General features: G+C 66.9%; 109 protein-coding genes, 2 tRNA genes and 1 riboswitch (1 of these 112 cut by a window edge). Of the genes, 53 read left to right on the top strand and 58 right to left on the bottom strand.

Annotation, left to right across the window (positions count from 1 at the left end):
* The 5 genes in view from BP68_RS00555 to BP68_RS00535 are tightly spaced (at most 22 nt apart) and all read right to left on the bottom strand, a layout consistent with a single transcriptional unit that may run on beyond the window.
* On the bottom strand, nt 1–135 hold the beginning of the coding sequence (locus BP68_RS00555) for a FecCD family ABC transporter permease (protein ID WP_496368005.1). The gene continues 924 nt to the left of window position 1, outside the view; 135 of the gene's 1,059 nt are visible here — the first part of the coding sequence; its start codon is at nt 133–135; the stop codon falls past the left edge of the window.
* Nucleotides 132–1,010 (bottom strand): ABC transporter substrate-binding protein, encoded by an 879-nt coding sequence (locus BP68_RS00550; RefSeq protein WP_496368003.1) that lies wholly within the window; start codon nt 1,008–1,010, stop codon nt 132–134. Before BP68_RS00550 ends, BP68_RS00555 begins: the two co-directional genes overlap by 4 nt.
* Nucleotides 1,007–1,606, bottom strand: a complete 600-nt coding sequence (locus BP68_RS00545) for a bifunctional adenosylcobinamide kinase/adenosylcobinamide-phosphate guanylyltransferase (protein WP_496368001.1) — start codon at nt 1,604–1,606, stop codon at nt 1,007–1,009. The genes BP68_RS00550 and BP68_RS00545 overlap by 4 nt, the downstream gene beginning before the upstream one ends.
* Nucleotides 1,603–2,961, bottom strand: a complete 1,359-nt coding sequence (locus BP68_RS00540; RefSeq protein ID WP_496367999.1) for a cobyrinic acid a,c-diamide synthase CobB — start codon at nt 2,959–2,961, stop codon at nt 1,603–1,605. Before BP68_RS00540 ends, BP68_RS00545 begins: the two co-directional genes overlap by 4 nt.
* A 22-nt stretch (nt 2,962–2,983) precedes the next feature.
* Complete coding sequence (locus tag BP68_RS00535) at nt 2,984–4,864, bottom strand: TonB-dependent receptor domain-containing protein (protein ID WP_496367997.1); 1,881 nt, start codon at nt 4,862–4,864, stop codon at nt 2,984–2,986.
* An 83-nt stretch (nt 4,865–4,947) separates the two neighbouring features.
* A riboswitch (cobalamin riboswitch) is annotated at nt 4,948–5,191 on the bottom strand.
* 34 nt (nt 5,192–5,225) lie between these two features.
* Here BP68_RS00535 and BP68_RS00530 point away from each other — a divergent pair.
* Nucleotides 5,226–5,465, top strand: coding sequence for a DUF904 domain-containing protein (locus BP68_RS00530; protein WP_496367995.1), 240 nt, complete (start codon nt 5,226–5,228; stop codon nt 5,463–5,465).
* Nucleotides 5,462–5,821: a cell division protein ZapA gene (locus BP68_RS00525; RefSeq protein ID WP_496367993.1), complete on the top strand. Its 360-nt coding sequence runs from the start codon at nt 5,462–5,464 to the stop codon at nt 5,819–5,821. The genes BP68_RS00530 and BP68_RS00525 overlap by 4 nt, the downstream gene beginning before the upstream one ends.
* Nucleotides 5,822–6,111: 290 nt before the next feature.
* Here BP68_RS00525 and BP68_RS00520 read toward each other — a convergent pair whose 3' ends face one another.
* The 4 genes from BP68_RS00520 to hemN all read right to left on the bottom strand — a co-directional run bounded on the left by BP68_RS00520 (nt 6,112) and on the right by hemN (nt 12,100).
* A complete protein-coding gene (locus BP68_RS00520) occupies nt 6,112–8,559 on the bottom strand; it encodes a sensor domain-containing protein (protein WP_496369040.1) in 2,448 nt (815 codons plus the stop codon).
* Nucleotides 8,559–9,815 carry a cyclic di-GMP phosphodiesterase gene (locus BP68_RS00515; RefSeq protein ID WP_496369038.1) on the bottom strand — a complete coding sequence of 419 codons (1,257 nt, stop codon included), beginning with the start codon at nt 9,813–9,815 and terminating at the stop codon, nt 8,559–8,561. The genes BP68_RS00520 and BP68_RS00515 overlap by 1 nt, the downstream gene beginning before the upstream one ends.
* 176 nt (nt 9,816–9,991) lie before the next feature.
* On the bottom strand, nt 9,992–10,714 hold the full coding sequence (locus BP68_RS00510) for a sulfite exporter TauE/SafE family protein (protein WP_496367991.1): 723 nt from the start codon (nt 10,712–10,714) through the stop codon (nt 9,992–9,994).
* A 3-nt stretch (nt 10,715–10,717) separates the two neighbouring features.
* Entirely contained in the window at nt 10,718–12,100 is a 1,383-nt protein-coding gene (gene hemN / locus BP68_RS00505; protein ID WP_496367989.1) for an oxygen-independent coproporphyrinogen III oxidase, read from the bottom strand.
* Nucleotides 12,101–12,271: 171 nt separating this feature from the next.
* On the opposite strand from hemN, the gene fnr reads away from it, so the two are divergent.
* Nucleotides 12,272–13,015, top strand: a complete 744-nt coding sequence (fnr, locus tag BP68_RS00500; protein ID WP_496367987.1) for a fumarate/nitrate reduction transcriptional regulator Fnr — start codon at nt 12,272–12,274, stop codon at nt 13,013–13,015.
* A 129-nt stretch (nt 13,016–13,144) separates the two neighbouring features.
* Complete coding sequence (locus BP68_RS00495) at nt 13,145–13,480, top strand: hypothetical protein (RefSeq protein ID WP_496367985.1); 336 nt, start codon at nt 13,145–13,147, stop codon at nt 13,478–13,480.
* 207 nt (nt 13,481–13,687) lie between these two features.
* Here BP68_RS00495 and BP68_RS00490 read toward each other — a convergent pair whose 3' ends face one another.
* The 3 genes from BP68_RS00490 to BP68_RS00480 all read right to left on the bottom strand — a co-directional run bounded on the left by BP68_RS00490 (nt 13,688) and on the right by BP68_RS00480 (nt 15,636).
* On the bottom strand, nt 13,688–14,173 hold the full coding sequence (locus BP68_RS00490; RefSeq protein WP_496367983.1) for a hypothetical protein: 486 nt from the start codon (nt 14,171–14,173) through the stop codon (nt 13,688–13,690).
* Between the two features lie 119 nt (nt 14,174–14,292).
* Nucleotides 14,293–15,093 carry an RT0821/Lpp0805 family surface protein gene (locus tag BP68_RS00485; protein WP_496367981.1) on the bottom strand — a complete coding sequence of 267 codons (801 nt, stop codon included), beginning with the start codon at nt 15,091–15,093 and terminating at the stop codon, nt 14,293–14,295.
* Nucleotides 15,094–15,117: 24 nt separating this feature from the next.
* Entirely contained in the window at nt 15,118–15,636 is a 519-nt protein-coding gene (locus BP68_RS00480) for an RNA polymerase sigma factor (RefSeq protein ID WP_496367979.1), read from the bottom strand.
* A 215-nt stretch (nt 15,637–15,851) separates the two neighbouring features.
* Between BP68_RS00480 and BP68_RS00475 the strand changes: the two genes are divergently transcribed.
* The 7 genes from BP68_RS00475 (at nt 15,852) to BP68_RS00445 (ending at nt 24,997) form a co-directional block, all read left to right on the top strand.
* A complete protein-coding gene (locus BP68_RS00475; RefSeq protein ID WP_496367977.1) occupies nt 15,852–17,060 on the top strand; it encodes a S8 family serine peptidase in 1,209 nt (402 codons plus the stop codon).
* A 126-nt stretch (nt 17,061–17,186) separates the two neighbouring features.
* Nucleotides 17,187–18,566: an SLC13 family permease gene (locus tag BP68_RS00470; RefSeq protein ID WP_496367975.1), complete on the top strand. Its 1,380-nt coding sequence runs from the start codon at nt 17,187–17,189 to the stop codon at nt 18,564–18,566.
* Between the two features lie 104 nt (nt 18,567–18,670).
* Nucleotides 18,671–19,888 (top strand): glycerate kinase family protein, encoded by a 1,218-nt coding sequence (locus BP68_RS00465; RefSeq protein WP_496367973.1) that lies wholly within the window; start codon nt 18,671–18,673, stop codon nt 19,886–19,888.
* Nucleotides 19,889–20,020: 132 nt separating this feature from the next.
* Nucleotides 20,021–21,541 carry a 3-hydroxyacyl-CoA dehydrogenase gene (locus tag BP68_RS00460; protein ID WP_496367971.1) on the top strand — a complete coding sequence of 507 codons (1,521 nt, stop codon included), beginning with the start codon at nt 20,021–20,023 and terminating at the stop codon, nt 21,539–21,541.
* Nucleotides 21,542–21,840: 299 nt separating this feature from the next.
* The gene (locus tag BP68_RS00455; protein ID WP_496367969.1) at nt 21,841–22,560 is read left to right on the top strand and encodes a Crp/Fnr family transcriptional regulator; all 720 of its coding nucleotides are present in this window, start codon (nt 21,841–21,843) and stop codon (nt 22,558–22,560) included.
* A 49-nt stretch (nt 22,561–22,609) separates the two neighbouring features.
* A complete protein-coding gene (locus BP68_RS00450) occupies nt 22,610–23,692 on the top strand; it encodes a phosphotransferase family protein (RefSeq protein ID WP_496367967.1) in 1,083 nt (360 codons plus the stop codon).
* A gap of 30 nt (nt 23,693–23,722) precedes the next feature.
* Nucleotides 23,723–24,997, top strand: a complete 1,275-nt coding sequence (locus BP68_RS00445) for an acyl-CoA dehydrogenase family protein (RefSeq protein WP_496367965.1) — start codon at nt 23,723–23,725, stop codon at nt 24,995–24,997.
* A 144-nt stretch (nt 24,998–25,141) separates the two neighbouring features.
* Here BP68_RS00445 and BP68_RS00440 read toward each other — a convergent pair whose 3' ends face one another.
* Nucleotides 25,142–25,549: a GlcG/HbpS family heme-binding protein gene (locus BP68_RS00440; RefSeq protein WP_496367963.1), complete on the bottom strand. Its 408-nt coding sequence runs from the start codon at nt 25,547–25,549 to the stop codon at nt 25,142–25,144.
* A 230-nt stretch (nt 25,550–25,779) separates the two neighbouring features.
* Between BP68_RS00440 and BP68_RS00435 the strand changes: the two genes are divergently transcribed.
* Both BP68_RS00435 and BP68_RS00430 read left to right on the top strand, forming a co-directional pair.
* Nucleotides 25,780–26,472, top strand: coding sequence for a Bax inhibitor-1/YccA family protein (locus BP68_RS00435; protein WP_496367961.1), 693 nt, complete (start codon nt 25,780–25,782; stop codon nt 26,470–26,472).
* A 113-nt stretch (nt 26,473–26,585) separates the two neighbouring features.
* Complete coding sequence (locus tag BP68_RS00430; RefSeq protein WP_496367959.1) at nt 26,586–26,987, top strand: hypothetical protein; 402 nt, start codon at nt 26,586–26,588, stop codon at nt 26,985–26,987.
* Nucleotides 26,988–27,080: 93 nt separating this feature from the next.
* Here BP68_RS00430 and rlmD read toward each other — a convergent pair whose 3' ends face one another.
* The 3 genes from rlmD to BP68_RS00415 form a co-directional block, all read right to left on the bottom strand.
* A complete protein-coding gene (gene rlmD / locus BP68_RS00425) occupies nt 27,081–28,535 on the bottom strand; it encodes a 23S rRNA (uracil(1939)-C(5))-methyltransferase RlmD (protein ID WP_496367958.1) in 1,455 nt (484 codons plus the stop codon).
* Nucleotides 28,536–28,587: 52 nt separating this feature from the next.
* Entirely contained in the window at nt 28,588–28,923 is a 336-nt protein-coding gene (locus tag BP68_RS00420; protein ID WP_496367956.1) for a hypothetical protein, read from the bottom strand.
* Nucleotides 28,924–29,000: 77 nt separating this feature from the next.
* Nucleotides 29,001–29,480 (bottom strand): Lrp/AsnC ligand binding domain-containing protein, encoded by a 480-nt coding sequence (locus BP68_RS00415; RefSeq protein WP_496367954.1) that lies wholly within the window; start codon nt 29,478–29,480, stop codon nt 29,001–29,003.
* A 71-nt stretch (nt 29,481–29,551) separates the two neighbouring features.
* Here BP68_RS00415 and putA point away from each other — a divergent pair, with 71 nt between their 5' ends.
* Entirely contained in the window at nt 29,552–33,274 is a 3,723-nt protein-coding gene (gene putA, locus BP68_RS00410) for a trifunctional transcriptional regulator/proline dehydrogenase/L-glutamate gamma-semialdehyde dehydrogenase (RefSeq protein ID WP_496367952.1), read from the top strand.
* A gap of 54 nt (nt 33,275–33,328) precedes the next feature.
* Here putA and BP68_RS00405 read toward each other — a convergent pair whose 3' ends face one another.
* On the bottom strand, nt 33,329–33,946 hold the full coding sequence (locus tag BP68_RS00405) for a 2'-5' RNA ligase family protein (RefSeq protein WP_496367950.1): 618 nt from the start codon (nt 33,944–33,946) through the stop codon (nt 33,329–33,331).
* A 451-nt stretch (nt 33,947–34,397) separates the two neighbouring features.
* On the opposite strand from BP68_RS00405, the gene dsrO reads away from it, so the two are divergent.
* From dsrO to BP68_RS00390, 3 genes are all read left to right on the top strand, one after another.
* Nucleotides 34,398–35,186 (top strand): sulfate reduction electron transfer complex DsrMKJOP subunit DsrO, encoded by a 789-nt coding sequence (gene dsrO, locus BP68_RS00400; RefSeq protein ID WP_496367948.1) that lies wholly within the window; start codon nt 34,398–34,400, stop codon nt 35,184–35,186.
* Nucleotides 35,187–35,200: 14 nt separating this feature from the next.
* A complete protein-coding gene (nrfD, locus tag BP68_RS00395) occupies nt 35,201–36,247 on the top strand; it encodes an NrfD/PsrC family molybdoenzyme membrane anchor subunit (protein ID WP_496367946.1) in 1,047 nt (348 codons plus the stop codon).
* 111 nt (nt 36,248–36,358) lie between these two features.
* A complete protein-coding gene (locus BP68_RS00390; protein WP_496367944.1) occupies nt 36,359–39,562 on the top strand; it encodes a tetrathionate reductase subunit A in 3,204 nt (1,067 codons plus the stop codon).
* 169 nt (nt 39,563–39,731) lie between these two features.
* Here the strand turns inward: BP68_RS00390 and BP68_RS00385 are convergent, their stop codons facing one another.
* Nucleotides 39,732–40,778, bottom strand: a complete 1,047-nt coding sequence (locus BP68_RS00385; RefSeq protein ID WP_496367942.1) for a toll/interleukin-1 receptor domain-containing protein — start codon at nt 40,776–40,778, stop codon at nt 39,732–39,734.
* Between BP68_RS00385 and BP68_RS00380 the strand changes: the two genes are divergently transcribed.
* From BP68_RS00380 to BP68_RS00350, 7 genes are all read left to right on the top strand, one after another.
* On the top strand, nt 40,693–41,715 hold the full coding sequence (locus BP68_RS00380) for an IS30 family transposase (protein WP_496367940.1): 1,023 nt from the start codon (nt 40,693–40,695) through the stop codon (nt 41,713–41,715). The genes BP68_RS00385 and BP68_RS00380 overlap by 86 nt on opposite strands.
* 551 nt (nt 41,716–42,266) lie before the next feature.
* On the top strand, nt 42,267–42,761 hold the full coding sequence (locus BP68_RS00375) for a hypothetical protein (RefSeq protein WP_496367938.1): 495 nt from the start codon (nt 42,267–42,269) through the stop codon (nt 42,759–42,761).
* A gap of 242 nt (nt 42,762–43,003) precedes the next feature.
* On the top strand, nt 43,004–43,891 hold the full coding sequence (locus BP68_RS00370) for a LysR family transcriptional regulator (protein ID WP_496367936.1): 888 nt from the start codon (nt 43,004–43,006) through the stop codon (nt 43,889–43,891).
* A 71-nt stretch (nt 43,892–43,962) separates the two neighbouring features.
* Nucleotides 43,963–44,481 carry a DUF4184 family protein gene (locus BP68_RS00365; protein ID WP_496367934.1) on the top strand — a complete coding sequence of 173 codons (519 nt, stop codon included), beginning with the start codon at nt 43,963–43,965 and terminating at the stop codon, nt 44,479–44,481.
* Nucleotides 44,482–44,672: 191 nt separating this feature from the next.
* A complete protein-coding gene (locus tag BP68_RS00360) occupies nt 44,673–45,350 on the top strand; it encodes a response regulator (RefSeq protein ID WP_496367932.1) in 678 nt (225 codons plus the stop codon).
* Entirely contained in the window at nt 45,347–46,816 is a 1,470-nt protein-coding gene (locus BP68_RS00355) for an ATP-binding protein (protein ID WP_496367930.1), read from the top strand. The genes BP68_RS00360 and BP68_RS00355 overlap by 4 nt, the downstream gene beginning before the upstream one ends.
* A 4-nt stretch (nt 46,817–46,820) precedes the next feature.
* Nucleotides 46,821–47,645, top strand: coding sequence for a TlpA family protein disulfide reductase (locus tag BP68_RS00350; RefSeq protein WP_496367928.1), 825 nt, complete (start codon nt 46,821–46,823; stop codon nt 47,643–47,645).
* Nucleotides 47,646–47,685: 40 nt separating this feature from the next.
* Here the strand turns inward: BP68_RS00350 and BP68_RS00345 are convergent, their stop codons facing one another.
* Nucleotides 47,686–48,588 (bottom strand): MBL fold metallo-hydrolase, encoded by a 903-nt coding sequence (locus tag BP68_RS00345; RefSeq protein ID WP_496367926.1) that lies wholly within the window; start codon nt 48,586–48,588, stop codon nt 47,686–47,688.
* Between the two features lie 118 nt (nt 48,589–48,706).
* On the opposite strand from BP68_RS00345, the gene BP68_RS00340 reads away from it, so the two are divergent.
* The 4 genes from BP68_RS00340 (at nt 48,707) to BP68_RS00325 (ending at nt 50,661) form a co-directional block, all read left to right on the top strand.
* Nucleotides 48,707–49,036 (top strand): ArsR/SmtB family transcription factor, encoded by a 330-nt coding sequence (locus BP68_RS00340; RefSeq protein ID WP_496367924.1) that lies wholly within the window; start codon nt 48,707–48,709, stop codon nt 49,034–49,036.
* A 4-nt stretch (nt 49,037–49,040) separates the two neighbouring features.
* A complete protein-coding gene (locus BP68_RS00335) occupies nt 49,041–49,484 on the top strand; it encodes a YeeE/YedE family protein (protein WP_496367922.1) in 444 nt (147 codons plus the stop codon).
* A 29-nt stretch (nt 49,485–49,513) separates the two neighbouring features.
* Entirely contained in the window at nt 49,514–49,936 is a 423-nt protein-coding gene (locus BP68_RS00330) for a DUF6691 family protein (RefSeq protein WP_496367920.1), read from the top strand.
* 107 nt (nt 49,937–50,043) lie between these two features.
* Nucleotides 50,044–50,661 carry a DUF599 family protein gene (locus tag BP68_RS00325; protein WP_496367918.1) on the top strand — a complete coding sequence of 206 codons (618 nt, stop codon included), beginning with the start codon at nt 50,044–50,046 and terminating at the stop codon, nt 50,659–50,661.
* Nucleotides 50,662–50,665: 4 nt separating this feature from the next.
* Here BP68_RS00325 and BP68_RS00320 read toward each other — a convergent pair whose 3' ends face one another.
* From BP68_RS00320 to metC, 5 genes are all read right to left on the bottom strand, one after another.
* Entirely contained in the window at nt 50,666–51,238 is a 573-nt protein-coding gene (locus BP68_RS00320) for a hypothetical protein (protein ID WP_496367916.1), read from the bottom strand.
* A gap of 65 nt (nt 51,239–51,303) precedes the next feature.
* Complete coding sequence (locus BP68_RS00315) at nt 51,304–52,821, bottom strand: NAD-dependent succinate-semialdehyde dehydrogenase (RefSeq protein ID WP_496367914.1); 1,518 nt, start codon at nt 52,819–52,821, stop codon at nt 51,304–51,306.
* A gap of 89 nt (nt 52,822–52,910) precedes the next feature.
* The gene (locus tag BP68_RS00310) at nt 52,911–53,843 is read right to left on the bottom strand and encodes a uroporphyrinogen decarboxylase family protein (RefSeq protein WP_496367912.1); all 933 of its coding nucleotides are present in this window, start codon (nt 53,841–53,843) and stop codon (nt 52,911–52,913) included.
* A gap of 48 nt (nt 53,844–53,891) precedes the next feature.
* Nucleotides 53,892–54,881 carry a Bug family tripartite tricarboxylate transporter substrate binding protein gene (locus BP68_RS00305; protein ID WP_496367910.1) on the bottom strand — a complete coding sequence of 330 codons (990 nt, stop codon included), beginning with the start codon at nt 54,879–54,881 and terminating at the stop codon, nt 53,892–53,894.
* Between the two features lie 58 nt (nt 54,882–54,939).
* Nucleotides 54,940–56,148: a cystathionine beta-lyase gene (gene metC / locus BP68_RS00300; RefSeq protein ID WP_496367908.1), complete on the bottom strand. Its 1,209-nt coding sequence runs from the start codon at nt 56,146–56,148 to the stop codon at nt 54,940–54,942.
* A 137-nt stretch (nt 56,149–56,285) separates the two neighbouring features.
* Between metC and BP68_RS00295 the strand changes: the two genes are divergently transcribed.
* Nucleotides 56,286–56,753: an Lrp/AsnC family transcriptional regulator gene (locus tag BP68_RS00295; protein ID WP_496367906.1), complete on the top strand. Its 468-nt coding sequence runs from the start codon at nt 56,286–56,288 to the stop codon at nt 56,751–56,753.
* Here BP68_RS00295 and glyA read toward each other — a convergent pair.
* The 6 genes from glyA to BP68_RS00265 are packed head-to-tail and all read right to left on the bottom strand — an operon-like array spanning nt 56,735 to nt 62,887.
* Entirely contained in the window at nt 56,735–58,018 is a 1,284-nt protein-coding gene (gene glyA, locus BP68_RS00290; RefSeq protein ID WP_496367904.1) for a serine hydroxymethyltransferase, read from the bottom strand. The two genes, BP68_RS00295 and glyA, sit on opposite strands and share 19 nt — an antisense overlap.
* Before the next feature lie 10 nt (nt 58,019–58,028).
* The gene (locus BP68_RS00285; protein ID WP_496367902.1) at nt 58,029–58,649 is read right to left on the bottom strand and encodes a tryptophan synthase subunit alpha; all 621 of its coding nucleotides are present in this window, start codon (nt 58,647–58,649) and stop codon (nt 58,029–58,031) included.
* Nucleotides 58,650–58,677: 28 nt separating this feature from the next.
* Nucleotides 58,678–59,913, bottom strand: coding sequence for an aspartate aminotransferase family protein (locus tag BP68_RS00280; protein ID WP_496367900.1), 1,236 nt, complete (start codon nt 59,911–59,913; stop codon nt 58,678–58,680).
* Nucleotides 59,910–60,842, bottom strand: coding sequence for a pyridoxine/pyridoxal/pyridoxamine kinase (gene pdxK / locus BP68_RS00275; RefSeq protein WP_496367898.1), 933 nt, complete (start codon nt 60,840–60,842; stop codon nt 59,910–59,912). Before pdxK ends, BP68_RS00280 begins: the two co-directional genes overlap by 4 nt.
* A complete protein-coding gene (locus BP68_RS00270; protein WP_496367896.1) occupies nt 60,839–61,642 on the bottom strand; it encodes a YggS family pyridoxal phosphate-dependent enzyme in 804 nt (267 codons plus the stop codon). The genes pdxK and BP68_RS00270 overlap by 4 nt, the downstream gene beginning before the upstream one ends.
* A gap of 3 nt (nt 61,643–61,645) precedes the next feature.
* Nucleotides 61,646–62,887, bottom strand: coding sequence for a benzoate/H(+) symporter BenE family transporter (locus BP68_RS00265; RefSeq protein ID WP_496367894.1), 1,242 nt, complete (start codon nt 62,885–62,887; stop codon nt 61,646–61,648).
* Between the two features lie 107 nt (nt 62,888–62,994).
* Here BP68_RS00265 and pdxR point away from each other — a divergent pair, with 107 nt between their 5' ends.
* Nucleotides 62,995–64,476 carry a MocR-like pyridoxine biosynthesis transcription factor PdxR gene (gene pdxR / locus BP68_RS00260; protein WP_496367892.1) on the top strand — a complete coding sequence of 494 codons (1,482 nt, stop codon included), beginning with the start codon at nt 62,995–62,997 and terminating at the stop codon, nt 64,474–64,476.
* An 88-nt stretch (nt 64,477–64,564) separates the two neighbouring features.
* Here the strand turns inward: pdxR and BP68_RS00255 are convergent.
* The 11 genes from BP68_RS00255 to BP68_RS00205 all read right to left on the bottom strand — a co-directional run bounded on the left by BP68_RS00255 (nt 64,565) and on the right by BP68_RS00205 (nt 74,942).
* Nucleotides 64,565–64,641 (bottom strand) — tRNA-Pro (locus BP68_RS00255).
* Between the two features lie 27 nt (nt 64,642–64,668).
* Nucleotides 64,669–65,103: a MerR family transcriptional regulator gene (locus tag BP68_RS00250; RefSeq protein ID WP_496367890.1), complete on the bottom strand. Its 435-nt coding sequence runs from the start codon at nt 65,101–65,103 to the stop codon at nt 64,669–64,671.
* An 84-nt stretch (nt 65,104–65,187) separates the two neighbouring features.
* The gene (locus BP68_RS00245; RefSeq protein WP_496367888.1) at nt 65,188–65,538 is read right to left on the bottom strand and encodes an integration host factor subunit alpha; all 351 of its coding nucleotides are present in this window, start codon (nt 65,536–65,538) and stop codon (nt 65,188–65,190) included.
* Nucleotides 65,535–67,982, bottom strand: coding sequence for a phenylalanine--tRNA ligase subunit beta (gene pheT, locus BP68_RS00240; protein WP_496367886.1), 2,448 nt, complete (start codon nt 67,980–67,982; stop codon nt 65,535–65,537). Before pheT ends, BP68_RS00245 begins: the two co-directional genes overlap by 4 nt.
* A gap of 121 nt (nt 67,983–68,103) precedes the next feature.
* Nucleotides 68,104–69,156, bottom strand: a complete 1,053-nt coding sequence (gene pheS / locus BP68_RS00235) for a phenylalanine--tRNA ligase subunit alpha (protein ID WP_496367884.1) — start codon at nt 69,154–69,156, stop codon at nt 68,104–68,106.
* Nucleotides 69,157–69,258: 102 nt separating this feature from the next.
* Nucleotides 69,259–69,618 carry a 50S ribosomal protein L20 gene (gene rplT / locus BP68_RS00230; protein ID WP_187736815.1) on the bottom strand — a complete coding sequence of 120 codons (360 nt, stop codon included), beginning with the start codon at nt 69,616–69,618 and terminating at the stop codon, nt 69,259–69,261.
* A 26-nt stretch (nt 69,619–69,644) separates the two neighbouring features.
* A complete protein-coding gene (rpmI, locus tag BP68_RS00225; RefSeq protein WP_011805603.1) occupies nt 69,645–69,848 on the bottom strand; it encodes a 50S ribosomal protein L35 in 204 nt (67 codons plus the stop codon).
* Between the two features lie 168 nt (nt 69,849–70,016).
* Nucleotides 70,017–70,631: a translation initiation factor IF-3 gene (gene infC / locus BP68_RS00220; protein WP_496367880.1), complete on the bottom strand. Its 615-nt coding sequence runs from the start codon at nt 70,629–70,631 to the stop codon at nt 70,017–70,019.
* Between the two features lie 79 nt (nt 70,632–70,710).
* Nucleotides 70,711–72,630, bottom strand: a complete 1,920-nt coding sequence (gene thrS, locus BP68_RS00215; RefSeq protein WP_496367878.1) for a threonine--tRNA ligase — start codon at nt 72,628–72,630, stop codon at nt 70,711–70,713.
* A gap of 284 nt (nt 72,631–72,914) precedes the next feature.
* Entirely contained in the window at nt 72,915–74,246 is a 1,332-nt protein-coding gene (gene aceA / locus BP68_RS00210; RefSeq protein WP_496367876.1) for an isocitrate lyase, read from the bottom strand.
* A gap of 261 nt (nt 74,247–74,507) precedes the next feature.
* On the bottom strand, nt 74,508–74,942 hold the full coding sequence (locus BP68_RS00205) for a gamma-glutamylcyclotransferase family protein (protein ID WP_496367874.1): 435 nt from the start codon (nt 74,940–74,942) through the stop codon (nt 74,508–74,510).
* 86 nt (nt 74,943–75,028) lie between these two features.
* Between BP68_RS00205 and BP68_RS00200 the strand changes: the two genes are divergently transcribed.
* Nucleotides 75,029–75,940 carry a DMT family transporter gene (locus BP68_RS00200; RefSeq protein ID WP_496369036.1) on the top strand — a complete coding sequence of 304 codons (912 nt, stop codon included), beginning with the start codon at nt 75,029–75,031 and terminating at the stop codon, nt 75,938–75,940.
* Here the strand turns inward: BP68_RS00200 and rraA are convergent, their stop codons facing one another.
* Complete coding sequence (gene rraA / locus BP68_RS00195) at nt 75,941–76,441, bottom strand: ribonuclease E activity regulator RraA (protein ID WP_496367872.1); 501 nt, start codon at nt 76,439–76,441, stop codon at nt 75,941–75,943.
* A 265-nt stretch (nt 76,442–76,706) separates the two neighbouring features.
* Here rraA and BP68_RS00190 point away from each other — a divergent pair, with 265 nt between their 5' ends.
* The 6 genes from BP68_RS00190 to hemP all read left to right on the top strand — a co-directional run bounded on the left by BP68_RS00190 (nt 76,707) and on the right by hemP (nt 79,766).
* Nucleotides 76,707–76,997 (top strand): SWIB/MDM2 domain-containing protein, encoded by a 291-nt coding sequence (locus BP68_RS00190; RefSeq protein WP_496367870.1) that lies wholly within the window; start codon nt 76,707–76,709, stop codon nt 76,995–76,997.
* A 199-nt stretch (nt 76,998–77,196) separates the two neighbouring features.
* Nucleotides 77,197–77,469, top strand: coding sequence for a (2Fe-2S)-binding protein (locus tag BP68_RS00185; RefSeq protein ID WP_496367868.1), 273 nt, complete (start codon nt 77,197–77,199; stop codon nt 77,467–77,469).
* 105 nt (nt 77,470–77,574) lie between these two features.
* The gene (locus BP68_RS00180) at nt 77,575–78,282 is read left to right on the top strand and encodes an energy transducer TonB (RefSeq protein ID WP_496367866.1); all 708 of its coding nucleotides are present in this window, start codon (nt 77,575–77,577) and stop codon (nt 78,280–78,282) included.
* 15 nt (nt 78,283–78,297) lie between these two features.
* Complete coding sequence (locus BP68_RS00175; RefSeq protein ID WP_496367864.1) at nt 78,298–79,017, top strand: MotA/TolQ/ExbB proton channel family protein; 720 nt, start codon at nt 78,298–78,300, stop codon at nt 79,015–79,017.
* 6 nt (nt 79,018–79,023) lie between these two features.
* Nucleotides 79,024–79,434 carry an ExbD/TolR family protein gene (locus BP68_RS00170; protein ID WP_496367862.1) on the top strand — a complete coding sequence of 137 codons (411 nt, stop codon included), beginning with the start codon at nt 79,024–79,026 and terminating at the stop codon, nt 79,432–79,434.
* A 128-nt stretch (nt 79,435–79,562) separates the two neighbouring features.
* On the top strand, nt 79,563–79,766 hold the full coding sequence (gene hemP, locus BP68_RS00165) for a hemin uptake protein HemP (RefSeq protein ID WP_496367860.1): 204 nt from the start codon (nt 79,563–79,565) through the stop codon (nt 79,764–79,766).
* 261 nt (nt 79,767–80,027) lie between these two features.
* On the opposite strand, the gene BP68_RS00160 is transcribed toward hemP, so the two are convergent.
* From BP68_RS00160 to mltG, 6 genes are all read right to left on the bottom strand, one after another.
* Nucleotides 80,028–80,705 carry an ankyrin repeat domain-containing protein gene (locus tag BP68_RS00160; protein ID WP_496367858.1) on the bottom strand — a complete coding sequence of 226 codons (678 nt, stop codon included), beginning with the start codon at nt 80,703–80,705 and terminating at the stop codon, nt 80,028–80,030.
* Entirely contained in the window at nt 80,702–81,511 is an 810-nt protein-coding gene (locus tag BP68_RS00155; protein ID WP_496367856.1) for a TatD family hydrolase, read from the bottom strand. Before BP68_RS00155 ends, BP68_RS00160 begins: the two co-directional genes overlap by 4 nt.
* 79 nt (nt 81,512–81,590) lie before the next feature.
* Nucleotides 81,591–81,950, bottom strand: coding sequence for a PilZ domain-containing protein (locus BP68_RS00150; protein WP_496367854.1), 360 nt, complete (start codon nt 81,948–81,950; stop codon nt 81,591–81,593).
* 16 nt (nt 81,951–81,966) lie between these two features.
* On the bottom strand, nt 81,967–82,974 hold the full coding sequence (locus BP68_RS00145; protein ID WP_496367852.1) for a DNA polymerase III delta subunit-related protein: 1,008 nt from the start codon (nt 82,972–82,974) through the stop codon (nt 81,967–81,969).
* Entirely contained in the window at nt 82,971–83,627 is a 657-nt protein-coding gene (gene tmk / locus BP68_RS00140) for a dTMP kinase (protein WP_496367850.1), read from the bottom strand. Before tmk ends, BP68_RS00145 begins: the two co-directional genes overlap by 4 nt.
* On the bottom strand, nt 83,628–84,665 hold the full coding sequence (gene mltG / locus BP68_RS00135) for an endolytic transglycosylase MltG (RefSeq protein ID WP_496367848.1): 1,038 nt from the start codon (nt 84,663–84,665) through the stop codon (nt 83,628–83,630). It lies immediately after the preceding gene.
* A 9-nt stretch (nt 84,666–84,674) separates the two neighbouring features.
* Here mltG and ygfZ point away from each other — a divergent pair, with 9 nt between their 5' ends.
* On the top strand, nt 84,675–85,613 hold the full coding sequence (ygfZ, locus tag BP68_RS00130) for a CAF17-like 4Fe-4S cluster assembly/insertion protein YgfZ (RefSeq protein WP_496367846.1): 939 nt from the start codon (nt 84,675–84,677) through the stop codon (nt 85,611–85,613).
* Nucleotides 85,614–85,650: 37 nt separating this feature from the next.
* Here ygfZ and ahpF read toward each other — a convergent pair whose 3' ends face one another.
* Nucleotides 85,651–87,219: an alkyl hydroperoxide reductase subunit F gene (ahpF, locus tag BP68_RS00125; protein WP_496367844.1), complete on the bottom strand. Its 1,569-nt coding sequence runs from the start codon at nt 87,217–87,219 to the stop codon at nt 85,651–85,653.
* Between the two features lie 92 nt (nt 87,220–87,311).
* Complete coding sequence (gene ahpC, locus BP68_RS00120; protein WP_020230359.1) at nt 87,312–87,887, bottom strand: alkyl hydroperoxide reductase subunit C; 576 nt, start codon at nt 87,885–87,887, stop codon at nt 87,312–87,314.
* A 258-nt stretch (nt 87,888–88,145) separates the two neighbouring features.
* On the opposite strand from ahpC, the gene bfr reads away from it, so the two are divergent.
* From bfr to flhC, 3 genes are all read left to right on the top strand, one after another.
* On the top strand, nt 88,146–88,622 hold the full coding sequence (gene bfr / locus BP68_RS00115; RefSeq protein ID WP_496367841.1) for a bacterioferritin: 477 nt from the start codon (nt 88,146–88,148) through the stop codon (nt 88,620–88,622).
* A gap of 263 nt (nt 88,623–88,885) precedes the next feature.
* Entirely contained in the window at nt 88,886–89,215 is a 330-nt protein-coding gene (gene flhD, locus BP68_RS00110; RefSeq protein ID WP_496367839.1) for a flagellar transcriptional regulator FlhD, read from the top strand.
* A 55-nt stretch (nt 89,216–89,270) separates the two neighbouring features.
* Nucleotides 89,271–89,810 carry a flagellar transcriptional regulator FlhC gene (flhC, locus tag BP68_RS00105; RefSeq protein WP_496367837.1) on the top strand — a complete coding sequence of 180 codons (540 nt, stop codon included), beginning with the start codon at nt 89,271–89,273 and terminating at the stop codon, nt 89,808–89,810.
* A 107-nt stretch (nt 89,811–89,917) separates the two neighbouring features.
* Here the strand turns inward: flhC and BP68_RS00100 are convergent, their stop codons facing one another.
* The 3 genes from BP68_RS00100 to BP68_RS00090 all read right to left on the bottom strand — a co-directional run bounded on the left by BP68_RS00100 (nt 89,918) and on the right by BP68_RS00090 (nt 91,679).
* The gene (locus BP68_RS00100; RefSeq protein ID WP_496367835.1) at nt 89,918–90,475 is read right to left on the bottom strand and encodes a FlgO family outer membrane protein; all 558 of its coding nucleotides are present in this window, start codon (nt 90,473–90,475) and stop codon (nt 89,918–89,920) included.
* On the bottom strand, nt 90,472–91,104 hold the full coding sequence (locus BP68_RS00095) for a hypothetical protein (RefSeq protein WP_496367833.1): 633 nt from the start codon (nt 91,102–91,104) through the stop codon (nt 90,472–90,474). Before BP68_RS00095 ends, BP68_RS00100 begins: the two co-directional genes overlap by 4 nt.
* Nucleotides 91,105–91,316: 212 nt before the next feature.
* Nucleotides 91,317–91,679 carry a MerR family transcriptional regulator gene (locus tag BP68_RS00090; protein ID WP_496367831.1) on the bottom strand — a complete coding sequence of 121 codons (363 nt, stop codon included), beginning with the start codon at nt 91,677–91,679 and terminating at the stop codon, nt 91,317–91,319.
* Nucleotides 91,680–91,796: 117 nt separating this feature from the next.
* Between BP68_RS00090 and BP68_RS00085 the strand changes: the two genes are divergently transcribed.
* Nucleotides 91,797–92,594, top strand: a complete 798-nt coding sequence (locus tag BP68_RS00085; RefSeq protein ID WP_496367829.1) for an aminotransferase class IV family protein — start codon at nt 91,797–91,799, stop codon at nt 92,592–92,594.
* A gap of 71 nt (nt 92,595–92,665) precedes the next feature.
* Here BP68_RS00085 and yccS read toward each other — a convergent pair whose 3' ends face one another.
* Together yccS and ppc are read right to left on the bottom strand one after the other, a co-directional pair.
* Nucleotides 92,666–94,888, bottom strand: coding sequence for a YccS family putative transporter (gene yccS, locus BP68_RS00080; RefSeq protein WP_496367827.1), 2,223 nt, complete (start codon nt 94,886–94,888; stop codon nt 92,666–92,668).
* A 52-nt stretch (nt 94,889–94,940) separates the two neighbouring features.
* Entirely contained in the window at nt 94,941–97,790 is a 2,850-nt protein-coding gene (gene ppc, locus BP68_RS00075; RefSeq protein WP_496367825.1) for a phosphoenolpyruvate carboxylase, read from the bottom strand.
* 125 nt (nt 97,791–97,915) lie between these two features.
* Between ppc and hemC the strand changes: the two genes are divergently transcribed.
* The 7 genes from hemC (at nt 97,916) to galU (ending at nt 106,828) form a co-directional block, all read left to right on the top strand.
* Nucleotides 97,916–98,848, top strand: a complete 933-nt coding sequence (gene hemC / locus BP68_RS00070) for a hydroxymethylbilane synthase (protein ID WP_496367823.1) — start codon at nt 97,916–97,918, stop codon at nt 98,846–98,848.
* Nucleotides 98,849–98,850: 2 nt separating this feature from the next.
* A complete protein-coding gene (locus tag BP68_RS00065; RefSeq protein ID WP_496367821.1) occupies nt 98,851–99,672 on the top strand; it encodes a uroporphyrinogen-III synthase in 822 nt (273 codons plus the stop codon).
* The gene (locus BP68_RS00060; RefSeq protein WP_496367819.1) at nt 99,662–100,744 is read left to right on the top strand and encodes a uroporphyrinogen-III C-methyltransferase; all 1,083 of its coding nucleotides are present in this window, start codon (nt 99,662–99,664) and stop codon (nt 100,742–100,744) included. The genes BP68_RS00065 and BP68_RS00060 overlap by 11 nt, the downstream gene beginning before the upstream one ends.
* A 21-nt stretch (nt 100,745–100,765) precedes the next feature.
* Entirely contained in the window at nt 100,766–102,034 is a 1,269-nt protein-coding gene (locus BP68_RS00055; RefSeq protein WP_496367817.1) for a heme biosynthesis protein HemY, read from the top strand.
* A 163-nt stretch (nt 102,035–102,197) separates the two neighbouring features.
* A complete protein-coding gene (locus BP68_RS00050; protein ID WP_496367816.1) occupies nt 102,198–102,839 on the top strand; it encodes a VOC family protein in 642 nt (213 codons plus the stop codon).
* A 151-nt stretch (nt 102,840–102,990) separates the two neighbouring features.
* Nucleotides 102,991–105,852 carry a valine--tRNA ligase gene (locus tag BP68_RS00045; RefSeq protein WP_496367814.1) on the top strand — a complete coding sequence of 954 codons (2,862 nt, stop codon included), beginning with the start codon at nt 102,991–102,993 and terminating at the stop codon, nt 105,850–105,852.
* Between the two features lie 88 nt (nt 105,853–105,940).
* Nucleotides 105,941–106,828, top strand: coding sequence for a UTP--glucose-1-phosphate uridylyltransferase GalU (gene galU, locus BP68_RS00040; protein ID WP_496367812.1), 888 nt, complete (start codon nt 105,941–105,943; stop codon nt 106,826–106,828).
* 88 nt (nt 106,829–106,916) lie between these two features.
* Here galU and BP68_RS00035 read toward each other — a convergent pair whose 3' ends face one another.
* The 3 genes from BP68_RS00035 to cysM all read right to left on the bottom strand — a co-directional run bounded on the left by BP68_RS00035 (nt 106,917) and on the right by cysM (nt 108,741).
* Nucleotides 106,917–107,144, bottom strand: a complete 228-nt coding sequence (locus BP68_RS00035) for a sulfurtransferase TusA family protein (RefSeq protein ID WP_496367810.1) — start codon at nt 107,142–107,144, stop codon at nt 106,917–106,919.
* Nucleotides 107,145–107,149: 5 nt separating this feature from the next.
* Nucleotides 107,150–107,713, bottom strand: coding sequence for an NUDIX domain-containing protein (locus BP68_RS00030; RefSeq protein WP_496367808.1), 564 nt, complete (start codon nt 107,711–107,713; stop codon nt 107,150–107,152).
* 122 nt (nt 107,714–107,835) lie between these two features.
* Nucleotides 107,836–108,741 (bottom strand): cysteine synthase CysM, encoded by a 906-nt coding sequence (cysM, locus tag BP68_RS00025; RefSeq protein WP_496367806.1) that lies wholly within the window; start codon nt 108,739–108,741, stop codon nt 107,836–107,838.
* A gap of 41 nt (nt 108,742–108,782) precedes the next feature.
* Here cysM and BP68_RS00020 point away from each other — a divergent pair.
* The 4 genes from BP68_RS00020 to BP68_RS00005 all read left to right on the top strand — a co-directional run.
* Nucleotides 108,783–108,867, top strand: a tRNA-Leu gene (locus tag BP68_RS00020).
* 151 nt (nt 108,868–109,018) lie between these two features.
* On the top strand, nt 109,019–109,420 hold the full coding sequence (locus tag BP68_RS00015) for an Arm DNA-binding domain-containing protein (protein ID WP_496367804.1): 402 nt from the start codon (nt 109,019–109,021) through the stop codon (nt 109,418–109,420).
* A 479-nt stretch (nt 109,421–109,899) separates the two neighbouring features.
* Nucleotides 109,900–111,132 (top strand): hypothetical protein, encoded by a 1,233-nt coding sequence (locus tag BP68_RS00010; protein WP_496367802.1) that lies wholly within the window; start codon nt 109,900–109,902, stop codon nt 111,130–111,132.
* A gap of 27 nt (nt 111,133–111,159) precedes the next feature.
* Nucleotides 111,160–111,457 (top strand): transposase (locus BP68_RS00005; protein WP_496367800.1); only part of this gene is annotated, 298 nt, incomplete at its 3' end.

Here is a 111,457-nt window from a genome sequence, read left to right as displayed (position 1 = left end):
GGCCCCCATGAGCAGCAGCACGGCGCTGGCCAGCAGCAGCGACACGCCAAGCCAGCGCGCGCGGCGCCCGCCCGCGTCGTGGTGCAGGGGCGCGGCCACGGCCGCAGTGGCGGCGGGCGGTGCGTGCGCGCTCATGGAAATTTCTCCGTCAGGCAGCCGGCCATGATGCGCGCGGCCTCGGCCATGCGGGGGCCGGGGCGCACCACCACGTCCGACTGGTCGGGGCCGAAGTCGCACATGCGCCCCTCCTTCACGGCCGCCATGTTCTGCCAGCCAGGGTACAGCACCATGGGCTGCATGCTGCGGTTGGCCACCATGATGACGTCGGGCTGCGCGCGCATCACGAACTCGGGGTTCAGGCGCGGAAACGGGCCCAGCTGTGCCGGCACCACGTTGCGCACGCCCAGGCGGGCCAGGGTCTCGCCGATGAACGAGGTCGCGCCCGCCGCATAGGGGCCGCGGCTGACCTCGAAGTACACGCGCACGCCGCGCGCCCGGGGCGGCAGCGACTGCGCGGCGGCCTGCACGGCCGCGTCGATCACACGCCACACGCGCTCCGCGCCCTGGTCGGCGGGCACGGCGAACAGCACGCCCAGCACGCCCAGCACGCGGCGCACATCCGCATGGGTCTTGGGCTCCAGCGCCACGACCTTCACGCCCAGGGCCTCCAGCCGGTCGCTCACGCGGCTGCTGACGGACAGCAGCACCACGTCGGGCCGCAGGGCGACGACGGCCTCGATGTTCGGGTCCAGCCCGCCGCCCACCTGCGGCAGGCGGCGCACGGATGCGGGCCAGTTGGAATAGCGGTCCACACCCACCAGGCGCTCGCAGCGCTGCAGCTCGCACACGCTTTCGGTGAGCGAGGGCAGCAGGCTCACCACGCGCTGCGGCGGCTGGCCGAACTGCAGCACTCGGCCGCGGTCGTCGGTGATGGTGATGGCCTGGGCCGCGTGGATGCCCGCCAGCAGGCAGATGGCCAGCAGCAGGCGGACATGGCGCGGCAGTGTCATGGCGCGTCCTTCAGGGTGAGCGGCAGGCCCGCCGCCATCAGCGTGACGCGCCGGCAGGCGGCCGCCGCGCGCTGGTTGAGCCCGCCTAGCGCGTCCACGAAGGCGCGCACCTCGCGCCCCAGGGGAATCACGCCCAGGCCGATCTCGTTGCCCACCAGCACCACGGGGCCGGGGGCGTGGGCGATCGCTTCAAAAAAGTGAGCTGCCTGCGCTTGCCACATGAGCGCTTGAGGCATATTTGACTCAAAACCCGGTGGCGTGGCGGGCATCAGCCAGTTGGTCAGCCACAGCGTGAGGCAGTCCACCACGATGAGGGTGTGCGGTGCGCCGTGGCGCACCAGCGCGGCTGCCAGGTCGCGCGGCTCTTCGACGGTCTGCAGGCCGGGCACGCGCTCGGCCCGCTCGCGCTGGTGGCGGGCGATGCGCACGCGCATCTCGTCGTCCCAGGGCTCGCCCGTGGCCACGAGCAGCGCGCGGTGCCCGGGCGATGCCGCCAGCCACTGGCGCGCCAGCAGCTCGGCGCGGCGCGACTTGCCGCTCTTTTGCCCGCCCAGGATGAGTTCGCTGCGGGCGATGGTTGCCTCGGCCCCGCTCATGCCGCCGCCTCCCCGCCCAGCAGCCGCGCCACCGCCCGCGGGCTGGAGGCGAACCAGGCGTGGAAATAGCTGGCGTGGATGCTGCCGTGGCGGTACACGGCCTCGCCCTCGTCCGGCGCACCGGCGTGCGCGGGGCGCAGTGCCCGCGCGCAGATGGCGGCCGGGCTGGCGGTGGTGGAATAGTGAAAAGTGTGGCCGCGCAGCTCGTCCGGGCCCAGGCGCAGCGCGCGCGGCCCCAGCGCGGCCAGCCGCCGCTGCATGGTGGCCCGCCCGGGCAGCAGGCCCCACAGGGGCACGGTGCGGCCGTCGGCCAGGGTGATGGCCTCCAGCAGCGCCATCATGCCGCCGCATTCCGCCCACACGGGCCGGCCCGCGGCCACATGGGTCTGCAGGCAGGCGCGCAGGGCGGTGTTGGCGGCCAGCGCGTCGGCGTGCAGCTCGGGATAGCCGCCGGGCAGCCACAGCGCGTCGCACTCGGGCAGCGCATCCCCGCGCAGCGGCGAAAAGCGCACCACGCGCGCGCCCATGGCGCGCAGGGTGTCGAGGTTGGCCTCGTAGATGAAGCAGAAGGCCGCGTCCGCCGCCACGGCTACCGTGCGGCCGGCCAGCAGCGGCGCGGGCGCGCCATCCGCCGCGCCGGCCGGACCGAAGTCCACCCCCCAGCGCTGCAGGTCGTCGGGCGCCATGCGGCCCAGGGGCGTGTCGGCCAGCGCGTCGGCCACGGCGTCCAGGCGCTGCAGGGCGTCGGGCAGCTCGTGCGCCGCCACCAGTCCCAGGTGGCGCTCGGGCAGGAGGCCACCAGGCTCCCCCTTGCCCGCAGCGCCGCCCGTGACCCGCGGCAGCGCGCCCAGCCAGTCGGCCGGGTCGGCCAGGCCGTCGCGCAGCATCTGCGCATGGCGCTCGCCCGCCACGCGGTTGGCCAGCACGCCGGCCCATGGCAGGCCGGCGCGGTAGTGGCGCAGCCCATGGGCGATGGCGCCCAGCGTGCCACCCATGGCCGAGGCATCGACCACCGCGAGCACCGGTATGCCGAAGCGCTGCGCCAGGTCGCCCACGCTGTGCTCGCCGTCGAACAGGCCCATCACGCCCTCGATGAGCAGCAGGTCCGACTCGGCCGCGGCGGCCTGCAGGCGCCGCGTGCAGTCGGCCTCGCCCGTCATCCACAGGTCGAGCTGGTGCACGGGCGCGCCGCTGGCCAGCTGGTGCCAATGCGGGTCGAGGAAGTCGGGCCCGCACTTGAACACCCGCACGCGCCGCCCCTGGCGTGCATGCAGGCGCGCCAGCGCGGCGGTGACGGTGGTCTTGCCCTGCCCGGAGGCAGGCGCGGCGATGACCAGGGCGGGACAGCGGTTCATGGCACGTTTCCGGACGGCAGCGTTATTGCGGCGCCCACTTCAGGCCCACGTAGAACGTGCGGCCACCCGTGGCGTAGGTGCGTGCGGTCTGGTAGTCCTTGTCGGCCAGGTTGTCCACGCGGGCCAGCAGCGTCATGTCGCGGCCCAGGCGCTTGCTGGCGTAGAGGTTGAGCGTTGTGTAGCCGCCCAGCACGTTGGTGTTGGCGGCGTTGTCGTAGCGGCGGGCGGAGGCGTAGAGCTCGGCCCCCATGGTCCAGCCGGCAAGCATGGTGTCGGCGCCCAGCGTGGCGTAGCGCTTGGCGCGGCGCGCCAGCTGCTTGCCGCTGCCCAGGTCGCGCGGGTTCTGCCAGTCGATGGAGCCGCGCAGCGACACGCCGGCGATGCTATGCGCGGCCGACAGCGTCACGCCCTTGTATTCGGCGCGGCCCACGTTCTCGTAGCAGCCAAAGGTGGATTGGCACGCGCCTGCCGCACCGAAGTTGATGAGGTTTTCCACGCGGTTGCGGTAGGCCACCAGGCCGACGCTACTGGAGCCTGCGGTCCAGCGGGCGCCCAGTTCCACGTTGCGTCCCTTTTCGGGCTGGAGATCGGGCGAGCCGTACTCGCTGAAGCGGTGGTACAGCGTGGGCGCACGGAACGAGGTGCCGCCCGCTGCGGTAATGCGCCACTGCGGCGTGATGGCGTAGCCGTAGGACAGACTGCCCGTGCTCTTGCCGCCGAACTCGCTATCGTCGTCATAGCGCAGATTGGCCTGCAGCGCGTGCGGCCCGTGGTTCAGGCCATAGCCCAGGGCCAGGGCGTCTTGCGAGCGGTCGCGCTTGAGATCGGGAACGAAGGGCGTGGCGGGGTTGTGCAGTTCGTCCTCGCGGCGCTCCAGCGCGGCGGTGAACAAGTGCCCGCCCAGGCGCCATTCGTTTTGCAGCAGGTAGTTGCGCAGCGTGGTCTCGGTCATGTAGAAGTTCGGACGGGTGCTGTACTTGCTGTCCGACTGCGTGACCTGCAGGCGCGTGCTGTACACGTCGCTCCATTGAGCCAGCCACGCCAGGGCGCCGGTGCGCAGCTGGTGGCGGTTGCGGTCATCCGCATTCTTGCTGCCGTCATACTGCGAATGCAGGTTGCTGGCCAGCAGCGTGCCTTCGAGGCGCTGTTTCTGGTTGATTTGCAGGCCCAGCTTGGCATTGGCCGAGGTGCGGCGGTAGCCGTCGTCGTCGGGATTGGCCGTGGGGATGGGCCGGGCATTGAAGCCATCGGCACGCTCGTGCGACATACCCAGCGAGTAATCCACCAGGCCAGCCCCCCCGCTCACGCCCGCCTGCACGGTGCGCGTGCCCTGGTTGCCCAGGCCCACGCCCACATAGGGAGCCGGTGCGCCCTCGCCCTTCTTGGTGAAGAGCTGGATCACGCCCCCCATGGCGTCCGAGCCATACACGGCGGCGGCCGGGCCGCGCACGACCTCGATGCGGTCGATCTGCGACAGCGGGATCTGCTCCCAGACCACACCGCCCGTGGACTGCGAATCCAGGCGCACGCCGTCCAGGTACACGGCGGTGAAGCGCGATTCGGCACCGCGCAGGTACACGCTGCCGCTGCTGCCCTGGCCCCCGTTGCGCGAGATCTGCACGCCGGGCAGTCGGGAGAGCACATCGATCACCCCGGTAGCGCCGCTGGCCTCGATGGTGTCGCGGTCGATGATGGACACGTCGGACACCAGGTCGGCCAGCGGACGCGCCACACGCGTGGCGGTGACGACGGTTTCGCGCAGCTGGGGCTCGGTCGCGGCCTGCGCAAGCAAGGTCTGCGCCATGACGGGAAAGGCGGCGCCAAGCGCCAGGGGCAGCGCGGCCACGCGCACATACAAGGGAAGTGCGGCGGTGCGCACGTGGGTCGGACGGATCGTTGTCATTGTTGGACACGCAGGAGATATCGCCTCGGCCGACCTCCCCGTCGGCACATGGGCATCACTGCCCCGTGCGTTTCGATGAAACGCGCGGAGCCACCTCGTTGGCCGGTATCCGGGCTGGCGGAGCACCCTCCATAGCCTTCCCAAACGCTTGTTCAAGGCGCTCAGTGGCTCGTGAATGGAGAGGGAATCGACACGCGACTCATCCGCTGACCGTTGCGGGGGCAGCGCAGGCACAGGGCATGCTCCATGGCGGAGGGCCCCTCCCTGCTTCCCGTTGAACTGCGGCATGTGAACCACGCCGCGAGCACCAACCACGCAATTTTACGACTGTTCACACGCCGATCCCTACAATCGGCAGCGTATGGCCCACCCCTCCTCCCTCGACCAGATCGCCGAACGCGTCGAACGTCTGCTGCTGCGCCACGCAGAGCTGCAGCGAACCAACACCCTTCTTGCACAACAGGTCATGACGCTCACCCAGGAGCGCGACTCTCTCAAATCCCGCCTGCAGGCCGCCCGCGTGCGCATGGACGCGCTGCTGGATCGCCTGCCCGCCACGGCCGAGCCCACAGATCCACCCGAGACGAAAGACGCGCCATGAAGCAGATCGAGGTTCAGATCCTCCAGCAGAGCTATCTGCTGGCCTGCCCCGAGGGGCATGAGTCCCGTCTGCTCGAAGCCGTGGAACGCGTGGACACGGCCATGACGCGCATCCGCGATGCCGGCAAAGTGCGCGCCCGCGAGCGCATCGCGGTGCTGGCGGCACTCAACCTGGCTTTCGAGATCGCCGACCGCGACCGCGAAGCCGCAGAACTGGCCGCTGCGGCCCCGCAACGCAACGCCCCTGCGCCATCATCGGTCTCGTCCGCCGTAGATGGCACCGAAGACGGCGAGCGCATTCAGCAGCTGATGCTGCGCCTGGATGAAGCACTGGGTGACGACGGGCGACTGTTGTAAGCAACAGGGCCCGCAGGCCACGGCCGCAGTGCATCGGCCATTACAATGGAGCCGTCTGCGGAGCTGCCGGGCTTTATATTTCCTTGAACCAATGCTCATTGAGCACGGGCTTGGTACATCGCCCGGTGAGCGTGATCATCTCGCGTCAGATGAACCCAACGCCTGGCTGCCCTCGCCCACCTGAACCCCCGGTTCAGGATGCCGGTCCGGTGGCATCCGCAGACACCTATTCCCCTCCGCTTGCCACCGCCTGAAACGCAGCCGGGCGCCTGGCTACAGCCGCGCCCTGGCTATACGCTGTACGCCAGCGCCTGGCGCAACACCAAGGCGCGAAACTCCGCGACCGGCATGGCCGGCGCGCACAAGAACCCCTGGTAGCAGTCGCAGCCCATCTCTTGCAGCGCCAAGCGCTGCTCCTGCGTTTCCACGCCTTCAGCCACCACGCCAATGCGCAGCGCCTGCCCCATGCTGGTGATGGCCCGGACGATGGCACGATCACCCTCGTCCCCCGGCAGTCCGCTCACGAATGACTTGTCGATCTTGAGCCTGTGGATCGCCAGCTTCTTCAAGTAGGCTAGGCTGGAGTATCCCGTTCCGAAATCGTCGATGGACAGCCCCACGCCCAGGCTAGCCAGGGCGGCGAGCAACTGCTCCATTTCCTGTGCATCCTGCAGCAGCACGGTTTCCGTCAGCTCCAGCTCCAGCAGGCGCGCCGGCAGGCCATGCGCGGCCAGCAATGCGGTGATGCGATCCACGAAGCCGGCCTGGCGAAACTCCAGCGCCGACACGTTGACCGATACCACCAAGGGCATGCCGCTGCGCATCCAGTGCGCCGCCTCTTTGACGGCCTGCTCCATCACCCATGCTCCCAGGGTGACGATGTAGCCCGACTCTTCGGCCAAGGGAACAAACAGGCCCGGCGACACCACGCCGAATTCCGGATCCGTCCAACGCACCAGCGCCTCGGCGCCTGCTATGCGCCCCGTCGCCATGTCCACCTGGGGCTGGTAGTGCACGGCCATGCGCCCCAGGCCAAGCGCCTGGCGCATGGCATGCTCCATCTTCATGCGCGACAGGAGATTGGCACTCATCTGCGGCTGGTAGAAGCCGTAGCTGCCGCGGCCGCGCTCCTTGACCCGGTACATGGCCGTGTCGGCCTGCTTGATGAGGTCGTCCAGCAAATCCCCGTCCTGCGGATAGAGGGACATTCCGATGCTGCACTGGATGGAAAAACCCAGTTCATCCAGCATGAAGGGACGCAGCATCTCGTCCAGGACCCGGCGTGCAACGGCCTCGGCAACTGCCGCATCGGCACCATGCAAATAGATGACGAACTCGTCCCCACCCAGGCGGCACAGCATGTCGGACTGGCGCAGGCAGCCCTGCAGTCGCTGCGCCACGAGTTTCAGCACCCGGTCGCCAAAAGGATGGCCCAGCGAGTCATTGACGATCTTGAAGCGATCAAGGTCCAGGAACAGGATGGCGAATCCGTCGCCCTGGCCTCGCGCCGCCTCGATGGCCGCAGTCACCCGCTTGTTCAGCAACACCCTGTTGGGCAGTCCGGTCAGGGCATCGCTGTATGCCAGCTCTTCGATTCGCTTCTGCGCGGCATGCTGCGACGTCAGATCGCGCATGAACCCAATGCTCTGCACGATGGCTCCGCCATCGTCCCTGAGCGCCACCCATGAAAGCTGAACGGAACAATGGCCCCCGTCGTTTCGGCGCAGCGACAGCTCACCTTCCCAGAAGCCCTCTTGCACCCAACCTTGCCGCACCTGTGCCAGGAATGCATCGTCGCCACGCCCAGAGTCAAACAGCGTCGTCGCCGGCCTGCCCACCACGGCGGCCGCAGATGCCCCTAAAAGCTGCTCGCACCCTGGATTGATGCGCACCACGGCATGGTGCTCGTCGGCGATGAAGATGGCGTCCAGGCTGGACTCGAATACCCGCGCCGCAAGGCGCAAACCCGCTTGCACCTCCGCCTGCCGGGAGATGTCACGAAACGAATACACACGCCCAGCAGGACGCCCCTGAATGAGCTGAGGCACGGATCTCTGCTCCACCGTGGCACCGCTACGCAGGCGCAGGATGTCGGTAGTCTCCAGCATGGGCTCCTGCGCAATAGAGGCCAGGCGCGCACGATAGGCCTCGCCATCCAGCACCTGGGCCTCCATGTGGGACCTGATCGCAGCATCGTCGCGTCGCAGCAGCAACTCGCGCGGCAGTTGCCATATCTGGGCCAGGCGCTGGTTGAAAGCGCGGACCTCCCCATGCAGATTGCAGGTCAGTACGCCATCAGCGGCGGAATCAAGCGTTGCACGCAGTTCCGACAGCAAGGCCTCCAGCTCGCGCCGGGATGCCTCATGCTCGGAACGGTCCAGCATCGTCAGCAACAGCCAGCCTTGGTTTTCGGAAGCACTCTCGGGCACATTGACAGAGATTACACGCCGGTCCACCGGCACCAGCGCGCCGCTCCCCCTATGCCGCACATGGGTATGCGAATGGATGCCCGCGGCTACCTCCGCCGCGGATTGGCTCCAGAAAATCTGGTCTTCGGGCGCCGATGCGAGATCCTGCACCGGCAAGCCCTCCATGTCCGCCACGTACCGCCCCACCAGCCGCGCCGCCGCCGCATTGGCGTGGACTATCCGCAGCGTCTGTGCATCCACCAACCAAACCGCCAAGTCCAAACCATTGCATATGGCATGCCATGCCTCCTCGGGCAGCTTGCCGAGCATCATGGGCGGTCCTCGCAATGCCGCGGGCTCACGGCTCGCTCGAAGAAATAGCAGATACGTGGCTGCGGCAGCAGATAGTCCAGGGCATCGCGGGGCAACTGCGCCGGCTTGAGACTGCGAAGGATGCCCAGCTCGGCACGTTGTGCCAAGTCGAGCAATAGTGCATCGCTGCGCGGCACGCTTGGCTCATACGGCAAGACACTGGGGCGCAGCGGATGCAAAGCGTCCACCAGCATCACCAAGGCGAAACGCCCATCCACAAGTTGCACTATCGAGCCCGGTGGGTACACGCCCATCATGCGGACGAAGGCCCCGAGCACCGTTGCGTCAAAACACTCGCGCTGCAATGCAAAAATCTGCGACAACGCCTCGTGGGGCGTCAGTGCCTGAGCACCGTGCAGCGGGTTGCACAGCCGGTCATAGCGGTTGGCGAGCGCCAGGATCTGACCGCTTCGGCTCAAATCCTCGGCCACGAGGCGCAGTGGAAACCCACTACCGTCGGCCATCTCGTGATGCTGCGCAATCGCAATAAGCACATCGCTTGCCAAGCCCATGCGCTGCCCGAACTCCACCGACAGCCCGACGTGGTCTTCATAGCGCTGCCGGTCCGAAGCCGTGAGCATGGCCCCAGGCTCTCCGATATGCGCCGGCAGGGCTGCCTTGCCCACATCATGAAGCAGCGCCGCCAAGCCGAGACCGTGCAAACCCTCCGCACTCATGCCCAGCGAGCGCCCGAGTAGCAGAGCCAACACCATCACATTCACCGCATGGGCCGCCGACCGCTGGCCTAAACTGTCTGCCAGCAACCGCACCGCACACTGCCCTTGCGCCAGCAACTCCGCAACACATGCCTGAACCAAGGCGTCCGCCTGTTCGCGTGCCTGCTGCGGCGCAGTCTGCGCCCTGGCAGAAACTGCCGCGTAGACGGTAGTGGCCTCTTGGTAGCGCTGGCTGCAGCTCTGTGGCGAGGCGCTCTGCTGCCTCAAATGTTCGGCTCCGGCCCTGTGCTCCCGGCTCACCGCATCCACTTTGTGCTCTGGAGATGAGCCCCCCAGTCCATTGTCCGGCTGGGCATCCCCATTTCGCCGGTCGACACTCGGCTCTGGCTCGGAAGGGAAGGTGCTTTTGGCGGGGACATAGCGCACGGACTTGACCCCAAGATCACGCAAGGTGCGGATCTGCTCGTGCGATGACACCCGAAAGCTACTCATCGGAAAGGGATGGTTGATCCAACTTACATCCAGTTGGATGAACATGCCCACACGGAGCGCATCGATATCGAGCAAGACGGATTGGTTCACTTCAGCTGGTTTGGGCTAAGCGGGCTCCACCCCAAAGTCATACCATTTTGAACCATTATCACCAGTTACTGGCGTTGCCTGAAAGTTACAGATTCAACAAATGCGCACGCCTCACGTCACCAGGGTGCACGTCATGGCAGACACCATGGGGCGGGTTGTCCATGTACCACATCCATCCACAAGGCCCAGCCCCCCATCAAGAAGAGCACCAACCCGGCCAGCCTCGGGCCCCATGCCCCCCCCACCGATCCCACCCGGGCCCGAAACTGCCCCCACATCCAGGGCCCGGCCACCAACCAGATCCCGCTGCCAATGCCGAAAAGCACCATGCATAGCGCCCCACGCAGCACACTGCCGCTCAAGGCAGCCGTGAGCAACGCGGTATAGAGCAAGCCACAAGGCAGCAAAGCCCAGGCGAACCCCGTCATAAACAGTCCGCCGGGCTGCGACACCAGCGACCTCACCTTGCCCCAAACAGCCCGTCCGGCGTTCTCTATCCACGCAGGCTGCCGCGCCTGCAACATCATCAACAGCCCCCACGCCAGCACCAGCACATGCAGCATGCTCCACGCCGGGCGCAAGGCAGAACTGTTCTGGCTCAGCCACGCCAGCCGTTCCATGGCAAAAGCAGCCAATGCGCCCGCAGCGCCATATCCCGCCAAGCGCCCCAGATGGAAGCCCAGGTTGCGCCGCAGAACCGAGCCGCGCGGCATCCATTGCACGACTCTCTCGCTGCTGGCCGGTGCCGCTCCCAGTCCCGTCAACGCACCACAGGGGGCAGCACACATGGCAAGGCAGTGCCCACCCCCCATCAAACCCATGAGGAAAGCCGTCGAAACCAGAGCCAGGAACATGCGTCAGATGATGCGCGAGAAACGCGCTCGATTGCGGTCGGCCTGCAAATACTTGTCGAACACCATCGCCACGCCACGCACGAAATACCACCCCATGGGCGTCACCTCTATGCCCTCGGGGTTGATTTTCACAAGCCCCTGCCCTGCCATCTCCTCGAGTTGCTGCAGCTCCGTCTCGAAATAGCGGCGAAAATCAATCAGCCAGGATTGCTCCAAGGGCTCGAACAACACCTCCCCCTGGCACATCAAGGCCATGATGACCGCGCGGCGCACCAGGTCGTCCCGCGTCAACGCCAGCCCCCGCGCCACCGGCAGATGCCCGTGGTTGATGGCATCGTAGTATTCGTCGAGCGTCTTGACGTTTTGGCTGTATGTGGCGCCCACACGACCAATGGCCGAGACGCCCAACCCGATCAAATCGCAATCGGGCTGGGTGCTGTACCCCTGGAAATTGCGGTGCAGCCGGCCCTGGCGCTTGGCCACGGCCAGTGCATCCTCCGGCAGCGCGAAGTGGTCCATGCCCACGTACACGTACCCGGCCTTCATGAACACATCGATGGAGCGCGCCAGCATCGACACCTTGGCCGATGCCATGGGCAACTCTGCCGATACGATGCGCCGCTGCGACTTGAAGCGCTCCGGCAGATGCGCATAGGCATAGAGTGCAATACGGTCCGGCCGCAGTTGGGTCACCTGCTCCAGCGTACGGTCAAAAGACTCCGGCGTCTGGCGCGGCAATCCGTAGATCAGGTCCACATTCACCGACTCAAAACCCAGCTTGCGCGCACTCTCCACGAGGGCGAAAACCTGCTCCGCAGGCTGCACGCGGTGGACCGCCTTCTGCACCTCGGGATCGAAATCCTGCACACCAAAGCTCAATCGGTTGAAGCCCAGTTCAGCCAGCAAGGCCAACCGCTGTTCATCCACGGTCCGAGGATCCACCTCGATCGAATACTCTCCTCCCGGAACCAGCACGAAACTGCGCTTTAGCATGCCCATCAGCTCACGCAGGCCATCGTCCGACAGGAAGGTGGGCGTCCCCCCGCCAAAGTGCAGCTGGCTGACATGCTGTCCCACGCCGCAATGGGCTGTGTGCAGATCAATCTCGCGGCTCAGATAGCGCAGATAGGCCTCAGCCCTCTCCGGGTGCTTGGTGATGATCTTGTTGCAGGCACAGTAGTAACATAGGGATTCGCAAAACGGGATGTGAACATACAGCGAAAGCGGCATCGCCTTCGCCACCGAGCCCACACGGCGTTGTTGAAGCGCCAGGATGTACTCCCTCTCGCCAAACGCCTCCACGAAACGGTCTGCCGTCGGGTAGGAGGTGTAGCGTGGCCCAGAGACGTCAAAGCGCCGCAAAAGCTCAGTTGTAATGACTGTCATGGCGGGGGTTCCTTGCATTTGCCATGCACTGTGCCGTAGAGTCACTCCAGCGTCCTTGACATTGATCAAGCGCTCACAAGGTCCGCATAGCGACAATTTGACCTTGGCTCAAAGTCTTTCAACGGCCTGCGATATTCCTGCCTCAATGGCTTTCAGAGGTAAGCTCGCGACATGAACAGGGTCCCCATGCACACCAACCTGCAATCCATCAAAGTTGCTTGCTCCAACTGCAATCTGCGCGAACTGTGCATGCCCTTGGGATTGGATGACCAGCAATTGAAACGCATCGATGAGATCGTGGCCGTGCGCCGCAAGGTCAAACGGGGCGGCACGTTGTTTCGCAACGGCGAGCCCTTTGCCTCCCTGTTTGCGATCCGCACCGGTTTTTTCAAGACCTGTGTTGCAACAGAAGACGGCCGCGATCAGGTCACCGGTTTCCAAATGGCCGGCGAGATCATCGGCCTCGACGGCATCGTGAGCGACCGGCATACCTGCGATGCCGTGGCGCTGGAGGATGCCGAGGTCTGCGTCATGCCGTTCGACCGTATCGAAGAACTATCGCGTGAGGTCACGGCACTGCAGCACCATGTCCACAAGATCATGAGCCGCGAAATCGTCCGCGAGCATGGCGTCATGCTTTTGCTGGGCAGCATGCGTGCCGAAGAGCGCCTGGCCGCCTTCCTGCTGAATCTGGTGCAGCGACTGCATGCTCGTGGATTTTCTCAGTCCGAACTGGTGCTGCGCATGACACGCGAGGAAATCGGCAGCTACCTGGGTCTCAAGCTCGAGACCGTGAGCCGCACCTTCTCCAAGTTCGTGGAGGAAGGAATCGTCGAGGTCAAACAGCGCCATGTGCGCATCGTGGACACCGACGCCCTCAAGCGCATCGTGAACAGCCAGCAGGCCTGCCACTAGACTGCGCCAGAGAATCCTCACAGTCCGCGTTGCAACTTGTTGCACGCTGCGACAAGTACACGCGCTTACCATCCTCTTGTGCCCGCTCGCCGTTAAAGCGGGTCAACAAGAGGGAAAGGACTGAGAGGAATGAAGACAGCTCTGGCTGTAGCCCTGGCATTGACGGCCGGGATGGCCTACGCAAATGACGAAGATAACCCCGACAAAGCGCTGCTGGCGGGGGTGGTGCGGCTCGCGGCCAGCATGAACGGACTGGCCCAGTCTTGCGGTCACATGAGTGCAAAGGACGTGGAGACCGCGCGGGCGAACCAACGTGCCGCCGCCATCAAGGATATGCAGGCCTCCCCCGCGGAATACGACCGCAGCTACGCCCAATTTTCCGGTGAATTTAAGACACGCTGGGCCAGCATGAGCAAGCCACAGCAAAAGCAGGCTTGCGACCAGATGAAGGCACAGGGACGCTGAGGCCATTTTCCAGCCTGCCAAGCCCACCGCCGGTGGGCTTTTTTAAGGCCTCAAGCCGTCCACTTCTGCCCCCATGAGCCTGATGCCACGCACCAAAGTCCTACGGCATCTTGCCGGAGATTCACAAAAGCACCGGGACAAAGGCGACTCAGACCGGCGGTAGCAAGTGCAGAAACCGATGGGGCATGCATCTAGCGAGGAAAAACCTCAGCGCCACCCCAGCACAATGTGCCCCCGGTCTTTCATGCATTGTTCAACATAGCGCTCGTACACGCGATCGGCTTTGTTCCAGCCGGCGCCCACTTTGACTGCTGCGCCGACCAAACCTCCGACGCCGCCGGCAAGCGTTCCTCGCAACAGGTCGCCAGAGTTCTTGATCAAGCCGGAAGTGGCGGCCTCGGCCGCTTCTGCAGCGCCTTCCGTCAGGATGGCTTTACCCGTTCGGCCAGTCTTGCCTTGGGCGAGATTGCGGTCATTGCGACCCACGTCGTTTTGAGCTCGGCGTTCACACGCCTGCAGCGCATGGTTGGCGCGTTCCTGGGCTGCCTGGCTACGGCCTTGTGGATATAGAACCGCTTTTTGAGGAGCGCTCGCACAGCCGGTCATTGCCAGGATGGCAACGATCGCGACGGCGATGTTCGCGGTACGGCGTTTAGGACAAATGAGGCTGGATGGTGAGGATCGATGGGGCATGGAGCGGTCATCACTGGCGACAGATTGCAGGCCCGGCTCGCGGTGGCGAGTGCCGGGTCTGTGTCGTTGACGCGCGACTTCATGATTTATTCCATCCAGCCTGGATGCAGATCTCTTTTCTAGGGAACGCGTTGGCTGGCTGATGCCAAGGCCTCCCGCTCCCGGGCCGGATCCAGGGGCTCCTCCGCACCGATGCTTTTCAGGTAGCTCTCGACGGCGGAGTCTGTCGAGGCCGGCGTGAACCCATTGGCGCCATCATCGGCCAAGGCGGCAAAGCGCAAACGCCATTGACCATCGCCCATGAGGCAGGCCACAGCCTCCACCCGATCCTTGTCATCGGGCCTCACTGAAAAGTCCCGGCACAAAGTGCCCGCAGCATCGCGATAGCTGCCCACCACAGTCACGGCAGGGGACTGAGGCGATGACTGCCCTGCAGGCAATGTTCCCAGCAGCGCTGCCAGTGAGGGCGGCACCGTGGCCCCGACAGCCGCAAGCGTGCCGACCGGGGCTTGGCTACCCGTTCCCAACATGAAGCCGAGTACGCCTGCAGCGACCGACGCAAATGCTCCGGCAGGCAACGCATAGTCCGACAGCCGCTGTGCCAGTTGACGCCACCAGGGCGTGCGTTGCGGTGCACGGCGTGCGCTGCTGGCAGCGGGCGTGTCACGCTCTTTTTGTGCGCGATCTTGCTCAACCATGGCTTGGACGGAGGCCAGAAGGGCCGCCGGCACGGGCGTGTCCTTGAGCTGGGCGTCAAAGACCTCTCGGCTCAACTCGCGGGTCTCGAACATCAATGCCACGCGCTCGGCCAACGCCATGTCGCGCTCCATTGCCGCTTCCAAGGCTGCTTGTTCGGCAGCTGGCAGTTCGCCGTCGGCATAGGCAACGAGCTGCTCGTCACTCCAATGTATTTCAGTCATAAGCTGTGTGACCTCTCACGATGTCTAGATGGCATCTGCCGTTGTCTGCGCCAATCCCGCCAGTTCCGCGAGCTTGATCCGTGCGCGCGCAAGACGACTCATCACGGTGCCCATGGGTATACCGGTGACGGTCGCTGCCTCTTTGTAGGAAAGCTCTTCCACGCAAACGAGCAGGATGAGTTCGCGCTGCTCGCTGGACAGTCGGTCCAGCGCGTGCTGCACTCGCTCGAGCCGGCGTCGCGCATCCACGCGCTGATCCTCGCCGCCTGTACCCGCCAAAGACTCGGCATGCTCGTCGATATCGGCCTGCACTCCCTCCGTCTGCTTCCGACGCAGGCGGTCGAGCCACAGGTTGCGGATGATGGTGAATAGCCAGGCAAGCAGCGGTGTGTCCACGTCACCAGGTCCACCCGCCCCCAGTGCGCGCTCACAGGCGCTCTGCACCAAATCGTCGGCCATGTCGCCATTGCGTGTTAAAGCGAGTGCATATCGCCTTAGTCGGGGCAAGGCATCCACCAATGCCGCCCCCAGGTTGTGTTGCATGATTGCGGCCCTTTTTTCCTGTTCTTGTTGCCAGATCCTTGCGGCATGGCGCTGCCAGATGGATGTGTAGACGCGCGCGCTGGCAATTTATTCCGTGGGAATAAACGGGCTCGTCCAACGTTGGTGGCGGAGTCTATCTGCCCCCCTGAAAATCCTGCTGCCACACCATGCTTTTTGCACGCTTCGCTTGTCGCACTTGTCTATGCCTGGGACTGATGCTGGCGCCCTTGCTGTCCTGGATGCCCGGTGGTTTCTCGCAGGGCGTTGCAGTGCTTGCCGACGACGGTGATGGCGGCGACGGCGGCGGTGCCACCGGTGGTACAGACGGCGGTGGGGGAGATGCCCTGGCGCCGCATCAGATGGACCAGGCATTTCGTGAAATCGTGGTGGCCGGCCTGACTTCGCCTCAACTCGCGGCGCTACAGCAGCGCGGCTATGTGTTGCTCGGTCAACGTCACAATGCCCTGCTGGGGCGCTCAGTCACGCTCCTTCGCGTGCCCCTGCATGCCCTGATGGGCGATGCGACATCCGAGGTCAGGGCGCTAGACAGCAAGCTGCTTGTCGACCACAACCATTACTACCGCAGCAGCACGGATGCGTCAGGACCCGTGGCCCATCAACTGGTGCGTTGGCCCCAACGCATGGGGCGGTGCGCTCAGGCGCCGGCGATTGGTCTGATTGATACACGTGTCGATCCAGCTCACGCCTCACTTCGCGGTGCAAGCATCGAGCTTCTTGGTCTACCAGGGCGGGATGACGCTCAGCGCGCCTCCAGTCCGGAGCACGGAACCGCCGTCGCCAGCTTGCTGGTGGGGCAAACGCGGGAGCTGCAAGGACTGCTGCCGCGCGCGCGACTGCTGGCGGTGGACGCGTTCCATCGCGGCAAGCTGGGGGATGAACGCATGGATGCCTGGGATCTTGTGGCGGCGCTGGATGCGCTGGCTGCCCGGCGAGTCAAGGTGATCAACATGAGCTTTGCCGGCGCTGCCAACCAGTTGCTGGAGAACGCCTTGGATCGCGTACATGGACGCCAGATCATGACCGTCGCGGCCGTGGGCAACCGGGGGCCGCAGGCAGCGCCGCAGTATCCATCCGCGTACAAGGGCGTGATCGCGGTGACTGCGGTGAACAGCGAACGCCATGTCTATCACCGTGCAGGGCGGGGAGCGCATGTCGACCTGGCCGCCCCAGGAGTGGGACTGGCCACCGCCGATGCAGACGGCACCAGCGAAGTCCGCAGTGGTACATCGTTTGCGGCACCGCATGTGAGCGCAGCCATTGCCAGCCTGTTGACCCGGAAGGGGCAAACGCCCGCGAGCGTGCGGCGCATGGTGCTGGGGCAGGCGGCTGACCTCGGAGAGCCGGGGCACGACTCCGTATACGGCCATGGACTGCTCCAGATGCAGCGCCTGTGTGGCGCTTGAGTCGGCGGCGCTTGAGTTGGGTACGCGGATGGAATAAACCGTGACGTAGTGCGTATTCGGGGCATGACTCATTGCTCCACACACCCCACGCTGTCCACACGCACCTCCGTCGCCAAGGCGGGCGTCGTGGCTCGTTTTCTGCTCGTCGCATTGCTGATGCTGAGCGCATTCCTCAGGCTGCAATGGGGGATGCCAGACATCTCCGCAGAGGCCCGAGCCGCCCTGCTGGTCTTCGCATTCGCGCTGTTGGCATGGAGCGTTCTGCGCTGGGATGAGACCCCCGTCGCCATACTCTGCTGCCTCGCCCTGGTTGGCGCTTCCATCGTGCCGGCGGATACCCTGTACGAGAGTCTGGGCAACGAGCTCATCTGGCTGTTGCTGGGGGCCTTTGTCCTGTCCGCCGTGCTCCAAGGAAGCGGTTTGGCGCAGCGGGGCGCGCTGCGGTTGGTTGCCGGTGCAGCAACGGCCTCGGGGCTGTGCAGGCGGCTGTGCTGGGTGATCATGGCGACGGCCTTCGTCATCCCCTCCACCTCGGCCCGGGCCGCCTTGCTGCTTCCGGTGTTCTTGGCTCTTTCGCAGTCTATCGCCCAGCCACGCGTCACGCGGGCACTGGCATTGTTGTTTCCTACGATGATCCTGCTGTCGGCTGGAGCCTCCCTGCTCGGCGCTGGAGCGCATCTGGTGGCCGTCGATTTCATCGAGCGGAGCGGGGGCGAACGCATCGACTTTTTGCGCTGGGCCTGGTGGGGACTGCCTTTTTCCATGGCCACCTGCGCCATCGCCACGGAACTCATCCTGTGCCTGTTCCTGACCCGGTCTGAACGCAGGGAAGGGTTGCATTTGCCGAGCCAGGAACGCGAGCCACTCAGCGCAGAGCAACGCAATATCCTCGCCATTTGCGCGCTCAGCATTGCGGCCTGGATGGGGGGCTCCTGGCTGGGCCTCGATGCCGCGTTTGTCGCGCTGTGCGCAGCGCTGGCCGCCACGTGCCGGCCGCTCACCGGCATGGGTTTTGCACAGACCCTGAAGAAGCTGGAATGGAATCTCCTGCTGTTCCTGGCGGCCACCACCATGATGGGACAGGCGCTGCTCGACACAGGGGCCGCGCAGGCGATCGCCCAGTCGGCACTGCAAGCCCTGCCGCTGGCCGAAGCCTCAAGCATATGGATAGTGGGAGCTGCGGCCACGCTGTCCGTGCTGTCGCATCTGGTGATCACCTCGCGTACGGCCCGGGCTGTGGTGGTCATCCCGGTGATCGCGCTCCCGCTGGCTGCTGCCGGCAATGCAGATGCCGCGTTGCTCATCTTCGTATGCGTGCAAGGCAGCGGTTTTTGCCAAACCCTGGTTGTGAGTGCCAAACCCGTCGCCCTGTTCGCCAAGACGGACGGGATGGGTTGCGCGCCATCGGACCTGCTCAAGCTCGCTGCCGTGCTGGCGCCTTGCATGATTGCGCTGCTGATGCTGTTTGCGGTCGTCGTCTGGCCTGCCCAGGGGCTGGGGCTTTGATGGGCATATGTATGGATGTGTATCGGGCGGGAATAAAGCATGGCGCCCACCGTTTTCCTTGCATGCACCGGCGATTGCCGGACCTGAAATCAAGGAGTCCACACATGCGCAAGAAGATCACCCAGAGCCTGTTCCATTCGCCCGCTCGCCCGCAGCACAAGACGCCCCTGACGGTACTGGTTGCCCCCTCGGGGTTCAAGGAAAGTCTCAGCGCGCGCGATGTCGCAGAGCACATCACCGCCGGCGTTCACCGCGTCATGCCGGATGCCATCGTGCTTCAGGCACCCATGGCCGATGGTGGCGAAGGCTTCACCGAAGCACTCGTCGGCGCGACCCATGGCCAGTTGCAGTCACTTGCCGTGACGGGCCCGGTCGGCGAGACGATGCAGGCCTTCTTTGGTTTTCTGGGGGGCGCTGCACGCCGGACCGCCGTGATTGAAATGGCTGCGGCCGCAGGCCTGCGGCTGGTGCCCCGTGATCGCCGCAATCCAATGCTGACCACCAGCTTTGGGGTAGGCGAGCTGATCCGCGCAGCGCTCGACGCAGGGGCTGAACGCATTCTTCTGGGCTGTGGCGACTCAGGCATCAACGACGGTGGTGCCGGCATGGCCCAGGCCCTGGGCGCGCGCCTGCTCGATGCGAGCGGCAGCGAGATTGGCCAGGGTGGCGCTGAACTGGCACGGCTCGCTCGCATTGATCTCACGCATCTCGACCCGCGCCTGGCCCATGTGCAGCTGGACGCGGCCGTCAACTGGCACAACGTGCTGCTGGGTGCGCGCGGTGTGGCACGGGTGTTCGGCCCCCAGAAAGGGGCGACGCCAGAGCAGGTTCTGCTGCTGGATGCGGCGCTGGAAAACTATGCCGCCTGCATCCAGCGCTGCACCGGCATCGACGTTGGTTCTGCACCGGGCTCCGGTGCCTCAGGAGGGCTGGGCGCGGCCTTTGCCGCGTTGCTGGGAGGCACGTTGCACCCGCGCTTTGACATCGTCATGCGCTACCTGGATATCGATGCCTTGATGAAGAAGGCAGACCTGGTCATCACGGCGGAAGGCAGCCTGGATGAGCAAACACCCTTCGGCAAGGTACCCACCGAAGTGGCCCGGCGCGCGAAGCTGCTGGGATTGCCGGTCGTGGCGTTGGCGGGCACCCTGGGCCAGGGTGCCACGGCCAACCTCGAACATGGCATTGACGCCTTCGCGAGCATCGTGCATGGCCCCTGCACCCTGGAGGAATCCATGGCGCGTTCCCGCCCCTGGCTCGCCCGGGCCGCTGAAGATGTGATGCGGTTGATGTGCGTCGGCTCGCGTCTGAGGCTTCAGTGATAGCCTGAGAAGCCCGGCGAGTCCACCCGGCCGCACGGCTTTCACCGGTCATGGGCCGGCGTGCCGTCGCCATCGAACCCGTGCGCGCCCAGGCGCGTACGGGAGCCGTTGGAGCCATTGGATAATCGCGCCATGAACACGGTTTTCACTTCAATCGGCGTCGTCGGCACGGGCGCCATGGGCCGCGGCATCGCGCAGATCGCGGCCCAGGCCGGCAGCACGGTGTACCTCTTCGACGCCCACGCCGGCGCAGCCGACGCGGCGCGCACCCATATCCATCAACAGTGGCAGCGCCTGGCGGACAAGGGACGCGTCGAGGCGGCCCAGGTTCCCGCATGGCTGGACAGGCTCGTGCCCGTCACCTCGCTGCACGACTTCGCGCCATGCCAGCTGGTGGTGGAGGCCATCGTCGAGCGGCTCGACGCCAAGCAGGAACTGCTGCGCGCGCTCGAGGCCATCGTCTCGCCCGAGGCCGTGCTGGCCAGCAACACCTCGTCGCTGTCGATCACGGCCGTGGCGGCGGCGCTGCAGCACCCGCAGCGCGTCGCGGGCTTCCATTTCTTCAACCCCGTCCCGCTGATGAAGGTGGTGGAGGTCGTGGCCGGCCTGCGCACCGATGCCGGCGTCTGCGCCCGCCTGGCCGACTATGCGCGCGCCATGGGGCACACGCCCGTGCTGGCGCAGGACACGCCGGGCTTCATCGTCAACCACGCGGGCCGCGGCTACGGCACGGAGGCCCTGCGCATCGTGAGCGAGGGCGTGGCGGACTTCGCCACCGTGGACCGCATCCTGCGCGACCAGGTGGGCTTCAAGCTCGGACCATTCGAGCTGCTGGACCTGACGGGGCTGGATGTATCGCACCCGGTGATGGAGTCCATCTACCGCCAGCACTACGACGAGCCGCGCTTTCGCCCCAGCGTCATCACGGCGCAGCGGCTGGCCGGCGGCCTGCTGGGACGCAAGTCGGGCGAAGGCTTTTACCGCTACGTGGACGGCGTGGCCCAGGTGGCGGCCGAGCCCGCCGTGCCCGAAGTCTCGTCCATTCCCCCGGTCTGGGTCTCCACGCGCGCGGCGCGCCGCGCCGAGCTGTACCAGCTGCTCAAGAACCTGGGCGCGACCATCGAGACCGGCACATCGCCCTCGGCCAACGCGCTCACGCTGGTCGCCCCCCTGGGCTTCGACGTGACCACGGTGGCGGTGGTGGAGCGGCTCGACCCCGCGCGCACCATCGGCATCGACATGCTGATCGACGACGCCAGCACCCGCCGCCGCGTGCTGGCCACCAACCCCGCCACGCGCGATGACATGCGCAACGCGGCGCACGCCCTGTTCGCGCGCGACGGCAAGGCCGTGAGCGTGATCCGCGACAGCGGCGGCTTCGTCACGCAGCGCGTGGTGGCCACCATCGTCAACATCGCGGCCGACATCTGCCAGCAGCGCATCTGCACGCCCAAGGACCTGGAGACCGCCGTCACCCTGGGCCTGGGCTACCCCCTCGGCCCGCTGGCCATGGGCGACCGCTGGGGGCCGACCAACATCCTCGAGGTGCTGTTCAACATGCAGACCGTGTACGGCGACACGCGCTACCGCCCCAGCCCCTGGCTGCGCCGGCGCGGCGCCATCGGCCTGAGCCTGACGCACGCCGAAGCCTGACCACTGCCCCGCGACGGGCGCAGGCGCGCACAGCCGCCAGCCCGCCACGCGCCCATGCCGCCCAAGGCCTGCAGCCTTTGGCCGGCGCACCTCAAACGCTATAAATACTATAGCTACTAGCGCTTATCAGGCAAGCGCAAAACCCTCTTTTCATGCCAAACAGACGCCCGCCATCCGGCGGCGCGTCTGCGCATGGCCGCGGCCGCTCGCCCACGCGACGCACAAGTGACAGCCCCAGGCGGCAGCGCCGGTCCCCCACGCGACAATGGACCGCAACCCAGTCACGCAAACGACAGACCATGGACGAGCCGATTCTTACCATCGACGAACGCGAGGCGATCAATTCCGGTCGCTGGTTCTCTTCACTCTCTCCCTCACTGCGCCACGACATACTGCGATGCTCCTACGTCAAACGCTTCAAGGACGGTGCACTCATCACCGCGCGCGGCGACCCGCCCGAGGAGTGGATTGCCTGCGCCCGCGGCGCCGTGCGCGTGAGCTCCACCTCCCTTTCCGGCAAGCAGATCACGCTGACCTATGTGGAGCCGGGCATCTGGTTCGGCGACGTGGCGATCTTCGACGGAGACCGCCGCACGCACGACGCCTATGCGCATGGCGACACCACCATCCTGTGCGTGGCGCGGGCCGACTTCCACAAGATCCTCGCCCAGCACGCCGAGCTCTACGAGGCCATGCTGCGCCTGCATGCGCGGCGCATCCGCCAGCTGTTCGGCCTGGTGGAAGACCTCAACACCCTGCCCCTGCGCTCGCGGCTGGCCAAGCAGCTGCTGCACCTGGTGCGCAGCTATGGTGTGCCCAGCCTGTCCGACGGCAACGAGATCCGCATCGGCCTGCAGCTGGCCCAGGAGGAACTGGCACAGCTGCTGGGTGCGTCGCGCCAGCGCGTGAACCAGGAACTCAAGGCCATGGAGCGCGAGAACGCCATCCGCATCGAACCCGGGGGCCTGGTCGTGCGCGACCGCGAGGCGCTGCTGCGCATCGCGGAAGCCAGCCACTGAGCCCGCCGCCCACCACCCCTGCCCCGGGCCTGCCGGCCCATCCCGCCCCATGAACAACTTCGACCACTTCATCGGCACCCGCCCCGCCACCGGGCGGCACGCCTTCGATGCCGGTGCGCTGAGCGCCTGGCTGTCGCAGCATGTCGAGGGCTTTGCCGGGCCGCTCACGGTGGAGATGTTCAAGGGCGGCCAGTCCAACCCCACCTACCAGCTCGTCACGCCCACGCGCAGCTATGTCATGCGCACCAAGCCCGGGCCGGTCGCCAAGCTGCTGCCCTCGGCCCACGCCATCGAGCGCGAATACGCCGTCATGCGCGGCCTGGCGGGCACCGACGTGCCCGTGCCGCGCATGATCGCGCTGTGCGAGGACGAGTCCGTGATCGGCCGCGCCTTCTACCTCATGGAGTTCATGCAGGGCCGCGTGCTGTGGGACCAGTCCCTGCCCGGCATGCAGCCCCATGAGCGCGCGGCCGTCTACGACGAGATGAACCGCGTGATCGCCGCGCTGCACCGCGTGCGCTACGCCGAACGCGGCCTGGCCGACTACGGCAAGAGCGGCAATTACTTCGAGCGCCAGATCTCGCGCTGGAGCAAGCAGTACCAGGCCTCGGTCACCCAGCCCATCGCCGAGATGGACCGGCTCATGGAATGGCTGCCCGCCCACATGCCCGCGAGCGCGCGCGACGAAAGCCGCGTGTCCATCGTGCATGGCGACTACCGGCTCGACAACCTCATGTTCCACCCCACCGAGCCGCGCGTGATCGCCGTGCTGGACTGGGAGCTGTCCACCCTGGGCCATCCGCTGGCCGACTTCAGCTACCACTGCATGAGCTGGCACATCCCCGCAGCGCTCGGCCGCGGCATTGGCGGGCTGGACCTGGCGGCTCTGGGCATACCGGACGAGAAGGCCTACATCCGGCGCTACTGCGAGCGCACCGGCATCGCCGACGTCGATGCCCTGCACGCCGACTGGAGCTTCTACCTGGCCTACAACATGTTCCGCGTCGCCGCCATCCTGCAAGGCATCGCCAAACGCGTGGAGGCCGGCACCGCCGCCAGCGCCGAGGCCCAGGCCGCTGGCGCCACGGCGCGGCCCCTGGCGGAGCTGGCCTGGTCCTTCGCGCAACGCTGAGCCTCTGTACTGACCTCTGAAGGGAATCCCATGGACTTCGACTATTCGCCCACAACCAAGGAACTGCAGGCCCGGCTGACGCAGTTCATGGACGAGCACATCTACCCCGCCGAAAAGGCCTATGCCGAGGAAATGGCCGCCAACACCGCCGCCGGCAAACGCTGGACGCCGCTGACAACCATCGAGAACCTCAAGCCCAAGGCCCAGGCCGCCGGCCTGTGGAACCTGTTCCTGCCCGTGGACACGGCCGCCGCCTCGGGCTACCACGGCGCGGGCCTGACCAACCAGGAATACGCCCCGCTGGCCGAGATCATGGGCCGCGTGCTGTGGGCCAGCGAGGTGTTCAACTGCTCGGCGCCCGACACGGGCAACATGGAAACGATTGCCCGCTACGGCTCCGAGCCCATCAAGGCCGCGTGGCTCAAGCCCCTGCTGGAGGGCAGGATCCGCTCGGCCTTCGCCATGACCGAGCCGGAGGTCGCCTCCAGCGACGCCACCAACATCTGCACGCGCATCGAGCGCCAGGGCGATCACTACGTCATCAACGGCCGCAAGTGGTGGACCAGCGGCGCCAACGACCCGCGCTGCCAGGTCTTCATCACCATGGGCAAGACCGACCCCGATGCGCCCAAGCATGCGCAGCAAAGCATGGTCGTCGTGCCCGCCGACACCCCCGGCATCACGGTGGTGCGCGCGCTCAACGTGTTCGGCTACGACGACGCGCCCCACGGCCACGCCGAGGTGGTCTTCGACAACGTCAAGGTGCCGGTGGACCACATCCTGCTGGGCGAGGGCCGCGGCTTCGAGATCGCCCAGGGCCGCCTGGGCCCCGGCCGCATCCACCACTGCATGCGCCTGATCGGCCAGGCCGAGCGCGCGCTGGAGCTGATGTGCCGCCGCGCCAGTAGCCGCGTGGCCTTCGGCAAGCCCATCGCCGCCCAGACCGTGACGCAGGAACGCATCGCCGAGGCGCGCTGCAAGATCGACATGGCGCGCCTGCTCACGCTCAAGGCCGCCTGGATGATGGACACCGTGGGCAACAAGGTGGCCAAGACCGAGATCGCCATGATCAAGGTCGTCGCCCCCAGCATGGCCTGCCAGGTGATCGACTGGGCCATGCAGGCGCACGGCGGCGGTGGCGTGAGCGACGACTTCCCCCTGGCCTACGCCTACGCCAACGCCCGCACGCTGCGCTTTGCCGACGGCCCCGACGAGGTGCACCGCAACGCCATCGCCAAATGGGAACTGGGCAAATACGGCACCTACGGCCGCGACGCCCACGCCCCCGTCACGCGGGGCGCCTGAGCCGCGGCGCGCGGACGCGCTCCTTCACCCCAAAACCGGCGCAGCGCCGGCTTTTGGGTGATTTTCAGAGCCTTTTAGCGCCCCAGCGCTCGCCAACAAAGCGCAAACAGCTATTAAAACAATAGCAAATCTACCCCCATGGGCTCACAGGCCGATGGCGGCAATGCCGGCGCGGGCGATCTGCGCGTCCTCATGGGACTTCACACCGCTCACGCCCACGGCGCCCAGGCACTGGCCGTCCTTGAGGATGGCCACGCCGCCTTCCAGCAGAGCGTCCAGGGCGGGAGCCGACAGGAAGGAAGTGCGGCCGCCGTTGACCATGTCCTCATAGACCTTGCTATCGCGCCGGCCCAGCGCGGCCGTGTGGGCCTTGGCCGGTGCGATGTGCGCGGACACGGCGGCGGCCCCATCCAGGCGCTGCAGCCACAGCAGGTGGCCGCCGTCGTCCACGATGGCGATGGTCACGGCCCACTGGTTCTTCAGCGCCTCGGCCTCGGCGGCGGCGGCGATTTGCTTGACGTCGGAGAGTTCGAGCTCGGGTTTGGTCTTCATGGCGGCAAGTCCTTCAAGGAATGGGGATGAACGGGAAAAAGCGCGTTGCCCGGCAAGCGCATCAAGGCAAAAAGCATAGCGCCGCAGCGGCGCGGCAATGGGCCGGCGCAGGGCAAAAGAATGCAACCCATAAAGTACGGGATGGTGCGCGGGTATTGCATTTGGCGCCAAAAGCCTCCACCTAGAATCCATCGGCCTGCGTCGTGCAGGCCAATCAGGAGAGAAACCAGATGAATCCAGAAATCACCAGTGTCGGCTCTGCGGGCTATGCCATCTCGCAGGAGCAGCGCCACCGGGTGCTGCGCAACACCTACTGGCTGCTGGCGCTGAGCCTGGTGCCCACGGTGCTGGGCGCGTGGATCGGCGTGGCCACGGGCATCACGCAAGCGCTGCGCGGCGGCCTGGGGCTGATCGTGTTCCTGGGCGGCGCCTTCGGCTTCATGTTCGCCATCGAGAAAACCAAGCGCTCGGCCGCCGGCGTGCCCGTGCTGCTGGCCTTCACCTTCTTCATGGGCCTGATGCTCTCGCGCCTGATCGGCATGGTGCTGGGCTTCAAGAACGGCTCCGACCTCATCATGACCGCCTTCGCGGGCACGGCCGGCGTGTTCTTCGTCATGGCCAGCCTGGCCAGCGTGATCAAGCGCGACCTGTCGGGCATGGGCAAGTGGCTGTTCGTGGGCGCCCTGGTGCTCATGGTCGGCGGCATCATCAACGTCTTCGTGGGCTCCTCGGCTGGCATGATGGCCATCTCGGTGGCCGCCATCGGCATCTTCAGCGCCTACATGCTGTACGACCTGAAGCAGATCCTGGACGGCGGCGAGACCAACTACATCAGCGCCACGCTGGCCCTGTACCTGGACATCTTCAACGTGTTCCAGAGCCTGCTGGCCCTGCTGGGCATCATGGGCGGCGAGCGCGAGTGACGCGCGCCAGCCACCGCCCCCTCACCAAGCCCCGGTCCCCCGGGGCTTTTTTCTTGCGCGATGTGCCGCCGGCCGCCTCAACTTGCCGGCGCACCTGCCGATAAAGCATGCACATGCTGCCGCCACGCACCCTCCCCCTGCCCCGCACCGCCGCCGCCGGCCTGCGCGCCGTGCTCATCGCCGCCGCCGTGCTGCCGCTGGCCGGCTGCGAGATTCCCGGCCTCGGCCCGGACCCGCGCGCCGTGCAGCGCGAGGCCGAGGCCAAGGCCATCGGCGGCGCGTGCCGCCACGCGCTGCGCGGGCTGGAGGACTGCTTCACCCTCAACCCCAAGGCGCCCAAGGCCATGGTGTTCGCGGGCTGGAAGGAGATGGACCTGTACATGCGCGAGAACAAGATCGAGGGCACGCCCTCGGTGCTCACGCAAATGGAGAAGAAGCCCGCCACCACGCGCCGCGCGCGCGATGAGCAGGACGGCGAGGCCGATCCCCGCGACGACGGCCGCAACCGCAGCTGACAGGCCGCCCGGTCGCTATCAAATTAATAGCTTCCAGCACCCTATCCACGGGCGCCAACAGCCAAAAACCTCGTCAACCAGGCGCCGGGCCGTTCAATCCGCCCGCTCGAACACCGCCATGCTCTCCACATGGGCCGTGTGCGGGAACATGTTGACCACGCCCGCCGCCACGCAGCGGTAGCCCGCCTGGTGCACCAGCAGGCCCGCGTCGCGCGCCAGCGTGGCCGGGTTGCAGCTCACGTAGACGATGCGCCGGGGCGGCTGCCAGCCCTCATGCCCCGCGGGCAGCGGCGCCGCATCCTCGGCGCCGATGCGCGCCTGGTGGATGTCGGCCAGCGCCTTGGACAGGGCAAAGGCCCCCTCGCGCGGCGGGTCCACCAACCATTTGTCGGCCACGCCGTCGGCGATCAGCATCTCGGGCGTCATCTCGAACAGGTTGCGCGCTACGAAACTGGTAGCTGCCAGCGCTTGCCCCTTCTGCTCCTGGGCCTTGTTTTCCTTGTAATTCTCGCGCGAACGGGCGACCAGCGCCTCGCTGCCCTCGATGCCCAGCACCTCGCGCGCCTGGGTGGCCAGGGGCAGCGTGAAGTTGCCCAGGCCGCAGAACCAGTCGATCACGCGCTCATCGCGGCGCGCATCCAGCAGGCGCAGCGCGCGCGTGACCAGCACGCGGTTGATGTGCGGGTTGACCTGGGTGAAGTCGGTGGGCTTGAACGGCATGGTGATGCCGAAGTCGGGCAGGCCGTAGGCCAGTTGCTCGCCGCCCTCGTCCAGCAGGTGCACGGTGTCCGGCCCCTTGGGCTGCAGCCACCATTGCACGCCGTGCTCGGCTGCGAAGGCGCGCAGCCTGTCCTTGTCGGCGTCGGCCAGCGGCTCCAGGTGGCGCAGCACCAGGGCCGTCACCGTGTCGCCACAGGCCAGCTCGATCTGCGGGCAGGTGTCGCGTGCGGCCAGGCTACCGATCAGGGCGCGCAGCGGCATCAGCATGGCGTCCACATGCGGCGGCAGGACCTTGCAGGTCTCCATGTCGGCGATGTAGCGGCTTTTGCGCTCGTGGAAGCCCACCAGCACCTTGTCCTTCTTGGGCACATAGCGCACCGACAGGCGCGCGCGGTAGCGATAGCCCCAGGCCGGGCCCTCGATGGGGCGCAGAACGGTCTCGGCCTTGACCTTGGCCAGGTGCCAGAGGTTGTCCTCCAGCACGCGCTGCTTCACGGCCACCTGGGCCGCCACATGCAGGTGCTGCATCTTGCAGCCGCCGCAGGCGCCCGCGTGCAGGCCGAAATGGGGGCAGCCGGGCCTCACGCGCTGGCTGGACTCGCGGTGGATCTCGGTGAGGCTGGCCTGCTCCCAGTTGTTCTTCTTGCGGTGGGTGTTGGCCGTGACCAGCTCCGTGGGCAGCGCGCCGTCGATGAAGACAACCTTGCCATCGGGCTTGCGCGCCACGCCCTGGGCGTCCATGTCCATGGACATGACTTCCAGCCAGCCGGGCGGGAGTTCGTGGGTGGGCAGCGGGGGGATCAAAGAGGATTCTGTGGGGTCGCTCATGCCCCCGATTGTCTCAGGCCCGCCGTTCTCCCTACGGGCCCACAGACAGTTTTCAGCCGCGGTCGGCGCGCGGCGGCTGCGCGGCGGCGGCTGCGCCCTTGTCGGCTGTGCCCTTGCCGGCGGCGCGCGCATTGCCCGCCGCAGGCAGGCGGTTGACCTCGTGCTCACAGCCATGGTTGTCGAGCGAGAACACCAGCGTGCCGCCCGGCGCGACCTGGGGCAAGGTTTCGTGCAGGTTGCGCGACAGATCCACCGGCGGGGTCTGCGAGCGGTAGATGATCTGCTTGTCGGCCCCGTAGACCACGTAGCACGCAGCCCAGGCCCCCTGCGCGAACAGGCCGGCGATCAGTGCGGCCGCGGTGGCCGAGGCAAGTCGAATGGCTTGCATGGTGAATCCCTTCCGTCTCGTGATGTGAATGCGGGCCATTATTGCGGAGTTTGGCCTGCGCGCCGGCGCGCCCGGCCTCAGCCCAGGTGCAGGTGGTTGGAGTGCTTGACCTCCTCCATTACCGCGTAGGTGCGCGTCTCGCGCACGCCGGGCAACTGCCACAGCACGTCGCCGGCGAACTGGCGGTAGGCGTTCATGTCGGCGCAGCGCGTCTTGAGCAGATAGTCGAAGCCGCCGGCCACCATGTGGCATTCCATGACCTCGGGGTGCACCTGCACCGCCGCCTTGAACTGGTCGAACACATTGGGCGTGGTGCGGTCCAGCAGCACCTCCACGAACACCAGCATGCCCGCGCCCAGTTTGAGCGGGTTGAGCCGCGCCTCGTAGCCCAGGATGTAGCCCTCGCGCGTGAGCCGCTGCACGCGCGCAAGCACCGCCGTGGGCGACAGCGCCACGCTGTCGGCCAACTTGAGGTTGGAGATGCGCCCGTCTTCCTGCAGGATGCTCAATATTCGCCGGTCGATGCGATCCAAACCATCTTCTTCATGGGATTTCATTGGTGAATTATTCACCATGAAATGCATTTTTTGGTGATTCATTCGCCATCCAAGTGCGGATGATCGCCCCCATGACACATCCCCTCCCCTTCGCCCCCCGCCCCGCCGACACCCACCCGCTGCGCCAGGCCATCACCGCCGCCTGCCGCCGCCCCGAGCCTGAGGCCCTGGCGCCGCTGCTGGAGCAGGCGCGGCTGCCCGCTGCCCTGGCCGATGCCGTACAGGCGCGGGCGCTGCGCCTGGCCGAGGGCCTGCGCCAGCGCAAGAGCGCGGGCGGGCGCGCCGGCATCGTGCAGGGGCTGCTGCAGCAGTTCGCGCTGTCGTCGCAGGAGGGCGTGGCGCTGATGTGCCTGGCCGAGGCGCTGCTGCGCATTCCCGACGCCGCCACGCGCGACGCCCTGATCCGCGACAAGATCGGCACCGGCGACTGGGCGCCGCACCTGGGCAAGAGCCCCTCGCTGTTCGTGAACGCGGCCACCTGGGGCCTGCTGATCACCGGGCGGCTGGTGGCCACGCACAGCGAGAGCGGCCTCAAGGACGCGCTGCGCCGCATCACCGCGCGCGGCGGCGAGCCGCTGATCCGCAAGGGCGTGGATGCGGCCATGCGCATGATGGGCGAACAGTTCGTCACCGGCGAAACCATTGCCCAGGCGCTGACCAACGCGCGCACGCTGGAGGCCCAGGGCTTTCGCTATTCCTACGACATGCTGGGCGAGGCCGCCCTCACACACGAGGACGCCGAGCGCTACATGCGCGCCTACGTGGACGCCGTGCACGCCATCGGCCAGGCCAGCGCCGGCCGGGGCGTGTACGAGGGGCCGGGCATCTCCATCAAGCTCAGCGCCCTGCACCCGCGCTACCAGCGGGCCCAGTGGCAGCGCGTGATGGATGAGCTGTACCCGCGCGTGCTGCAGCTGGCCGAGCTGGCGCGGCGCTACGACATCGGCCTGAACATCGACGCCGAAGAGGCCGACCGGCTGGAGCTGTCGCTGGACCTGCTGGAGCGCCTGTGCCACGCGCCCTCGCTCGCGGGCTGGAACGGCATCGGCTTCGTGATCCAGGCCTACCAGAAGCGCTGCCCCTTCGTGATCGACTTCTGCGTGGACCTGGCCCGCCGCAGCGGCCACCGGCTGATGATCCGCCTGGTCAAGGGCGCCTACTGGGACAGCGAGATCAAGCGCGCCCAGGTGGACGGCCTGCAGGACTACCCCGTCTACACGCGCAAGGCGCACACCGACGTGTCCTACATCGCCTGCGCACGCAAGCTGCTGGCCGCGCCCGATGCGGTCTACCCCCAGTTCGCCACGCACAACGCGCAGACGCTGGCCACCCTTTACGAACTGGCGGGGCCGGACAGCTACCACCCCGGCCAGTACGAATTCCAATGCCTGCACGGCATGGGCGAGCCCCTGTATGAGCAGGTGGTGGGCAACGCGGCGGCGGGCAAGCTGGGCCGGCCCTGCCGCATCTACGCCCCCGTGGGCACGCACGAAACGCTGCTGGCCTACCTGGTGCGCCGCCTGCTGGAAAACGGCGCCAACACCTCGTTCGTGAACCGCGTGGCCGACGCCACGCTGCCGCTGGCATCGCTCATCGCCGATCCGGTGGCCACGGTGGATGCCGACGCCGCCGATGCCCCAGGCGCGGGCCAGCCCCACCCGCGCATTCCCCTGCCGGCCCGGCTCTACGGCGCCGGGCGCGCCAACTCGCAGGGGCTGGACCTGGCGGCCGAGCCCGTGCTGGCCCGCGTCGACCAGGCCCTGGCCGCCCACCTTTCCGTCGACGCCACCCCGCTGATCGCCGCGCCTGTGCAGCCCGGCCCGCGCACGCCGGTGCGCAACCCGGCCGACCATGGCGACACCGTGGGCCAGGTGCAGGAAGCCTGCGAGGCCGACGTGGACGCCGCCCTGCGCGCGGCCGAGGCCGCCCTGCCCGCCTGGGCCGCCACGCCGCCGGCCGAGCGCGCCCGCCTGCTGCTCAACGCCGCCGACCTGCTCGAGCAGCGCATGCCGCAGCTGCTGGCCCTGTTGATGCGCGAGGCCGGCAAGACCTGCGCCAACGCCGTGGCCGAGGTGCGCGAGGCCGTGGACTTCCTGCGCTACTACGCCGCGCAGGTGCAGTCCTTCGACCCCGCCAGCCACCCGCCCCTGGGTCTGGTGGCCTGCATCAGCCCGTGGAACTTCCCGCTGGCCATCTTCATGGGCCAGGTCGCGGCCGCGCTGGCCGCGGGCAACGTGGCACTGGCCAAGCCCGCCGAGCAGACGCCCCTGATAGCCCATGAGGCCGTGCGCCTGCTGCACCAGGCCGGCGTGCCCGCCGGCGCCGTGCAGCTGCTGCCCGGCCGCGGCGAAACCGTGGGCGCGCGCCTGGTGAACGATGGGCGCGTGATGGGTGTGATGTTCACCGGCTCGACCGAGGTGGCGCGCATCCTGCAGCGCAGCCTGGCGGACCGGCTCGGGCCCGCCGGCCAGCCCATACCGCTGATTGCCGAGACGGGGGGGCAGAACGCGATGATCGTGGACTCCTCGGCCCTGCTCGAACAGGTGGTGGCCGACGTGGTCACCTCGGCCTTCGACAGCGCGGGCCAGCGCTGCTCGGCCCTGCGCGTGCTGTGCGTGCAGCGCGACTGCGCCGACCGCCTGCTTGCCATGCTGCGCGGCGCCATGCAGGAGCTGCACCTGGGCAACCCCGCCGAGCTGGCGGTGGACGTGGGCCCGGTGATCGACGCCGAGGCCCAGGCCGGCATCACCCAGCACATCGAGCGCCTGCGCGCCCAGGGCCGGCGCGTGTTCCAGCCCGCGGGCAGCGACGCCCCGCGCGCGCAGGGCACCTTCGTGCCGCCCACGCTGATCGAGCTGGACAGCCTGGCCGAGCTGGGCCGCGAGGTCTTCGGCCCCGTGCTGCATGTGGTGCGCTATGAACGCGAGCGGCTGGACGGGCTGCTCGCGCAGATCACCGCCACCGGCTACGGGCTCACGCAGGGCCTGCACACGCGCATCGACGAAACCGTGGACCAGGTGCTGCGGCACACCACGGCGGGCAACGTTTACGTGAACCGCAACATGGTGGGCGCCGTGGTCGGCGTGCAGCCCTTCGGCGGCGAAGGCCTGTCGGGCACGGGCCCCAAGGCCGGCGGGCCGCTGTACCTGCTGCGGCTGCTGGCGCGCCACCCGGCCGCCGCCGCGCAGGCCGCCATGGCCGACACGGCCGCCCAGCCCCCCCGGGCCGATGCCCAGGCGGCGCTGCTGGCACCGCTGCAGGCGCTGGCCGCCTGGGCCCAGGCCCAGGGCCGCCACGGCCTGGCACAGGCCTGCGCCGCCCACGCGCAGGCGGCCTGCGCCGGGCTGGCATGCACCTTGCCCGGCCCCACGGGCGAGCGCAACGAATACCGCGTGCTGCCGCGCGAAGGCGTGCTGTGCCTGGCCGATGACGACGGCGCGCGGCTGGCGCAGCTGGCCGCCGTGCTGGCCGCCGGCGCGCGGGCCCTGTGGCCGCAGGACGCGCGACCCCTGCACGCCACGCTGCCGCCGGCGGTGCAGGCGCGCGTGGCCCTGGTTCCCGACTGGCGGGACGCCGCGGTGGACTATGGCGCCGTGCTGCACAGCGGCAGCGCCGAGGCACTGCGCGCGCTGTGCCGGCATGTGGCGCAGCGCCCCGGCCCCATCGTGGGCGTGACGGCCCTGGCCGATGCGGCGGATGCCGCCATGGCGCCGCTGCGCCTGGTGCACGAACGCGCGGTGAGCATCAACACCACGGCCGCCGGCGGCAACGCCAGCCTGATGACCATGGCGTGATTTCAAGATAAATCCGACCCTGGCGCCCTTGCATCAAGCGCCGATAGCTATCATTTAAATAGCAATCGTACTGGGCAAGGACCATTCGCCCAGCACCTCGTAGGGTCCGGACGCGCCACGCACGTTGTGCAGCAGCGCAAAGCGCCGCACCGTCCATTCCAGCGGCGGCACGGCCTGCTCGGGCACGGCGTGGTTGCTGTAGCACAGCGTCATGTGCGGCGTGATGCGCGGCGCCTGCGGCACGCCCTCCAGCCCCGGCACCCGGGACCACAGGGCGGCATGCAGCGCCTCGTACAGCGCGATAAAGCCGCGCTGCGCCTCGCCGGGCCCGCACAGCACGCAGGGGCGCTTGGCGTGCGGCGCGCGGGGAAAGCTCATCACGCGGTCGAAGCGCAGGTCGAACGCCGGCACATGCACGCCATGCGCCGCGTCGCGCGCCCATTGCAGGTGCCGCTCGGACAGGGTGGGCTCCCAGCCCAGCGACAGCAGCGTGGCATGCAGGCGCTGCGGGCGCACCTGGGCGTGCAGGTCGTGCCGCGCGATGAGCGACTGCGCCAAGTCCGTCGCCGCCTGCGCCGCCCGGGGCTCGGGCTGCACGGCGAAGAACAGGTGGTGGTGGGGGTGTGGCGCCGCGGGCTCCACGTCTGCAAGCGGCAGTTGGTGAGCGTCCATCGCCCCACTGTAGCGCCGGGTGTGCGCCCTGTCGGTAACAAGTTTTAACGCACGCCGTATCGATATACGGCCATTATCCGCCACCCGCCAAAATTGGCGACTGCAATATGACGGCCGTGTGTCCACAGCAGAAAGACACGCTGCCCGGCGGTGAATCGTGGAACGCCCGCCGCCTTGAATCAACGTCTTTTCCACCGATTAACTCCCCATTGATCGCCGCAAGCCAACCGCCTTGCAGGCCGCACACAGCAAGGCGCATGGCGCACAACGCATTTCGCAGCGGCGCACTCGGGATTTTTTAATACTTCATTAATATTCGGCAAATAAAATAATAAGGTTTACCCAAGTAAATCAAAAAGAATATCCACCCCATCATTTGATTGAAGTCAAATGCCGAATATGTCCGCGTGGGAAATAATGTCCGCCACGCAGTCGATATTCAAGGATATTCATGCCCAAGAACACGCCCACACCGCCCTCAGGGACGTTTGCCGCTGCGCAGCCTGGCAAGCGCACCTTCCTGCAGGAACTCATCGGCCTGGCCACGGCCTTTGGCCTGGCGGGCGCCGGCCATGCCGCCGGCCCCTCCGCCACCACCCAGCCGCCCCGCCGCCCCGGCATGGAGGGCAAGCGCTTCGGCATGCTGGTGGACATGCGCAAGTGCATCGGCTGCCAGGCCTGCACGGTGAGCTGTTCGGTGGAAAACCAGCCGCCCATCGGCCAGTTCCGCACCACGGTGCTGCAGTACGAGATCGACCGGCCCGATGGCAGCGCCCCCGCCATGGTCAGCCTGCCGCGCCTGTGCAACCACTGCGACGAGCCGCCCTGCGTGCCCGTGTGCCCGGTGCAGGCCACATTCCAGCGCACCGACGGCATCGTGCTGGTGGACAACGAGCGCTGCGTGGGCTGCGGCTACTGCGTGCAGGCCTGCCCGTACGACGCGCGCTTCATCAACCACGAGACACAGACCGCCGACAAGTGCACCTTCTGCGAGCACCGCCTGGAGGTGGGCCTGCTGCCCGCCTGCGTGGAAAGCTGCGTGGGCGGCGCCCGCGTGATCGGCGACCTGAATGACCAGGGCAGCGAGATCAACCGCCGCATCGCCGAGCACAAGGAAGAGATCAAGGTCCTGAAGCCCGGCATGAACACCGCGCCGCGCGTGTACTACATCGGCCTGCCCGATGAATTCGTCAACGGCGTGGACGGCCAGGCCAGCGTGCGCCTGGTGGCCGAGCACTGAGCAAGGAGCCCGTCATGCAAATCATCGAACTCCTCACCCCCCACTACGAGGCGGCCTGGCTGCCCTGGGCCGTGCAGTACTTCTTCCTGGCCGGCGTGGCCACGGGTGCCGCGCTGCTGTCCGCACTGTGCGTCTGGGGCTCCACAGGCAGCCTGATGCGCCGCCTGCTGCCCGCGGCGGTGCTGACGCTGGCCGTCAGCGTGATTGCCGCGCCCGTGTCGCTGCTGGCCGACCTGCACCAGCCCGCGCGCTTCTGGCATTTCTACGCGCACTTCACGCCCTGGTCGTGGATGTCGGTGGGCGCGCTGCTGCTGCCGGTGTTCGTCACGCTCAGCGTGGCGTTCATCGCCAGCTGGTGGCTGGGCCGCGTGGGCTGGATGCGCGCCCTGGCGCCGCTGCTGGTGCTGTCGGCCCTGACCATCACCGTCTACACCGGCGCCGAGATGATGGTCATCCGCTCGCGCCCGCTGTGGAACACGCTGTGGGTGCCGGTGAACCTGGCGCTCACCGGCTGGCTGGCCACCGTGGGCGCGGCCTTCGTGCTGGAGCGCTTCCTGCCCGCCACGCTGCGCCCGGGCGCCGCCGCCCTGCAGCTGCTGCGCGGCATCGGCCTGGGCATGGCCGCACTGCTGGTGCTGGTGGCGCTGGCCTGGGCCGGCACCGGTCTGGCAGGGCTTAACCGCTCGTTCGACGAGGCCCTGCGCCTGTTCCGCGACTTCCCCGTGTGGCGCCTGGCCATGCTCGGCTCGGCCCTGTTCGGCGCCGCCGTGGTGGGCGCGCTGCTGCGCGGCCGCCACCGCCTGGGCGCCACCGGCTACACGCTGGTGCTGGGCCTGGGCCTGGCGGCCAGCGCCTGGGCCTTCCGCTGGGCGCTGTTCATGGGCGTGCAAGGGGTGCCGAAGTTCGGCGCGGGCCTGTACCTGTACCACATGCCGCTGGGCGGCGACGGCCTGCTGGGCATGCTGGGCGTGGCCGGGCTGTGTGTGGCGCTGGTGGCGCTGGCGAGCTGGGCGCTGGAGCTGTTCCCCGCGCGCCAGGACGGCGGCGCGGCGCATGCCTGAAGCCCTCTTTATTTAAGTAAAAACCGCATCCAACGCAATACCGGCAAGCGCAAGCAGTTATAAAAATAGAAGCATAAGACGCTGCTGCGCTGGCCCCAGAAAGGTTGTCCCATGACCGACAAGAACCACAAACCCGCTCCCGAACACGCCGGCCCCGACGCCAGCCCCGAGATGAACCGCCGCCGCATGCTGCTGCGCGGCGGCGCCGTGGCCGGTGGCCTGGCGGCCTTTGCCGCCGGCTACGGCGAGACCGTGGCCAAGGGCGCCAAGGGCCTGGTGACCGGCACCTCCGGCACCGCCACGAAGAGCGCCACGCGCGGCAACTCGCTGACGCCCGAGTTCCGCATCGACCCCGTCACCGGCCAGCTCACCACCCAGCCCGGCCAGGTGGTCAGCCCCAGCAGCTGCCTGGGCTGCTGGACGCAGTGCGGCATCCGCGTGCGCGTGGACACCGAGAGCAACAAGATCCTGCGCGTGGCCGGCAACCCCTACCACCCGCTGGCCACCACGCAGCACGCGCCCATGGAAACGCCGGTGCGCGAGGTCTACGCCATGCTGGGCGGCGACAACGGCTTGGAAGGCCGCGCCACCAGCTGCGCGCGCGGCTCGGCCATGTTCGAGCACCAGAGCGCCGCGCACCGCGTGCTGGCGCCGCTCAAGCGCGTGGGCCCGCGCGGCTCGGGCCAGTGGAAGGCCATCTCCTTCGAGCAACTGGTCAAGGAAATCTGCGAGGGCGGCGACCTGTTCGGCGAGGGCCATGTGGACGGCCTGGCCACCATCCGCGACGTGCAGACGCTGATCGACGCCGACAACCCCGAGTACGGCCCCAAGTCCAACCAGCTGCTGGTGACCGACGCCTCCAACGAGGGCCGCACGCCGCTCATCAACCGCTTTGCGCGCCAGTCCTTCGGCACGGTGAACGTATCCAACCACGGCGCCTACTGCGGCCAGACCTACCGCGTGGGCACGGCCGCCGCCCTGGGCAACATTCCGGGCATGCCGCACGGCAAGCCGGACTGGAAGAACTCGCGCTTCGGCCTGTTCCTGGGCACCGCGCCGGCGCAGGCGGGCAACCCCTTCCAGCGCATGGGCCGCGAGCTGTCCGAGGCGCGCTCGCGCGCCGAGAACACCTACCAGTACGTGGTGGTGTCGCCCGTGCTGCCCATGTCGTCCAGCCACGCGGCGGGCGACAACAACCGCTGGATGCCCATCAAGCCCGCCACCGACCTGGCGCTGGCCATGGCGCTGATCCGCTGGATCATCGACAACGAGCGCTATGACGCGCAGTTCCTCACCCAGCCCGGCCCGGCCGCCATGGCCGCCGCGGGCGAGGCTGCGTGGAGCAACGCCACCCACCTGCTGGTGAGCGACCCAAAGCACCCGCGCTACGGCCAGTTCCTGCGCGGCGCCGACCTGGGCCTACCCATGCCCGAGCCGGTGGACGAGAAGACCCCGGCCGAAGACGTGTACGTGGTGCAGGTGGCCGACGGCAAGGGCGGCTTCAAGCTGGTGCCCCACACCGTGGCCCAGGCGGCCGAGCTGGTGGTGGAGCGCGAGTTCACCCCGCTCAAGGCCGCGGGCGCCACCGAGGAACCCACGCCCATCGCCGTGTGTACCTCGTTCGTCAAGCTGCGCGAGGAAGCGCGCCGCAAGACGCTGCAGGAATATTCCGACCTGTGCGGCGTGCCGGTGAAGGACATCGAAGACCTGGCGCGCGAGTTCACCAGCCACGGCAAGCAGGCCGTGGCCAACTCGCACGGCGGCACCATGAGCGGCGCGGGCTTTTACACCGCCTACGCCATCGCCATGCTCAACAACCTGATCGGCAACCTGAACGTCAAGGGCGGCTGGGTGCTGGACGCCGGCCCGTTCGGCCCCTTCGGCCCCGGCCCGCGCTACAACTTCGCGCAGTTTGACGGCGCGGTGAAGCCCAGCGGCGTGGCCCTGTCGCGCACGCGCTTCCCGTACGAGAAGACCAGCGAATTCAAGCGCAAGAAGGAAGCGGGCCAGAACCCCTACCCCGCCAAGGCGCCCTGGTACCCCGCGCCCGGCGGCATGAGCAGCGAGATGCTGGCCGCCGGCCTGCTGGGCTATCCCTACCCGGTGAAGGCGTGGATCAACCACATGAGCAACCCGGTGTACGCCATCTGCGGCTTCGAGAACACGCTGGTGGACGCCATCAAGGACCCGAAGAAGCTGCCGCTGTTCGTGTCGGTGGACCCGTTCATCAACGAGACCTCGGCCCTGGCCGACTACATCGTGCCCGACACCGTCACGTACGAGAGCTGGGGCATCGGCGCGCCCTGGGCCGACGTGGTCGCCAAGAGCAGCACCGTGCGCTGGCCCGTGGTGGAGGCCGCCACCGCCAAGACGGCGGACGGCAAGCCCGTGAGCTTTGAAAGCTTCGTCTTCGCCGTGGCCAAGCAGTTGCAGCTGCCCGGCTTTGGCAAGGGCGCCATGTCCACCAAGGACGGCGAGCCGCTGGACCTGGAATCGTCCGAAGACTTCTACCTGCGCGGCATGTGCAACATTGCCTACCAGGCCGGCAAGCCCGTGCCCGAGGCATCGGACGACGACATCGAGATCACGGGCCTGAAGCGCTGGATGCCCGACCTGGACCAGCGCCTGAAGCCCGAGGAAGTGCGCCGCGTGGCCATGGTGATGAGCCGGGGCGGCCGTTTCGACAAGATCGAAGACGCCTGGAAGGGCGAGCACATCAAGGCCGCGCACAAGTTCCCCGTGCAACTGTGGCACGAAGGCCTGGCCAAGATGCGCCACTCCATGACCGGCGAACGCTACGCGGGCTGCCCCACCTGGTTCCCCACCCGCTTCGCGGACGGCAGCAGCATGCGCACGCATTTCCCCGAGCAGGACTGGCCGCTGACCATGAGCAGTTACAAGTCCAACCTGATGAGCAGCATGTCGATTGCCGCCAGCCGCCTGCGCCAGGTGCACCCGCACAACCCCATCAGCCTGAACAAGGACGACGCGGCCAAGCTGGGCATTGCCAACGGCGACCACATCGAGGTCAGCACCCCCGGCGCCAAGCTGCAGGGCGTGGCCCTGGTGCGCGGCGGCATCGCCCAGGGCGCCATCGCCATCGAATACGGCTACGGCCACACCCAACTGGGCGCCGCGGCCCACACCGTGGACGGCCAGCCCATGGCCCACAACCCGCAGCACGGCAACGGCGTGAACCTGAACCGCCTGGGCTTTGCCGACCCCACCCGGCCGGCCAAGGACAACGTGTGGATCGACTGGGTCTCCGGTGCCGTCGTGCGGCAGGGACTGCCGGTGCGGGTGAAGAAGGTGTGATGCCCGTCAGGGCCTGAGCCCCGTGCGCTTGCGCAGGTACGCTGAATAGAAAAAGCCCATTGCAGTTGCGATGGGCTTTTTCATTCTTATCGGCGGTTTCGACCCTGAGCAGCCATTGGTTCTCCCGAAAATCTATCGTTCAGCGTGGAGTCAACATGATACTTTTCCATTACATGCCATAGTATTTTGAACTGAAGGAAACTGTGACCGGGCCACCATCATACGTGCACATAACATTTACTTTTAACTTCTTCTTGTGGTCATAGTATGTGTGGCAATGAGTCTGAGACCGGACCAGATCCAGTTCGCTTGGATTGATACTTAGTGCACCTAGCATTGGCTCAGGATCAAACTTCTGTTTCTGGTTGAACGGCATTGCGCGCTTCAGCTCGACGTCGATGTAGCTGACAAAGTTGCCCTCTCGCTCTAAGAACATTCTACATTCGTCGTCTTCTACGATGATATTGCCTGCTTCATTAAGCTCACCGCCAACGATTTCGAGAGCTTCTTTGACAGGCATCCCCATGTACTGAAACGGTCTATGGAAAGGCTTAGTCACCATAGGTAGATTGAGGACGGAAGCACGGTTTAGTGCCTGAACTAATGTGACTCCTGTGCGACTTGTATCAAGAACAGATTTATTGAAGACAACCCCAATACTTTCCACCAATCGCTTTAGCGCCGAAGGATAGTTCAAGTCATCTGTGAAATCTGCATAAAACTTTCCAAATAGAAAACCAGGAAGCTCACACTGCCGATACAGCAGGGGAAGCACCTTAACTTGTCGGCCTATAATTTCTTGATTCATCGCAACATCCAATTCGAGCTGAACCCACGGAGAAGCGACTGAATTGGGAGACAGAACTGCGACGACAAAATCTACGCTATCCAAACCTTGGCGGATTTTCTCAATAAGAGACTCTCCCACCTTGATTTCGGCCTCATCCAGCCAATACCTAACACCGTGGGCCTCAAGATCCACTGCCAACTTACGAACGAACGCCTTGTCAGCATGAGTGTGGCTTAGGAATATGCTCCTGCTCAACGAATTCTCCTTATTACCCGCCTGTGAAAACCTTGGCGGTCTCAACTCTGAAGTGCAACACCTGAACCCCAGGTGATTTGCACAAATGACTTCACGATACACGCACTTGCAGCCAGAAGATCGGCTGACGATGGCTTCTCTTTTGCAACAGGGCTGGAGCCAGCGTTCCATTGCCCGTCTCCTTGGCTGCAGCCCCAGCACCATTTGCCGCGAGCTTTGTCGCAATGGGTCTGCATCCGATGGCTATGCTTTCAAGCCTGCCCAGGCGGCCTGTGAGGCCCGTCGTGTTGCGAGCCGGCCCTTGCCCAAGCTGCACCCGCAAGGCGCTCTGTGGCGCGTGGTCTGTGATCTTTTGCTGTGGCGTTGGTCTCCCCAGCAGATTGCCCGCACACTGCGAGGCATGCACCCCGAGGATTCCAGCCAGCATGTGTCTCACGAGACGATCTACAACGCCATCTATGCCTACCCGCGCGGGGAGCTCAAGAAGCAACTGATCGCGCTGCTGCGTCAGGGACGCGGTGGCCGCAGGCCTCGTTCTGCGGGTCAGGATCGGCGAGGCCAGATTCCTGAGATGGTCAGCATCCACGTACGTCCTCCCGAGGTCAATGACCGGCTGATGCCCGGGCACTGGGAGGGGGACTTGATCAAGGGGGCCAACAACCAGTCTGCGGTCGGTGTGCTGGTCGAGCGCAGCACGCGCCTGGTGCTGCTGTGCAAGATGCCTGATGCAACCGCCCAGAGCGCCCTGGCGGCCTTCACGGCCAAGCTCAACCAAGTGATTGAGCCCATGCGCCAGACGCTCACCTACGACCAGGGCAAGGAGATGGCGCGCCATCGGGAGTTGGCCAAGGCCACGGGAGTGCGGGTCTACTTCTGTGATCCGCACAGTCTCTGGCAGCGGGGCAGCTGCGAGAACACCAATGGCTTGCTGCGCCAGTTCCTGCCCAAGGGGACGGACCTGGGCGTGCACGATCAGGATGCGCTGGACTCCATTGCGGACATGATGAACAACCGGCCGCGCCAGACGCTGGGATGGAAGTCACCGTACCAGGCGTTCCAGCAGTTCATGCAGGCCATCGCGCAGCGCCAGGACGCTACCATTCACTGAATCTCAATCGAACCGTTTCAACAACTGGTGTTGCGCTTCGGATTTGAGATCGCCCTTCCCTCCGCTTCGCTCCGACTGTTTCTCACTTCTACGTCATGCCGCACTCTGACATCGATCCGGATACTCTACGCCAAACTGTGCTTGAGGATATGGAGCGCTATTTGGCTCATTACACGCTGCCACTGCCTGGCACAACCTATGGAACGCCATGGTCGAAAGATCGAGTTGCGGCGGAGTTGGAAACGATGCGAACTTTATTAGTTGACCCCTACCCGTCCGAGTACTTTATCGAGGACAGAATACTGCCTGATGCCGAATGCACGCTCCCTGCCGTGCGTTCAGCTTGGGTAGTAGCTGAAGATGGTAGTTACCGACTACTGTTCGATCCTGCGGTTAGAGAGTATGTGCTTGTGAGTGGCACCCCAGAGAACGGCTGGGGCTCTTTTGGAATACGTGGCGATGCTCCAAGCACATTTCTCTCTCGCTAACGTACTGCATTATTGGTCACTCCAGCGGACGGCTTCGCCGCCCGATGAGCTTCGTTAGGCAACATGAAACTCTCTCCGAACCAAATCGATACGCAGTCGCTAACCCAATTTGGAAAGGAGGCGCTTGCTTTGCTGGAGGAAAGAAACTTCACGGCCTTGGTGAACAAATTTGGATATGCGCTTGCCTATGGCCGCAACTTGGCAGAGGCAATCGAGAACGATTTCGTTCAATGTATTGCTGAGGTCGAAGAAATCTCTAGTAACGTTACGCAATCAATCCAAGTTAAATACTTCAATCCAAACGAGATTTCACTGTATGCACTGGTGGAATGCGTTATTTCATTTGGCCAAAAAGAGGCCGTATTGGTTGAGCTCATTGTTACCGGCAAGGAGCAAAAGCACATCACCTTGGAGCAAATAAGCTATGCCACCTTTGGGCTTTGCCGACCCCACCCGTCCGGCCAAGGACAACGCGTGGATCGACTGGATGTCGGGGGCAGTAGTGCTGTAGGGGTTGCCGATGGGGGGGCGCAAGGTGTGAATGGAAACCGCCCCTAACCCCCATGGGGCGGAACCCTGAAGTTCTCGGTGATGTGCCGCTCGGCGCGCGCCAGAGCCGCCTGCAGACTTACGAGCCAAATGCGCAGGCGGCTGCGCCGGGGGCCTTCCTGCCCCTGTTGCGGCAAGGGCTGGGCATGCGTGGGGCTGTGGGTATCGTCGTGAACCATGGGCTGCGAATGTCGCGGCGCGGGTAGCATCTGTAAAGTTGAATTCAATGAAGATTCAATTCAGAAATACTGATGCGCAACCTCAATCTCGACCAACTACAGACGCTGATCGCCATCGCCGACCTGGGCACCTTCGCCGCCGCTGCGCAGGCCCTGCACCTGGCACCGCCCACGGTGAGCCTGCACATCAAGGAACTGGAGTCCCGTATGCAGGCGGCGCTGCTTGTGCGCGGGCGTCGGCAGGCCGAACTGACCGCCGCCGGCCAGGTGCTGGTAGAGGAAGGGCGCAAGCTGCTCGCAGCCAGCGATGATCTCATCGACCTGGTGCAGCGCCGCGCATCGGGCCGCACGGGCTTGGTCAAGGTGGGCGTTTCTGCGGGGGTGAGCACGCGGCTGCTGCCCCTGATGCTGGAGGCGCTGGGCCAGCGAAGCCCGGACGTGGAGGTCAAGCTGGAGGCCGTGGGCTCGGCCGACGCAATGCAGCGCCTGAAGGCAGGCACGCTGGACGTCGCCGTCGTCGCCAGTCCCCAACTCCCAAGCGCGGAGGTGCTGATCACGCCGTGGCGCAACGACACCATGGTGGCGGTAGTGCCCAGCGCCTGGAACCCGCCCGCGCGGGTCACTCCGGCCTGGCTGGCCAGCCGCCGCTGGGCCTCCTTCGCGCCGGCAACGCAGATGCATGGGCTGATCGCGGCCTGGTTTGGTCAAGCAGGCTTTCACCCCCGCCCCTTCCTCACACTGAGCTACCCCGGCGCCCTGAAAAGCCTGGCCGCTGCCAGCCAAAGTGCGGCCCTGCTTCCGCTGGAAGAGGTGCAGGACCAGACGGATACACCCGGCGTTCAAGTGCGCCCGCTGTCTCCTGCTCTCATGCGGCCCATGGCGGTGGCACACCGGGCAACGCCCGCGCTGAACCCAGCCGTTGCCAGCGTGCTCGCGGTGCTGGCCGATTTTGCGAACTAGCGTTTGCAGCCCGCAGGCCTGCATAGACTCTCCACGCCATCCCCTCATTTACTTCCATTGCGTGTTTCTGCATGCCCTTCACGCCTTTTCACATGGGTGCCGCGCTGGCGTTGAAGTCAGCCGCCCAGCAGCGCTTCAGTCTCATTGCGTTTGGCCTGGCGCAGATTGCGATGGATATGGAGCCATTGATCGGCATGCTTCGCGGGGCTGCGGTCCTCCATGGGCCCACACACACGTTTCTGGGTGCCTTGGTCATCGGGCTGTTGGTGGCGTGGGTTTCTCCGTGGGTGTGTGGTTTTTTGCTTCGCAGATACAACCTGGCGGTTCGTTGTCTCCACCTTCCCTGGCTGGCCGAAATGGCCGCTCCGCCTCCAGCCGCCGTGCTGTCGGGCGCGTTGGCGGGCACGTTGAGCCATGTGGTTCTGGATGCCTTGATGCACCGCGACATGCACCCGCTGCGCCCTTTCTCCGATGCGAATCCCTTGCTGGGTCTGATTTCGCATGACGGGGTGTACGAGCTGTGCGTTGTGCTGGGCGTGGCAGGCCTGGCCGGGTGGCTGATGGTCAAGTGGTTGCGGCGGAAGGCGTAACAGGTGGAGCGCGCCACGGTGCGATGCCCTGTTGCGGGGAGTCTGTCAGATACAGGACTTCTGCGAAGGCAAGGCCCGGTACGGCCAGGCCCGCACCAGGGCCGCATTCGGTACAGCGGGCCCAGCAACGCGCCGTAATGCGGGGATAACGTGCCATTCCTAGAATGCGGGCTTTTGCCCAACGAGCCTGCATGCACATCCTGATCGTCGAAGACAACGCCCTGGTGGCCAGCGGCATCCGGACCGGGCTGGAGCTGCATGGCTTCACCAGCGACACGGCGGCCAGCGTGGCCCAGGCCGAGGCCCGCATGGCCAGCCGCGACTTCGATGCCTGCGTGCTCGACCTGGGGCTGCCCGATGGCGATGGCATCAACCTGCTGCGCCGCTGGCGTGCCAGGGGGCATGACCTGCCCGTGCTCATCCTCACCGCGCGCGGCACCATCGAGGACAAGGTGGCCGGCTTCCAGACCGGAACCGACGACTACCTGACCAAGCCCTTCGACCTGCAGGAGCTGGTGCTGCGCCTGCAGGCCCTGCTGCGCCGCGCGGGCGGGCGGGCCAGCGATCTGCTGGCGCTGGGCGACTGCCTGGTGAACATGACCACGGGCGAGGTTGTGCGCGACGGCGCTCCGGTGGACATTTCGCGCCGCGAGTGGATGCTGCTGCAGGCGCTGCTGCAGGCGCGGGGCCGGGTGCTGAGCCCGGCGCAGCTGCACGACAGCCTGTATGGCCTGGACCTGGACGTGGGCAGCAACACGGTCAACGTGCATGTGCACCACCTGCGCCGCAAGCTGGGGGCCGACATCATCGACACGGTGCGCGGCCTGGGCTTTCGCCTGGGCACGCGCTACTGCGGCGGTGCGGCATGACGGCGGCGCCGCGCAAGAGCCTGCGCCTGCGGCTGATGCTGGGCCTGAGCCTGACCATCTGCCTGATCTGGGGCGGCGTGGCGGCCTGGCAGTTCACCAACATGCAGCGCGAGCTGCGCACCATGCTGGACGAGCGGCTGATCGCATCGGCCAAGATGGTGGTGGGCATCGTGCAGCAGTTCCAGCACGCCGAGCTGGCCGCCGCGCCGGGCGCGCACAACGACGCGCTGCTGTCGGTGATTGCGCGCGACGGCGTGGCCTGCGAGGTGAGCCTGGTGCGCAGCGAGGTGGACATACTGCCCATCGCCCGCACCAGCAACATTCCGGACCTGGCGTCGGCCGGCAGCGCGGGCTTTGGCCAGATCACCAAGGGCGGCAAGCAGTGGCGCACCTATGTGCAGGAGGAAAACGGCGTGCGCGTGGCCACCGCCGACCGGCTGGACGTGCGCGATCATCTGGTGGAGACCTTCGTGCGCACGCTGGTGCTGCCCTTTGCCCTGGCGCTGGGCGGCATCCTGCTGCTCACCTGGTGGATTTGCTCGCACAGCCTGCAGCCCCTGGAGCAGCTGCGCGAGGAACTGGGCCGACGCCCGCCGCAAGACCCCACGCCCGTGCAGTCGGGCCATGACACCCAGGAGCTAGCCCCGCTGGTGGACAGCCTGAACCAGCTGCTGGCGCGCATGGATGCCAGCATCGAGCATGAGCGCCGCTGGACCGCCGACGCCGCGCACGAGCTGCGCACCCCGCTCACGGCCATCAAGACCCATGTGCAGGTGGCGCAGCTGGCGCTGGCCGCCAAGCGGCCGGACGCCTCGCCCGAGATCGCCGCCAATGCCCTGCGCCAGGCGGGCGAAGGCATTGACCACATGCACGCCACGCTGGAGCAGCTGCTGCAGCTGGCCCGGGTGGAAAGCGCCAGCGCCGGCGAGGCACGCAGCACCACGGGCGCGGGCATTGCCCAGGCCTTCCAGCTGGCGTGCCGCCAGTCGCAGCAGCGCGCTAGCGGCGAGGGCGGGCCCCTGCCCGCCCGGCCGCTGGACATGCGCCAGTTACCGGCCGACCCGCAGGCCTGGGAAGCCATCCAGCTGCCGCTGGCGCCGGCGCTGCTGACCTGCGCCATCACCAACCTGATCGACAACGCGCTGCGCCACCACCGCGGTGCGGAGCCGGTGAACGTCACGCTGCAGTGGCACGCCGACGCCGCCCAACCCGGCGACTTGGGGCGGGTGGAAATGTGCGTGCACGACCAGGGGCCGGGCCTCACGGCCCAGGAGTGCGAGCAGGCCATGCAGCGCTTTTGGCGCAAGTCCGGCAGCGGCCCGGGCAGCGGGCTGGGCCTGACCATCGTGCGGCGCATTGCCGAAAGCGTGGGCGGCACGCTGGTGCTGGAGCCAGGCGCGCCGGGGCTGCTGGCACGCCTGAGCCTGCCCGCGCAGGCGGCCATGCCCAGCGTGGCCGGGGGTTGAGACGATGGAACGCGTGCTGCAACTCGGCCCCCTGGTGCTGCCCTGGGCCATGCTGATCCTGCTGGCCGGCTGGCAGCTGGGCAGCCTGGTGTACGAACGCCTGTCGGCGCGCCAGGGCCTGGCGCACGGCCCGCATGGCTGGCGGCTGGCCCTGCTGGCGCTGCTGGCGGCGCGCCTGGCCTTTGTGCTGCGCTACGCGGGCGAATATGCCGCCGCCCCCTGGTCGGTGATCGACATCCGCGACGGGGGCTGGGAGCCCTGGGCCGGCCTGGGCGCCGCCCTGCTCTATGTGGCCGTGCTGTGGCTGCGGCGCAGCCCCTGGCGCCGGCCCGCCGCCCTGGGGCTGGCCACATTCGCCGCCGTCTGGCTGTCGGGCCTGGCGCTGCTGCAGGCCACGGCGCCAAAGGACCAGGATGGCCTGCCGCCTTGGCGCGGCGTGGCCCTGGATGCGCGCACCGTCGCCATGCCCGAGCTGCGCGGCCAGCCGGTGGTGGTGAACCTGTGGGCCAGCTGGTGCCCGCCCTGCCGGCGCGAGATGCCGGTGCTGCTGCAGGCGCGCAACGCGCAGCCGCAGGTGCGGTTTCTGTGGATCAACCAGGGCGAGGACCCGGCCGTCGTCGCCCGCTTCGCCGCCGGGCATGGCCTGCCGCCGGCCGACGTGGTGCTGGATCAGTCCTCGCAGCTGGGCCGCGAGCTGGGCCACCGGGCCCTGCCCACCACGCTGTTCTATGACGGCCGGGGCCGCCTGACCGCCGTGCGCGCGGGCGAGCTGTCCGCGGCCACGCTGGCGCACCACCTGGCGCGCATCACCGGCCCCACGGCCGATTGATGGCCGATTAACAGCGATTGACGGCCGCGCCCGGCCCGGGTCACCACACGCCCTGCGGCGCGCCCTCGCCCTTCAGAAAGGCGTTCACCGGCAGCTGGATGTAGGTGCGCCCGTCGTCCTGCGCGGGCGGCAGCTTGCCCGCGCGCAGGTTGACCTGCACGGACGGCAGGATCAGCGTGGGCATGGCCAGCGTCGCGTCGCGCGCGGTGCGCATCTGCACGAAGGCGGCCTCGTCCACGCCGTCGTGCACATGGATGTTGGCGCGCCGCTGCTCGGCCACGGTGCTGACCCAGGCGGGCGCGCGGCCGGCGGGCGGGTAGTCGTGGCACACATGGATGCGCGTGTCCTGCGGCAGCGCCAGGATGCGGCGGATGGAGCGGTACAGCGTGGCCGCGTCGCCGCCGGGAAAGTCGGCGCGCGCCGTGCCCACGTCGGGCATGAACAGCGTGTCGCCCACGAAGACGTCGCCACCCACGCGGTAGGCCATGTCGGCCGGGGTGTGGCCGGGCACCAGCAGGGCGGTCACCTCCAGCCCGCCCACGCGGAAGGTCTCGCCGTCCTCGAACAGGTGGTCGAACTGGCTGCCGTCGGGCAGGAAGGCATGCTCGAAATGGAACACGCGGCGAAACAGCTGCTGCACCTGGCGGATATGCGCGCCGATGGCCACCTTGCCCCCCAGGTGGTGGCGAATGTGCTGCGCGCCCGAGAGGTGGTCCGCATGGGCGTGCGTCTCCAGGATCCACTGCACCTGCCAGCCCTGGGCGCGCACGTAGTCAATGATGCGGTCGGACGAGGCGCTGGTCAGCGTGCCGGACTTGGGATCGAAGTCCAGCACCGGGTCGATCACCGCCGCCTGCCCCGCCCGGGTGTCGGCCAGCACATGGCTCACGGTGCCGGTCACGGCGTCAAAGAAGGCCTCGATATGCATGAAGTCCTGGGACATGGGGTCATCCTTTCCGGTTATGGGGCTTGCACGGCCGCAGGGGATGGCGGCGCGGCAACAATCTATTTTTCGATATATTATATAAAAACATATTGTATTGCACCGCACCCCTTCCACCATGCCTGAAGACACACCAACGACGGAACTGGACCTGGCCGCCATGCGCTCCCACGCGGGCGAGGCGGTGGCCATGCTAAAGCTGCTGGGCAACGAGGACCGGCTGCTGCTGCTGTGCCAGCTGGCCGAGCGCGAGCGCACCGTGGGCGAGCTGGAACAGCTCACCGGCGTGGCCCAGCCCACGCTGTCGCAGCAGCTGGGCGTTCTGCGCCGCGACGGCCTGGTGGGCACGCGGCGCGAGGGCAAGTTCATCTGGTACCACCTGGCCGACGACCGGGCGCTGCAGCTCATGCAGTCCCTGCACCGGCTGTTTTGCACACAAGGAGCCTGACACCATGACCATTCTCTGGAATTCCTTCACGCCCTGGGCCTCGCTGGCGGGCGGCCTGCTGATCGGGCTGGCCGCCGCGCTGCTGATCGTGCTGCTGGGCCGCATCGCGGGCATCAGCGGCATCGTGGGCGCGCTGCTGCAGCGCGGCACCTGGGCCGGCTTTGGCGGCTGGGGCTGGCGCGCGGCCTTCGTGCTCGGCCTGGTGACCGCGCCGCTGGTGTGGCAGCTGTTCGCGCCGCTGCCGCCCATGGAGATACCCAGCGACCCGCTGACCCTCATCGCGGCCGGGCTGCTGGTGGGCTTTGGCACGCGGCTGGGCTCGGGCTGCACCAGCGGGCATGGCGTGTGCGGGCTCTCGCGCCTGTCGCTGCGCTCGCTGGCGGCCACCCTCACCTTCATAGCCACGGGCGTCGCCACCGTCTTCGTGGTGCGCCACGTACTGGCCTGAACCGCACCCACACACAAGGAGATCCACACATGACCGCCGCCATCGCTTCGCTTGCCGCAGGCCTGATCTTCGGGCTGGGGCTGATTCTTTCCGGCATGGGCAACCCGGCCAAGGTGCAGAACTTTCTGGACCTCTTCGGGGGCTGGGACCCGTCGCTCGCCTTCGTCATGGGCGGCGCCATCGCCGTGGGCCTGCTGGCCTTCGCCTGGGCCCGCCGGCGCAAGACCGCCCTGCTGGGCGGGCCCATGCAACTGCCCACGGCCACGGCCGTGGACGGCCGCCTGCTCACGGGCGCCGCGCTGTTCGGCGCCGGCTGGGGCCTGGCGGGCTTTTGCCCCGGCCCGGCGGTGATGAACCTGGCCACGCTGCACGGCGAGGTCTGGCTCTTCGTGGCCGCCATGCTGGTGGGCATGCTGGCGCAGCACGCCTGGGACTGGCGCACGCGCTCCTGAAACGATAGCTGGTAGCGCTTGACCTTCGGGCGATTCAGATGCATTCGATGCCAAGACGCCCGAATGGCAAGCGCGACAAGCTCCTTATTTCATAGCACATTAACACCATGGATTCCCTGCTGTTCCTCGTCGCCGCCGCGCTGCCCATGCTGTATCTGGCCCGGCACTGGCTCATGACGCCGCCGGCCACCCGCGCCAACACCCGCCTACGCCAGGAATGGTTTGCCGCCGTCGCCGAGCACAAGGGCTCCGAGGTGCTGGGCGTGCAGACGCTGCGCAACTCCCTCATGTCCTGCACCATGACGGCCACCACGGCCACGCTGGCCTTCATGGGCGGGCTCACGCTCACGCAGGGCCACTGGCCATCGCAGTGGTGGCACCACGGCTTTCCGGGCCTGGGCAGCGCGCAGGGCCTGGCGTTCTGGAATGCGTTTGCGGTGCTGGTGCTGCTGGCGCTGGCCTTCCTCACGTCCATGCTGGCCGCGCGCAACTACCACCATGCGGGCTTCGTGGCGGGCATGCCGGTGGAGTCGGCCGCGCGCCGCACCTGGCAGGCCCATGGCGAGCGCAGCCTGGCGCGCGCCGGCCTGTATTACAGCCAGTCGCTGCGGATGATGATCTGGGCCGTGCCGCTGGCGCTGTTCCACGTCCACAGCATGCTGGGCACGGCCAGCGCCGTGGCGCTGTTCGCCGTGATGTGGTGGCGGCTGGACGTGGACCGCTGAGCTGCTACTTGCCGCCCAGGCGGTCCAGCAGGCCGCCGCGGTTGCTGTCAGGGCTGACCGGCTTGCCGCTGGCGCCCTCCACGGCCGTCAGGAAGTAGCTCATCGACTCCACCGCCTTGCCGCGCTGCTCGCCGCTGTTGATGGTCTCGTCCAGGCTGCGCCCGTCCGCCGTGTACACCCGCACCCAGCTGCGCGGGGTGTAGGCGATCTGGTCCACCAGGCGCAGGGGCACGTCGAAGGACGTGGCGGGATAGCCCAGGGCCGGCGCCTCGGCGCGCGAGCGCGAGCGCACCCGGATCGCTTGGCTGGCGCCCAGGTGGAAGTCCGCCCCCGTCACCTCGGCCGTCTGGTGGGGCAGGCCCACCGTGAGCACCGCCTGGCCGGGCTTGGCGCTGGTCCACGCCGCCGCCAGCGTGGGGCAGCGCGGCTGCGAGCACACCACGCTCTCGGGCGCCACGGTCACCGTCTTGGCGCCGCCTTCGGCCACGCCCTGCTGGATCTGGGGAACCAGGGTCTGCCTGTTTGCGCAGCCCGCCAAAATCATGGCGCCCGCGACGCCAGCCAGCCACAACTTCATGGCTTCACTCCTGTGTGCAAAAGCGGCATGGTGCCACGGTTGCCGGGCCCCGCGCGCCACCCGCCCTATGGGGCCGCTTCCGCGGGCGACTGCAGGATGTCGCCAACGCACAGGTACTTGATCTCCACGTAGTCGTCCATGCCGTGGCGCGAGCCCTCGCGGCCCAGGCCGGATTGCTTGACGCCGCCGAAGGGCACATGCTCGGTGGCCAAAATGCCCACGTTCACGCCCACCATGCCGTATTCCAGCGCCTCGCCCACGCGGAAGATGCGCCCCACGTCGCGCGTGTACACGTAGCTGGCCAGGCCGGACTCGGTGGCGTTGGCGGCGGCAATGACCTCGTCCTCGGTGTGAAAACGCAGCACGGGCGCCAGCGGGCCGAAGGTTTCCTCGCGCGTGCAGGCCATGGCCGGCGTCACGTCGGCCAGGACGGTGGGCTCGAAGAACTGGCCGCTGCCCAGCGCGCGCAGGCGCTGGCCGCCCGCCGCCACGCGGGCGCCACCGGCGAGCGCGTCGTCGATATGGCGCTGCACCTTGTCCAGGGCGGCCTCTTCGATGAGCGGGCCCTGCACCACGCCGTCCTCGAAGCCATTGCCCACCTTGGCCTGGCGCACGCGCCGGGCGAACTTCTCGACGAAGGCGTCGTACACGCCGTCCTGCACATAGAAGCGGTTGGTGCACACGCAGGTCTGGCCCGAGTTGCGGAACTTGCTGGCGAAGGCGCCTTCCACGGCCGAGTCCAGGTCGGCATCGTTGAACACGATGAAGGGGGCGTTGCCGCCCAGCTCCAGGCTCAGCTTCTTCACCGTGGGCGCGCACTGCGCCATGAGGATGCGGCCGACCTCGGTGGAGCCCGTGAAGCTGAGGTGGCGCACCACGTCGCTCTCGCACAGCAGCCGGCCAATGGCCACGGAGTTGGCGCCATCGGCGCTGAGCACGTTCAGCACGCCGGCCGGGATGCCCGCGCGCTGGGCCAGCTCGGCCGCGGCCAGCGCCGTCAGCGGCGTGAGTTCGGCCGGCTTGACGACCACCGTGCAGCCCGCGGCCAGCGCCGGCGCCACCTTGCGCGTGATCATGGCCAGCGGGAAGTTCCAGGGCGTGATGGCCGCGCACACGCCGATGGGCTGGCGCAGCACCAGCAGGCGGCGGTTGTTGTCGAAGGTGGGCAGGGTCTCGCCGTTCACGCGCTTGGCCTCTTCGGCAAACCACTCGACGAAGCTGGCCGCGTAGGCCACCTCGCCGCGCGCCTCGGCCAGGGGCTTGCCCTGCTCCGCCGTCATGATGCGCGCCAGGTCGTCCGCATGCGCCAGCAGCAGATCGAACCAGCGGCGCAGCAGCTGGCTGCGCTCCTTGGCGGTCTTGCGCCGCCATTCCACCCCCGCGGCCTCGGCCGCCTGGATGGCCTGCCGGGCATGCTCCGGCCCCAGGTTGGCCACGTCGGCCAGGTGCGCGCCCGTGGCCGGGTCCTGCACGGCAAAGCGCTGCTCGCCCGCGACCCAGCGGCCGCCGATCAGGGCATGGGTTGTCAAGAGCTGCGGGTCGTTCAGGGCCTGCAGCGGGCTGGCGTCGGTCAAGGAATGCATGGCGGAAAAATGGCTGAGCAAGCCCCTGCCGCTCCAGGGCAGGAGCCGGCATGGGCCGCGGGGAACGGGGGCGGGGGCGGTGCTGCGCCTTACAGGCCCAGCGTGTACTCGCGCAGATAGCGCAGATTGCGCTGCGAGGTGAACGAGGGAATGGTGCAGCCGGGCGCGATGATGAAGTTGTCGCGGCCCACCTGCTGCAGACTGTCGTCCACCTCGGCGGCGATCTCGGGCAGAGCACGCTCCTGGATGCGCGTCTCGTCGATGCCGCCCATCAGGCACTTGTCGGTCATGGCGCGCAGCTGGGCCAGGCTGGGGTTGGTGGGCAGGCGGTCGGAGACGCTGAGCACCTCGAACGGATAGCCTTGCACCCGGTCCATTTCCAGCGAGCTGCCGTGCACGTGCAGCACGCGCGCCATGCCTTCGGCGGCCTGGAGCACGGCCACGGTGAAGGGCTTCTGGAACGTCTCGTGCTGCTCCTCGGTGGCGCCGCGCGCTACATGGGACGGAATGGCGCCGTTGATGGACAGGAACATGCCCTCGATGCCCAGGGCCTTCACCGCGGCGATGTAGTCGCACATGACTTCGGTCACCACCTCCAGCGCGGCCAGTGCCTCGCCGCGGTGGCGGTACAGGTTCTGGGCCTGCGTGAAGCCGATGTTGCGCACGATTTGCTGGTAGGGCTCGAAGCCCGTTTCCAGCAGGGGCGTGTCAGGACAGGCTTCCTGGATGCGCTGCAGGCATTCGAGCTGGGCCACGAAGCAGGGATCCTTGAGCGAGATCCGCGTGTAGGCGCGCAGGCTGGCCGGGTCTTCCAGCGTTTGCACGCCGGCAGGCACCGGGTAGCGGTAGTCGTTCATGACCTTGAGCACGTCCCATTGGTATTCGCGCAGGAACTCGATGTGCAGGTCGGCCGTCTGGCGGCCCTTCAAATGGTCGGACAGAAAGTGCACCCAGGCCGTGACGGGAGGACGGTCGACGGGCTGGCCCTTGACGGCGGCGAGAAAGCGTTGGCGTTGGTTCATGTTCTTCATGGCAAGGCAAAAAACGATAGGACAGGCGGCGCGCGGCGCTCAGCGGGGCTGCACGTTGGCGCCGCGCAGCAGCTCACCCACGGTGACCATGCTGTCTTGCAGGCGCTTGGAGTAGTCCGCGGGCGAGGTGCTGGGCGCGGGGAACATGGCCTGACCTTCCACGGCAGCGCGGAACTCGGGGTCGTTCACGGCCTTGGTGACCTCGGCGTAGAGCTTGTCCAGGATGGGCTTGGGCGTACCGCCCGGAGCCGCCACGCCGATGCGCGTCGCGAAGCGGTAGTTGGGAAAGCCGGCCTCGGTGGTCGTGGGGACATCGGGCAGCATGGGCAGGCGCTTGGCCGAGGTCACGGCCAGGGCCTTGAGCTTGCCGCTCTGGATATGCGGCAGCGGCGTCTGGGGCAGGTCGAACATGACCTGGATGCGGCCGGCCAGCAGGTCCAGGATGGCCTGCGACGCGCCCTTGTACTGCACATGGCTCATCTGCACGCCCGTCTGGCGCGAGAAGTTCTCGCCGGCCAGGTGCAGGGTGTTGCCCAGCCCGGCGGAGCCGAAGTTGACCTCGCCCGGATGGACCTTGGCGTAGTCCACGAACTCCTTGAGGTTGGAGGCCGGGAACTGCGGCGGCACGGAAACCACCAGAGGCGATTCCACGAGGTTGGAGATGCCGGCAAAGTCCTTGACCGGGTCGAACGGCAGCTTGGCGTTGAGCGCGCTCAGCGAGGCATGGGTCAGCTCGCCGATGAGGTAGATGGTGTAGCCGTCAGGCTTGGACTTGGCAATGTGCTCGGCCGCGATGATGGTGTTGCCGCCCGGGCGGTTGTCCACGATGAAGGGGTGCTTCATGTTGTCGCCCATCTTGCGCACCAGCAGCCGCGCCAGGAAGTCCGAGGAACCGCCAGCCGCGTACGGCACGACCAGGCGGATGGGCGTGCTGCCCGAGGGATAGGCCTGCGCCTGGGCCAGGGCCGGTGCTGCGGCCAGCAGCGCGCAAGCGCCCCATGCGAAGCTGCGACGGGAAATGGCGAACATGTTTGTCTCCTTGTTGGCAGTCAAAAAAAAGGTGCGAGGGTAATCAAATCAGAAAAACCTAGTGGGCCTGCAGCAGAGCGCTGCCGCTGCGCTCCATGCACTGCTCTACCGCCTCCAGCGCCTGCAGCAGGTCGGCCGCCAGGTCCTGGGCATCCTCCAGGCCCGCGTGTATGCGCACCAGGGGGCCCTCCAGATCCCAGGCCCGGGTATTGCGCCTGGGCCGGTCCATGGGCAGGACCAGGCTTTCGTAGCCGCCCCAGGACAGCCCGATGCCGAACAGCTTCAAGCCGTCGAAGAACGCGGCCAGGGCCTCCCGGCCCATGGGGCGCAGTGCGATCGAGAACAGGCCGCTCGCCCCCAGGAAGTCGCGCTTCCACAGCGCATGACCCGGGTCGCCGGGCAGCGCCGGATGCATGACGCGCTCGACCAGCGGGTGGCTCGACAGCATCTGCGCCAGGTGCAGGCCCGTGGCCCAATGCTGCTGCATGCGCAAGGCCAGGGTGCGCACGCCGCGCAGCGCCAGAAACACGTCGTCAGGGCCCACGGTCTGGCCGAAATCCTGCACGCCCTTGCGCAGCAGCGGCCAGGCGCGTTCGTTGGCGGTGGCAACGCCCAGAATGGCGTCCGAGTGGCCCACCAAGTACTTGGTTCCGGCCTGCACCGACACGTCCACGCCATGCTCGAAGGGCTTGAAGAACAGCGGCGTGGCCCAGGTGTTGTCCATGACCACGTAGGCGCCCACGGCATGGGCCTGGGCGGCGATGGCGGGAATGTCCTGCATCTCGAAGGTGCCCGAGCCCGGCGCCTCGACGAACACCACGCGGGTGCGGGGACGCAGTTGCCCGGCAATACCGGCGCCCACACGCGAGTCGTAGAACTCGGCCTCTATGCCGAAGCGCGCCAGCACCTGCTCGGCAAAGGCCCGGGTGGGGCCGTAGACGCTGTCGGGCAGCAGCACATGGTCGCCGGCGCTGACCAGGGCCAGGATGGCATGGGTGCAGGCCGCCAGGCCCGAAGGCAGGACCAGGGAACGGTAGCCGCCCTCGGCCTCGGCCATGATTTCCTCCAGGGCGCCCGTGGTGGGTGTGCCGAACCGGCCGTAGGAGGCGTAGGGGTTGTCGGGCTGCTTGCGGCTTTCCCATTCCGCCAGGGTGGAGGACAGGATCGTGGAGCCCCGGTAGATCGGCGTGTTGACCATGCCGTGGTGCAGCTCGGGGCGGCGTGCGGCATGGGCGAGGAATGTGGAGGCTTTCGCGGTTGCGGGCATGGAGGCAATCAAGGGGTCTTGGAATGTGCTCCAGTCTAGAAATTCCCTGTTGGAAAAGGGATTCAAATTTCAGGCACTCCAGCCCAATTGACGCAAAATAATTCCACTCAAATTTTTATTTGTGGAAATTAATTCCCATGGATCGGATAGACATACAAATTTTGTCCCTACTGCAAGAGGACGCCACTCTTTCGCTGCAGCAGCTCAGCGAGGCCGTGCACCTGTCTGCCACGCCGTGCTGGCGCAGGCTGCAACGATTGGAACAGGAGGGCTACATCCAACGCCGCGTGGCCCTGCTATCGCCGCAAAAGCTGAACGTGGGCGTGACGGTCTTCGTGTCCATACGCACCACCCAGCACAACGACCAGTGGATGCGCAAGCTCACGCGCGTGGTGGCAGACATCCCCGAGATCGTGGAGTTCTACCGCATGAGTGGAGACATTGATTACCTGCTGCGCGTGGTGGTCCCCGATGTCAGCAGCTATGACGCCGTCTACAAGCGCCTGGTCAAGGGCATAGAACTGTCGGGCGTGTCGTCCAGCTTCGCCATGGAGCAAATCAAATGGACGACCGCCCTGCCCCTGGATTACATCCCGTCGGCGTAGGAACGGTACACGGGGTGCTGTCGGCACAGCGCCCTCACCTGCTCGCGCACCCGAGCGGATACGGCTTCGAGCTGTCCTGCTTCAAGAGCGTCCAGCACGTCGCACAGCCAGCCGGCAAGCCGTTCGCACTCGGCCACGCCAAAGCCGCGCGTGGTGACGGCCGGTGTGCCGATGCGCACCCCCGAGGTGACGAATGGCGAGCGCGGGTCGTTGGGCACGGAGTTCTTGTTGGTGGTGATCCAGGCACCGGCAAGCGCGGCATCGGCGTCCTTGCCCGTGTAGGGCTTGCTGGACAGGTCGATGAGCATCAGGTGGTTGTCGGTACCGCCCGAGACGATGCGATAGCCGCGCTGCTGCAGCACGGCCGCCATGGCGCGAGCGTTGGCGATGACCTGGCGCTGGTAGGTCTTGAAGCCGGGTTGCAGCGCCTCCTTGAAGGCAATGGCCTTGGCCGCGATGCTGTGCATCAGCGGACCGCCCTGGATGCCGGGGAAAACGCCTGAATCGAGTTTCTTGCAGAAATCCTCGCCCTGCCCCTGGGCCAGGATGATGCCGCCGCGCGGGCCGCGCAGGGTCTTGTGCGTGGTGCTGGTGACCACGTGGGCGTGGGGCAGCGGGTTGGGGTACTCGCCGGCCGCGACCAGCCCCGCCACATGGGCCATGTCCACCCAGAAGATGGCGCCCACCTTGTCGGCGATGGCGCGCATGCGTGCCCAGTCCTTGTGGCGCGAGTAGGCCGAGAAGCCGCCGATGAGCATCTTGGGCCGGGTTGCCAGCGCAATGCGCTCCATCTCGTCGTAGTCGATCAGCCCCGTCTCGGGGTCAAGGCCATAGGGCACGATCTTGTAATGCCGGCCGGAGAAGTTGGAGGGATTGCCGTGGGTCAGGTGGCCGCCCTGGGCCAGGTTCATGCCCATGACGGTGTCGCCGGGCTGGGCCAGGGCCAGAAAGACCGCCGCATTGGCCTGCGCACCAGCGTGCGGCTGCACGTTGGCGTAGTCGCATTCGAACAATGCCTTGACACGCTCGATGGCCAGGCGCTCGGCCACGTCCACGTTGTCGCAACCGCTGTAATAGCGGCGGCCGGGGTAGCCTTCGGCGTACTTGTTGGTGAAAACCGAGTTCTGCACGGCCATGACCAGCGGGCTGGCGTAGTTTTCGGAGGCGATCAGTTCGACATGGTCTTCCTGGCGGCGCTCTTCGCTGCGAATGGCTGCGGCCAGCTCCGGGTCGAAGTCCGCGAGGGTCAGGGATGGGTCGTACATGGTGGGTGTCCTATCGACGGGTGCGTTGAGGTTTGGAAATTCGGGGGGATTCGGCGGCATTCAGGTCCAGTTGCCGGCGGGTGGCGCGGATGAGGTCGCTGGCTGCGGCCAGCGCCTCGGCTGCGGGTTTGCCGGCCAGGCTGTCGATGAGCCGTGCGCCAATCGCCTGGGCGTCGGCCAGGCTGGCGCCGCCCAGCCCGGCCAGGGACCCGGACAACTCCTGCGGACCATCGGCCACCAGTAAGCCATCCACGCCGGCGCGGGCGGCGTCCTCGGCAAGGGCGCCCGGCTGGCGCAACGGGTCGTGGCGTTCAATGAGGTGGGCATGGCCCAGCAGCACCACAGGCGTGTCGCTGTCCGATTGGCGGAACTGCCGCACATGGTCCAGCACCTGCGGCAGCCCGGTGCCCAGCCGCAAGGCATGTTGACGGGCCGCCTGGATGAGCGGTTCGTCGCCAGATGGGCCGGAGAACGGTACGCACAGCGCAATGGCGTCGGCACCGGCCTCGACCAGTACGTGCATCAGGGCGGGCGTGATGTCGGCATAGGGGTAGCCGCCCACCACGTAGGGGACGAGCGCCCTACGTCCTTGCGCGGCCAGGTGCGCGGCTTTGGCGGCAAGCCGGTTCATGGCAGGCCCACCTGCCAGCAAGCCGCATTCATGGCGCCAGCGCCATCGGTGCCGCCGCGCCCTGCTCCGCCGCCACGGCACCACCCCCGCTGGGCGCCAGCAGACGAGCCACTCGTGCCACGATGTCGTCGATCTGCGCCTCGCTGCACACCAGCGGCGGTAGCAGGCGGATGGTGCGCTCGCGGGTCACGGTGATCAGCAGGTACTGCTCCGCCAGTGCGCGGCCAACCAGCTCCTGGCAGTTACCGCCCAGCTCGATGCCCGCCATCAGCCCCAGCCCCCGGATGGACTGCACGTCCGGATGGCGGCCCAAGGCCTGCCGCAGCCCGGCCAGCAGGCGCTCGCCCAGCAAGGCGGCCCGCAGCGGCAAGCGGTCGCGCTCCATGATGTCGAGCACGGTGCAGGCCACGCGGCAGGCCAGCGGGTTGCCACCGAAGGTGGAGCCATGCTGCCCGGGCGAGAACAGGTCGGCCGCGGCGCCACGCGCCAGGCAGGCGCCGATGGGCAAGCCGTTGCCCAGCGCCTTCGCCAGGGTCATCACGTCGGGGGCAACACCGGCATGCTGGTGCGCAAACCAGGCGCCCGTACGGCCCAGACCAGTCTGGATCTCGTCGAGCATCAGCAGCCAGCCGTGGCGGTCGCACAGGGCACGCAGCGCCCGCAGGTAGTCGGGGCTGGCGACGCGGATGCCGCCTTCACCTTGTACGGGCTCCACCAGCACGGCGACGATGCCGGGGCAGTCTTGCGCCGCACTGCGCACGGCGTCGATGTCGTCATAGGGCACGCGCACGAAGCCGGGCAGCAGCGGCTCGAAGCCGCTTTGCGCGGCGGGGTTGCCCGTGGCAGAGAGCGTGGCCAGCGTGCGGCCGTGAAAGGCGTTCTCCATCACCAGGATTTGCGGCTGCTCCACCTGCTTGCGATGGCCGTGCAGCCGGGCGAGCTTGATGGCGGTCTCGTTGGCCTCGGCACCGGAGTTGCAGAAAAAGACCTTCCCCATGCCGGACAGCGCGCACAAGCGCTCGCCCAGCCGCTCTTGCCATTCGATGCGGAACACGTTGGAGGTATGTAGCAGCATGCCCGCCTGCTCCGCGACGACTGCAGCGATTTCGGGGTGGGCATGGCCCAGGCTGGTGACGGCCACGCCGGCGATGGCGTCCAGATACTGCGCGCCCTGCTCGTCCCACAGGAAGGCGCCGCTGCCGCACACGAAAGAGACAGGTTGGCGGGAGTAAGCCCGCATCAGGTGGGTAGGGGTTGACGTCATGAAGGAATGCTCCGGTGGCAGGCGAATGAAAATTGGCGGGCCCGAATCAGTTCAGGCGGATGCCCTGGGCGATGGGCCTGGCCTCTCGCCTGCGCGGGCAGCAAGAGTTCGGCGCATTGCGCCTGTTCGGTGTGACGCAGAACCTGCACGACTTGCTGGCAGGCCCTGGCCGCGGCCTCTGGCAGGGGCACTCCGCCCAGCCAGTGCCCCGTCAGTGCCGCGCAGAACAAGTCGCCGGTTCCCTTGGGAACGATGCCGACGCACGGGTGGGTGAGGACATGGACATGCGCACGGGTTACGAGGACGACCTGCATCTCGCCCGGCGCCCATGTCTGCGGCGCGGCACTGGTCACGGCCACCCATTCGGTGCGACCGACCAGCAAGGTGCGCGCGGCGGCCGCGACGCTGGCGACATCGTTCACCGGCAGTCCGGTGAGCCGCGCCAGCTCGAAGCCGTTGGGCGTCAGTCCGTGTGCCAGCGGCAGCAGATGCTCCCGATAGGCGGATGCCATGCCCGCGTCAACATAGATGCCGTGGTCGTGGTCACCCATCACGGGGTCGATGACGATGCGCACCTCCGCGCGCTCGGCCAGCAGCGCGCGCGCCCAACGGGCCAGCGCCACGGCCTGGGCAGGGCTGCCCAGATAGCCGGCCAGCACGGCCTTGAGCGACCGCAGGGCGCCGCGCGCGGACAGGTCCTGCAAGTAGCCCTCGAACCATTCGATGGGCAAGGCGCCGCCGTGCACCGTCGGGTAATGCGGGGTGTTGCTGAGCACCACGGTCGGCACGGCCGCCACCGACAGGCCCAGCGCCTCGAGGGCGGGCACGGCGGCGTTGTTGCCCACGCGGCCATAGACCACCTTCGATTGCACCGACACCACGTCGAGCCGCAAAGGCTGCTCGCCCGGCAAACCATCCAGGTCCATCATGGAGCTCCCTCCGCCATGCTGGTGGGCCAGTAGTAACTATCCGGCCGATCTCTCGCGCCAAAGATGGCCTGACCCACACGTACCACGGTGGCGCCCTCTTCTATGGCGATCTCGAAATCGCCCGACATGCCCATGGACAACTCCGGCAGCTCGATGCCCGCAGGCGCGCTTTGCCGCAGTTGCTCGCGCAGGCCGCGCAGCAGGACAAAGCAGCGGCGCACGCGTTCGGCCTCGGCGGAGAACAGGGCCAGCGTCATCAGCCCGCGCACGCGCAACGCGGAGAACGCGGGCAGTTGCTGGATGAAGTCCGCCGCGTCCTCGGGCACCAGGCCGTATTTGCTGGCCTCACCCGAGGTGTTGATCTGCACGAACACGTCCAGCGACCGCCCCTCGGCCTGCAAGCGCCTGTCCAGCGCCTCGGCCACGCGCAGGCTGTCCAGCGCCTGGAACTCGCTGGCAAAGCGTGCCACCAGCTTGGCCTTGTTGGTCTGCAGGTGGCCGATGACCGACCAGTGCAGATCGGCCAGGTCCTGCATGGCCTCCCATTTGCCAGAAGCCTCCTGCACCTTGTTCTCGCCAAGCATGCGGCAGCCCGCCGCATAGGCCAGGCGCAGGCTGGCTTCGGGCTTGGTCTTGCTCACCGGCAGCAGCCGCACGCTGGCCGGATCGCGGCCGACGCGCTGACAGGCGGCGGCGATGCGCGCCCGTACGGCGGCGAGGTTGCACTGGAAATCCTCGACCGTGGCGGCCTGGGGATACAGGCCGTGCTGGTCGTGGCGGGTCTGTGTGGATGCAGGCATGGCTTATCCCTTCCTGATGGCGGACTGGACGATGGCAGCGCTGGCAGACGGTCTCCGCCAAGGCATCTGGCCGTTGAGAACGGCATAGGAGAGCAAACCGATCAGCAGCCCCCAGAACGCACCACCGATGCCGAACAGGGTGATGTTGGCGGCAGCGGCCAGAAAGGTGATCAGCGCGGCCTCGCGCGTCTTGGCGTCGGCCAGGGCGTTCGCGAGGCTGCCGCCGATCGTGCCGAGCAGCGCCAGGCCCGCCAGCGTGGTGATGAAGGTCGCGGGGAAGGCCATGAACACGGCGGCCAGCGTCACCCCGAACACGCCGACGAGGATGTAGCACACGCCCGCGGCAATACCGGCGATCCAGCGCTTGGACGGGTCCTCGTGCGCCTCCCGGCCTGTGGCGATGGCTGCCGTGATGGCCGCGATGTTGAAGGCATGCGAGCCGAACGGCGCCATCAGCAGCGAGCCCAGGCCCGTGACGGTCACGATGGGGTTGGCGCTGGTCTTGAAGCCGTCGTTGCGCAGCACCAGCATGCCGGGCATGTACTGGCCCGTCAGCGTGATCAGAAACAGCGGCAAGGCGACGCTGAGCAAGGCATTGAGCGAGAACTCTGGCCGGGTGAACACGGGTGCGGCAAAGCGCAGCTCCAGCCCCGACAGATCGACCCGGTGCTGTAGCAGCAGGAACGCCAGCCCCAGCACCAGGATGCCGACAACGGCGTAGCGTGCCGTGGCGCGCTTGAGCACCACATAAGACACGATCAGCAGACCGGCCAACGTCGGGTCGACACTCATGCCGCCAAAGGCCTGGATGCCGAACTGCAGCAGGATGCCCGCGAGCAGGCCGGCGGCCACGCCGGAAGGAATCAGCCGGATGACCTTCTCGAAATAGCCCGACAGCCCCAGCACTACGAAGGCCGCGGCCGATATCAGATAAGCCCCCACGGCCTCGGCGTAGGGTGTGGTTGCCAATGCCGTGACAAGGAACGCGGCCGCCGGCGTGGACCAGGCCGTGATGATCGGCTCGCGCGTCATCCAGCTCAGAAACAATCCCGTCACGCCCACGCCAATCGAAATCGACCACACCCACGACGCCGTCAGCTCGGGGCTGAGGCCCGCCACCTTGGCCGCCTGGAACACCAGGATGAAAGTGCCGCCGTAGTTGACGATGACCGAGATCAGGCCGGCCACGATGGGATGGGTGAGATCGCTCCAGCGAAGAGACGAAGGCGAATTGGCGGATGACATGGTCTTGATACGACTCCCAAAAAATTGGACTGTCTCGTGGGGACTTGATTTATAGGTGTGTAATGGCTTGGTAAAACCATCCACTTTCAACAAGGCATACAGACCAATTGTTCAAACACGCCCAACTTGAATCCGTCAAGGCCTGGATGGGAGACCCCGCGCATGGCGCCTTGCCGCGGCATGTGCGCATCCAGCGAGCCATGCGGCAACTGATCCTTGACGGCGCGCTGGAGGTGGGCCGCCCGTTGCCCGCTTCGCGCGCGCTGGCCCAATCGCTGGGCGTCTCGCGCGATACGGTGGAGGCGGCCTACGGCCAGTTGCACGCCGAAGGCTTCATCGAGCGGCGCGTGGGCAGCGGCAGCTTTGTGTCGGAGCAGGTGCAACGCCTGCCGGGGCACGGCCTGCAGCGGCGCTCGGCTAGGCTCCAGCCCGCGTTGCGGCTGAGCCAGCGCGGTCAGGCCATGTTTGCGGGAGGCGGTGTGCGCGACTTTCTGGCACCGCGCGCCTTTGCGCCTGGCGTGCCGGAAACGCGCAATTTCCCACTGCATACCTGGGAGCGCTTGCAACGGCAGGTGCTCAAGGAATACGGCACTCAGGCGCTGCTGCACAGCCCGCCCCAGGGCATGGAGCCGCTGCGCCGGGCCATTGCCGACTATGTGAATCTGGAGCGCGGCGCACGCGCCACGCCCGAGCGCGTGCTGGTGCTGACCAGTTCACAGCAGGCTCTGACCTTGTGCGCCAGCGTGCTGCTTGATGCCGGCGAACGCATCTTCATCGAAGACCCCGTCTATCACGGCGCGCGCAAGGCCTTCGATGCGGCAGGGCTGGAATGCGTGCCCGTACCGCTGGATGCCGATGGCATGCAGGTGGACCTTCTGCAGACGGCGCAGCCTGCAAAGGCCGTGTTCCTGACACCCTCCCACCAGTTCCCCACCGGCACGACGCTGGCGCTGGATCGGCGGCTGGCCGCCATCGAATGGGCGCAGCGGGAGCAGGCCTGGATCATCGAGGACGACTACGACAGCGAATTCCATTACGCGGGCAAGCCCACGGCCTGCGTGCAGGGCCTTGATCCGCATGAACGCACGATCTACATCGGCACCTTCACCAAATCGCTGTTCCCCGGCCTGCGCATCGGCTACATGGTCTTGCCGCCCCAGTTGGTGGCACCCATGACGGTGGCGCGCACCTTGCTGGACGGGCACAGTGCGCCCATCCCGCAACTGACGCTGGCGCGGTTCATCGAGGGCGGGCACCTGGGCGCGCATGTGCGCACCATGCGCGCCGTCTATGCCCAGCGGCGGGACGTTCTGGCACGGTTGGTGCGCGAGCATCTGAGCGATTTCCTGGAGCCGCGGGTACCGGCGGGCGGCATGCAGATGCCCTGCGTCTTCACACGCGACATTCCCGAGCATGAGGCCGTGGATATTGCGCGCCGAGCCGGCATCGACCTGCTGGGGCTGACGGCACTGCACGCATCGTCCAGACACAAGGCCGGGTTTCTGATGGGGTTCGCCGCCCACACGCCGAACGAGCTGGAAGTCGCCGTGAAGAAGTTGGCGAATGTGCTGCGCGCGCTGAGCCATTGAGGCATGGCAACGTGAACCGCAGAAAGGGGTAGTGAGCCGAAAATGAAAAAAGGCTCCTAGCTGGATAGCTAGGAGCCTTTATCAATAATGGTCGGCGTGGCGGGATTCGAACTCGCGACCCCTTGCACCCCATGCAAGTGCGCTACCAGGCTGCGCTACACGCCGACAAGACTTGAATTCTATACTGAAAAATCAGTCGCAAAAGAGAAGTGCGCGAATTTCTTCCAATTCTTTTCTCAGCTGGTGCGAATTCAGCGGCGCAGCCATCGGCACCGCTGCATCCGATGGGTCACCGCCGTTCGGAGCCGCCGCACACGCAGCCTCCTCGCCCAGGCCTTCCGGCACGGCTTCGCGCGCACCTCGGTCCGCATGGGCCAGTTCCTGCAAACGGTTGCGTGCACCGCTGATGGTGAAGCCCTGGTCGTACAGCAGATCGCGGATGCGCCGGATCATCAGCACCTCGTGGTGCTGGTAGTAGCGGCGATTGCCACGCCGCTTCATGGGACGCAGCTGCGTGAACTCCTGCTCCCAGTAGCGCAAGACATGCGGCTTGACGCCGCAAAGCTCCGCCACTTCACCAATCGTGAAGTAGCGCTTGGCCGGGATGGAGGGCAGCAAGGTGCTCATGAAACTCGCATGGAAGAGGCAGAACCGTTAAGGGTACTGCAAGCGCCCTTGGGCCACCAGGGACCCCAGGCCTGCGCGCCGGATTCACGCCTTGGACGGCCCCTGGATCTGCTCCTTGAGCTTGCTGCTGGCATGGAAGGTCACCACGCGCCGCGCCTCGATGGGAATGGCCTCGCCCGTGCGCGGATTGCGCCCGGGCCGGGGGGCCTTGGTGCGGATCTGGAAGTTGCCGAAACCCGACAGTTTGACGTCCTGACCATCGACCAGACTCTGCACGATCAGGTCGAAGAACGCATCCACCATGTCCTTGGATTCGCGCTTGTTCAAGCCGATGTGCTCGAACAACAGGTCTGCCAGCTGCGCCTTGGTCAGCGCAGGGGACTCCAGGCTTTCCACCGCGAGTTCCATCGTTCCAGGCTCCGCTCCCAAAGTCATCGCAACCTCGCTCCGGTCTGGTGGGTCAGGGCCTGCAGCACTGCCTGCACGGCCGCGTCGATCTCCGCATCCGTCAGCGCGGCAGTATCGCTGCCCAGCGTCAGACGAATGGCCAGGCTCTTTTCGCCCTGCGCCAAACCGCCGCCCGCCGGCGCCGTCTCCCCCGCACGCTGCGGCTGGGGCCGGAAGACGTCGAACAGCACCGCCGAGCGCAGCAGGTCACCCGGCAGCGCTGCACCGACGGCCTGCATCACCTCGCTATGGGTGATGCGCTCGGCCACGACCACGGCGATGTCGCGTTCCACGAGCTGTCGCTTGGCCACAGCCCGGAAGCTGGGCACCTTGCGTTGCAGCACGGCGTCCAGCTCCAGCTCGAACATGACCGGCGCCGCCGGCAGGTCCCAGGACTGGCGCCATTGCGGATGCAGCTCGCCCACGAAGCCGATGGCCTGCCCGTCCAGCAACACGCGGGCGCAGCGGCCGGGGTGCAATGCAGGGTGCGTGGCCGGCTCGAACGTGGGGCGCAGCGGCGCCAGCAGCGCCTCCACGTCGCCCTTGGCGTCGTAGAAGTCCACAGCCTTGTCCTTGCGGCCCCACTGCAGCGCGTCGCCCGAGCCATAGGCCAGGGCCGCCACGCGCATGGGCTGCGCGAAGCCCTGCACCGTGGTGTCGGTGTTCTGCACGCCGGCGTCGCGCAGGAAGACGCGGCCCAGCTCGAACACACGCACCCGGCCCGCCTTGCGGTCCAGGTTGAACTTCAGCACCTGCAGCAGCGATCCCAGCAGCGACGAGCGCATCACGCTCAAATGGCTGGCGATGGGGTTGAGCAGCTTGATCGGCGCCGCGTTGCCCGCCAGTTCGTTCTCCCAGCGCTCTTCCACGAAGCTGAAGTTGATGGTCTCCTGGTAGCCCAGGGCCGCCAGTTCGCGGCGCACCGCGAAACTGCTGCGGCGCGACTCGGCGCGCAGCTTGGGCGTGATGGGTGCCAGCGGCGGCGTCGTGGGCAGGTTGTTGTAGCCCACCACGCGCGCCACCTCCTCGATCAGGTCTTCCTCCAGGCGCAGGTCGAAGCGGAACGACGGCGGCACCACGGTCACGACGCCATCGCCCTCTTCCACCGGCAGACCCAGACGCTTGAGCGCGTCCACGCATTGCGCCTGCGTGAGCGGCATGCCGATCACCTTGGCGGCGCGCGCCACGCGCATGCGCACCGCACCCTGCGCGGGCATGTTCACGCGCAGGTCGTCGATGGGCGCGCAGGCCGTCTCGGGCGTGCCGCAGATCTCGATCACCAACTGGGTGATGCGTTCGATGTGCTCCACCGTCAGCTCGGGGTCCACGCCGCGCTCGAAGCGATGGCCGGCATCGGTGGAGAAGTTGTAGCGGCGCGAGCGCCCCGCGACCGCCTCGGGCCACCAGAAGGCGGCCTCCACATAGATGCTGCGCGTGTCGTCGGAGACGGCCGTGGCATCACCACCCATGATGCCCGCCAGGGATTCCACCTCGCGGTCGTCGGCGATCACGCCCACCTTGTCATCGACGGTGACGGTGTTGCCGTTGAGCAGCTTGATCTGCTCGCCCGCCTTGCCCCAGCGCACGTCGAGGCCGCCATGGATCTTGTCCAGGTCGAAGATGTGCGACGGGCGCCCCAGTTCGAACATCACGTAGTTGGAGATGTCCACCAGCGGCGAAACGCTGCGCTGCCCGCAGCGCTCCAGGCGCTCCACCATCCACTGCGGAGTGGTGGCGCGCGTGTTGACGTTGCGCACCACGCGGCCCGAGAAGCGGCCGCACAGATCGGGCGCGCTCACGCGCACCGGCAGGCGGTCGTCAATGGTGGTGGCAACCTGTGGGAACTGCGGCGCCTTGAGCGGCGCGCCGGTCAGCGCCGACAGCTCGCGCGCGACGCCGTAGACGCTCAGGCAATGCGCCAGGTTCGGCGTGAGCTTGAGCGTGAACAGCGTATCGTCCAGCCGCAGGTAGTCGCGGATGCTCTGGCCCAGCGGGGCATCCAGCGGCAGTTCCAGCAGGCCGCCGTGGTCTTCCGACAGCTTGAGCTCGCGCGCCGAGCACAGCATGCCGAAGCTCTCCACGCCACGCAGCTTGCCCACCTTGATGAGGAAGGGCTTGCCGTCCTCGCCCGGCGGTAGCTCGGCGCCCACCATGGCGCAGGGCACGCGAATGCCCACGCGGGCATTGGGTGCGCCGCAAACGATGCTGAGCAGTTCGGGCTGCCCCACGTCGACCTGGCACACACGCAGGCGGTCGGCGTTGGGGTGCTGCTCGGCCGCCTTGATCTCGCCCACGACGATCTTGGTGAACGGCGGCGCGACGGGCTGCAACTCTTCGACCTCCAGCCCCGCCATGGTCAGGGTGTCGGCCAGTTCTTGGGTGGTGAGCGGCGGGTTGCAGAATTCGCGCAACCAGGATTCGGGAAATTGCATAGTCAGACTTCTTTGGCGTGCTCTTGAAAAGAGAGCTGCTTGCGCTTGTCGGTTATACGTTTCAGTATGAAATGCATCTGAAACCGTTTCATAGCAAGCGCAGTCAGCTCACTTTTTTGCATTACTGGAACTGCGACAGGAAACGGATGTCGCCGTCGAAGAACAGGCGCAAATCGTTCACGCCATAGCGCAGCATGGTCAGCCGGTCCGGCCCCATGCCGAAGGCAAAGCCGATGAAGCGCTCCGGGTCCAGGCCCATGTTGCGCACCACGTTGGGGTGCACCTGGCCCGAGCCCGCCACCTCCAGCCACTTGCCTGCCAGCGGGCCGGACTGGAACTGGATGTCGATCTCGGCGCTGGGCTCGGTGAAGGGGAAGAAGCTCGGGCGAAAGCGCAGCACCAGATCGTCGCTCTCAAAGAACGTCTTGCAAAAGGCCGTGAACACGACCTTCAGGTCCTTGAAGCTCACGTTCTCGCCGATCCACAGGCCCTCGCACTGGTGGAACATGGGCGAGTGGGTCGCGTCGCTATCGACGCGGTAGGTGCGGCCCGGGGCGATCACGCGGATCTCGGGCATGGCCTGGCCGGCGTCGATCAGGCCGCGGTGCCGCTTCACATGCTGCACCGCATAGCGCACCTGCATAGGGCTGGTGTGCGTGCGCAGCAGGTTGGGCGCCTCGGGCGTGCCGCCCTCCACGTAGAAGGTGTCGTGCATGGAACGCGCCGGATGGTCCTCGGGCGTGTTCAAGGCGGTGAAGTTGAACCAGTCGGTCTCGATCTCGGGGCCGTCGGCCACCTCGAAGCCCATGGAGCCGAAGATGCGCTCAATGCGCTCCAGCGTGAGCGATACCGGGTGCAGCCCGCCACGCCCGCGCTGGCGACCGGGCAGCGTCACGTCCAGCGCCTCGGCCTTGAGCTGCGCCTGCAGCTCGGCATCCGCCAGCGCCTGGCGGCGGGCCGTCAATGCGGCCTCCACGGCCTGCTTGGCAACGTTGATCGCGGCACCGCGCGTCTTCTTGTCCTCGACGGAAAGCTGCGCCATGCCCTTCATCAGCTCGGTCAGGCGCCCCGACTTGCCCAGGAACTGGGCCTTGGCATTTTCCAGCTCGGCGGGGGTTGCGGTACGCGCGAACAGCTCGCGCGCGCTTTCGACCAAGGAATCCAACTCGTTCATATCGACTCTTGAAAAGAAACAAGGGCTAGCGCCTTTTCAAGCCCTAGCCCTTGCTGTTTGAGCGCTAGCAGCTATAAAAAACTACAGCTACCAACCGTGAACTCAAGCGGCCAGCTTGGCCTTGACTTGCTCCACGATGCTGCCGAAGGCAGCCTTGTCATGCACCGCGAGGTCGGCCAGCATCTTGCGGTCGATCTCGATGGATGCCTTCTTCAGGCCGTTGGCGAACTGGCTGTAGGTCAGGCCCAGTTCACGGGCAGCGGCGTTGATACGGGCGATCCACAGTTGGCGGAACACGCGCTTCTTGTTGCGGCGATCACGGTAGGCATATTGCCCAGCCTTCATCACCGCCTGTTTGGCGATGCGGAAGACGTTACCGCGGCGACCACGGAAACCCTTGGCAAGGGCGAGAACCTTCTTGTGACGGGCGCGGGCCGTTACACCACGTTTGACGCGAGGCATGTGTTTTCTCCTTGTTCGTCAGTTGATTACAGGCCAGCGGAGGGCAGCATCTTTGCGATGGAGCCCATATCGCCTTCATGCACGTTCACAATGCCACGCAGGTGGCGCTTGTTCTTCGTGGTCTTCTTGGTCAGGATGTGGCGCTTGAAAGCTTGGCCACGCTTGACCGTACCGCCTGGACGAACGCGAAAACGCTTCTTCGCGCTGCTCTTGGTCTTCATCTTGGGCATGTGAATGCTCCTGTTGATTGTGCTCGTGAGGCGTTTGCACACCGCTGTGCAACCTTGTTGGCCCCGAGCCACTTTTTGAACGGCCTGCCTGAGCCTGCCGTGCGGCAGCGCTTGCGCGCCACCTATCGGCCAACGCCCCCTTGCGAGGGCGCCAACCAAATTCTCTGCTTACGCTGCGCCGCCGCCGACGGCTGCCGCGCCTTCCGCCGCAGGCTTGCCTGCAGCGGGCTTCTTGCGCGCCGGAGCGATCATCATGATCATCTGGCGGCCTTCCAGCTTGGGGAACTGCTCCACCAAGATGGTGTCGGCCAGGTCATCCCGGAGCCGGTTCAGCAGCGCCAGACCCAGCTCCTGGTGCGTGATCTCGCGGCCGCGAAAACGCAGCGTGATCTTGCACTTGTCGCCATCGGCCAGGAAGCGGCGGATATTGCGCAGCTTGATGTTGTAGTCACCATCGTCCGTACCCGGACGGAACTTGACTTCCTTGATCTCGATGACTGTCTGCTTGGCCTTGGCCTCAGCAGCCTTCTTCTGCTCCTGGTACTTGAACTTTCCGTAGTCCATCAGGCGGCAGACCGGCGGATTGGCCGTGGCGGCGATTTCAACCAGATCCACATCCAGTTCACCCGCCATGCGCAGCGCCTCTTGCAGACTCACGATGCCCAGGGGCTCGTTGTCCGGGCCGGACAGGCGCACTTCGGGCGCCATGATTTCACGGTTCAGGCGGTGCTTGCGCTCCTCGCGCTGGCGACGGTCACGAAATTCGGTAGCGATGGTTCTCACCCTCAATCAAAAAGCTACGAAAAGCGTAGCTGCTTACGCACTGTTTATGCGCTTCAAAGCAGTTTTCTACTCTCAAGAATCAGGCTTTGGAGGCGATGTCCTGTGCGATCAGGTCGACGAATGCATCGACGGACATCACACCGAGGTCTTTGTTTCCTCGGGCACGCACCGCCACGGCGCCTGCCGCCTTCTCCTTGTCACCTGCGACGAGGATGTAAGGCAGCTTCTGCAGCGAATGCTCGCGTATTTTATACGTAATCTTCTCGTTGCGCAGGTCTGTCACCACCCTAAGGCCTTGATTCGGCAGCGCTTTTTGCAGCTTTTCGGCGATTTCGCGACAGTAATCCTGCTGCGCATCGGTGATGTTCAGCACCGCCACCTGCACTGGCGAAAGCCATACGGGCAACGCACCGGCATGTTCTTCGATCAGGATGCCGATGAAACGCTCCAGGCTGCCCACGATGGCGCGGTGCAGCATCACGGGCCGGTGGCGCCCCCCGTCCTCGCCCACGTATTCGGCATCCAGGCGCTCGGGCATGGAGAAGTCCACCTGCATGGTGCCACACTGCCACTGGCGACCGATCGCGTCCTTGAGCGTGTATTCGATCTTCGGGCCATAGAAGGCGCCGTCGCCCGGCGCGATTTCGAACTCGCAGCCGGAGGCGCGCAGGCTCTCCATGAGCGCGTGCTCGGCCTTGTCCCAGCTGGCATCGGAGCCGATGCGCGCCTCGGGGCGCGTTGCCACCTTGTAGATGATGTTCGTGAAGCCGAAGTCCTTGTAGACCTTCTGCAGCAGCGCCGTGTAGGCCGTGCACTCGGCCAGGACATGCTCCTCGGTGCAGAAAATGTGACCGTCGTCCTGCGTGAAGCCGCGCACGCGCATGATGCCGTGCAGGCCGCCCGTGGGCTCGTTGCGGTGGCATTGGCCGAACTCGCCGTAGCGCAGCGGCAGGTCGCGGTAGCTCTTGATGCCCTGCTTGAAGATCAGGATGTGGCCCGGGCAGTTCATCGGCTTGAGGGCGTAGTCGCGCTTCTCGCTCTCGGTCGTGAACATGTTGTCGCGGTACTTCTCCCAGTGGCCGGTCTTCTCCCAGAGCGTCTTGTCCAGGATCTGCGGGCCCTTGACCTCCTGGTAGCCGTTGTCGCGGTACACGCGGCGCATGTACTGCTCCACGTCCTGCCACAGCGTCCAGCCCTTGGGGTGCCAGAACACCGTGCCTGGCGAATGTTCGTCGATGTGGAACAGGTCCAGCTCGCGGCCCAGCTTGCGGTGGTCGCGCTTCTCGGCCTCTTCCAGCATGGTGAGGTACTGCTGAAGCTCATCCTTCGTGGCCCAGGCGGTGCCGTAGACGCGCTGCAGCATCTCGTTGCGGTGGTCGCCGCGCCAGTAGGCGCCCGCCACCTTCATGAGCTTGAAGAACTTGAGCTTGCCCGTGCTGGGCACGTGCGGCCCGCGGCACAGGTCTTCAAAATTGCCTTCGCGGTACAGGCTGACATCCTCATTGCTCGGGATGCTGGCAATGATCTCGGCCTTGTAGTGCTCGCCCAGTCCCTTGAAGTACGCAACGGCCTCGTCGCGCGGCAGCACGCGGCGCACGACAGGCTCGTCCTTGGCGGCCAGTTCGGCCATGCGCTTCTCGATCGCCACCAGGTCTTCCGGCGTGAAGGGGCGCTTGTAGGCAAAGTCGTAATAAAAGCCGTTTTCGATGACCGGGCCAATCGTCACCTGCGCATCCGGAAACAGCTCTTTCACGGCATAGGCCAGCAGGTGGGCCGTAGAGTGGCGGATCACCTCCAGGCCATCCGCGTCCTTGGCCGTCACGATGGACAGCGGGCTGTCCTCCGTGATCTGGTGGCTGGTGTCCACCACCTTGTCACCGATCTTGCCGGCCAGCGCGGCCTTGGCCAGGCCGGAGCCGATCGATGCCGCCACCTCGGCCACCGTGACCGGGCCGGGGTATTCGCGTTGGGAACCATCGGGAAGCGTGATGTGAATCATGGGAGTCCTTGTCAAATCTTTTTCAGGTGGAAGAACGCGCTTCCCAGCCCCGGAAAGCAAAAAGCGCGGTACAGGTCCGCGCTTTTGGAAGGGAGAGAGAGTGAACCTCGTGCAGGCGCGAACGGCCAGCCTCAACGGCCGGTGAACATCTCCGATGTAGTTCGCGGTGTCATAACCAGCATGCCTTTCTCGCCCTTGTGCATTGATCGTCGGCGCATTTTACCCTGCGCCAGCAAAAAAGCCCGAAGCGGCTGCTTCGGGCTTGTGCGCACTGGTGCGGCAGATCAGTGGAACTGCTCTTCTTCGGTGGAGCCTGTCAGGGCCTTCACGCTCGACGAACCGCCTTGGATCACCGTGGTCACGTCGTCGAAGTAGCCGGCGCCGACTTCCTGCTGGTGCGACACGAAGGTGTAGCCCTTCTCGCGTGCGGCGAACTCGGGCTCCTGCACCATGTTCACGTAGTGCTTCATGCCTTCGCCGCGGGCGTAGGCGTGGGCGAACTGGAACGTGTTGAACCAGTTGACGTGGATGCCGGCCAGCGTGATGAACTGGTACTTGTAGCCCAGGGCCGACAGGTCGTCCTGGAATGCGGCGATCTGCTTGTCGTCCAGGTTCTTCTTCCAGTTGAACGAGGGCGAGCAGTTGTAGCTCAGCAGCTTGCCGGGGCATGCGGCGTGCACGGCCTGGGCGAACTCGCGGGCAAAGCCGATGTCCGGCACGCCGGTCTCGCACCACACCAGATCGGCGTAGGGCGCGTAGGCCACGCCGCGGCTGATGGCCTGCTCCAGGCCGTTCTTCACGCGGTAGAAGCCTTCTTGCGTACGCTCGCCGGTCAGGAAAGGCTTGTCGTTGGCATCGTGGTCGGACGTGATCAGGTTGGCTGCTTCCGCGTCGGTGCGGGCCAGCACGATGGTGGACACGCCCATCACGTCGGCGGCGAAGCGCGCGGCGATCAGCTTCTCGCATGCTTCCTGCGTGGGCACCAGCACCTTGCCGCCCATGTGGCCGCACTTCTTCACGGCGGCCAGCTGGTCTTCGAAGTGCACGCCGGCTGCGCCTGCGGCAATCATGTTCTTCATCAGCTCGAAGGCGTTCAGCACGCCACCGAAACCGGCTTCCGCATCGGCCACGATGGGCAGGAAGTAGTCGATGAACTCCTTGTCGCCGGGATTGATGCCGCGGCCCCACTGGATTTCATCGGCGCGCTTGAAGGTGTTGTTGATGCGGCGCACCATGGTGGGCACCGAGTCGTAAGCGTACAACGACTGGTCGGGGTACATGGTCTCGCTGGTGTTGCCGTCGGCGGCGACCTGCCAGCCCGACAGGTACACGGCCTCCAGGCCCGCCTTGGCCTGCTGCATGGCCTGACCGGCGGAGATCGCGCCGAAGGCATTCACATAGCCCTTCTTCGCACCGCCATTGACCTTCTGCCACAGCTTCTCTGCGCCACGCTTGGCCAGCGTGTACTCGGGCTGCAGGCTGCCGCGCAGGCGCACCACATCGGCGGCGGTGTAGCCGCGCTTCACGCCCTTCCAGCGGGGGTTTTGGGCCCAGTCCTTTTCCAGGGCTGCGATCTGCTGTTCACGGCTCAGTTGTGCGTTCAGGGAATCAGGCATGGTTGCTCTCCAAGAGGTGGGGGAAACGGCTGGCACCACATGTGGCGCCCTTGGAGACAACTTTAAGTCTTCTATAAGACCAATGCAATCTCTTATGTCTTATACAAGAGATAAATTTAACCTATAAAAATCAATAAGATAGCCATCCAATTCCCCAATATGGAAAATTATTTCTCGTATTGAGAAAATTTTTTGCACCGCAGCAAGCATTGGAAATCACATAGCGAAAAGCAATTGCCACAATACGGGATATCAAAAGAATCACAGCCCAGCGCCGTGCAACCAATCGCCATGCGGCAGACGCGCCGACTCAATGGCATGACGTACATGGATCTCGTACACAAGGCAGCACAGCTCCTGCCCCTGGACCCGCACCAGCACCTCCCGCCTGGCGTACTCGTCGTCCGCATGCGCTGGCGCCCCGGGAACCAGCCCCTCGATCCGGTCCAGCACAGCCTCGAGTTGCGGCGTGATGGCATATACCTCCCCCAGTACCCGCGCGCCGGCCTCCTGCGCGCCACCGAGACGCATGCCCGGGTACCGGCCAAGCGTGTAGAGCCGCCCGGGCACCCGCGCCATGCCGATAAAGCGAGGGGCGAGCGTCAGGCGGGTGATGTCGTTGCTACCACCGCGGCGCAGCGTGCCATACACGAAGACATGGCGCTGCGGCGACGCGACGCGGCTTTCGTCGGGCATGATGTGGATCCTTTTCATTGATGCGAGCCGGAAGTCTAGTGAGCCCGCCCAGCCGCCCCATCGCCTATGCCTGCCTTGCGCTCAGCATGTCGCTGGTGGGCTGCTATGTGGCCCTGTCCAAACCGCTGGCAGCCGCCTTCCCGGTTTTCCTGCTGGCCTGGATGCGCTTTGGCATCGGCGGCGTGGCCATGCTGGGCTGGCTCAAGAAGCCACTGCATGAGCCGACCTTGACCACGCAGACCCACGGCCTGTTGTTTCTGCATTCGCTGCTGGGCAACTTCCTGTTCACCGTCTTCATGATCTACGGCGTGAGCCTGACCAGCGCAACCTCGGCCGGCGTGATCATGGCGTCCATCCCCGCCTGCGTGGCTGTGATGAGCTGGCTGTTCCTGCGCGAGCGCGTGGCGCCGCGCACCTGGGTGGCCGTGGCCTGCGCGGTCGTCGGAATCGCGATTTTTTCGCTATCAAAACAAGAGCAATCTGCGCTTATTCACAATGGGCCAGATGGCCAAAGCACTCAAAACCAGCAATGGCTGGGCTACGCCCTGCTGCTGTGCGCATCGCTGTGCGAAGGGGCGTATTCCGTGATTGGCAAGAAGCTGACGGGGGCGCTGGGGCCGAAGCGCATCACGTCCCTCATCAATCTGTGGGGCTTTGCGCTCTCTACGCCGTTCGGCCTGTATTTCGCCTGGCGCTTCGACTTCGCGGCCGTGCCCTGGAGCATCTGGCTGCTGCTGCTGTTCTATGCGCTCGCCGCCTGCATGTGGACCGTGTGGCTGTGGATGACGGGCCTCAAGGCCGTGCCCGCCGCGCAGGGCGGCGTGTTCACCGTGTTCCTGCCGGTGAGCGCGGCACTGGTGGGCGTGCTGGTCCTGGGCGAGCGCTTCACGCCCATGCAGTTGCTGGCCTTTGGCATCGCCCTGGCCAGCGTGGTGCTGGCCACCCTGCCCTCGCGGCTGGCGCTGCGCGTGGGGCGCGGCGGCGCCCGTTCGGGTTGACTACAGGGGGCGGGTACTGACCACCATGCCGTCGGCGTCGGCATACAGCCAATCGCCCGGACGCACCCACACGCCCTGGATCTGCACCGCCACATCGGCCTGGCCTTCGCCGCGCTTTTCCGTGGGCAGGGGCATGAGGGCCAGTGCGCGGATGCCCAGCGGCTCGGCATTGAGTTCCGCCACATCCCGCACGCAGCCGTTGACCACGATGCCCGCCCAGCCATTGCGTGCCGCGCTGGCCGCCAGGTTGCCACCCACCAGCGCACGGCGCAGCGAGGCGCCGCCGTCCACCACCAGCACCCGCCCCTGGCCCGGGGAGTCCACGGCGGCCTTGACCAGCGTGTTGTCCTCGAAGCACTTGACCGTGCTCACGGGCCCGCCGAAGGCCGCCACCCCGCCGTAATGCTGGAACACCGGGGGAAGCACGCGGAAAGCGCCGCTGTCGTCGCCCTTGTGGGCATCGCACAGATCACAGGTGCTGATGGGCGAAGAATTCGTCATGGGCCGGAGACCTTTCTGGCAAGAGGCTGTCGTTGGGCTGCGGCCGCACCATGCGGGCCGCACGCGGACATTGTCGCCCGCCCCGCAGGTGCTGCGCCGCCACCTGCCCCGGCGGGTTTCACCCCGGCCGGGACGGCAACAAATGGAGGCAAAAAAAGAGTTTCTTCCCTTGGAAACGCATTTTTTTCCCAGTAGCATCACCGCTGCCAGTGGAGCAGCAGGCTTTCGCTGGCCACTATCACACTTCCAATAAGGACAATCCAATATGGCAACTGCAAAGAACACGCCCGCAGCTCCGGCAAAGAAGCGCACCCCCAATGCCGCCTTCATGAAGCCCCTGACCCCCAGCCCCGCCCTGGCTGCCGTGGTCGGCGCCGCCCCGCTGCCACGCACGGAGATCATCAGCAAGCTGTGGGTCTACATCAAGGCCCACAACCTGCAGGACGCCGCCAACAAGCGCATGATCAACGCCGATGCCAAGCTCAAGGAAGTGTTCGGCAAGCCCCAGGTTTCGATGTTCGAAATGGCCGGCCTGATCGGCAAGCACGTGAAGTAAGCAGCCCTTGCAGGGCATGCAGGCCTCGGCACCCTGCCCGGCCCGCGGAAAAAACCGGCATGCAGATGCCGGTTTTTTTTCGCCCGTACCGTCGCTCCGGGGATTCTGGGATGTGAATAGGGTTTTAGATCACAAATGCGATGCATTCGTATTTATAATTCAGCCATCGTCCCCTTAGCCAGCCACGACTGCCTGCACCATGATCGTCTGTGTTTGCCGCCGCGTATCCGACCGCGAGATTGCACGCCATGCGCGCGCAGGTATGAGCTTCGATGAGATCCAGTTCGAGTTGGGTGTGGCCACCCAGTGCGGGCGCTGCGAGGACTGTGCCCGCGATGTCGTGGCGCAGTGCTGCGCATCGCAGCCGGTGGCCGCCCTCTACAACGACGCCGCACCGAAGACCGTCCAGCTTGCCAGCCCACTCCAGGAAGGCACAGCATGGAACTGCTCTACGTACTCGCAGGAAGCCTGATCATCGTCATATGCTCGGTCTGGTGGATCTTGCATAAATAGGCAAGACTCAAGGTCTTTTCGCCCCTTAAGCGATGCTGGACAAGCGCCAGCAGCTATCACTTTTATGTCCCAGTCTGATCGATACGGCCCCTCTGGGGGCATGAGCCGCAATGCCGTGATCGCGGGCTCCGTGGTGGCTCTGCATGTGGCGGGTCTGTGGGCCCTGCAGTCGGGCCTGATGCGGAAGGCCGCGGAAATCATCATCCCGGCCGAGGTGCTGAGCGAATTCATCACCCCGCCGGCACCTCCCGCACCACCGCCCCCCCCTGCCCCGCCACCACCCAAGCCGGCCCCTCCGCCGCCCAAGCCCAGTCCCGTCAAGCCACGGCCGGCCCCCCTGCCGGTGGCGATCGCCGATCCCACACCCGCGCCCGCGGCACCGGCAGGCGTGGTGGAGCCGCAGCCCGCGCCCGCGATCAACGCGCCCGTCGCTCCCGCGGCGCCGCCAGCACCACCCGCGCCCCCGGCACCTCCGGCGCCGCCGGCCATCGTCCAGCCCTCCAGCGACGCCAGCCACCTGAACAACCCCAAGCCGGTCTATCCAGCGGTGAGCAAGCGCCTGGGGGAACAGGGCAAGATCATGCTGCGCGTGCTGATCGGAAGCGATGGCCTGCCGCAAAAGGTGGAGGTCAAGCAATCCAGCGGCTTCGAGCGCCTAGACCGCCAGGCCGTTGAGACCGTTTTCCGCTGGCGCTTCGTGCCCGGTACACGCAATGGTGTCCCCGAGGCCATGTGGTACCTGCAACCCATCAATTTCGTTCTCCAACAATAATCCGCAGGAGTTTTCATGGAATCGCATTTCGGCATCGCCAACGTCTGGACACAGGGCGACTTCGTCACCCGCGCCGTCGCCGTGCTGCTGATCGGGATGTCGCTGGCATCCTGGATCGTCATCATCATCAAGGCACTGGACATCATCAGGTTCAAGAAGCACGCCCGCCAGGCGCGCGACTTCTGGCACAGCGAGGACTTCGCGGCCGGCCTGACCAAGCTCGGCGCCGATCCGGCCAACCCCTTTCGCCACCTGGCGCTGGAAGGCCGCGAGGCCACGGCCCACCACCGCAACACCCAGGCCCATCTGCACGACAGCCTGGACGTGAGCGACTGGGTCACGCGCTGCCTGCGCAACTGCATCGACGAATTCACCGCACGCCTGCAGTCGGGCCTGGCCATACTGGCCTCGGTCGGATCCACTGCGCCCTTCATCGGCCTGTTCGGTACCGTCTGGGGCATCTACCACGCGCTGGTGGCGATCGGCTCCACGGGCCAGTCCACCATCGACAAGGTGGCCGGCCCCATAGGCGAGGCGCTGATCATGACCGCCCTGGGCCTGGCCGTGGCCATCCCCGCGGTGCTGGGCTACAACGCCCTGGTACGCGGCAACAAGTCCATCCTGCACGGCCTGAACAGCTTTGCACACGACCTGCACGCCTACTTCGTGACCGGCGCACGCGTGACGGTGCACAGCGAGAGCGCGGCCAAGGTGCTGCCCATCAAGAAAGGCTGACGCGCCATGGCATTCGGAACCCAGGACGACGCCGACGAGGTGATGAACGAGATCAACATGACGCCGCTGGTGGACGTCATGCTGGTGCTGCTCATCATCTTCATCATCACCGTGCCCGTGATGAAGCACGCCGTGCCGGTGGACCTGCCGCGCGCCAGCAACGAACGCGAGGTGATCAAGCCCGAGACGATCCGCCTGTCGGTGACGGCGGACGGCAAGTACCACTGGAACGAGAGCACCATCGATGACGAGGATCTTGAACCGCGCCTGCGCATCGAGGCCCAGAAGGAACCCCAGCCCGACCTGCACATCCGAGGCGACAAGGAGGTGCGCTACGAACGCGTGGCCCAGGCCATGTCCGCTGCGCAGCGCGCCGGCGTGCGCAAGATCGGCTTCGTGACCGATCCCGCGCAGTAAGGGCGACGCCGTTCAGCGGCAACCCGCCCGGCGGATGCAACACCTGGATACGAAATAGGAAGCGGACCACTTGACTTGCAATTGAGAATTGTTATCATTCAAATATTGCAACGCACGGAAGACTACCCATGCACGCCAGCCTCACCATCCCGTCCGCATCTCGCATCTTCGCAGCCGACCAGCAGCAAGGCGCATCGGCTCTCCAGCACAATGGCCTGGCGGTGGACAGCACCGCCCTGCTGCAAGGCCACAAGGCCGTTTCCATCATGCACAACGGTGCCGTCTATCGGCTGCAGGCCACCAAGCTCGGCAAGCTGATCCTGACCAAATAGAGTTTCATCGTGGGGCGACTCCAGGACCTCGGTCCGAAGGGTCGTATTGGCCAGCCAACGGGCATGCCCGCGTAGCCAGGCTTTTTTTAGCCTCACGATCACCCCCGAAACGCCAGGCGCATGCGCCAGGGCAGTTGCTCCGAATGTGCCAGGCATCTGCCCAAAGCCCCCGCTTCAAAAGCGCGCGGCGTGGCCCGGGACTCTTATGCGCATCGGCCCTTCACGCCGGGCATGCGCAAGACGCCCGGGGAGAACGCCCCGCTACCACTTGCCACGGTTGGGCTGGCGCCGGCGCACGGCCTCGGCCAGCAACTGCACCATGTCCTGTCGGTCGGTACGCATGGCGAAGTCCACGGCTGACAGGCCCAGCTGGTTCTTGAGCGTGGGGTCGGCCCCCTCGTCCAGCAGCAGGCGCGCCGCATCGGCCGTGCCGTAGCGCACGGCCATCATCAGCGGCGTGGTGTCATTGGGCGAGGCGGCGTCGATGTAGGCATGGTGCTCCAGCAGCAGCGCCACCATGGCCGGAGCCTCCTGCGTGGTGCACGAGGCCGCGTAGTGCAGCGGCGCCCAGCCGGTCTTGTTGACATCGGCATCAGCGGCAATGAGGGCCCGCGCGGCGGCCAGGTTGCCGCGCAGGGCAGCCATCATCAGCGCGCTTTCGTCCTGGGCATTGCGCTCCTCCACCTTCAGGCCCTTGGCCGCGATGAGCACGCTGGCGACCTGCTTGGCTTCTTCGCGCAGCGCCAGCACGAGGGCCGGCTGCCCCTTGGGGTCGCGCGCATTCGGATCGAAGCCGCGGCGCAGCAGCGCGGTCACGGCAGGCGCGTCGTCACGCAGCACGGCCTGAAAGAAGTCCTCATAAGCCCCGGCCCGGGCCTGCCCGGCCATCGACCCCAGGGCCAGCCAGGCCAGTACGCCGCGGCGTTGCATCACCCTCATGCGGCCTCCCGTTGCAAAAACAGTCGTTCGAAGTTACGGCTCGTGGCCTCGGCCACCGCCTCCACGTTCATCCCCTTCACGGCCGCCAGCTGCTGCGCCACGAACGGTACGTAGGACGGGTTGTTGGTCTTGCCGCGGTACGGCACGGGTGCGAGATACGGGCTGTCGGTCTCGATGAGCATGCGGTCCATGGGCACGAAGGCGGCCACGTCGCGCAGGTCCTGCGCGCTCTTGAAGGTGATGATGCCCGAGAACGAGATGTAGTAGCCCAGGTCCAGCGCCGCGCGGGCCACCTGGGCCGTCTCGGTGAAGCAGTGGAACACGCCGCCGGCGCGGTTGCCGGGGCCGTCCTCGCCCTCCTCGCGCAGGATGGCCAGCGTGTCATCCGAGGCGCTGCGGGTATGGATCACCAGCGGCTTGGCGGCCATACGCGCCGCGCGGATATGGGTGCGAAAGCGCTCGCGCTGCCACTCCAGATCGGCAATGCTGCGCCCGCCCTTGCGGTCTTCCATGCCATAGTAGTCCAGCCCCGTCTCGCCAATCGCCACCACGCGCGGCAACGCGGCACGCTCCAGCAGGTCCTGCACGGAAGGCTCGGCCACGCCCTCGTTGTCCGGGTGCACGCCTACCGTGGCCCAGAAGTTGTCATAGGCGGTGGCCAGGCCGTGCACGCTGGCGAACTCTTCCATGGTGGTGCAGATGCACAGTGCCCGGTCTACCTGCGCCTGCGCCATGGCCTGGCGGATCTGCGGCAGCTGGTCAACGAGTTCGGGAAAGTTCAGGTGGCAGTGGGAATCGACAAACATGGTGGTGCACAAAAAGCAAAAAGCCGACCCGCAAAGGCGGTCGGCATCGAACAAGGGCGCTCCCGCACGGGGCGCAGCCTCAGATGGTCTGCGTGGGCCGGTCGGAGGCCAGGGCCGTGCCCAGAATTTCCTCGATCTTGTGCTTGAGCTGACGCGACTTCTCGTCCTTGGGAAACTGGATGCCCACGCCCTGCGTGCGGTTGCCCGCGGCACGCGCCGGCGTCACCCAGGCCACGCGGCCGGCCACCGGGTAGCGCTGCGGATCCTCGGGCAGCGTGAGCAGCACGTACACATCATCGCCCAGCTTGTACTCGCGCGGCGTGGGCACGAAGATGCCGCCCTCCTCGAAGAACGGGATATAGGCGGCGTACAGCGCGGCCTTCTCCTTGATGTTCAGCTGCATGACGCTGGGACGCGGCGCTGTGGACGGACTGCTCATAGGTCGTAAAGGGCTATCAATGGCGCGAGTTTAGTGTGTGGCGCGCCTGGGCCACAAGCGCCTCCAGCATCAGGCCGGCGTTGAACGGGTGCTCTGCCGTGCGCGCCTCCCTGGAAAGCTGCCGCGACCAGCGCGTGAGCGGGCCCACGCCCGGCGGCTCGGGCAGGTCTGCTGCGGTGAAATAGCGCGGCGCCGCGCCCACGCGGTGCGCCAGCAGGTCGTGGCAGAGCTTTTGCAGCGCATCCACGGCCTGTGCGGGCTCCAGGTCGGCCAGCGCCGAGACATCGCCGCGCGCCATGGCCTTCGGGATCAGCGCCCAGGCCTGCGGGCTGCGGCCGGCACGGGCCAGGGCCAGTGCGTCGTCGGGCCGGCCCCCGGCAGCGCGCAGCAGGGCCTGGGCCGCATCGGCCGGCACGCCCTGCCCCGCCAGCCAGTCCTGCATCTGTCCGGTCTGCGGCCACAGCATGGTGTGACCCAGGCAGCGGCTGCGGATGGTGGGCAGCAGCTGGTGCGCGGCCTCGGTAGCAAGCACGAAGCGCACGTCGCCGGGCGGCTCCTCCAGCGTCTTGAGCAGTGCGTTGGCCGTCACATGGTTCATCTGCTCGGCCGGATAGACCAGCACGGCCTTGCCGCGCCCGCGCGCGCTGGTGCGCTGCGCGAATTCCACGGCATCGCGCATGGCCTCCACGCGGATCTCGCGGCTGGCCTTGCGCTTCTTGTCCTCGATCTCGGCCTGGGCCTTCTCGGGCAAAGGCCAGCCCAGCGCCATCATCTGCGTCTCGGGCATGAGCACGCACAGGTCGGCATGGGTGTGAACGTGAATGCCATGGCAGCTCGCGCACTGGCCGCAGGCCCCGTGCGCGGTAGGCGCGTCGCACAACCAGGCACGCACCAGCTCCAGCGCCAGCGTGTACTGGCCCAGGCCCGAGGGGCCGTGCAGCAGCCAGGCATGGCCGCGCTGGGCCAGCAGCGCCTGGCGCTGCGCGGCAATCCAGGGGGCGACGGCCTGGGCCTGCTCGCTCATGCACCCTCCTTGCCTGGCAACCAGCCGCGCGCCGCCACCACAGCCAGCATCTGGGCCGCGACCCGGTCGCGCTCTTGCGACGAATCGATGCGCGCGAAGCGCTGCGGCGCGCCCGCGGCGCGGTCGGCGTAGCCCTGCGCCACGCGGGCGAAGAATTCCACGGGCTGGGATTCAAAACGGTCGGGCGCACGCGCGGCGGCCAGGCGCTCCGCCGCCACTTCGGGCGGCACATCGAACCACAGCGTGAGATCAGGATTGCGCATCAAATCGGCATCAGAGGCAAGACCAGTCTGCGCAAGCCGCTCCATATACGATAGCACCCGCAGGTCGAAGCCACGGCCCGCGCCCTGGTAGGCGAAGGTGGCGTCGGTGAAGCGGTCGCACAGCACCACCTCGCCACGCGCCAGGGCCGGTTCGATCACGCAGCGCAGATGGTCGCGCCGCCCGGCGAACACCAGCAGCGCCTCGGTCAGCGCATCCATGCTGTCGTGCAGCAGCATGTCGCGCAGCTTCTCGGCCAGCGGCGTACCGCCGGGCTCGCGCGTCACCGTGACGGTACGCCCCGCGTTGCGCAGGGCCTGGGCCAGTTCGGCGATATGCGAGGACTTGCCCGCACCGTCTATGCCCTCGAAGGTAATGAACAAGCCTTGCATTTATTTCTGTCCGCGCTGGTAGCGGTTGACGGCGCGGTTGTGCTCATCCAGCGACGCGCTGAAGTGGCTGGTGCCGTCGCCGCGCGCTACAAAGTACAGCGCCTTGGTGGGCGCGGGCTGCACGGCCGCCAACAGCGCCGCCTTGCCCGGCATGGCGATGGGCGTGGGCGGCAGGCCCGCGCGCGTATAGGTGTTGAAGGGGGTGTCTGTGACCAGGTCGCGGCGGCGCAGGTTGCCGTCGAACTTCTCGCCCAGGCCGTAGATCACCGTGGGGTCCGTCTGCAGCAGCATGCCCACGCGCAAGCGGTTGGTGAACACACCGGCAATCTGCGCGCGGTCCTCGGCGCGACCGGTTTCCTTCTCGACGATGCTGGCCAGGATCAGCGCCTGGTCGGCCGATCGCAAGGGTGTGTCCGGCGCGCGCTGCGCCCAGGCCGCCTCCAGGCGCCGGTCCATGGCATGCAGGGCGCGGCGCAGCACGGCCAGGTCGCTGCTGCCCTTGGCATAGGTGTAGGTATCGGGAAAGAAGCGCCCCTCGGCCGCCACGCCTGCGCGGCCCAGGCGGGCCATGATGTCCTGCTCGCTCATGCCCTGGGTCTCGGGCTTGAGCTGCTCGGCGCGGGCCAGCGCCTGGCGCACCTGGCGGAAGTTCCAGCCCTCCACCAGCGTGACGGCGCGCAGCGCCTCTTCGCCACGCACCAGCTTCTGCAGCAGCGCATAGGGGCTGGTGCCCTGCGGAATCTCGTAGTTGCCGGCCTTGATCTCGCGATCCCGACCCGACAGTCGGAACCACAGGAAGAGCAGGCGCGCGTCGGTTTGGACGCCCGCCTGCGCCACCGCGCGGGCCACGCCGCGCGGCGTGGTGCCGGGCTCGATCTCCAGCTCCAGCGGCTGGTCCGCGGGCACGCCCACGCGCACCGGCAAAGGCGCCTGCAGCCACCAGGCTGCCGCAGCGCCCGCGGCGATCACGATGAGCAACACCAAAGCGAGGAAACGACGCACAACCCTGCAGCCAATAAGAGTGAAGCCGGGCATCATAATTCAGCCATGAACGACCCCAAGCCAGTGCCCCCGTCCCTGCCCGCGGGCGGCGTGACCCTCCTGTCCCACCTTGGCGTGATCCGCGTTGCCGGCGAGGATGCCGCCCAGTTCCTGCACGGCCAGCTCACGCAGGACTTCGCGCTGCTGGACATGCAGCACGCGCGCCTGGCCGCGTTCCTCTCCGTCAAGGGCCGCATGCAGGCCAGCTTCATCGCCTTCAAGCGCAGCGCCACCGAGGTGCTGCTGCTGTGCTCGCGCGACCTGCTGGCGCCCACGCTCAAGCGCCTGTCCATGTTCGTGCTGCGCAGCAAGGCCCGGCTGACCGACGCCACGGCCGACTTCGCCCTGTACGGCCTGCTGGGCGATGCGGCCCGCGCCGTTCTGCCCGCCGCCGGCGAGCCCTGGGCCAAGGCCGACGTGGGCGACGCCAGCGTCGTGCAGCTGTACCCGGCCGACGGCCAGCCGCGCGCTCTGTGGGTGGCCCCCGCCGCCGGCGCGGCCCCCGCCGGCGCACCGCTCCCTGAAGACCTGTGGCTGTGGAGCGAGGTGAGAAGCGGCATCGCCACGCTCACCGCGCCGGTGGCCGAGGCCTTCGTGCCGCAGATGCTGAACTACGAATCGGTGGGCGGCGTGAATTTCAAGAAGGGCTGCTACCCCGGCCAGGAGGTGGTGGCGCGCAGCCAGTTCCGCGGGACGCTCAAGCGCCGCACCTACCTGGCGCACGCACCGGCCGGCGTGGAGGTGGGCGCCGAGGTGTTTGCCGATGGCGACCCCGAGCAGCCCGTGGGTACCGTGGTTCAGGCCGCCGCCGCACCCGCTGGCGGCGTGGACGCCCTGGTGTCGCTGCAGATCGCGGCCGCCGACGGTGCGCTGCAGGTGGGCGCTGCCAGCGGCGTGCCCCTCACGCTGCAGCCCCTGCCCTACGCGCTGCTGCAGGACATCTGAGGCGCGCGGGGGCACGGCCCTGGCGCAAGCCCCGGCCTCAGGCCGGTGCCGTCGTGCGGATCAGGTGGTCGAAGGCGGACAGCGCGGCCGTGGCCCCCGCGCCCGCGGCGATGACGATCTGCTTGTATGGCACCGTGGTGCAGTCGCCGGCAGCGAACACGCCAGGCACATTGGTGTGGCCCTTGGCGTCGATCGCGATCTCGCCGAACCTGCTCAGCTCCACCGTGCCCTTGAGCCAGTCGGTGTTGGGCAGCAGGCCGATCTGCACGAAGATGCCCTCCACCGCCACCTGCTTGACCTCTTCACTGGTGCGGTCCTTGTAGGTCAGGCCTGTCACCTTGTGACCGTCGCCGTTGACCTCGGTAGTCTGGGCATTGAGGATGACCTCCACGTTGGGCAGGCTCTTGACCTTGCGCTGCAGCACAGCGTCGGCCTTGAGTTCGCCCGCAAACTCCAGCACCGTCACGTGGGACACCACGCCGGCCAGATCGATGGCAGCCTCGATGCCCGAGTTGCCACCGCCGATCACGGCCACGCGCTTGCCCTTGAACAGCGGGCCGTCGCAGTGCGGGCAGTACGTGACGCCCTTGGTGCGGTACTGATCCTCACCGGGCACGTTCATGTTGCGCCAGCGGGCGCCGGTCGAGAGGATCACGGTGCGGCTTTTGAGCACCGCGCCGTTGTCCAGCTCCACCTCGATCAGGCCGCCCTCGCTCGCGGCGGGCTTGAGGGCCTTGGCCTTTTGCAGGTTCATGATGTCCACCTCGTAGTCGCGCACATGGCGCTCCAACGCGGCGGCGAACTGCGGACCCTCGGTCTTCTGGATGGAGATGTAGTTCTCGATGTCCACGGTGTCGAGTACCTGGCCGCCAAAGCGCTCGGCCGCCACGCCGGTGCGGATGCCCTTGCGCGCGGCGTACACGGCCGCAGCAGCGCCGGCGGGGCCGCCGCCGACGATGAGCACGTCGAACGCCTCTTTGGCGTTGAGCTTGGCGGCGTCGCGCTTGGCGGCGCCGCTGTCGATCTTGCCGACGATCTCGGCCAGCTCCATGCGGCCCTGGCCGAAATGCTGGCCGTTCAGGTAGACGGTGGGCACGCCCATAATCTCGCGCGCCTCGATCTCTTTCTGGAACACGCCGCCGTCGATGGCCGTGTGCGTGATGCGTGGGTTGAGCACGCTCATGAGGTTGAGCGCCTGCACCACGTCCGGGCAGTTGTGGCAGGAGAGCGAGTAGTAGGTCTCGAAGTGGAAGTCGCCTTCCAGGTTCTTCACCTGCTCCAGCAGGTCGGCCGCTTCCTTGGAGGGGTGGCCGCCCACCTGCAGCAGCGCCAGCACCAGCGACGTGAATTCATGGCCCAGCGGCACGCCGGCGAAGCGCACGCCCGTGTCCACGCCGGGATTGGTGATCAAGAAGGACGGCTTGCGCACATCGGCGTCGTTCTTCTCGACCACGGTGATCTTGTCGGATTGCGCGCGGATGTCTTCCAGCAGCTCGCGCAGCTCCTGCGACGCGGCCCCGTCGTCCAGCGTGGCCACCAGCTCCACCGGCTTCTGCAGGCGTTCCAGATAGGCTTTGAGTTGGGCTTTGAGGGTGTCGTCGAGCATGGCGCGAATCCTTGTTGTGAAAATGTTCGGAGAAAAAAAAGCCCGGGCGCCAGGCACCCGGGCGTCTTCAACAGGTCAACTGAAGCAGTGGCTTAGATCTTGCCGACCAGGTCCAGCGAAGGCGTCAGCGTCTTGGCGCCTTCCTTCCACTTGGCGGGGCACACCTGGCCGGGGTGGGAGGCGGTGTACTGGGCAGCCTTGAGCTTGCGCAGGGTTTCCGACACATCGCGGGCGATTTCGTTGGAGTGGATTTCCTGGGTCTTGATCACGCCATCGGGGTTGATCACGAACGTGCCGCGCAGCGCCAGGCCTTCTTCGGGGATGTGCACGCCGAAGGCGTTGGTCAGCTGGTGCGTGGGATCGCCCACCAGCGGGAACTTGGCCTTGCCCACGGCGTCGGAGGTCTCGTGCCACACCTTGTGCGAGAAGTGCGTGTCGGTGGTAACGATGTACACCTCAGCGCCGGCCTTCTGGAACTCGGCGTAGTTGTCGGCCGCGTCCTCGATCTCGGTTGGGCAGTTGAAGGTGAAGGCAGCCGGCATGAAGATCAGCACGGACCACTTGCCCTTCAGGTCGGCTTCGGTCAGGTCGATGAACTCGCCCTTGCCATTGCGGTTCACGAAGGCGGTGGTCTTGAAGGGTTGCACTTGCGTATTGATCAGGGACATTGCTGTTTCCTTGGTTGGTTGGCTGAACACAGACTGAAGTCTAGACGCTTACAATCAATCAATCCAATTAATTAACATGATTGAATTGATTGTTTTTATCTATAAACACCCCCCTATCCCACCCACTCGAATACGAACACGTCTCAGCATGAAACCCAGCCAATGCGCACGCACGGGGGCTTCGCGGGGCGCGCTTGTCAGTGCGGGGGCGGGCGCCCACAATCGGCGCCCATCATCACTACAACGAGGAGCCTCCCCATGAAAGGCGACGCACAAGTCATCGCGCACCTGCAGGCGCAGCTGAAGAACGAACTCACGGCCATCAACCAATACTTCCTGCACTACCGCATGCTCAAGCACTGGGGCTTCGACAAGCTGGCGAAGAAGGAATACGAGGAGTCGATCGGCGAGATGAAGCACGCCGACAAACTCATGGACCGCATCTTCATGCTCGACGGCCTGCCCAACCTGCAGGACCTGGCCAAGCTGCAGGTCGGCGAGGATGTGCCCGAAATCCTGGAATGCGACCTGCGGGCCGAGCGCGGCGCCCAGGCCACCATCAAGGACGGCATTGCCTACTGCGAGTCGGTGCGCGACTATGTCTCGCGCGACCTGCTGCAGGAGATTTTGGAAGACACCGAGGAGCACATCGACTTCCTCGAGACCCAGATCGACCTCGTGGACAAGGTCGGCCTGCAAAACTACCTGCAGTCGCAGATGGGCGACGCCGGCTGATCCGGCGCAGACATCGACGACAACGGGCTTCGGCCCGTTTTTTCTTGCCTGCGCAGCAGGGCCTGCCCCGCGGTCCAGCAGCCCCGGGCCCGACAACCCTGTAAGGCAACTTCCTACACACCCCCTCCGGCAACCAGACGCCACGCACCGCCGAACCCCGACTTAATTTCCTTTTGGCCCGGTTTCACAATCCATTTCAACGGATCACGCAACACATGCATCGGCATGCAACGCACGGATCCACAGCTGGAAAGGATTGACCCATGACCTCCGAACAACTGCTCGCCGAAATCCGCGAAGCCAACCTCACCTACCTGATGCTGGCCCAGACCCTGATCCGTCAGGACAAGGCCGAAGCCGTGTTCCGCCTGGGCCTGAACGAAGAGGCTGCCGACATTCTGGCATCGCTGTCGGCCGCGCAAGTGCTCAAGCTGGCCTCGCGCAACACCTTGCTGTGCAGCTTCCGCGTGGACGACAACCTGGTGTGGAGCCTGCTGACCAGCCATAACACGCCGCGCAAGGCCGCCAGCGAGGCCACCAACACGCTGCACGCCAACATCCTGATGGCCAGCCGCGTGTCGGAAGTGCTCTGAACGCCCGCCCCCTTCGCCCCAGTCCCACCCGTTCGCCGTTTACCGAAAGCCCGCCATGTCCGCACCCGTCAAGAGCGTTCTCAACGAATCCCGGCAGATCGAACGCGCCGCCATGCTGATCGAGATGGGCGCCCGCATGCAGGTGCTGGAGTCCGAGACCACGCTGTCGTACGAACGCCTGATCCGCCTGTACAAGGAGATCGCGGGCAAGTCGCCGTCCAAGGGACAACTGCCGTTCTCCACCGACTGGTTCCTGACCTGGCAGGAGAACATCCACAGCTCGCTGTTCCTGAACATCTACGAATACCTGTCCAAGGGCGTGGACCTGGACGCGGTGGAACTGCTCACCAAGGCCTACCGCCTCTACAACGAACAGGTGGCGGCCGCGCAGATCGAGCCCCTGCTGTCCTTCACGCGCGCCTGGCGCCTGGTGAAGTTCATCGACGCGGGCATGCTCACGCGCACCAAGTGCGCGCAGTGCGGCGGCCAGTTCGTGACCGAGTTGTACGAAAACCGCCACTTCACCTGCGGCCTGTGCAACCCGCCGGCCCGCGCCGGCAAGAGCAAGAGCGCCGGTGCGCTCACGCTGCACTGAGCCTGCCGGTCTTTGAATAAAAACGGCCTCCAGCGCTTAATGGATAAGCGCTATCAGCTATTGATAACATAGCAAACTATGCAGGCCGGATGCAACGGCCCCGCCCCTCAGAGCCCGCCCATCAGCAAGCCGCGCACGTTGCCGTCCATGGGCAGCGCATAGTCATGGGCCGCCAGCACGGTGCCCGCCATGCCCACGAGCTTGAGGCTCACGTAGACAGCCTGCGGCGCCACCGTGTAGGTACCCACCAGCACGGCCTGCGCCGAATGGGCCTGCGCCACCTCATGCGCCTGGCGCGACAGCAGCAGCTCGCCCTGCCCCGGCCGCTGGGCCAGGGTCGTGCGCAGCCGCGGCTCCGCCACCTGCAGGCCGCGCTGCGCCAGCCGCCCCGCCGCCTGCTCGGAGATCAGGCGGCCCAGGCGGGATGACTCCTCCAGCCGATCCGCGTGCACCACGGTGGCCACCAGCACCGGCTCGCCGGCATCCAGCCGCACCTGCTGCAGCAGCACGTCCACCGCGCCATGGTTGTGCGCCAGCAGATCCACCGGGTCAGAAGCCACCGCTGCGCCGTAGTAGTAGCGCGCGCACCCCGTGGCCGTGAGCGCCAGGGCCGCAGCCGCCGCCATGAGCGCGCCGCGCCGGCGCATGTGCGTTCCGCTCCTCATGGCACCACCTGCCAGGTTCTGACCGTCACCGGCGCGGGCGGCCGCGGCAGGTACAGCGGCGCGTCGGCCTGCGCGATGGAATACATGTCCGACGTGCGCACCAGCGCGCGGCCCTCGTGCTCCAGAGAGGTCACGACCAGCACCTCGGTGCGCATGGGGTGCACCTGCTCCCAGGTGGCCGCGGGCTCCACGCCGGCCGCGTCGCGCCGCACCTGCACGCCCTCGGCCAGGCGCAGGCCGCCGCCGGTCGGCGCCGCGCCCGCATGGTGCTGCACCAGCTGGGTCTTGACCTGCAGGTTCACGGCCGTGGGCTCGGTGCTCACGGCAATGCCAAGCTCGACAAGCCGGGTCACCAGCAGCTCGCGGAATCCCCGGTTGAAGCCGGACTCGTGCGGCGCCACCGCCACATGGATGGGATGCTGCCCCTCGGGCCACTCGCGCAGGCGCACGGCCACATGCGCCGCCACATCGGCGGCCAGCACATCCCAGTGGTGCACGGCGCGCGCGGTCTTTTGCGTGGATGGCGCATGCGCCACGTCCAGCGGCACATCCTGCTGGGCGGCGGGCAAGGGGGCACAGCCAGCCGCCAGCAGTGCCAGCGCACAGGCGGCGAGAACCCGGTTTCTCATGATGGGCGTTACTTTCGAGTCGGTATCCCCGCATGCTAGCGGCCACCTGCGGAAACCATGGGCCGAACAGCCGGGGCTTTAGGGTGCGTATTTCGGTGATGCCGGCCGCCGCATCCGGCGACCTGGGCCCCCTGCAAGCATAGCCATGGCATCGCACACCCTGAACACCACCAGCCTCCCCTGCATGGAATGCCCTGCTCAGAGCAGGCGTGTCAAGACTCCGCTGCGTCCATTGCGGCCAGGTAGCTCTGCACAGCGTCCCGGCTCTCGGTCAACTCGCGCAGCCTCCCCTCCAGTTGCTGGAGTTCGTGGGTCAGGACGTCCCGAATTTCGTCGCACTCCTCAAACGACGCGGGATCGTCGCCCCTCACGCAGGGCAGCAGCACCCGGATGGCGCTCAGCTTCAAGCCGGACTCATTGAGCTGGCGAATGCGCACCGCCGCCAGCAACTGCGCGTCATCATAGTCCCGGTAGCGCGCTTCGGTGCGGGCGGGTTGCAGCAGTCCGTGCTGCTCGTAGTAACGCAGCATTCGTTCGCTGACACCGCTACGCCGGGCTAATTCTCCAATCCGCATTCCGGACCTCCTTGGCAAAAAGGGTTTGACTCTGACAGCGCTGTCAAAGTCTACCCTGCCGCTTTCATCACCAAGGAGCCCTGGATGACAGGCAGCAGTCCCCCTTTTTCCGACGAAATGACCGCGCAATGCGATGGGCGCCCCGCGTCTTCGGTCGACCTGGCCCCGCTGGCATTCGCTGGCTACGCCCATTTCACAGCCCTGCAGGTGCGAAGCGGCAAGGTGCGCGGCCTGGACCTCCATCTGCAGCGCCTGCGCGAGGCGTCCCTCGTCCTGTTTGGCCGCACCTTGGCGGACGAGGTGGTCACCAGCCATCTGCGCGCGGCACTGGCGCGGCAGCATGCAGGCGATCGGTCCTTGACGGCCACCGTCTACTCCCCTGCGGGCGAGTTCACGGCAGCGCAAGGCGCAGCGCCCTTGAGGATGCTGGTCCGCACATCACCCGCATCCGATGGCCCACAGGGGCCGTTGCGCCTGGACATCGTGGACCACGAGCGCGTTCTGCCGGAGATCAAGCATGTGGGAGAGATCGCCAAAACGTGGTTTCTTCGCAAGGCGGTGGAACGGGGCTTTGACGACGCGGCCTTCATGGACGCCAAGGGGCGCCTCAGCGAGGCGACCATCTGGAACCTGGCCTTCTGGGACGGCCGTTCCGTGGTGTGGCCCCGGGCAGCTGTGCTGCGGGGCACCACGATGTCCATCGTGATGCGTCAGCTGGAGCGCATGGGCATCTCGCAGCGGCATCAGGACATCACGCTGGACGCGCTGAAGTCGCTGCACGGCGCGGTGGTCATGAACTCGTGGACTCCGGCCGTCGAGGTGCGAAGCCTGGGTGCGATCGACATGCCCTCTGCGCCCGATTTCCTGGCGCTGCTCCACCGCGCCTTTGCACAAGAGCCTCTGATCGCCATTTGAACTCTCGGAACCTGCTTGCCCGCAGGGACCCTGTCCCGCCGGGCCGCAGTCAAATGGCTGGCGGCTCAGGATCAGACCGCAGCCGGCTCGGCGGCGGGCAGCAGTTGCGCCACCGCCGCATGCAGCGGCGCCACCTGGCGGCACACCAGGGCCAGCTGGATCTGCACCAGCGGCAGACCCTCGGTGGTGGCATCTGCCTGCTGCTCCAGGGCCTGCGCCAACGCCTCGGCCGCGCCGTCGTCCGGCGCCAGCGGGTGCCGCTCGCGCAGGGCCTGGGCCATCTGTTCGATCTGGCGGGCGGCCTCCTCGGCGGCGCGCGCCACCAGCGGGTCCGCCACCACGTCGGGCGGCAGGCCGCGGTGCGCCCCCAGGGCCGACAGATAGCTCAGCAAGGTGTGCGAGCGCACCAGCAGCTGCAGCCCCACGCGCGCGTGGCGGCGCACCCAGCGCGGTTCCTGCAGCATGTGCGACAGGGCCGCGGACAGCGCGGCGTCGGCGTTGTGCGCCACGCGCCGGGCCAGGCGGTAGTCCAGGTCGTCGTTCTTGCCCGTGGCGTACTGCGACATGATCTCGCGCAGGTACAGCGCATGCGCCTGCACCGCCTCGGCGGCCACGGCGCCCAGGCGCCGGCCCTGCCAGTCGGGCAGCACCAGGAACATGGCCGCGGCCGAGATGAGGCCACCCAGCACCGTATCCAGCAGCCGCGGCACGATGAGGGCATAGCCTTCGCCCGTGGCTTGGTTGAAGCACAGCAGCACCATCAGCGTGATGCCGGCCGTGGCCACCACGTAGCGCTGGGTGCGCGTGAGAAAGAACAGCACCCCTGCCGCTACGGCCAGCAATGCCTGCAGGTACAGGCTGGGAAACAGGCGCAGCAGCGCCCAGCCCACCAGCAGCCCCAGGGCCGTGCCCAGGATGCGCTGCGCCACGCGCGCCACCGTGGCGCCGTACGTGGGCTGGCAGACGAACAGCGTGGTCAGCAAGATCCAGTAGCCGTGCTGCGGGTCCGTGAGCTGCATGGCAACATAGCCCAGGCCCAGCGCCAGCGTGAGCCGCACCGCATGCCGGAACAGCGCCGAGCGCGCATGCAGCTGCTTGCGCACGCGCCCCCAGGCATCGGCCAGTGAACGCGGCGTGCGGTCGAACAGCGCAATGTCGCCCAGCACCGCGCCCTGCATGGGCTGCGTGGCCGTGGTGAGTTGTGCATCCAGCGTGCTCAGGTTGCGCGCCAGGGCACGCAACGAACGCAGCGGGCGCAGCCAGGCGCTCTGCCCCTGGCGCTCCAAATAGACGATGGAGTCGTGCAGGTCCGCCAGCGCCTGCCCTCCCGCCGCATCGCGCGCCAGCGGGCGGCGCCGGTGCAGGGCCTCGCCCAATTGCGTGCAGGCCACCCCCTGCAGCATGAGCACGCGCTGGCAGCGGTACAGCACATCACTGTGGAACAGCACGTCCGCCCACTCGTTGTAGTGGTAGTGCGAGGAGCTGGCGCGTTCGTGGATGTCCTGCGCGATGAAATACAGGTTGAGCAGCTGCAGCAGCCGGCCCTCGGGCGGCTTGGCCGCGCCCATGCGGCTGAACAGGCTTTCCTTGGCGCTGTTGAGCGCCGCCACCACGCGCGCATTGGTCTGTGCCAGCGCCAGGCGGCGGCGCTCCACATCCACGCCGCGCACCGGTTCAAAAACGCTGGCCTTCAGGCGCAGATACGCGCCCAGTTCCTCATACAGCGCGGCCACGCCGTGGCGCACGGGCAGCAGCGGCGCCAGCACGCACCACAGGAGCGACAGCAGCCCATACCAGGCCGCACCCGCCAGCAGCAGCACCGGCACCTGCCAGAACGGCGTGTCCGCCGGCGGCCCCCGCGGCACGCTGAGTGCCGTGTACAGCGCCAGGATCACCGTGGCCGAAGCGATGGCCCGGTAGCGCCCGCCCACGGCGCCCAGCAGGGTGAAGACGAAGCTGCACCCCAGCAGTGCCAGCACGAACCACAGGGGCCGGTCGATCAGCGCCGCCACCGGCAGCGCCACCACGGCAAAGCAGGCCAGGGTGACCAGCAGCGCCTGCAGGCGCCCGCGCCAGCTGTCGTCCGTCTCGGCCAGCGCGCAGGCCAGCACGCCAAGGAACAACGGCACCACCAGGCCCACCTGCTGCGTGCCCCAGCACCAGGCCATGGCACCGCCCAGCGCCAGCAGCACGCGCAGCCCGTAGGCCCAGGCGACCTGGGCCCCCAGGCGTTGCAGCCATTGCGCCGTTATGTTGTCCACTCGTACACCCTTTGTCGTCGCGGCCGCCGGCATCTGCCCGCACCGGCGCAGCCAGCCCTGCGCCCCTGCGGCGCGCGCCGTGCCATCACCCGGTGTTGCGCAGCCCCGCGGCGATGCCGTTGATGGAGATGTGGATACCCGTCTGCACGCGCTCGTCGCCCTGCCCCGCGCGCCAGCGGCGCACCAGCTCCACCTGCAGGTGGTGCAGCGGATCGATGTACGGGAAGCGGTGGCGGATGGAGCGCGCCAGCGCCGTGTTCGCGGCCAACCGCTGCTTCTCGCCCGTGATGCGCGCCAGCGCGTCGGCCGTGCGCTGCCACTCGGCCTCGATGGCGCCGAACACCTTCTTGCGCAGGCGCGTATCGGCCACCAGTTCGCTGTAGCGCGAGGCCAGGGCCAGGTCGCTCTTGGCCAGCACCATGTCCATGTTGGACAGCAGCGTGCGGAAGAACGGCCACTGGCGGTACATCTTCTGCAGCAGCGCCAGCTGGGTCTTGGGGTCCTTGCCCGGCGCCTTCAGGAAGGCCTCGACCGCCGCGCCGAAGCCGAACCAGCCCGGCAGCGTGAGGCGGCACTGGCCCCAGCTGAAACCCCAGGGAATGGCGCGCAGGTCCTCGATCTTCTGGCTGGGCTTGCGCGAGGCGGGGCGCGAGCCGATGTTCAGCTCGGCGATCTCGCGGATCGGCGTGGAGTTGAAGAAATAGTCGGTGAAGCCCGGCGTCTCGTACACCAGCGCGCGGTAGGCCGCCATGCTGGCCTGCGACAGCTGCTGCGCCGTATCCAGGAAGGCCTTGGTGGCGGGCTTGGTGGGCTGCAGCAGCGTGGCCTCCAGCGTGGCGGCCACCAGGGTTTCCAGGTTGCGCCGGCCGATCTCGGGGTTGGCGTACTTGGAGGCGATGACCTCGCCCTGCTCCGTCAGGCGGATCTGCCCGCGCACCGTGCCCGGCGGCTGGGCCAGGATGGCCTGGTAGCTGGGGCCGCCGCCACGGCCCACGGTGCCGCCGCGGCCGTGGAACATGCGCAGGCGGATGGGCGCGCCGGGCTGGCCGGCACTCATCTCGTCGAACAGCGCCACCAGCGCGATCTCGGCGCGGTACAGCTCCCAGTTGCTGGTGAAGATGCCGCCGTCCTTGTTGCTGTCGCTGTAGCCCAGCATGATGTCCTGCTCGGCCCCGCCGGCGCGCACCAGGGCCGTGATGCCGGGAATGGCATAGAACTCGCGCATGATGGGCGCGGCGTTGCGCAGGTCGTCGATGGTTTCGAACAGCGGCACCACGATCAGGTCGGCGCGCGCCTCACCGTCCAGCGTGCCGCGCATCAGGCCCACTTCCTTTTGCAGCAGCAGCACCTCCAGCAGGTCGCTCACCGTCTCGGTGTGGCTGATGATGTAGTGGCGGATGGCGTCCTGCCCGTAGCGCTCGCGCATGCGGCGCGCGGTCTCGAAGATGGCGATCTCGCCCAGCGTGTGCTCGGAATACTGCGCGCCCACCACGCGCAGCGGCCGCGCGTCGCACAGCAGGCGCGTGAGCAAGGCGCGGCGCTCGGGCTCCGGCAGCGCGGCGTAGGCGGGCTCCACGCGCGCCGTGGCCAGCAGCTCGGCCACCACGCGCTCGTGCTGGTCCGAACTCTGGCGCAGGTCCACCGTGGCCAGGTGAAAGCCGAACACCTCCACCGCGCGCATCAAGGGGCGCAGGCGCTCGCCGGTCAGCGCCGCGCCGCGGTGCGAGCGCAGCGAGGCCTCGACCACGCGCAGGTCGGCCAGGAACTCGGCGGCGCTGGCGTAGGCGTTCTGCGGCGCGACGGCATGGCGCGCGGCGTCGCCGCCCGTCAGCTCCTTGAGCGTGGCGGCCAGGCGCGCGTACACGCCGGTGAGCGCGCGGCGGTAGGGTTCGTCGTGGCGGTGCTCGCTGGTGTCGGGCGAGCGCTCGGCCAACGCCTGCATCTCGGGCGAGACCTGCACCAGATGGGCCGACAGCGACAGCTCGCGGCCCAGGTTGTGCACCTCCGTCAGGTAGTGGCGCAGCGCCACCTCGGCCTGGCGGCCGAGCGCCAGGGCCAGGGTGCCCGCGCTCACGTTGGGGTTGCCGTCGCGGTCGCCGCCGATCCACTGGCCCATGCGCAGAAAGCTGGCCACGGGCTGGTTGCCCCCCAGCTCGCGCTCCAGCTCGGCGTAGATCTTGGGGATCTCCTGCAGGAAGGTGTATTCGTAGTACGAGAGCGCGTTCTCGATCTCGTCGGCCACCGTGAGCTTGGTGTAGCGCAGCAGCCGCGTCTGCCACAGCTGGGCCACGCGCGCGCGCAGCTGCGCTTCGTTGGCGGCCAGCTCGCGCGGGGTGAGCGTGTCGCGGGCAGTTTTGTAGAGCTGGGCGCGGGCCTGGATGTCGTCGCGCTGGGTGAGCAGCAGGGCGATCTCGCGCTCCGCGTCCAGGATGCTCTTGCGCTGCACCTCGGTGGGGTGGGCCGTGAGCACCGGCGCCACGTAGCTCGTGGCCAGCGTCTGCGCCACCGTGCGCGGCGCGATGCCGGCCCAGCGCAGGCGCGCCAGCGCCACCTCGATGCTGCCCTCCTGTGCGCTGCCCGCGCGCTCGTGCACGGCGCGGCGGCGGATGTGGTGGCGGTCCTCGGCCAGGTTGGCCAGGTGACTGAAATAGGTGAAGGCGCGGATCACGCTCACCGTCTGGTCGCCCGTCAACCCCTTGAGCAGCTTCTTGAGCGCCTTGTCGGCCTCGTGGTCGGCGTCGCGGCGGAAGGCCACCGACAGCTTGCGGATCTGCTCCACCAGGTCATAGGCGGCAACGCCCTCCTGCTCGCGGATCACGTCGCCCAGGATGCGGCCCAGCAGGCGGATATCCTGGATCAGCGGCAGATCCTTGTCGGTCTTGCGGGAGGGCGCCGGCGCCGCGGCGGCGTCGGTCTTGCGGGCGGTGGCGGTCATGCGCGAGGGTCTCCTGGTGCGCCGGTTGAATTGGTGTGGCTATGGCGCGGCTGTTGCAGCGCAGCATGCTAGCATCCCCCGATGCCCCCGCCGCCGTGCCCGCGGGGCCCGAGACAGATGCCGCCATGACCACCTCCACCCCCACGCTTCCCCCCATCGTCATCGCCACGCGCGAAAGCCAGCTGGCCCTGTGGCAGGCCGAGCATGTGCAGGCCCTGCTGCGCGCACGCGGCCATGCCGTGACGCTGCTGGGCATGACCACGCGCGGCGACCAGATCCTGGACCGCACGCTGTCCAAGGTGGGCGGCAAGGGCCTGTTCGTGAAGGAACTGGAGGTGGCGCTGGAGGAAGGCCGCGCCGACATCGCCGTGCATTCGCTCAAGGACGTTCCCATGGAACTGCCGGACGGCTTTGCCCTGGCCTGCGTGATGGAGCGCGAAGACCCGCGCGACGCCTTCGTCTCGCCGCGCTACGCCGCGCTGGCCGACCTGCCGCAGGGCGCCGTGGTCGGCACCTCCAGCCTGCGCCGCCAGGTGCTGCTGCAGGCGCTGCGCCCCGACCTAAAGATCGAGCCGCTGCGCGGCAACGTGCAGACGCGCCTGCGCAAGCTCGACGAGGGCCAGTACGACGCCATCGTGCTGGCCGCCGCGGGCCTGAAGCGCCTGGGCCTGCACGAACGCATCCGCAGCGTCTTCGAGCCCGACCAGATGCTGCCCGCCGCCGGCCAGGGCGCCCTGGGCATCGAGATCCGCGCCTACCGCCAGGACCTGCGCGACGCGCTCGCGCCGCTGGCGCACCAGACCACCTGGCTCACCGTGACGGCCGAGCGCGCCGTGAGCCGCGCCATGGGCGGCAGCTGCTCCATGCCCCTGGCCGCGCACGGCCTGTGGAGCGGCAGCACGCTCACGCTGCAGGCCGCCTGGGGCGACATCGACGGGCGGGTGCCGCTGGTGCGCGCCCAGGGCCAGGCCCATGTGGCCACCCTGGCCGAGGCCGACGCGCTGGGCCTGGCCGTGGCCGCGCAGCTGCGCGCGGCCGGCGCCGTGGGAGCCGGCTGACCTTGCCCGCGCCGCAGCCGCCCCGCGCCATCGTCACGCGCCCCGCGCGCGAGGCCGCCCAATGGGTTGCGGACCTGCGTACGCGCGGCATCGTGGCCCAGGCCCTGCCGCTGATCGCCATCGGCCCGGTGACCGACCCGGCGCTGCGCGATGCGCTGCAGCAGGCCCGTGCGCGCTGGAGCGACTACCGCGCCGTGATGTTCGTCAGCGGCAACGCGGTGCAGTATTTTTTTGAATCAAATCAGCCTCCAGCGCTTATCCATCAAGCGCAAACAGCTATCAAAACAAGAGCGTGGGCACCCGGTCCGGGCACCGTGGCGGCGCTGCGTCAGGCGGGGCTGGCGCCCGAGCGCATCGACGGCCCGGCGGCCGACGCCGTGCAGTACGACTCCGAAGCGCTGTGGCAGGTCGTGGGGCCGCAGATCGGCCCCGGCGACCGCGTGCTCATCGTGCGCGGCACCAATACCCCCACCGCCGAAGGTGGCAACGGGCGCGAATGGCTGGCCGGTGCGATTGCCGCGGCCGGCGCCACCGTGGACTTCGTCGCCGCCTACGAGCGCGGCGCGCCGCGGCTCGACGCCGGGCAGCAGGCGCTGGCGCACGCGGCCGCCAGCGACGGCTCCGTATGGCTGCTGAGCAGCTCCGAGGCCGTCACCCACCTCGGCACCGTGTTGCCCGCGCAACACTGGGGACAGGCCCGAGCCCTGGCCACCCATCCGCGCATCGCCCAGGCCGCCCTGGCGGCCGGTTTTGGCAGCGTCAAAGAATGTCGCCCCGCCTTCGATGAGGTGGTCGCGTCGATAGAATCGCTTTATGAGCAATGAGCATCCATCCGACCTGCCCGCCTCCGCGCCGGCAGCCCCCCGGACATCCGCGCCCGCCGCCCGCAGCGGTGGCCGCGCGGCGCTCTACGCGCTGGGCGCCGTAGCCATCGCCGCGCTCGTCAGCTCGGTGCTGCTGTGGCAGCGGTTGTCGTCCATCCAGGAACAGCTGGCGCGCCAGTCCGCCGACTCCGGCGCCCAGGCCATCGAGGCCCGCGCAATGGCGCAGCAGGCGCAGGAGCTGGCCCGCGAGACATCGACCCGACTGGCCGTGGCCGAGGCCCGCGTGAGCGAGGTGGCGCTGCAGCGCAGCCAGCTGGAAGAACTCATGCAAAGCCTGTCGCGCACGCGCGACGAGAATCTGGTGGTGGACGTCGAGGCCGCCATCCGCCTGGCACAGCAACAAGCCCAGCTCACGGGCAGCCTGCAGCCGCTGGTGGCCGCGCTCAAGAGCGCCAGCCGCCGCATCGAGCGCGCCGCGCAGCCGCGCCTGGCGCCCGTGCTGCGCGCCATGGACCACGACCTGGAGCGCCTGGAGCGCGCCACCGTCACCGACACCGCCGGCCTGCTGGGCCGCCTGGACGACCTGGTGCGCCAGGTGGACGACCTGCCGCTGACGGGCAGCGTGGCCCAGGCCGCCGCCATGCGCCGCCAGGCCGGCAGCGAGGCGCCCGCCCCGGCGACCGCGGCCGCCAGCGAACCGCTCTGGCAGGCCACCTTGCGCCGCACCTGGGAAGGCGTGCGCGACGAGGCCCGCGGCCTGGTGCGCGTGAGCCGCATCGACCAGCCGGACGCCGTGCTGCTCGCCCCTGACCAGGCCTTCTTCCTGCGGGAGAACCTCAAGCTCAAGCTGCTGAACGCGCGCCTGGGCCTGCTGGCGCGGCGCATGGACTCGGCCCGCTCCGACCTGGCGACCGCCAGCGCCGCGCTCAACAAGTATTTCGACCCGGCCTCGCGCCGCACGCAGAACGCCGCCACGGCGCTGCAGCAGCTGCAGGCCCACATGAAAACGGCCGAGATGCCCCAGCTCGACGACACCTTCGCCGCCCTGGCCACGGCCGCGGCCGGCCGCTGACCCGAGGACGACGCCCCCACCATGCGCGCAGCACTCTGGTTTCTGGCACTGTTCGGCGCGGCCGTCGCCGTGGCCCTGTTCGCGGGCAACAACCAGGGCACCGTCACGCTGTTCTGGCCGCCCTACCGCATCGACCTGTCGCTCAACATGGTGCTGATGCTGCTGTTCGGCGGTTTCACCCTGTTGTATGCGGCCCTGCGCGGGCTGTCGGCACTGCTGGAGCTGCCCGTGCAGGCCCGGCGCTGGCGCCTGCTGCAAAAGGAGCGCGCCATGCACGGCGCGCTGCTGGACGCCCTGTCGCAAATGCTGGCCGGACGCTTCCTGCGCGCCCGCAAGGCGGCAGAATCCTCCATCACCCAGGAACGCGCCCTGGACGAGGCCGGCGAGCCCCTGCCCCATGGCCGTCAGCTGCGCACGCTGGCCCACATCGTGGCGGCCGAGAGTTCGCACGCGCTGCAGGACCGCGCCACGCGCGAGTCGCACCTGCAGCAGGCGCTGGACAACATCCCCGAGCGCGCACCGGCCGTGGAGCTGGAGCTGCGCGAGGGCGCCCAGTTGCGCGCCGCACGCTGGTCGCTCGACGAGCGCGACGCCAGCACCGCGCTGGAGCGCCTGTCCGCCCTGCCCGCCGGCACGGCGCGCCGCACGCTGGCGCTGCGCGCCAAGCTCAAGGCATCGCGCCTGTCGCACATGACGGAGCAGGCCCTGGAGACCGCGCGCCTGCTGGGCAAGCACCATGCGTTCTCGCCCGCCGCAGCCGAGAGCATCGTGCGCGGCCTGGCCACGGAGCTGATCAACGGTGCCCACGACCCGGCCCAGCTGCAGCGCATCTGGCAGGGTCTGGAGCCCGCCGAGCGCGGCATGCCCGAGATCGCCGTGCATGCCGCGCACCGTCTCTCCCAACTGGGCGGCGAGGCGGCGCAGGTGCGCGCCTGGCTGCTCCCCGTGTGGGAGCGCATGGCCGACCTGTCCGACCAGCAAACCCTGAAGCTCGTGCGCGCCCTTGAGGGCAGCCTAGAAGGCCTGGACGCGAACTGGCTCGCGCGCATCGAGTCCGCGCAGCAGGCCGACCCGCGCAACGCGCGCCTGCAATACCTCTCGGCCATGGCCTGCCTGCACCGCGAACTGTGGGGCAAGGCCCAGCACCTGTTCACCCAGGCCGCGCAGCAGCTCACCGACGCGCCGCTGCGCGCCAGCGCCTGGCGCCACCTGGCAGAGCTGGCCGAGCAGCGCGGCGACGCCGAGGCCGCCGCCGCGGCCTGGAAGAAGGCCGCGCTCGCCGCCGGCTGAATCCCCTCCCCGCCCGCCCCCCCCACCTGCCCCGCGCACCTTGGCCCCCGCCCGGGTCTGCTGGGCAGTGGCCGTCTGGTTGCGCCTGAAAATTCACCTAACGCAAATCAATTACGGATAGTAGAATTTCAGCGCATTGTTTGCGCGCCTCAGGAGACACGCCATGAACGCCACCGCCACACCCGTACCACCCGCAGCCCGCGCCGATCTGCCGGCCCCGGCCGCCATCCAGCAGCTGCACCACTACGCCTACAAGGCCCGCGACGCGGAGGAAACGCGCCATTTCTACGAGGACATCCTCGGCCTGCCGCTGTACCACATCATCCAGAGCGACTACGTGCCCAGCACCGGCGAGTACTGCCCCTACACGCATTTCTTCTTCCGCCTGCAGGACGGCTCCTTCATCGCCTTCTTCGACCTGGGCGACGACGTGAAGCCCGAGCCCTCGCCCAACACGCCGCTGTGGGTGAACCACATCGCCTTCCGCGTGAACACCGTCGAGGAGCTGGAGAACACCAAGGCCCGCCTTGAGGCCCATGGCATCGAGGTGCTGGGGGTGACCGACCACCATATCTTCAAGAGCATCTACTTCTTCGACCCCAACGGCATCCGGCTGGAGCTGTCGGCCCAGCTCGCCGACGCGGTGCAGATGCAGCGCGAGAGCACCACCGCCCACGCCCGCCTGGCCGAATGGACAGCGCGCAAGCAGCAGTGGCGCCGCGAACGCGCCGCGGGCCAGTCCGACCAGCCCCTCAAGCCGCAGCAAAACGACCGGCCGGAATTCGTGCCCCCCGCAGGCTCTTGATCAAATATGGCTACAGCGCTTATCCAATAAGCGCTGACAGCTATCAAAGGAGAAGCACACCCAGCACGCCGTAGTCGTAACGGAATAGAATGGCCCATCCTCCGAACCATTGCCTTTGACGGCATCCCACGGGATGCCGTTTTTCATTGCCATGAGCGACACGATTGAACAACCCGGTCTGAACGGCCTTTCCAAATCCTTCGAACCCGCGGCACTGGAGGCCCACTGGGGCCCCGAATGGGAGCGCCGCGGCTACGGCGTGGCCGGCCACCGCGGCACCGGAGTGCCCAAGGCGGGCGAACCGGCCTTCTCCATCCAGCTGCCGCCGCCGAACGTGACCGGCACGCTGCACATGGGCCATGCGTTCAACCAGACCATCATGGACAGCCTGACGCGCTACCACCGCATGCTGGGCCACAACACGGCCTGGGTGCCCGGCACGGACCACGCCGGCATCGCCACCCAGATCGTGGTGGAGCGCCAGCTGCAGGAACAGGGCGTGAGCCGCTACGACCTGGGCCGCGAAGCCTTCGTCAGCAAGGTCTGGGAGTGGAAGGAAAAGAGCGGCAACACCATCACCACGCAGATGCGCCGCCTGGGCGACACCGTGGACTGGAGCCGCGAATACTTCACCATGGACGACAAGCTGTCCCAGGTGGTGACCGAGACCTTCGTCAAGCTGTACCAGCAAGGCCTGATCTACCGCGGCAAGCGCCTGGTGAACTGGGACCCGGTGCTGCAGTCCGCCGTGTCGGACCTGGAGGTGGAGAACGAGGAGAAGGACGGCTCGCTGTGGCACATCGCCTACCCGCTCACCGATGGGTCGAGCCAGTTGGTGGTGGCCACCACGCGCCCCGAGACCATGCTGGGCGACGTGGCCGTGATGGTCCACCCCGAGGATGAGCGGTACAGGCACCTGATCGGCCAGACGGTGACCCTGCCGCTCGTGGGCCGCCAGATCCCCATCATTGCCGACGAGTACGTGGACCGCGAGTTCGGCACCGGCGTGGTCAAGGTCACGCCCGCGCACGACAACAACGACTACCAGGTGGGCCAGCGCCACAAGCTGCCCATGGAGGTGGTGCTGACGCTCACCGCCACCATCAGCGACAACGCGCCGGAAAAATACCGCGGCATGGACCGCTTCGTGGCGCGCAAGGCCATCGTGGCCGACCTGGAGGCCCTGGGCCTGCTGGTCGAGACCAAGAAGCACAAGCTGATGGTGCCCATCTGCACCCGCACGGGCCAGGTGATCGAGCCCATGCTGACCGACCAGTGGTTCGTCGCCCTGAGCAAGGTGGGCGAAGGCGATGCCACGGGCAAGAGCATCGCGCAGAAGGCCATCGACGCCGTGGCCAGCGGCGCGGTGCAGTTCGTGCCCGAGAACTGGGTCAACACCTACAACCAGTGGATGAACAACATCCAGGACTGGTGCATCTCGCGCCAGCTGTGGTGGGGCCACCAGATCCCGGCCTGGTACGACGAGACCGGCAAGGTGTACGTGGCCCGCAATGAGGCCGAGGCGCAGCAGCAGGCCGGCGCGGGCGTGAAGCTCACGCGCGACGAGGACGTGCTCGACACCTGGTACTCGTCCGCGCTGGTGCCCTTCAGCACCATGGGCTGGCCCCAGCACAGCGATGCGCCCGAAGGCGACTACAACCTGTACCTGCCCTCCTCGGTGCTGGTCACGGGCTACGACATCATCTTCTTCTGGGTCGCCCGGATGATCATGATGACCACGCACTTCACCGGGCGCGTGCCGTTCAAGCATGTCTACATCCACGGCCTGGTGCTGGACGCGCAGGGCAAGAAGATGAGCAAGTCCGAGGGCAACGTGCTCGACCCGGTGGACCTGATCGACGGCATCGCCCTGGAGCCCCTGCTGGACAAGCGCACCCAGGGCCTGCGCCGCCCCGAAACCGCGCCCAAGGTGCGCACCAACACGCAAAAGGAATTCCCCGAGGGCATTCCCGCCTACGGCGCCGACGCGCTGCGCTTCACCTTCGCGGCGCTAGCGTCGCTGGGCCGCAGCATCAACTTTGACAGCAAGCGCTGCGAGGGCTACCGCAACTTCTGCAACAAGCTCTGGAACGCCAGCCGCTTCGTGCTGATGAACTGCGAGGGCCACGACTGCGGGCTTGACACCAGCCACGGCTGCACGGAAAGCTACCTGCGCTTCAGCCAGCCGGACCGCTGGATCGTCTCGCAGCTGCAGAAGGTCGAGGCCGACGTTGCCAAGGGCTTTGCCGAGTTCCGCCTGGACAACGTGGCCAGCACGCTCTATGAGTTCGTGTGGAACGAGTTCTGCGACTGGTACCTGGAAATCGCCAAGGTGCAGATCCAGACCGGCAGCGAGGCCGAGCAGCGCGCCACGCGCCGCACGCTGATCCGCGTGCTGGAGGCCATCCTGCGCCTGGCCCACCCCATCATCCCCTTCGTCACGGAAGCGCTGTGGCAGGTGGTGGCGCCGATCGCCGGCCTGAAGGGCGACTCCATCGCCATCGCCCCGTATCCGCAGGCCCAGCCCGAGAAGATCGACGAGGGCTCCATCGCCTACGTCGGCCGCATCAAGCAGGTGGTGGACGCCTGCCGCACGCTGCGCGGCGAGATGGGCGTGTCGCCCGCGCAGCGCCTGCCGCTGCTGGTGACGGGCGACGCGCAGTTCATGCGCGCCATCGCGCCCGTGCTGCAAAACCTGGCCAAACTCAGCGAAGTCAAGGTGTTCGACGACGAGGCCGGCTGGGCCGAGGCCGCCAAGACCGCGCCCGTGGCCGTGGTGGGCGATGCGCGCATGGCCCTGTTCGTCGAGATCGACGTGGCCGCCGAGAAGCTGCGCCTGTCCAAGGAGGCCGCACGCCTGTCAGGCGAGATCGCCAAGGCATCGGCCAAGCTGGGCAACGAAGCCTTCGTCGCCAAGGCGCCGCCCACGGTGATCGAGCAGGAAAAAAAGCGCGTGGCGGACTTTGGCGCCACCTTGACGCGCATCGAAGAGCAGCTGGCGCGCCTGGGCTAAGATCGGCGCCCACTGTCCCCCCCCACACAAAGGCGCCCCGGCGCCTTTGTTTTCATTGTTCGTTCCACCATTTCGTGAGGCACTCGACTTGAACGCTCCCACACGCGTCCGCAAGGCCGTCTTCCCCGTGGCCGGTCTCGGCACCCGCTTTCTGCCCGCCACCAAGGCATCGCCCAAGGAGATGCTGCCCGTGGTGGACAAGCCCCTGATCCAGTACGCCGTGGAAGAGGCCTACGAGGCCGGCATCCGCGACATGATCTTCGTCACGGGGCGCAGCAAGCGCGCCATCGAGGACCATTTCGACACCGCCTACGAGCTGGAAAACGAGCTGGAAAACGCCGGCAAGCACGAGATGCTGGCCCTGGTGCGCAGCATCGCCCCCGACGACATGAACTGCCTGTTCGTGCGCCAGCCGCGCTCGCTCGGCTTGGGCCACGCCGTGCTGTGCGCCGAGCCCCTGGTGGGCAACGAGCCCTTTGCCGTGATCCTGGCCGACGACCTGATGGTGGGCGACAACGGCGGCCCCGGCGTGATGGCGCAGATGACGGCAGCCTTCCAGAAGCAGGGCCGCTCCCTGCTGGCCGTGCAGGAAGTGCCCCAGGAGCACACCAAGCGCTACGGCATCGTCAAGGGCGACCCCGCCGGCGGCGCCCTGCTGCGCGTGGACGAAATCGTGGAGAAGCCCGCGCCCGAGAAGGCGCCCTCGCGCATGGGCGTGGCCGGCCGCTATGTGCTCACGCCGCGCATCTTCAGCGAGATCCGCAACCAGCCCAAGGGCGTGGGCGGCGAGATCCAGCTGACCGACGCCATCGGCCGCCTGATGCAGCACGAAGCCGTGTACGCCTACCAGTACGAAGGCAAGCGCTACGACTGCGGCAGCAAGGAAGGCTTTCTGGAGGCCACGGTGGAACTCGCCCTGCAGCACCCGCAGGTGGGCGCACAGTTCCGCACCTACCTGCAGTCGCTGGCGCTGTAACACCCGCGAGGGGCGCAAGGCCCCTCTTTACTCCTATTTTAATAGCTATTAACGCTTAATTCATAAGCGCAACAGCCTTATTCAATGCCTAACGGCGGCGCAGCACGTGGATGAACTCATCGCCCACGGTCTGCTGCGCCACCAGCTCGTTGCCCGTCTGTCGTGCAAAGGCCTGGAAGTCCCGCAGCGAGCCGGCGTCGGTCGCCACCACCTTGAGCAGCTGGCCGCTGGCCATGTCCGCCAGGGCCTTCTTGGCCTTGAGGATGGGCAAGGGGCAGTTCAGGCCCCGGGTGTCGATTTCCTTGTGGATGTCCATTTTCTCTAGTCCTTCGGTGCGTCCAGCCCGCGTCGGCGCTCCGCGTTTTCCTCGGCCGTGAGGAACACCGGCTCATGCCCGCGCGAGCGCAACCAGTCGGCCAGCGCGTAGCCCGTGCCTGCGGGCCAGCACTTGAGCCGGTCCAGGTCGTAGAAGCGGTGGTCCGCCAGCTCGGGCGACAGGCGCACCTGGCCCAGCGCCTGCACGTGGTAGGCAATGATGACCTGGTTCATGCGCATGAACTCGTACACGCCGACCAGCCGCACGGAGCGCGCGTCGAGGTCGGTCTCTTCCTTGACCTCGCGCGCAATGCCTTCCTCTGGCGTCTCGCCCGCCTCCATGAAGCCTGTGATCAGCGCGAACATCTTGGGCGGCCACAGCGCATTGCGCGCCAGCAGCACCTGGCCGTCCACCTCCACGATGGCCGCCAGCACGGGCGTCGGGTTGTTCCAGTGCGTCCAGCCGCAGGCGGGGCAGCGCAAGCGCTCCTTCTCGCCACTGTCCTCCATGAGCAGCACCGGCGCCAGCGCGGTGGCGCAGTGGGCGCAGAAACGGGTTTCGTATTGCATGGGAACGCGATCTTCTTCGAGGCAGCCAGGCCCAATTGCTACAAAATAAATAGCTTTTGACGCTTATCCATCAGGCGCCAAAGACGATTTTCAATACCAACCCAAAGCCGACTTTCCGCCCATCAGGCGGGGAACACGCCGGTGGAGAGGTAGCGGTCGCCCCGGTCGCACACGACGAAGACGATGGTCGCGTTCTGCTCGCGTGCCGCGATCTGCTGCGCCACCCAGCAGGCGCCAGCCGCGGAGATGCCGCCGAAGATGCCCTCCTCGCGCGCCAGGCGCCGCGCCATGTCCTCGGCATCGTCCTGGCTCACGTAGACCAGCTCGTCCACCAGGCTGGGCTCGTAGATCTTGGGCAGGTATTCCTCGGGCCATTTGCGGATGCCCGGAATGCGCGAGCCCTCGCTGGGCTGGGCGCCGACGATGCGGATGGCCGGGTTCTTCGCGCGCAGGAAGCGCGACACGCCGGTGATGGTGCCCGTGGTGCCCATGGCGCTCACGAAGTGCGTGATGCGCCCCTCGGTCTGCTCCCACAGCTCGGGGCCCGTGGTCTCGTAGTGGATGCGCGGGTTGTCGGGGTTGGCGAACTGGTCCAGCACCACGCCCTTGCCCTGCGCCACCATCTGGTCGGCCAGATCGCGCGCGTACTCCATGCCACCGCTCTTGGGCGTGAGGATGAGCTCCGCGCCGAAGGCCTTCATGGTCTGGGCGCGCTCCACGGACAGGTCCTCGGGCATGATCAGCACCATGCGGTAGCCCTTGATGGCCGCGGCCATCGCCAGCGCAATGCCGGTGTTGCCCGAGGTCGCCTCGATCAACGTATCGCCGGGCTTGATCTCGCCGCGCTCCTCGGCACGCCGGATCATCGACACGGCCGGCCTGTCCTTCACCGAGCCTGCGGGGTTGTTGCCCTCCAGCTTGCCCAGGATGACGTTGCCGCGTGCCGCGTTGTCCTGAGCGCCTATGCGCTGCAATGCAACCAGCGGCGTGCGCCCGATCGCGTCTTCAATGGTGGGGTAAGTCTTCATACAGCGTTACTGTGCCATAATTTGCGACTTCGCTTATTCCCGCCGGAGTGGTGAAATTGGTAGACGCAGGGGACTCAAAATCCCCCGCCGCAAGGCGTGCCGGTTCGATTCCGGCCTCCGGCACCACATTGAAGGCCGCACAGTTCCCAGAACGTGCGGCCTTTTTCTTTTCCCCTCTGTAGAGCGGGCTTCAATCGTTCGCCAAGGTGTGCTGAGGTGCGCTTGCAGCCGGGTACTTTTGACGGTACCTCCACTGGATACCGAAAAAAGTACCGTCATGCCCCTTACGGATACCGCCTGCCGCAACGCCAAAAGTACCGACAAGCCATACAAGCTAGCGGACGGGGCTGGACTCTATTTGTTGGTCAAACCTGCAGGCAAATATTGGCGATGGGACTACCGCCATGGAGGCAAGCGCAAGACCCTGGCCCTTGGGGTGTATCCGGGCGTGAGCCTTCGCGATGCCCGAGAGCAGTTGGCCGCCGCACGGCTGGCGCTGCAGGCTGGCGACGATCCTGGCGCGCTGCGAAAGGCAGGCAAGGCCAAGACCGCCCACGAGATTGAAAACACGCTGGCGGCTGTGGCACAAGACTGGATGGCCCACCAGTCCAGCCGCTGGGGTGCGTATCCCGGTCCACTTGAACACTCGGTCTGGCTACGTGACCACCTAATCCATTGATCACGAATGGCGGCGGAGCTGGTTCAGCCTTGCCGAGTAGCTAAAGGCCTCTCGCTCCTTTTAAACTATTCCCAGGGCAGCGAGGAAGGGGCGGCATCAGTATGGAGACCAGGTGGAGGACGTTGTAGTGAACCTTGTGCCCCTTGTCTGGATGATCTCAAGCCGACGCCACGAATGGGAGCGCCAAGGGCAAGAGTCGGGCGATGAAGCAGGAGAGGCGTACGCCGCAGTACACGACGCGGGGGAAAATGTGTCTATCGCGGGAGCCTGAACGGAATTAACTCTGACATCCCAATCGATGCAAACGCAACCGCTATCATTTCCGAGGAAACAGCACCGTCACCAGGCTGAAAGCCATCCATAGTGGAATGAGCCTTCTGCTGAGCCGGATGATATGCGCCTACCACTGAGCGGCGAGGTATTTTTTGCCTCCCCCAACCCGACATGCTTACGCGACGGCCTAACTTTCCGAGTCCGCCTTGCTGCACCTAAAGCATCCAGAAATCTATGCTCAGGTCTCCAGGATCCCTTCAGGGCTCCTAGCATTCCAGACCAGCGACGCGTCCATCCTGGCGATCAAGGCTTCCGCAAGGGCCTTGCTGGCGGGTAAGGGCAGCGGTGGGCTAAAGCTCTACTTCGCGCCGGTCATGTGCGGGGGGCTTTCGACCTACTGTCTGCTCACGGCGTTTCCGGATGGCACAAATTCGCCGCTCCTTGTATGGACGCCGTTGTATGGGAACCCAGAGACCACAACGCTCCTCGCTGTGCTGCGTGCTCCGTGCATCGAGCTGTTTCTGCTTGACGAGAAGAACCGGCCGTGGCTTTCGTATATCGCCGTAGTCCCTGATCGAGCGAAGCTTGCGAGGTTCTCTCAGAAGCTGCAATTTGCACCTGGGGACATGGCACGTGCTACGAGTCATGACGTGATTGACCAAGCAAGCGCGTGGTTTTCTCGTGGGGGCGAGCGCGAAGACAGGCGGGCTTTCACCCTGAGCTTCATTGAGGCGGTCATGCGAGAGGACTTGGTGATGCTTCATGCCGGTACGCGCGACTCCTTTTATGGAGAGGAAGTTCGCCACGCTGAACTGGGCTACACAAACCCCGGTGATCGTCAAGAGCCTGATCTGGCGGAAGAGCTGGCGAGGAAGTTCGGGGGAGGAAAGGTATTTCTAAACCCATTGAAGCTGCCCAACATGGAAGAGTTGTGCGACACATTGGTCATTGGTGCGATCGCGAACTTTTACTTCCAGTTCAAGTCGAGTCCGAATACGGAAGCAACAGCGAAGAGGGGCACAGGTCGCCTTAGAACCACCATCGTGCACCACGTTGCCAAGGCGGTGGAGCAGACTGGTAAGTGCATCGACTATGTTGGAGGTCCTGGTCCGTTCACGATATCGCTCAAGGCTGACCGCAAATTTCGGGCGTCAGTGCACCAGCACGGTAAAAATGCCATTTTCGTGATCGTGACCCATGAAGCTATTCGGGACGACCTCGCTAAATATGCGTCCGAGATCCTGCCGCTTGCTGAGCGCGCCACGAGGGTCATCTGTCACGTGGCCGAGACGGACATCTACAAGTATCTGCACTTCTGCGCGACGGAAGAGGAGTTCTTCAAGCTTCTCGTCGCTGACTTCAGATACATGCGCGTGCAGAGAGCGGTTTACGACCAAAGACTCTCTGCGTATGCGCGCGGTGAACCCATCTTGATATAGCCCGTTCGAGCAGGCATGGTGTGCACGATGGAGATCATGCACACTATGTCGAGCGAGGCGATCGCCCCAAATCCCAAGCGGCGCTTTTACAGTCCAGAACTCAAGGCCCAGGTCGTAACGCAGTGCCGGGCGAACGGAGCGTCGATTGCGGCTGTGGCTCTGGCCCATGGCATCAACGCCAACATCGTCCATCGCTGGCTGCGCGAGCACGCTGCGCCACCCGCTCCCAAACCCATCAATCCGTTCATCCCTCTGAGCCTCTCTGCGCCCGAGGTTGAGGACGCTGCACCTGTTCACGCGGCGGGCAGTCCCACTTCGGATATTC

The sequence above is a fragment of the Diaphorobacter oryzae DSM 22780 genome (genome assembly GCF_059568935.1).
This window is presented reverse-complemented; position numbering and strand designations above follow the sequence as displayed.

Excerpts from the sequence above, each read along its gene's own strand:
- BP68_RS00550 (WP_496368003.1), bottom strand. The coding sequence starts at position 1,010 with ATGACACTGCCGCGCCATGTCCGCCTGCTGCTGGCCATCTGCCTGCTG.
- BP68_RS00545 (WP_496368001.1), bottom strand. The coding sequence starts at position 1,606 with ATGAGCGGGGCCGAGGCAACCATCGCCCGCAGCGAACTCATCCTGGGC.
- BP68_RS00540 (WP_496367999.1), bottom strand. The coding sequence starts at position 2,961 with ATGAACCGCTGTCCCGCCCTGGTCATCGCCGCGCCTGCCTCCGGGCAG.
- BP68_RS00535 (WP_496367997.1), bottom strand. The coding sequence starts at position 4,864 with ATGACAACGATCCGTCCGACCCACGTGCGCACCGCCGCACTTCCCTTG.
- BP68_RS00530 (WP_496367995.1), top strand. The coding sequence starts at position 5,226 with ATGGCCCACCCCTCCTCCCTCGACCAGATCGCCGAACGCGTCGAACGT.
- BP68_RS00525 (WP_496367993.1), top strand. The coding sequence starts at position 5,462 with ATGAAGCAGATCGAGGTTCAGATCCTCCAGCAGAGCTATCTGCTGGCC.
- BP68_RS00520 (WP_496369040.1), bottom strand. The coding sequence starts at position 8,559 with ATGCTCGGCAAGCTGCCCGAGGAGGCATGGCATGCCATATGCAATGGT.
- BP68_RS00515 (WP_496369038.1), bottom strand. The coding sequence starts at position 9,815 with ATGTTCATCCAACTGGATGTAAGTTGGATCAACCATCCCTTTCCGATG.
- BP68_RS00510 (WP_496367991.1), bottom strand. The coding sequence starts at position 10,714 with ATGTTCCTGGCTCTGGTTTCGACGGCTTTCCTCATGGGTTTGATGGGG.
- hemN (WP_496367989.1), bottom strand. The coding sequence starts at position 12,100 with ATGACAGTCATTACAACTGAGCTTTTGCGGCGCTTTGACGTCTCTGGG.
- fnr (WP_496367987.1), top strand. The coding sequence starts at position 12,272 with ATGAACAGGGTCCCCATGCACACCAACCTGCAATCCATCAAAGTTGCT.
- BP68_RS00495 (WP_496367985.1), top strand. The coding sequence starts at position 13,145 with ATGAAGACAGCTCTGGCTGTAGCCCTGGCATTGACGGCCGGGATGGCC.
- BP68_RS00490 (WP_496367983.1), bottom strand. The coding sequence starts at position 14,173 with ATGCCCCATCGATCCTCACCATCCAGCCTCATTTGTCCTAAACGCCGT.
- BP68_RS00485 (WP_496367981.1), bottom strand. The coding sequence starts at position 15,093 with ATGACTGAAATACATTGGAGTGACGAGCAGCTCGTTGCCTATGCCGAC.
- BP68_RS00480 (WP_496367979.1), bottom strand. The coding sequence starts at position 15,636 with ATGCAACACAACCTGGGGGCGGCATTGGTGGATGCCTTGCCCCGACTA.
- BP68_RS00475 (WP_496367977.1), top strand. The coding sequence starts at position 15,852 with ATGCTGGCGCCCTTGCTGTCCTGGATGCCCGGTGGTTTCTCGCAGGGC.
- BP68_RS00465 (WP_496367973.1), top strand. The coding sequence starts at position 18,671 with ATGCGCAAGAAGATCACCCAGAGCCTGTTCCATTCGCCCGCTCGCCCG.
- BP68_RS00460 (WP_496367971.1), top strand. The coding sequence starts at position 20,021 with ATGAACACGGTTTTCACTTCAATCGGCGTCGTCGGCACGGGCGCCATG.
- BP68_RS00455 (WP_496367969.1), top strand. The coding sequence starts at position 21,841 with ATGGACGAGCCGATTCTTACCATCGACGAACGCGAGGCGATCAATTCC.
- BP68_RS00450 (WP_496367967.1), top strand. The coding sequence starts at position 22,610 with ATGAACAACTTCGACCACTTCATCGGCACCCGCCCCGCCACCGGGCGG.
- BP68_RS00445 (WP_496367965.1), top strand. The coding sequence starts at position 23,723 with ATGGACTTCGACTATTCGCCCACAACCAAGGAACTGCAGGCCCGGCTG.
- BP68_RS00440 (WP_496367963.1), bottom strand. The coding sequence starts at position 25,549 with ATGAAGACCAAACCCGAGCTCGAACTCTCCGACGTCAAGCAAATCGCC.
- BP68_RS00435 (WP_496367961.1), top strand. The coding sequence starts at position 25,780 with ATGAATCCAGAAATCACCAGTGTCGGCTCTGCGGGCTATGCCATCTCG.
- BP68_RS00430 (WP_496367959.1), top strand. The coding sequence starts at position 26,586 with ATGCTGCCGCCACGCACCCTCCCCCTGCCCCGCACCGCCGCCGCCGGC.
- rlmD (WP_496367958.1), bottom strand. The coding sequence starts at position 28,535 with ATGAGCGACCCCACAGAATCCTCTTTGATCCCCCCGCTGCCCACCCAC.
- BP68_RS00420 (WP_496367956.1), bottom strand. The coding sequence starts at position 28,923 with ATGCAAGCCATTCGACTTGCCTCGGCCACCGCGGCCGCACTGATCGCC.
- BP68_RS00415 (WP_496367954.1), bottom strand. The coding sequence starts at position 29,480 with ATGAAATCCCATGAAGAAGATGGTTTGGATCGCATCGACCGGCGAATA.
- putA (WP_496367952.1), top strand. The coding sequence starts at position 29,552 with ATGACACATCCCCTCCCCTTCGCCCCCCGCCCCGCCGACACCCACCCG.
- BP68_RS00405 (WP_496367950.1), bottom strand. The coding sequence starts at position 33,946 with ATGGACGCTCACCAACTGCCGCTTGCAGACGTGGAGCCCGCGGCGCCA.
- dsrO (WP_496367948.1), top strand. The coding sequence starts at position 34,398 with ATGCCCAAGAACACGCCCACACCGCCCTCAGGGACGTTTGCCGCTGCG.
- nrfD (WP_496367946.1), top strand. The coding sequence starts at position 35,201 with ATGCAAATCATCGAACTCCTCACCCCCCACTACGAGGCGGCCTGGCTG.
- BP68_RS00390 (WP_496367944.1), top strand. The coding sequence starts at position 36,359 with ATGACCGACAAGAACCACAAACCCGCTCCCGAACACGCCGGCCCCGAC.
- BP68_RS00380 (WP_496367940.1), top strand. The coding sequence starts at position 40,693 with ATGACTTCACGATACACGCACTTGCAGCCAGAAGATCGGCTGACGATG.
- BP68_RS00385 (WP_496367942.1), bottom strand. The coding sequence starts at position 40,778 with ATGGAACGCTGGCTCCAGCCCTGTTGCAAAAGAGAAGCCATCGTCAGC.
- BP68_RS00375 (WP_496367938.1), top strand. The coding sequence starts at position 42,267 with ATGAAACTCTCTCCGAACCAAATCGATACGCAGTCGCTAACCCAATTT.
- BP68_RS00370 (WP_496367936.1), top strand. The coding sequence starts at position 43,004 with ATGCGCAACCTCAATCTCGACCAACTACAGACGCTGATCGCCATCGCC.
- BP68_RS00365 (WP_496367934.1), top strand. The coding sequence starts at position 43,963 with ATGCCCTTCACGCCTTTTCACATGGGTGCCGCGCTGGCGTTGAAGTCA.
- BP68_RS00360 (WP_496367932.1), top strand. The coding sequence starts at position 44,673 with ATGCACATCCTGATCGTCGAAGACAACGCCCTGGTGGCCAGCGGCATC.
- BP68_RS00355 (WP_496367930.1), top strand. The coding sequence starts at position 45,347 with ATGACGGCGGCGCCGCGCAAGAGCCTGCGCCTGCGGCTGATGCTGGGC.
- BP68_RS00350 (WP_496367928.1), top strand. The coding sequence starts at position 46,821 with ATGGAACGCGTGCTGCAACTCGGCCCCCTGGTGCTGCCCTGGGCCATG.
- BP68_RS00345 (WP_496367926.1), bottom strand. The coding sequence starts at position 48,588 with ATGTCCCAGGACTTCATGCATATCGAGGCCTTCTTTGACGCCGTGACC.
- BP68_RS00340 (WP_496367924.1), top strand. The coding sequence starts at position 48,707 with ATGCCTGAAGACACACCAACGACGGAACTGGACCTGGCCGCCATGCGC.
- BP68_RS00335 (WP_496367922.1), top strand. The coding sequence starts at position 49,041 with ATGACCATTCTCTGGAATTCCTTCACGCCCTGGGCCTCGCTGGCGGGC.
- BP68_RS00330 (WP_496367920.1), top strand. The coding sequence starts at position 49,514 with ATGACCGCCGCCATCGCTTCGCTTGCCGCAGGCCTGATCTTCGGGCTG.
- BP68_RS00325 (WP_496367918.1), top strand. The coding sequence starts at position 50,044 with ATGGATTCCCTGCTGTTCCTCGTCGCCGCCGCGCTGCCCATGCTGTAT.
- BP68_RS00320 (WP_496367916.1), bottom strand. The coding sequence starts at position 51,238 with ATGAAGTTGTGGCTGGCTGGCGTCGCGGGCGCCATGATTTTGGCGGGC.
- BP68_RS00315 (WP_496367914.1), bottom strand. The coding sequence starts at position 52,821 with ATGCATTCCTTGACCGACGCCAGCCCGCTGCAGGCCCTGAACGACCCG.
- BP68_RS00310 (WP_496367912.1), bottom strand. The coding sequence starts at position 53,843 with ATGAACCAACGCCAACGCTTTCTCGCCGCCGTCAAGGGCCAGCCCGTC.
- BP68_RS00305 (WP_496367910.1), bottom strand. The coding sequence starts at position 54,881 with ATGTTCGCCATTTCCCGTCGCAGCTTCGCATGGGGCGCTTGCGCGCTG.
- metC (WP_496367908.1), bottom strand. The coding sequence starts at position 56,148 with ATGCCCGCAACCGCGAAAGCCTCCACATTCCTCGCCCATGCCGCACGC.
- BP68_RS00295 (WP_496367906.1), top strand. The coding sequence starts at position 56,286 with ATGGATCGGATAGACATACAAATTTTGTCCCTACTGCAAGAGGACGCC.
- glyA (WP_496367904.1), bottom strand. The coding sequence starts at position 58,018 with ATGTACGACCCATCCCTGACCCTCGCGGACTTCGACCCGGAGCTGGCC.
- BP68_RS00285 (WP_496367902.1), bottom strand. The coding sequence starts at position 58,649 with ATGAACCGGCTTGCCGCCAAAGCCGCGCACCTGGCCGCGCAAGGACGT.
- BP68_RS00280 (WP_496367900.1), bottom strand. The coding sequence starts at position 59,913 with ATGACGTCAACCCCTACCCACCTGATGCGGGCTTACTCCCGCCAACCT.
- pdxK (WP_496367898.1), bottom strand. The coding sequence starts at position 60,842 with ATGATGGACCTGGATGGTTTGCCGGGCGAGCAGCCTTTGCGGCTCGAC.
- BP68_RS00270 (WP_496367896.1), bottom strand. The coding sequence starts at position 61,642 with ATGCCTGCATCCACACAGACCCGCCACGACCAGCACGGCCTGTATCCC.
- BP68_RS00265 (WP_496367894.1), bottom strand. The coding sequence starts at position 62,887 with ATGTCATCCGCCAATTCGCCTTCGTCTCTTCGCTGGAGCGATCTCACC.
- BP68_RS00250 (WP_496367890.1), bottom strand. The coding sequence starts at position 65,103 with ATGAGCACCTTGCTGCCCTCCATCCCGGCCAAGCGCTACTTCACGATT.
- BP68_RS00245 (WP_496367888.1), bottom strand. The coding sequence starts at position 65,538 with ATGACTTTGGGAGCGGAGCCTGGAACGATGGAACTCGCGGTGGAAAGC.
- pheT (WP_496367886.1), bottom strand. The coding sequence starts at position 67,982 with ATGCAATTTCCCGAATCCTGGTTGCGCGAATTCTGCAACCCGCCGCTC.
- pheS (WP_496367884.1), bottom strand. The coding sequence starts at position 69,156 with ATGAACGAGTTGGATTCCTTGGTCGAAAGCGCGCGCGAGCTGTTCGCG.
- rplT (WP_187736815.1), bottom strand. The coding sequence starts at position 69,618 with ATGCCTCGCGTCAAACGTGGTGTAACGGCCCGCGCCCGTCACAAGAAG.
- rpmI (WP_011805603.1), bottom strand. The coding sequence starts at position 69,848 with ATGCCCAAGATGAAGACCAAGAGCAGCGCGAAGAAGCGTTTTCGCGTT.
- thrS (WP_496367878.1), bottom strand. The coding sequence starts at position 72,630 with ATGATTCACATCACGCTTCCCGATGGTTCCCAACGCGAATACCCCGGC.
- aceA (WP_496367876.1), bottom strand. The coding sequence starts at position 74,246 with ATGCCTGATTCCCTGAACGCACAACTGAGCCGTGAACAGCAGATCGCA.
- BP68_RS00205 (WP_496367874.1), bottom strand. The coding sequence starts at position 74,942 with ATGCCCGACGAAAGCCGCGTCGCGTCGCCGCAGCGCCATGTCTTCGTG.
- BP68_RS00200 (WP_496369036.1), top strand. The coding sequence starts at position 75,029 with ATGTCGCTGGTGGGCTGCTATGTGGCCCTGTCCAAACCGCTGGCAGCC.
- rraA (WP_496367872.1), bottom strand. The coding sequence starts at position 76,441 with ATGACGAATTCTTCGCCCATCAGCACCTGTGATCTGTGCGATGCCCAC.
- BP68_RS00190 (WP_496367870.1), top strand. The coding sequence starts at position 76,707 with ATGGCAACTGCAAAGAACACGCCCGCAGCTCCGGCAAAGAAGCGCACC.
- BP68_RS00185 (WP_496367868.1), top strand. The coding sequence starts at position 77,197 with ATGATCGTCTGTGTTTGCCGCCGCGTATCCGACCGCGAGATTGCACGC.
- BP68_RS00180 (WP_496367866.1), top strand. The coding sequence starts at position 77,575 with ATGTCCCAGTCTGATCGATACGGCCCCTCTGGGGGCATGAGCCGCAAT.
- BP68_RS00175 (WP_496367864.1), top strand. The coding sequence starts at position 78,298 with ATGGAATCGCATTTCGGCATCGCCAACGTCTGGACACAGGGCGACTTC.
- BP68_RS00170 (WP_496367862.1), top strand. The coding sequence starts at position 79,024 with ATGGCATTCGGAACCCAGGACGACGCCGACGAGGTGATGAACGAGATC.
- hemP (WP_496367860.1), top strand. The coding sequence starts at position 79,563 with ATGCACGCCAGCCTCACCATCCCGTCCGCATCTCGCATCTTCGCAGCC.
- BP68_RS00160 (WP_496367858.1), bottom strand. The coding sequence starts at position 80,705 with ATGAGGGTGATGCAACGCCGCGGCGTACTGGCCTGGCTGGCCCTGGGG.
- BP68_RS00155 (WP_496367856.1), bottom strand. The coding sequence starts at position 81,511 with ATGTTTGTCGATTCCCACTGCCACCTGAACTTTCCCGAACTCGTTGAC.
- BP68_RS00150 (WP_496367854.1), bottom strand. The coding sequence starts at position 81,950 with ATGAGCAGTCCGTCCACAGCGCCGCGTCCCAGCGTCATGCAGCTGAAC.
- BP68_RS00145 (WP_496367852.1), bottom strand. The coding sequence starts at position 82,974 with ATGAGCGAGCAGGCCCAGGCCGTCGCCCCCTGGATTGCCGCGCAGCGC.
- tmk (WP_496367850.1), bottom strand. The coding sequence starts at position 83,627 with ATGCAAGGCTTGTTCATTACCTTCGAGGGCATAGACGGTGCGGGCAAG.
- mltG (WP_496367848.1), bottom strand. The coding sequence starts at position 84,665 with ATGATGCCCGGCTTCACTCTTATTGGCTGCAGGGTTGTGCGTCGTTTC.
- ygfZ (WP_496367846.1), top strand. The coding sequence starts at position 84,675 with ATGAACGACCCCAAGCCAGTGCCCCCGTCCCTGCCCGCGGGCGGCGTG.
- ahpF (WP_496367844.1), bottom strand. The coding sequence starts at position 87,219 with ATGCTCGACGACACCCTCAAAGCCCAACTCAAAGCCTATCTGGAACGC.
- ahpC (WP_020230359.1), bottom strand. The coding sequence starts at position 87,887 with ATGTCCCTGATCAATACGCAAGTGCAACCCTTCAAGACCACCGCCTTC.
- bfr (WP_496367841.1), top strand. The coding sequence starts at position 88,146 with ATGAAAGGCGACGCACAAGTCATCGCGCACCTGCAGGCGCAGCTGAAG.
- flhD (WP_496367839.1), top strand. The coding sequence starts at position 88,886 with ATGACCTCCGAACAACTGCTCGCCGAAATCCGCGAAGCCAACCTCACC.
- flhC (WP_496367837.1), top strand. The coding sequence starts at position 89,271 with ATGTCCGCACCCGTCAAGAGCGTTCTCAACGAATCCCGGCAGATCGAA.
- BP68_RS00100 (WP_496367835.1), bottom strand. The coding sequence starts at position 90,475 with ATGAGGAGCGGAACGCACATGCGCCGGCGCGGCGCGCTCATGGCGGCG.
- BP68_RS00095 (WP_496367833.1), bottom strand. The coding sequence starts at position 91,104 with ATGAGAAACCGGGTTCTCGCCGCCTGTGCGCTGGCACTGCTGGCGGCT.
- BP68_RS00090 (WP_496367831.1), bottom strand. The coding sequence starts at position 91,679 with ATGCGGATTGGAGAATTAGCCCGGCGTAGCGGTGTCAGCGAACGAATG.
- BP68_RS00085 (WP_496367829.1), top strand. The coding sequence starts at position 91,797 with ATGACCGCGCAATGCGATGGGCGCCCCGCGTCTTCGGTCGACCTGGCC.
- yccS (WP_496367827.1), bottom strand. The coding sequence starts at position 94,888 with ATGCCGGCGGCCGCGACGACAAAGGGTGTACGAGTGGACAACATAACG.
- ppc (WP_496367825.1), bottom strand. The coding sequence starts at position 97,790 with ATGACCGCCACCGCCCGCAAGACCGACGCCGCCGCGGCGCCGGCGCCC.
- hemC (WP_496367823.1), top strand. The coding sequence starts at position 97,916 with ATGACCACCTCCACCCCCACGCTTCCCCCCATCGTCATCGCCACGCGC.
- BP68_RS00060 (WP_496367819.1), top strand. The coding sequence starts at position 99,662 with ATGAGCAATGAGCATCCATCCGACCTGCCCGCCTCCGCGCCGGCAGCC.
- BP68_RS00055 (WP_496367817.1), top strand. The coding sequence starts at position 100,766 with ATGCGCGCAGCACTCTGGTTTCTGGCACTGTTCGGCGCGGCCGTCGCC.
- BP68_RS00050 (WP_496367816.1), top strand. The coding sequence starts at position 102,198 with ATGAACGCCACCGCCACACCCGTACCACCCGCAGCCCGCGCCGATCTG.
- BP68_RS00045 (WP_496367814.1), top strand. The coding sequence starts at position 102,991 with ATGAGCGACACGATTGAACAACCCGGTCTGAACGGCCTTTCCAAATCC.
- BP68_RS00035 (WP_496367810.1), bottom strand. The coding sequence starts at position 107,144 with ATGGACATCCACAAGGAAATCGACACCCGGGGCCTGAACTGCCCCTTG.
- BP68_RS00030 (WP_496367808.1), bottom strand. The coding sequence starts at position 107,713 with ATGCAATACGAAACCCGTTTCTGCGCCCACTGCGCCACCGCGCTGGCG.
- cysM (WP_496367806.1), bottom strand. The coding sequence starts at position 108,741 with ATGAAGACTTACCCCACCATTGAAGACGCGATCGGGCGCACGCCGCTG.
- BP68_RS00015 (WP_496367804.1), top strand. The coding sequence starts at position 109,019 with ATGCCCCTTACGGATACCGCCTGCCGCAACGCCAAAAGTACCGACAAG.